The organism is Streptomyces sp. NPDC002817, from assembly GCF_053592055.1.
Map to the genome: position 1 here is coordinate 528,703 of NZ_JBSFUY010000003.1, position 102,763 is coordinate 631,465.

Sequence of the window (102,763 nt, forward strand, 5' to 3'; positions counted from 1 at the left end):
GGTGGCGCCGGCCATGCTGATGCAGGCCGCGTAGGAGTCGTAGTACGGCTCGAAGGCGATGACCTCGTCGCCCGGCTCCAGCAGCGCGAGCATCGTGGCCGCGATGGCCTCCGTCGCGCCCGCGGTGACCAGGACCTCCGTGTCGGGGTCGAAGGTCAGGCCGTAGAAGCGGTGCTGGTGGTCGGTGACGGCCGTGCGCAGCTCGGGGACGCCGGGCCCGGGCGGGTACTGGTTGCCCCGGCCCTCGCGCAGCGCCCGCACCGCAGCCTCCCGTACGGCCTCGGGGCCGTCGGTGTCCGGGAAGCCCTGCCCGAGATTGATCGCGCCGGTCCGTACGGCCAGTGCCGACATCTCCGCGAAGATCGTCGTGCCGAATCCGTCCAGCCTGCGGTTCAGCAGCGCCCTGTCGCCCATGTCCTCGCCATCTCCTCGCCCGTCTCGCCGGCCGTCCACACCCGGCCCGCCCTCTCGCCGGTGCCGGAGAAGGCCGTCGCGGTCATCCTGCGCCCAAGCTCTGGAGTTCCTCAACTCTGCTTTGGCTGGTGAGACACGGGGGCATCTCCCTCGCACGCACAACGCGAGGCGCCCACGGGGGGTCGTCTCGGGGAAACGGAAGGAGGGTGGCGCCATGGTTATCGGCATCATCCTGGCGATTGCCGCAGTATTCGTCGTCGTGGTCGTACGTCTCAGTCTTCGGGAGGACAAGGAGGCCGCGAAGAGCCGGGCCGGGGCGCGGGGGCGTCGCCGGAGCGGTGACAGCAGTGGCAGCTGGTGGGCCGGGGGCGGGGCGAGCGGCGGCGTCGGCTCGTCGTGCGGCTCGTCCAGCTCCTCCTCCTGCGGCAGCAGCTCGTCCTGCGGAGGCGGGTCCTCCTGCGGTGGCGGTGGCGGTGGCGGCTGCGGCGGCGGCGGCAGCTGAGCCGCGGAAGAGGGGGGAGGTCATGCTCATGGCTCTCGGGATCATCGTGCTGGTTCTGTTCCTGGCCCTGCTCCTGATGGCGATCGCGGGGTCCAGCCGCCGACAGCGGGGCCACCGGTCGTCCGGCGGCAGCAACAACGGCAGCGGCAGCAGCGACAGCTGGGCCGGCGGGGGAGACGGCGGCGGTTCGTCCTGCGGAGGCGGGTCGTCCTGCGGAGGGGGCGGTGGGGGCGGATGCGGCGGGGGCAGCTGACACGGGGCAGCTGAGCTTCCCGCATCCGGAAGACGAGAGCCGGGCCCGCACGGGGGTGGGGCCCGGCTCTTCGTGTGCCGAGAGCGCCCGGCCGCTCCGGCGCACGCCCTGGCGGGCCTGGCGTGCGCCGTAGTTGAACAGTTGAACTGTGGAGCCCTCTGAGGGATGGAAACCCCACGAAGTTGGGTAAAAACGCTGTGGCGGCGCCACAGTTCATGATTCTCTCTAAATCACCTGACGCAGCGGCCCTTCGGACGTCCCAGAGCCACCCCTGCCGATCTTCCGACCGGGCCGACCGGGCCGAATCCCCGCCGGTGTCGACCCGAGCGCGTCGGACCCACACCTCCCTTTTCTTCCTTTGCGTGCCTAGCGGAGCCGATCCATGCTCACGACCCTGAAAACCTCGTACACCGACACGCGCGCGGCCGACCTCGCCTGGGCCCTGGGGCGCGAGCCGCTCCCCGCACTGGCGACCCTCGACCTCGTGTTCGACGGAACGAAGCTGGAGCTGAGACTCCTCGGAGCGTCCCATCAGGTGCTCCTGGAGGAGGAGCGGGGCACCTGTTCGGAGACGGTGGCGTGCATCCCGGGCAGCAGCACACCGCTGCCGCTGGGCGTCGCCAAGCGGGTCGGCGACTGGGAGTACGAGTTCGCGGCCCGGGTGGAGGTCCTCTCGCCGGGTCAGTTCGCGGGCCGTGCCCAGGAGTTGCTGGCCCTTGTCTCCGACCACCCGCACGGACTCGCCGGCGTCTTCCCCGGCAGCCCGCACGCCTTCACCGCGCTGCTGGCCCAGCGCCACGAGGGGCAGGTGCTGTGGCGGACCTGGCACGCGTACCCGCAGGACGGACAGCTGGTGGCGACCCGGACCCGGGTGGGGGTGAGAGTCCCGGCGGGCCGGCTCACCCCGAGCGGCGCCTGACGGCACGCCCGGGATCCCGTACGAGATCACCCTTCACGTCGCACAAACGCCACGCGCCCGATTGACCCGCAGTTCCACACGTGTGGGTGACGAAGCGTACACCGGGCGTGACGTACCGTCGCAACGTGATCGAACCGCACGCGCCCGCCCCACCCGGCACCACGCCGCCCTGGGCCGGGCCCGCGCGGCTTCCCGTCCGGCCCGGGATCGGCAGGTTCCTGGTCCTCGCGGGCGTCTTCGTCTGCGCCGCGTGCGGACTGGTGTACGAACTCGAACTGGTCGCCCTCGCCTCGTACTTGATCGGCGACTCGGTCACCCAGGCCTCCGTCGTGCTGTCCGTCATGGTCTTCGCGATGGGTATCGGCTCGCTCTTCGCCAAGCGGCTGCGCTGGCACGCGGCCGCCGCCTTCGGCGCGATCGAGGCCGCCCTCGCCCTCGTGGGCGGCCTCAGCGCGATGGCCCTGTACGCCGCCTTCGCCTGGACCGGCGACTGGGGCGGCATCTGGGCGAACGGCTCCCGCTGCCTCCTCGTCGCCTTCTCCCTCGCCATCGGCCTGCTGATCGGCGCCGAGGTCCCGCTGCTGATGGAGCTCATCCAGCGCATCCGCCGCCAGGACCCGGGCGGCGCGGTGGCGGACCTGTTCGCGGCGGACTACGTGGGCGCGCTGGTCGGCGGCCTGGCCTTTCCGTTCCTGCTGCTGCCACTGCTGGGCCAGCTGACGGGCGCCCTGATCACCGGCACGGTGAACGTGATCGTGGGCGGCGCGCTGGTGCTGGGCCTCTTCCGCCGGGACCTGTCCTGCCGGGCCCGTTGTCTGCTGCTGATCACCAACCTCGCCGTGCTCGGCACCCTGGCCGCGGCCGCCGTCCTGGTCGACGACTTCGAACGGGCGGCCCGCCAGGCGGTGTACGGCAACGACGTACGCGTGGCCCTCCAGACCGACGTCCAGGAGGTCGTCCTCACCGGCGGCACGCAAGGCCGCCCTCTCGACCTCTTCCTCGACGGCCGGCTGCGGGTCAGCGGCCGCGACGAACACCGCTACCACGAGGCACTGGTCCACCCCGCGATGTACGGCGAGCACGCACGCGTGCTGATCCTGGGCGGCGGTGACGGCCTGGCGGCCCGCGAGGTGCTGCGCCACCCGGATGTGCACCGGGTGGACGTCGTGGAACTCGACGCGGGGGTGGTACGGCTGGCCCGCGAGGACCCGGCGCTGTCCGCGCTGAACGGCCACGCGTACGACGACAGGCGCGTCCAGGTCACCACGGGCGACGCCTTCAACTGGCTGCGGGGGGCGCCGCGGGGCGTGTACGACGTGGTGATCGCGGACCTGCCCGACCCCGGGATCACGGCCAGCACGAAGCTGTACTCCCAGGAGTTCTACGGCCTGGCCAGGCGGGCGCTGGCTCCCGGAGGGCGCCTGGTGGTGCACGCCGGTCCGGTGTCGAGCCGCCCCCGCGTCTTCTGGACGGTGGACAGGACGATCCGCGCGGCGGGGCTCAGGACGGTGCCGTACTGCGTGGGCGGCCGCGACTCCGGCTTCGCCGCGGGCCCGGACCGTACGACGGGGGCGAGCCGGGCGCCGCGGGACTGGGGGTTCGTCCTGGCCGCTGCCCGCCGCCCGGTCCTGCGACTCGACTCCCACGAGTCGGAGCGGACGCTGACGCAGGCGGGACTGGAGGCGGACGGGAGGGCGGCGGAGGAGACGCGGGTCGAGGGAGCGGAGGTGTCGACGCTGGTGCATCCGCGCTATTGAGGCCCGCGCCGACGCGCGGTCACTTTCGACCAACCAGGGTGCGCGGCGGCGCCCACTGGGTAGGCTCGCCCACCATGGAGCATGAGGTGTTCGTTCCGGTTCCGGCCGAGCGGCTCAGGGAGGCGCTGGCCGATCCCGTTCGGTTCGCCCGGGCCGTTCCCGGGCTCCAGCAGGACGTCGGCGCCGAGCCCGTCACCGGGCGGCTGAAAGTGCGCGTCGGCAGCCACACCATCACCTACCGCGGCTCGGCCCGCCTCTCCGCCCAGGACGACGGTTCCTACGCTGTCGAGGGCGACGCCACCGAGGCCCGTGGCACCGGCGTGGTGAAACTCGCCCTCACGCTGAGGGTGGACGAGGCCGACGGCGGCTCCAGGCTCACCTTCGACGGCACCGCCTCCGCCGACGGCCGCATCAAGGAGCTTCCGCCGGAGGCCGTCACCTCGGCCGTCGCCCGGCTGCTGAACCGTTTCGCGGAGCACCTGGGAGCGTCGGCGCAACCGAAGCGGGGCACGCAGACCACGCGGGCCACCGACACAGCCGGACCTCCGGCAACCGAAGCCCCCGAGCCACCGACGGCCAAGGGCACCGCGTCCCCGGCCGTCGAGAGCACCGAGCGCGACGAGCCACCGGCCGCCGAGCGTGGCGAGCCTTCGGCCGCAGAGAGCACCGAGCGCGACGAACCCCCGGCCGCCGCCGAGGGCGCCGACGTTCCGGACCCCGCCGAAGCCTCCCCGGCAGCGACTCCGGACGCCGGCACCACCGAGCCCGCCGCCCCCCTCGCCCCCGAAGCCACCGAGGACCTCGAACCCTCCGCGACGGGCGACGCCGAGGCCGTCCCCGACGCCGACGACACAGCGGTGCCCACGGACGAACCCACCGCCCCCGAAGCCCCGCACGCCCCGGACGCCCCGGACGAGCCCACCCCCGGACTCGTCGAGCCCGAACCCGCCACCCCCGCCGGCTTCACCCCCGACCTCCCCGCCGAAGCCGCGCACGCGCGCCGCACGATGATCGGCCGGAGCGCGGAGGAGGTCGACCACGCCCCGCCGCGCGGCCGGTACGCGCCCGTGCCCGCCCCGCAGACCGGCGCCCCGCACTCCACCCTCCGCTGGGCGGCCCCCGCGGCGGCCCTCGTCGTCGCGTCGGCGATCGTCGTCGGCCGGGCGCTGCGCAAGCGGCACTGAGGAAGCAGGGTGAGGTGGGCCGGAACCGTGGCGCCGACGTCCGGGCGGCGGGAATCGGGGATGGCCGGAAGCACCCCCTTGATCACCCCAGTAGGGTCGTCCCGTGAGTAACGAACCCATCACGCTGACCGCGGGCGACGCGGAGGTGACCGTGCTGCCGGGAAACGGCGGCCGGATCGGCGGACTGCGCGTCGGCGGTACCGAACTGCTGCGGCAGGGCGAGCGCTTCGGCTGCTTCCCGATGGTGCCCTGGTGCGGCCGGATCAGGGACGGCCGTTTCCGGGACGGGGCGACGGTCCATCAGATGCCGCTCAACTCCCCGCCGCACGCCATCCACGGCACCGCCCGCGACGGCGCCTGGCGCATCGCGCGCACGACGACGGACGAGGCGGTCATCACGTACGACCTGGTCGAGCCCTGGCCCCACCCGGGCCGGATCACGCAACAGGTCGCCCTCACTCCGGACGCCGTGACGCTCACCATGTCCGTCGAGACGTACGACTCCTCCTTCCCGGCCCAGATCGGCTGGCACCCGTGGTTCAACAGGACCCTCGGTGGCGAGGACGTACAACTGGCCTTCTCCGCCGCCTGGCAGGAGGAGCGCGGTGACGACCACCTGCCCACCGGCAACCGTCTCGACCCCGAGCCCGGCCCGTGGGACGACTGCTTCGGGATGCCCGGCGGAGTGGACGTCACGCTCACCTGGCCGGGACAGCTGGAGCTCACCGTCGCCTCCCGCGAGGAGTGGGTCGTGGTCTACGACGAGCAGGCCGAGGCCGTCTGTGTGGAGCCGCAGACCGGGCCGCCCAACGGCCTGAACACCGCGCCCCGCCTGGTCACGCCCCTGGAGCCGCTGGAGGCCTCGACGACCTGGAGCTGGCGCCGCCTCTAAGCTGGCAGGCATGACGGACGACGTACGCGGCACGCTGCTGCAGCAGATCAAGGACAAGGCCGTGGTCCACGGCAAGGTGACCCTCTCCTCGGGTCTGGAGGCCGACTACTACGTCGACCTGCGCCGCATCACCCTCGACGGTGAGGCCGCCCCGCTGGTCGGTCAGGTGCTCCTGGACCTGACCGCCGACCTCGACTTCGACGCGGTGGGCGGTCTGACGATGGGCGCCGACCCGGTCGCCGCCGCGATGCTGCACGCGGCCGCCGCGCGTGGGAAGAAGATCGACGCCTTCGTCGTCCGCAAGGCCGCCAAGGCGCACGGTCTCCAGCGCCGCGTCGAAGGCCCCGACATCGCGGGCCGTCGGGTCCTGGTCGTCGAGGACACCTCCACCACCGGCGGCTCCCCGCTCACCGCGGTCGAGGCCGTGCGGGAGGCGGGCGCCGAGGTCGTCGCCGTCGCCACGATCGTGGACCGCGCGACCGGTGCGGCGGAGAAGATTCAGGAGGGCGCGGGGGTTCCGTATCGCTTCGCCTTCTCCAAGGATGAGCTGGGCCTGGACTGAGTCATCCACAGGTTGAGACCGAGGGCGGGACCATCCGGTCAAGTCTGGAAAGATGGGGCCGACGATGACGTCGCCCCCTAGGTCAGGGCCGTAAGGAACCAGCCAACCCGCACAATCAAGGAGCGGTCAGATGCCCATCGCAACTCCCGAGGTCTACAACGAGATGCTCGACCGGGCGAAGGCGGGCAAGTTCGCCTACCCGGCCATCAACGTCACCTCGACGCAGACCCTGCACGCGGCGCTGCGCGGCTTCGCCGAGGCCGAGAGCGACGGCATCATCCAGATCTCGACCGGTGGCGCCGAGTTCCTGGGCGGTCAGTACAACAAGGACATGGTCACCGGTTCGGTGGCGCTGGCCGAGTTCGCGCACATCGTGGCCAAGAAGTACGACATCACCGTCGCGCTGCACACGGACCACTGCCCGAAGGACAAGCTCGACGGGTATGTGCGGCCGCTGATCGCCGTGTCCGAGGAGCGTGTGGCCCGGGGCGAGAACCCGCTCTTCCAGTCGCACATGTGGGACGGCTCGGCCGAGACCCTCGCGGACAACCTGTCCATCGCGCAGGAGCTCCTCGAGCGCGCCCGCGCCGCGAAGATCATCCTCGAGGTCGAGATCACCCCGACCGGTGGCGAGGAGGACGGCGTCTCGCACGAGATCAACGACTCCCTCTACACCACGGTCGACGACGCGATCCGTACCGTCGAGGCCCTCGGTCTCGGTGAGAAGGGCCGCTACCTGCTGGCCGCCTCCTTCGGCAACGTCCACGGTGTCTACAAGCCGGGCAACGTCGTCCTGCGCCCCGAGCTCCTCAAGGAGCTGAACGAGGGCGTGGCCGCCAAGTACGGCAAGGCGTCCCCGTTCGACTTCGTCTTCCACGGCGGCTCCGGCTCCACCGAGGCGGAGATCGCGCTCGCGCTGGACAACGGCGTCGTGAAGATGAACATCGACACGGACACGCAGTACGCCTTCACCCGCCCGGTCGCGGACCACATGTTCCGCAACTACGACGGTGTCCTGAAGGTCGACGGCGAGGTCGGCTCCAAGAAGACCTACGACCCGCGCACCTGGGGCAAGCTGGCCGAGGCGAGCATGGCCGCGCGCGTCACCGAGGCCTGCGCCAACCTGCGTTCCACGGGCACGAAGCTCAAGTAACCCGCGGTCCTCACGAGCCCGGCGTCTGTCTACGGCGCCGGGCTCGCTGTATACCTGGGGCATGTCCGATGTCCGGCTGTCCTCGCCGCAAGGCAAGTGGATCCTGCTGACCACCGTGCTCGGCTCCAGCATGGCGCTGCTGGACTCGACCGTCGTCAATGTGGCGCTTCCCCGTATCGGCGAAGACCTGGACGCGGATCTCGCCGCCCTCCAGTGGACCGTCAACGCGTACATGCTGACGCTGGCCGGGCTGATCCTGCTGGGCGGATCGCTCGGGGACCGGTACGGACGGCGCAAGATCTTCGTCGTGGGCGTGGTCTGGTTCGCCGCCGCCTCCCTGCTGTGCGGACTCGCGCCGAACGCCGGTGTCCTCATCGCCGCCCGTGCCCTGCAAGGGGTCGGCGGCGCGCTCCTCACCCCCGGCTCGCTCGCCCTCATCCAGGCCTCCTTCCACCCCGACGACCGGGGCCGGGCCGTCGGCCTGTGGTCCGGGTTCGGCGGCATCGGAGCGGCGGTCGGGCCGTTCCTGGGCGGCTGGCTGGTGGACGGGCCGGGCTGGCGCTGGGTGTTCCTGCTGAACGTGCCGGTGGCGCTGCTGTGCGCCCCGATCGCGGTGCGCCATGTCCCGGAGTCCGGGGACGGACGGGTCCACAGCCGTTTCGACGTGCTCGGCGCGGTGCTGGGCGCGCTGGCCCTGGCGTTCGTGACGTACGCGTTGATCGAGGCCCGCCAAGGGTCGCTCGCGGTGGTGGTGACGGCCGTCGCCGGGGTGGCTGCCGCCGTCGCCTTCGTGGTCGTCGAGAAGCGCCGCCCCGACCCGATGATGCCGCTCGACATCTTCGCGTCGAAGCAGTTCACCGCCGTCAACCTCGTCACGCTCTGCGTCTACGCGGCCTTCGGCGGCTTCTTCTTCCTGGCCGTGCTCCAGCTCCAGGTCGTCTCGGGCTACTCGGCCCTCGGCGCGGGGACGGCCCTGCTGCCGACCACCGCCCTGATGCTGCTGTTCTCCGCCCGCTCGGGCGCCCTCGCCGACCGCATCGGCCCCCGTATCCCGCTGACCGCCGGGCCGCTGCTGTGCGCGTCGGGGATGCTGCTGATGCTGCGGGTCGGCGAGGACGCCTCGTACGTCGCCGACGTCCTGCCCGCCCTGCTGGTCCTGGGCCTCGGCATGGTCGGCCTGGTCGCCCCGCTGACCGCGACCGTCCTGGCCTCCGTGGACGTGGGGCGGGCGGGCCTGGCCAGCGGTGTCAACAACGCGGCCGCCCGGGTGGCGGGCCTGATCGCGGTGGCCGCGCTGCCGCTGATCGCCGGGATGGGGGAGGAGGCGTACCGGTCGCCGGCCGCCTTCGACGACGCGTTCGGACGGGCGATGACGGTGTGTGCCGGGCTGCTGGTGCTGGGGGCCGGCGTGGCCTTCGCGACCGTACGAACCCTCCCACCGGACTGCGTCCGGCCGGAGTGCCTCCACCACGGGTCCGTCATGGCACCTCCGCTGGAGGGGCAGCGGGCGCGGAAGCGTCTGGCCTAGCGGGGCCCTCGGCCACCCCCGCCGATGGAGGAGACTTGACCCATGTCGATTCACGAAAATCTCCTCGGGGGACCGCCCCCGACCCACCTCCCCGACGACCCCGAGCCGCGTGAGCTGCTGGCCGCCGGTACCGCGCCCGCCGATGTCGCCGCGAAGTACCCGACGTCCTCGCTGGCCTGGGCCCAGCTGGCCGACGACGCCTTCGAGCGGGGCAGCGTCGTGGAGTCGTACGCCTACGCCCGTACGGGCTACCACCGCGGTCTGGACTCGCTGCGCCGCAACGGCTGGAAGGGCCATGGCCCGGTGCCCTGGGAGCACGAGCCGAACCGCGGCTTCCTGCGCGCCCTGCACGCCCTCGCCCGCGCCGCGGGGTCGATCGGTGAGCAGGAGGAGTACGAGCGCTGCTCGCAGTTCCTGAAGGACTCCTCCCCCGTGGCGGCACAGACGCTGGGCTAGGGATGTCTCCGGTGCGGGGCCCGTCCGGCGGTGACCAGGCGGGCCCCGCGCTTTTCCCGCCCCGCCGCGGCCGCATGATCGGCTGACAGGTTCTTCAAAAGTTCTTCATCGGCTCCGGCCTACGGTCGGCCTGCCCGGCGCGGTCGCGGACGGGTTCGACAGGAGAGCGGGAGAACCGATGAGGACGTATCGGATACTGCCGGCCGTGGCGGCCTCGGTCGTGGTGTTCGTGGTCGGCGGCTGTGGGAGCGGTGGCGACGGGGCGGAGGTCCCGACGGCCGACGGCGGCACCGGAGTGTCGGCCTCGCAGAGCGCCGGGGACGACGTGGCCGCGTATGTGCAGGCCCGGCGGGAGTACGTGAAGTGCCTCCGGGAGAACGGCATCGACGCGCCGGACCCGGACGCCAAGGGGAACATCGACTTCGGCGGCGGCGACATTCAACGCGCCTTGAAGAAGGACCCCAAGTTCCTGGCCGCCACCCAGAAATGCGGCAAGGACCTGCCCGCCGTGCCCGAGAGCATCGAGAAGGCCAACCAGCCCCCGCGCTCCGCCGAGCAGATCGCGGTGGAGCGCGAGTACGCCGAGTGCATGCAGAAGAACGGCGCCGCCGACTTCCCCGACCCGGGGCCCGACGGTCTCGGCGAGGGCGAATGGGACCAGACCTCGGCCGGTGCGAAGCGGGCCACCCGTATCTGCGGGCCGATCATCGGGGTTCCGGCGACTCCGAGCCCCGGCAAGGGCTGATCGTGGCGGATATCGCGGACACGGCGGAAAAGGCCGACGCGGTGCCGCTGCCGGCGCGCGGCAGACCGAGGCGGCGTACGGCCCTCATCGCCTCCGCCGTCGCCCTCGTCGTGACGGCCGTCGCCGTCGTCGGAGCTCTCGGGCTCGGCGGTGGCGAGGAGGAGGGCCCGGGCGCACCGTCCCGGGCCGGCTCGGTCGTCCCGGTCACCCGCGCGACGCTGACCGAACGCACCCGGGTGGACGGCCGGTTGGGATACGGCACGGAGATACCGCTGCCGGTCAGGGCGACGGGCACGGTGACCTGGCTGCCGGAGCAGGGTGCCACGGTGCGGCGCGGGGGCGTGCTGCTGCGCGTCGACGACCGTCCCGTGGTGCTCCTGTACGGGAGGCTGCCCATGTACCGGGATCTGGCGCTGACCGCCACGACCGCCACCACGGACACCACGGACACGACGGATACGACGGACACGACGGACACGGGGTCCCGGAAAGTCGGTGAGTCCACCGCACCGGCCGAGTCCACCGCACCGGCCGAGCCCTCCACGCAGACCGAGCTCAAGGGCATGGACGTCCTGCAGTTCGAGACCAACCTGGCCGCACTCGGCTACACCGGCTTCACGGTGGACGAGACGTTCACCGACAAGACGGCCCAGGCGGTCGAGCGCTGGCAGAAATCGCTCGGGCTGCCCGAGACCGGGACGGTCGGCCTCGGTGACGTCGTCTACTCCACGGGCCAGGTGCGGATCGGCCGGCCGGGCGTCCGGCTCGGCGACGCCGCCGGAGAGAACACCCTCACCTACACCGGTACCGCCCGGAAGGTCGTCGTCGACGCCTCCGCCGCGGACGCCGCCTGGGCCGTACGCGGTACAGGGGTCCGCGTCCGGCTGCCCGACGGGAAGACCGTGAAGGGCGAGGTGGCGTCGGTGGGGAAGCAGGCGACCGCGCCCGAGGGGAGTGGCGAGGGCGACTCGGGGCAGGGCGGCGCCACGGTGCCGGTCACCGTCACCATCAGGGACCAGAAGTCCGTGGGGCGCTTGGAGAGCGGGCCCGTCACCGTCGAGTACGTGGGCCGTGAGGTCAAGGACGTGCTGGCCGTACCGGTCGCCGCGCTGGTCGCCCTCACCGAGGGCGGGCACGGACTGGAGACCGAGCAGGGCCGGTTCGTCGCCGTACGGACGGGGCTCTTCGCCGACGGCAAGGTGGAGGTCAGCGGCCCCGCGGTCCGCGAGGGCATGAAGGTGAGGATCCCGGAGTGAGTGAACTTCCGCCCGCGGTCGTGGAGTTCGACGCGGTCTCCAAGACGTATCCGGGTCCGGTGGCCGCGGTCCGTGACGTGAGTCTGCGCATCGGGCGCGGCGAACTGGTCGGCGTGGTCGGCCCGTCGGGCTCCGGCAAGTCCAGCGTGCTCCATCTCATGGGCAGCCTCGACCGGCCCTCTACGGGTCGTGTCCTGATCGACGGTCACGACGTGGCGAAGCTGTCCGACCGCGAGGTCTCCGCACTGCGGGCCACCCGGATCGGCTTCGTCTTCCAGCAGTTCCACCTGGCGGTGGGCGTTCCGGTACTCGACTCGGTGGCGGACGGCCTGCTCTACGCCGGCGTCCCGGTGCGCCGCCGCCGGGCCAGGGCCGCGGCCGCGCTGGCCCGGGTCGGGCTCAGCCACCGCGTCCACCATCTGCCGCACCAGCTCTCCGGCGGCGAGCGGCAGCGCGTCGCGGTCGCCCGCGCGGTGGTCGGCGGACCGTCGGTGCTGCTGGCGGACGAACCGACCGGAAACCTCGACTCCGGGTCGGGAGCCGCCGTACTGGAACTGCTGCGCGAACTGCACGCGGGCGGTACGACGGTCGTGGTCATCACCCATGACCGGGAGATCGCCGCCCGGCTGCCCCGTCGTATCGAGATGCGCGACGGCCGGCTGGTCGGCGACACGGTGCGCGGCACGACGAGCGGAGCGCAGCGGTGAAGGACAGCGTGCCGAACTCCGTCCGGCGGGAACCGCTGCGCGCCGCGCGGCTCCGGCCCGCCGATGTCGTACGGCTCGGCGGGACCGGTCTGCGGACCCGGCCGCTGCGGGTCTTCCTGTCCGCGCTCGGTATCGCCATCGGCGTCGCCGCCATGATCGCGGTGGTCGGTATCTCCGGCTCCGGACAGGCGGAGGTGGACCGGCGGCTCGACGCGCTCGGTACGAACCTGCTGCGGGTCGCCCCCGGCGAGTCCCTCGCGGGAGAGAAGGCCGAACTGCCGTACGAGGCCGTCTCGATGATCCGCCGGATTCCGCCGGTGCGGCAGGTCGCGGCGACCGGCGCGACCGACGCCCACGTGTACCGCAACGAGCGCATCGCCATCGGCCGCACCGGCTCGCTGACCGTTCTCGCGGCCGGCCGCGAACTCCTTCCCGCCGTCGGCGGTCAGGTCCGCGGGGGCCGCTGGCTGGACTCCGCGACCGACGAGTACCCCGCCGTCGTCCTCGGCGCCACGGCCGCCCAGAGGCTCGACGTGTACACCCCGGGGACCCGTCTCTGGCTCGGCGGCCGCTGGTTCTCGCTGATCGGCGTCCTCGATCCGGTACCGCTCGCTCCGGAGCTCGACAGCGCCGCCCTGGTCGGCTGGTCGGCGGCCCGGACCTATCTGGGCTTCGAGGGCCATCCGTCGACGGTGTACGTGCGCGCCCAGGACAGCGAGGTCACCGCGGTACGGGCGGTGCTCCCGGCCACCGCCCACCCCGAGAATCCGGGCGAGGTACGGATCTCACGGCCCTCCGACGCGCTCGCCGCCCGGGAGGCCACCGAGTCCGCGCTGACCGGACTGCTGCTCGGCCTCGGCGGGGTCGCCCTGCTGGTCGGTGGCGTGGGCGTGGGCAACACCATGGTCATCTCTGTCCTGGAACGGCGTGGGGAGATCGGCCTGCGCCGCGCCCTCGGAGCGACCCGGGGCCAGATCCGCACACAGTTCGTGACGGAGTCCCTGCTGCTCTCCCTCATCGGCGGCCTGGCCGGAACGGTCCTCGGCACCCTCATCACCGCGGGCTATGCCCTCAGCCGCGACTGGCCTACGGTCGTCCCGGCCTGGGCGAGCGTGGCGGGCGTCGCCGCGACGCTGCTCATCGGCATGATCGCCGGCCTGTACCCGGCGGTCCGGGCGAGCAGGCTGGCGCCGACGGAGGCGCTGGCCGGCACGTGAGTACCGTCGGACATTCCTTGTCGCCCCTTCCTCGTCGGCGGTCCCGGTGGTCCCGGCGGTCCCGTACGGAACAGGAGTCACGTTGAGTCCCTGCGCTGCGGCGGCCGAGGGCGGACCGCGATGAGCTTCCGGATCAGGGTTCTCGGTCTGCTCATGGTGGTCGCGCTGGCCGCCACCGCCGCCACCGCCTGGCTGACCCTGCGGCAGGCCAACCGTCAGGTGCAGGAGACCGCCGCGGCCGGCCGCCAGGAGGTCTCCCGGATCACCGGCGAACTCCAGGCCTACGGATTCGCCCACGGCACCTGGGAGGGACTGTCGCCGACCGTGGCCGAGCTCGCCCGGGACACCGGTCAGCGCATCCGGATCGCCACCGAGTCCGACGTCCTGCTCGCCGACTCCGACGCCCTGGCCGGCCGTACTCCCCGGGCGCTGAGCGGTCAGCCCGCGGTGCTGGTGGACGCGCGCCCCGTCCTGCGGCTCCCCGCGGGTCTGGTGCCGCGGGGAGCGATGAAGATCACCGCCGTGACGATCGCCGAGTACCGCGCCACAGTGGTCTACGCGGCGTGTCTGACGCGGGCCGGGGCCCAGGTGACGGCCCGGCCGGGCGACAACGGCGTCCCCCGGATCAGCACCGACCGCCGGCCCGCTCAGTGTGTGCGGCCGGGCACCAAGGCGGAGAGACCGACCCAGGAGGATATTGCCGCCCTCCGGCCGTGTGAGTCCGAGCAGCGGCCCGTCGACTGCCTGCGGCGGGTCTTCAACGAGCGGGTCGCCGCCGACGCGCCCCCGCGTCTGGAGATCCGTCTCGGTGTCCGGAACGACGCGCCGCCCACCCTGGCCGCCGCGCCCACCGTGGCCGTCGCGGTGGGAGTGGCTCTCGCGGTCATCCTCGGGGCCCTGCTGCTGAGCAGGGCCGTACTGCGCCCCGTCCGCGCCATCACCCTGGCCGCGAAGGGGCTGGGCGAGGGCGACCTGGCGCGACGCGTGCCCGTGCTGGGCCGGGACGAGATCGCGCAGCTCGGCGGCGCCTTCAACCGCATGGCCGACTCCCTCCAGGCCGGTGAGGAGCGCCAGCGCCGCCTCACCGGTGACATCGCGCACGAGCTGCGCACCCCGCTGGCCAATCTGCGCGGCTATCTGGAGGCCCTGCGGGACGGTGTCGTCGAGCCGACCCCGGAACTGCTCGCCTCGCTCCACGAGGAGGCACTGCTGCAGCAGCGGGTCGTGGACGATCTTCAGGATCTCGCCCTGGCGGAGGCCGGCGCGCTCACCTACCACCCCGTCGCGGTCGATCTGCGCGACCTCCTGGAGGCCGGCCGCACCGCCCACCGCGCCCAGGCCGAGGCGGCGGGCGTCGCGCTCGAGCTGCAGGCGCCGGGGCCCGTCATCGTGACCGCGGACCCGGACCGGCTGCGCCAGGTCGTCGGCAACCTGGTCGGCAACGCGCTGCGGGCCACCGCGGCGGGCGGGACCGTGACCCTGGCCCTGCTCCCACAAGGTCTCGCACAGGGCGAGCCGGCCGTCGCGGAGATGGAGATCCGGGACACCGGCAGGGGGATAGCGGCCGAGGACCTGCCGCATCTCTTCGACCGCTTCTGGCGGGCCGACGCCTCCCGGGGGCGGGCGACCGGCGGCAGCGGTCTGGGGCTGTCCATCGCCCGCCAGATCGTCACCGACCACCGGGGCACGATCGAGGTGCGCAGCGCGGTCGGCGTGGGCACGACCTTCCGGGTCAGCCTGCCGGCGGTACCGGACGGCGTCGGCGGGTCCGGAGCTTCAGGGGCTGCGGGGACTTCGAGGGCTTCAGGAGCGGGCTGAGTCCGAGCCCTCCGCGAGGCGGTAGCCCCGGCCGTACACCGTTTCCAGGAGGCGTGGCCGCTGCGGGTCCGCCTCCACTTTCCGGCGCATGTTCATCATGTGGGCGTCGACGGTCCGCTCCATGACGTCCCGGTCGAAGCCGAAGACGCGCTCGATGATCTGCGCCCGGGTGAAGACCCGGCCCGGTTCCCGCGCCAGCATCTCCAGGATGGCGAACTCCTTCGCGGTCAGCGTCACCGGCCGTCCGGCGACGCGGACCTCGAAGCGCGCGGTGTCCAGCTCCACCGCACCGACGCGCAGCACCGCGGGCTCCGCGGCACCGCCCGAGTTCCTGGAGCGGCGCAGCAACGCCCGTACCCGTGCGGTCAGTTCGCGGGGGCTGTACGGCTTGGTGAGATAGTCGTCGGCGCCGAGGTCCAGGCCGAGGAGCATGTCCTCCTCGGTGGTGCGGGCGGTCAGCAGCAGAATCGGGACGGCCGACTCGGTGCGCAGGATGCGGCAGACGTCGAGTCCGTCGACCAGCGGGAGCATGACGTCGAGCACGATGAGATCCGGCTTCGACGAACGGGCCCGTTCCAGCGCGGCGCGGCCGTCGGCCACGACGTGCACCGCGTTTCCCTCCCGCTCCAGGTAGATCCGGATCAGTCGGGACTGCTTCTCGTCGTCCTCGGCCACCAGAATCCGAGCGTTCAACGCTTCTCCCCCAGCACATGCCTTCCCCCGGCGCGGTCCCGCGCGCTCCAGAACCGTAGTACAGGCGGCGGTGCCGGGTCCGCCCGGTGTGATGGGGCGAACCTTGCCTTTTCGCGGGACCATCGAAGAGGATGCCTGGCGGGGACCGGGGCCCCCGTGTCGGTAACGGCAGGGGCGGACCGCTACCCGGAGTACATAACAGGAGACAGCGATGTCCCACGAGGCTCATGACGTTCAGGAGCCAGAGACTCCGCATCTCGACTTCGAAGGCACGACGCCGTACGAGGACTACGTCAAGGCGGACGTGCTCACCCACCTCCAGCACACCCTCTCCGACGATCCCGGAGAGATGGTCTTCCTGGTCACGACCCAGGTCATGGAGCTGTGGTTCACCGTCATCGTCCACGAGTGGGAGACCGCCGCGCGAGCGCTCCGCTCCGACGACGTGCCGGTCGCGGTCGACGCCCTGAAGCGTTCCGTCCGCGAGCTGGACGCGCTGAACGCGTCCTGGAAGCCGCTCGGACAGCTCACGCCGGCCCAGTTCAACTCCTACCGTGCCGCCCTCGGCGAGGGCTCCGGCTTCCAGTCCGCGATGTACCGCCGGATGGAGTTCCTGCTCGGCGAGAAGTCCGCGTCCATGCTGGTGCCCCACCGTGGCGCGCCGCGTGTGCACGCGGAGCTGGAGAAGGCGCTGCACGAGCCGAGCCTGTACGACGAGGTGCTGCGGCTGATGGCGCGCCGCGGGCACGCCATCCCGCAGCCGGTGCTCAGCCGTGACGTGTCGCGGCGCTACGAGCCGTCGGCCGAGGTCGAGGCGGCCTGGACCGCCGTCTACTCCGGTGACGCCACGGATGAAGTCGCCCGGCTGGGCGAGGCGTTGACCGATGTCGCCGAGCTGGTGTGGCGCTGGCGCAACGACCATCTGGTGGCCACGCGGCGCGCGATGGGCTCCAAGGCGGGCACGGGTGGTTCGGCCGGGGTGGCCTGGCTGGAGAAGCGCGCGCAGAAGAACGTGTTCCCCGAGCTGTGGACGGCGCGGTCCCATGTCTGAACTCATCGTGCGTGCCGAGAAGTTGGACGCCGCCGACGAACTGGCGGCCCTGCGTGCGCAGTTCGTGCTCGACGACGTCGTGTACCTGGACGGGAACTCGCTGGGTGCGCTGCCCGCCGCCGTCCCGGGACGGGTCGAGGACGTCGTACGACGGCAGTGGGGTGCGTTGCGCATCCGGTCCTGGGACGAGAGCGGCTGGTGGACCGCGCCCGAGCGGATCGGCGATCTGATCGCCCCGCTGGTGGGGGCGGCGGCCGGGCAGATCGTGGTCGGTGACTCCACAAGTGTCAACGTGTTCAAGGCCCTTGTGGCGGCGGTCAGGATGGCGGGGCCCGGTCGGGACGAGATCGTGGTCGACGCGACCACCTTCCCCACCGACGGGTACATCGCCGAGTCCGCGGCCCGGATGACCGGCTGCACGCTGCGTCCCGTGACACCGTCCGAGGTGCCGGGGGTGCTGGGTGAGCGTACGGCGGCCGTGCTGCTGAACCATGTCGACTACCGCACGGGCCGGCTGCACGACCTGCCCGGGCTGACGGCGGCCGTGCACGCGGCCGGTGCCGTGGTGGTCTGGGACCTGTGCCACAGCGCGGGCGCGCTGCCGGTGGGCCTTGACGAGCACGGGGTCGACCTGGCGGTCGGCTGCACCTACAAGTACCTGAACGGCGGGCCCGGTTCACCGGCGTACCTCTATGTGCGCTCCGGTCTCCAGGACCGTTTCGACTCCCCGCTGCCCGGCTGGAACTCCCACGCGGAGCCCTTCGGGATGCGGCCCGACTACGAGGCGGCGCCGGGTGCGCTGCGCGGGCGGGTCGGTACGCCGGACATCCTGTCGATGCTGGCGCTGGAGGCGGCCCTCGAGGTGTGGGACGGCGTCTCGATCGAGGCGGTGCGCGCCAAGTCCCTCGCGCTGACGGACTTCTTCCTGGAGTGCGTGGCCGCGTACGTGCCCGCGGGGCGGGTGGAGCCGGTGACTCCGGCGGCCCACGAGGAGCGCGGCAGTCAGGTGGCGCTGCGCTGCGACGACGCCGGGGACGTGATGAAGCGGCTGATCGAGCGGGGTGTGGTCGGCGACTTCCGGTCCCCGGACGTGCTGCGGTTCGGGTTCACGCCGCTGTACGTCGGGTTCGGGGACGTGGAGCGGGCGGCCCGGGTGCTGGGGGAGGTCGTGGCGTGAGGCGTTGCTGTCGCGGTTCGGCGGTCGCCGGTTGAGCGCCGGGTCGCGACAGCCTGTCGGTGCGGGGCACGCCGGTCACCTGGCGGTGGCGTACACCCCCGCCAGGGCTGCCGCGTGGGCCGCCCGGGCGGCGCGGTCGGCCGCTGCCGGGTCCGGGGGCGTTCCGGTGGTCAGCAGCGCGTAGTAGAGCGGTGCCGACACCGCTCGTACGACGGTCTCCGCGTCGGTGCCCCGCGGCAACTCCCCGCGCTGTACGCCCTGTTCGACGCAGGGGGCCCACTCCGCGACCCGGACGTCGTAGAAGCGGCGCAGGGCCTGTGCCGTACGTTCGTCGCAGGCGGCGGCCGCGATCACCGCGCGGAACAGGGCGCCTTGGCGGGGGTCGGCGAGAGTGCGCTGCACCAGGCGGGAGTTGGCCAGGAGGTCGCCCAGTACGGACCCGGTCTCCTCGCGCGGCAGCGACTGTTCGGCCATGTCGGCGAGCAGATCGGCGACCAGCGCGGTGACGGAGCCCCACCGCCGGTAGACGGTGGTCTTGCCGACCTCCGCCCGACGGGCGACGTCCGCGAGATCGAGATGCGCGAATCCGTGCTCGGCGAGCACGTCACCGGCCGCCCGCAGCACGGCCGCACGGACACGTGCGGTACGCCCTCCGGGACGCAGGGTGCCGGGCTCGGCGGACATAACGGCCTCCTTGGTGCGCGCTGGGCTTCCGGCGCCAGAGTAACGACACAGCAGAACCGTTTAACCCTCACCGAGCGTGACATCCGCGTTGTCCGTGCACGTCACCGGCCTGGTACCGTCCCCGCCAACGGCCGAATTCTCTCCAGGTCCGCCAATCCGTCTCGTCCAAATACGTTACGTCGCTGAGAGGTTGGAGCATGCCGGACGACTCCGCAGCAGCCCGCGCCGCCGCCGAGGAGGAGTCGGCCTTCTCCCACCCGCCCGTCGACCCCGACGTCAGCGCGGCGTACGGGGACCACCCCGACCAGGTGATCGACTTCTACGCACCGAAGGGTGACGTCAGCCTGGCGCCACTCGTGATCGTGTTGCACGGGGGTGCGTGGCGCGCGCCGTACGACCGGCGCCACATCACTCCCTTCGCGGACTTCCTGACGCGGCGGGGGTTCGCGGTGGCCAACGTCGAGTACCGCAGGGGCGCGGTGCTGCCGGGGCAGGGCGGGCCGGAGCCGGGCGCGGGGTCCGTCGCGGCGCCTGTCGCGGGGCGGTGGCCGGACACGTTCGACGATGTCGCGGCGGCGCTGGACGCGCTTCCCGATCTCGTCCGGCAGCTCCTGCCGCAGGCCGATCCGCGGCGCATGGTGATCACCGGGCACTCGGCCGGCGGTCACCTGGCGCTGTGGGCGGCGGCCCGTCATGTGCTGCCCGCGGACGCCCCGTGGCGCACGGACCGGCCCACGCCGCTGCGGGGCGTGGTGGCGCTGGCTCCGATCGCGGACTTCACGGTCGCGGGGAAGCTGGACGTCTGCGAGGGCGCCGCGCTGCAACTCCTCGGTGGGGAGGCGCACTTCGGGGAGCGGCGGCCGTACGCGGACCCCGCGCTGCTGCTGCCGACCGGCATCGCGACGACGCTCGTCCAGGGGCGTTCGGATGTGGATGTGCCGGAGGCGGTCGCCGAGGCGTACGCGGACGCGGCGGCGAAGGCGGGGGAGGTGGTGGGGCTGACGTTGCTGGAGGACGTCGGTCACTTCCCGCTGATCGATCCGGCGGCGGACGCCTGTGCGGTGGTCGTGGAGGAGATCGCGCAGTTGGCGTGGTGACGGCGCCCGGCCCGGTGACGGCGCCTGCGGCGGCGCCGATCCGGGGCTGACCCGGCGCCTCTGATACCCGTAGTACCTGAGAGCTACGTCGCGAATTGGCTCCCCGGCGGGACGTGGACCACGCGGTCGGATCCGTAACTTCCCCACCAGACAAGCCCGATGGACGGGCGGTCTGGGAGGGAGGCGGCCGTGGGGTTCGCGACGGGGGTCAGGACAGCGGCGCCGAGGGCGACCGCGCGGGTCCGACGCGGCGGCGGGCAGGCACAGCCGCGCAGCGATGAGCCGTCGTCGCCGCGCACCTCGTCGGCGTCGGTGCCGGCGTCGGCGTCGGCGTCGGCGTCGGCGTCCGCGAGCGCATCCGCCCCCGCCCAGCCCCCGCACCGCCGCACCCGCAGATGGCGCCGAGCCACCCTCGCGGCCCTCATCACCGGCGCCGTGGTGCTCCCCCTCTCCGCCGCGACCCACGCCGAGATCCCGGCCCCGGCCCCTGCGACCCTCGCCCCCCTGACGCCAACCACACTGGACGAGGCCTACTCGGCCAACCGCGCCAACGCCGCGGAGGCGTCCCGCATGGCCGCGGCCCACGGCGACGCCGCGAGGGCCGCCGCCGACCGAGCCATGGCGGCCCCCTCCCGTCACTTCCTCCACTTCGACGGCCGGGGCTCCGGACAGGCCACCGAGGTCTTCGGCGACCTCGCCCACGCGGACCACATCGCCGTCCTCGTCCCCGGCTCCGACACCTCCCTCGACACCTACGACCGCTTCCACAGGGCCGCGGCCGCCCTCCACGAGCAGCTGACCCGCACCGGCCCCCACACAGCGGTCATCGCCTGGCTCGGCTACGAAACCCCGGCCACGATCAGCCCGACCGTCACCACCACCGGCCGAGCCGACCAAGCCGCCCCCCACCTGCGCGGGTTCCTGCGCCAACTCCACGGCATAGCCGGCCGCCAGGCCACCGTCTCCCTCCTCTGCCACAGCTACGGCTCGGTCGTCTGCGCCCGAGCCGCCACCGACCTGGACGCGACCGACCTGGTCCTCCTCGGCAGCCCCGGCACCGGAGCCGATGACGCGGCGGCCCTGCACACCCGCGCCCGCGTCTGGGCGGCACGCGGCAGCGACGACTGGGTGGCCGAGGTCCCGCACGTCAGGACCAACCTGTTCGGCGTCACCGTCGGCTTCGGCACCGACCCCGTGTCCCCGGCCTTCGGCGCGCAGGTGTTCGCCGCGGGCGACGGCGGCCACAGCGACTACTTCACCCCGGGCTCGGTCTCCCTGACCAACCTGGCCCGGATCGTCCTGGGACACACCTCGGAGGTGACCCGTGCGTGACACGACCCCGCGCTCCACAAGCGGCATACGACAGGGCTGGGCGGCCGCACGCGAGGGCGCCGCCCGCGTCGACGCAGCCACGCCCGCCGGCCGCGACCGTGCGGTGGACGCCCTGCGCGCCTTCGCGATCCTCGGCGTGGTCCTCGGCCACTGGCTGGTGACCGCCCTGGTCGCCGACGGCCGCGCCCTGCACACCGCGAGCCCGCTCCAGCACCTGCCCTGGCTCGCCCCCATCTCCTGGGCCTTCCAGACCCTCGCGGTGTTCTTCCTGGTCGGCGGTCATGTGGCGACCAGGAGCCACGCCTCGGCGCGGGCGCGTGGCACGACGTACGGCGAGTGGCTGACCGCCCGGCTGTCCCGGCTGTTCAAACCGGTCGCCGCCGTCCTGACCCTGTGGACGGTGATCGCCGCCGGCCTGCTGCTCACGGGCGCGGAGTCCGGGACGGTCCACACCCTGGTGAAGCTGGCCCTGTCGCCCCTGTGGTTCCTCGTCGTGTTCGCCGCGCTGACGGCGGCCACCCCCGTGCTGACCCGGCTGAGCCCCCTGTGGCCGCTGGCCGTCGTCCTCCACGTCGACCTGCTCCGTTTCGGTCTCGGCGGCCCCTCCTGGCTCGGCTGGGTCAACGTGGTGGCGGGCTGGCTCGTCCCGTACACCCTCGGCGCGGCCTGGACCCGCGGCGAACTGGACCGTCGCCGTGCGGGCTGGATCCTGCTGACCGGCGGCGCGGCGGTGACCGCGGCCCTGGTCGCCTGGGCCGGCTACCCGGCGTCGATGGTCGGCGTCCCCGGCGCCCCGGTCTCCAATCTGAACCCGCCCACGCTGGCCGCCGTCACCTTCGGCCTGGCCCAGTGCGGTCTGGCCCTGCTGCTGCGCGACCGGCTGCGTCGAGCGATGCGCCGTCCGTCGGCCTGGGCGGCGGTCGCCCTGGTGAACCTCTCCGCGATGACGATCTTCCTCTGGCATCAGACGGCCCTGATGGCGACCACGGCCACCGGCCTCCTCGTCGGCCGCCTGCCCGGACTGCACACCGTCCCCGACGGCCTCGGCTGGGTCGCCGCCCGCCTCGCCTGGCTCCCGGTGTTCGCGCTCGCGCTCGCCGTCTGCTGGACCGCGTTCCGCCCCTACGAACAGGGCGGCCGCCGGAGCCGGACTCCGCGGAAGGCGAGCGGCTCACGAGTGGTCCGGGCACACCGTCCGTCCGACCGGGAGACACCGGTGGGGGTGACCCGTGTCTAGGGTGGGGCGCGTGACGGAAACGGGGATCCAGCACGTGGTCATGGGCCGTGTGCTGCGCTGGCTGCGACTGCTGCGCGAGGACCTGTGGACCGCCCGCGCGGATCCGCTGCCCCCGTCGGTGTGGCTGCGCTGGCTGCCGCACGGCCTGCTCTGCCTGGCCGCGTTCGGCGTCACAGCCGGCGCACTGCCCCAGCTCCAGGACAACGCCGGAGTGGCCTTCGGATGGGCCTCCCTCATCGCACTCGGCCAGGGTGGCGCGGTCGTCCTCGCGATGTGGCGTCCGATCCCGGCGTGGTGGCTGTCCCTGACGGGCACCGTGATGGGAGCCATCGCCGTGCACGGCAAGCTCGGGGGGCCGGCGGGCGGCTTCACCTGGCCCTGGACGGCGGCCGGGATCATCGCCCACCTGCTCGTGCTCCTGCTGCTCGCCCTGCGCGTCCGCACCCGGGTCGCCGCGGAGGCGCTGGCGCTGACCGCACTGGCCACCTACGCCCTGCAGGGACTGTGGGGCGGCGCGCACTATGAGTCCACCGGGGTCCTCGCGGTCGCCCTGGCCCTGGTCGTCGTGGTGCTCGGCATCGCCCTGCGGGGCCGCCGCGAGGCCCGTCAGGAACTCGTCGAGCAGACCACCCTCACCACCGAGGAGCGTGCCCGGCGCACCCTGCTGGAGGAGCGCAGCCGGATCGCCCGCGAACTGCACGACGTGGTCGCCCACCACATGTCGGTGATCTCCATCCAGGCCCAGGTCGCCCCGCACCTGGTCGAGAACCCGCCCGACGAGCTCAAGGAGAACCTCGCCGGCATCCGGCAGAACGCGCTGGAGGCGCTCACCGAACTCCGCCGCGTCCTGGGCGTCCTGCGCTCCGAGCACCCCGACTCCCCGGACCCCGTCGAGCCCGGCACCGGCACCGCCCCGCACACCCCGCAGCCCACCCTCGACCGGCTCGACGCTCTGGTGGAGAACACCAGGGCGGCCGGACTGCGCGTCGAGGTCGACGTGCGGGGCGAGCCCCGCGCGCTGCCGCCCGGCCTGGAGCTGTCGGCGTACCGGATCGTGCAGGAGGCGCTCAGCAACGTTCTGCGGCACGCGCCGGGCGCGGTCGCCCATGTCGAACTCCGGCACACCGCCTACGGGTTGATCGTGGAGATCGTCAACTCGCCGCCGACACGGTCCGTGCCGCCGTCGCCCGGCGCCGGGCACGGGCTGCTCGGTATGCGGGAACGGGTCGGGATGCTCGACGGTTCCATGACGGCACACCCTCTTCCGGACGGCGGCTACAAGGTGTTCGCGTTCCTCCCGACCGGCGATCTCAAGGACGGCACCGTATGACGAGCAGCCCCATCCGCGTACTCATCGCCGACGATCAGCAGATGGTCCGGCAGGGCTTCACCGTGCTGCTCAACACCCAGCCGGACATCGAGGTGGTCGGCCAGGCGGTCGACGGCCTGGACGCCGTGGCGAGGGTCGCCGAACTCGCCCCGGACGTCGTGCTGATGGACATCCGGATGCCCGAGCTCGGCGGCATCGAGGCCACCCGCCGCATCACCGAGGCGACCCCCGAGATCAGGGTGCTCGTGCTGACCACGTTCGACCTCGACGAGTACGTCTACGAGGCACTGCGCGCCGGTGCCTCCGGCTTCCTCCTGAAGGACGCCTCCGCGGACCAGCTGGCCGAGGCGGTCCGGGTGGTGGCGGCCGGCGACGCCCTCCTCGCGCCCGGCATCACCCGACGCCTGATCACCGAGTTCTCCCGTCTCGGCGACCGCCCCCGCGGCCCGCTCAAGGAACGCGTCGGCGACCTGACCGAGCGCGAGACGGAGGTCCTGGCGCTCATCGCGGCGGGCCTGTCGAACGCGGAGATCGCCGCGCGGCTGGTGGTGGCCGAGCAGACGGTGAAGACCCATGTGGGGCGGATCCTGGTGAAGCTGGGACTGCGGGACCGCACCCAGGCGGCGGTGTTCGCGTACGAGTCGGGGCTGGTGCGGCCGTCGGGGTACTGAGCGCCCGCCGGCGGGCCGTCCTGGTCACGGGCCCGGGCAGGACCCGTAGTACCTGAGACGGATCCCGCAGGACCCCTCTCACTGGTGACGACCGCGGCCCCCGCCTCCGCCTACGGTTCTGTATGTGACCGAGACGACCCAGATGCAGACGCCGCCACCGGGGGACGGGGCCAAGCCGCGGAGCCCGGAGTACCGACTGGCCGTGAACGCCCTGCGCGGGCTGCGGCAGGACCTGTTCCACGACGCCTTCGCCTACCGCCCGCTGCCCCGGATGCGGGTCGACGGCCCGCTGACCCGGCGGCTGCCCGGCCGCGTGCGCGAGTACGTGGCCTGGACACCGCACGCCGTGCTCGCCGCGATCGCCGTGATCACACTGCTCATGGCCACGGTCGACACCGGCGACGAGGCCGTCCTGCTCGGGCCGCTCGCCCTGCTCCCGATCCTGCTGAGCATGCTCCGGCCGATCGGAGCGTTCTGGCTGTCCATGGCCGCCACTCCGGTCAGTCAGTTCTTCGGCAACACCTATGACGGCTATCCCTGGCTGCCCGCCAGCTTCGCCTGCCACCTGACCGTGCTGACGGTCGTGGCCATACGCACCAGGCCGCGCACGGCCGCGTACATATGGGCCCTCACCGCGGCTTACGGCTTCCTGGCGGACGTGCTCTTCGGCCCGAATTTCTACTACGGCGACGACACCGCCCCCATGCTGGTCTTCTCCGCACTGATCCTGCTCGTCGTCGCCGTCTGGCACACCCGCAGGGAGGCCCGGCAGGAGGTGACCGCGCAGCAGACGGTGACCGCGCAGGAGCGCTCCAAGCGCACCCTGCTGGAGGAGCGCACCACCATCGCCCGCGAGCTGCACGACGTGGTCGCCCACCACATGTCGGTCGTCGCCATCCAGGCAGAGGCCGCGCCCTACCGGGTGGAGAACCCGCCGCCGGAGCTGGAGCGGGCGTTCGCGACGATCCGGGAGAACGCGGTGGCGGCGCTCACCGAACTCCGCCGCGTCCTGGGCGTGGTCCGCGCCGAGGACTACGAGGCCCCGGACGCCCCGCAGCCCACCCTCGCCGACCTCGACGTGCTGCTCGCCAATGTGCGGGACACCGGCCTGAGCGTGGAGAAGACGGTGACCGGGGCGGTGCGGGAACTGCCGCAGGGTGTGGAGCTGTCGGCGTACCGGATAGTCCAGGAGGCCCTGAGCAACACCCTGCGCCACGCGCCCGGCGCGAGCGCCCGTGTGGAGATCGGCTATGTCCTGGGCGGTCTGGGCCTGCGCATAGTCAACGACCCGCCGCCCGCGCGGGCGCTGCTGAAGCCCTCGCCCGGCGCCGGGCACGGCATCACGGGCATGCGGGAGCGGGTGTCGATGCTGAACGGCGAGATGACGGCGGTCCCGACGGACGACGGAGGTTACGAGGTGACGGTGTTCCTCCCCGTCGCCCTGGCGAGCGAAGGTGAGGCATGAAGCAGGGCATCATCCGCGTGCTGATCGCGGACGACCAGATGATGGTGCGGGAGGGCTTCTCCGTCCTGCTCAACGCGATGCCGGACATCGAGGTCGTCGGCGAGGCGGTCAACGGCCGCGAGGCGGTGGACCGGGTCCGTGAACTCGCCCCGGACGTCGTGCTGATGGACATCCGCATGCCCGAGCTGAACGGTATCGAGGCGACGAGAGAGATCGTCGCGGCGGACGGTGCGGCGAAGGTGCTGGTGCTGACGACGTTCGACCTGGACGAGTACGTGTACCAGGCGCTTCGGGCGGGCGCCTCGGGCTTCCTGCTGAAGGACGCCTCGGCCCGTCAGCTGGCGGACGGCGTGAGGGTGGTGGCCTCCGGCGAGGCCCTGCTGGCACCCTCGGTCACCAAGCGCCTGATCACGGAGTTCTCGAAGCTCTCCGACTCCCCCCGCCTGATGTCCTCCGCACACGCGGCGTACGGCGAACTCACCGAGCGCGAGACGGAGGTCCTGGTCCTGATCGCCCAGGGTCTGTCGAACGCGGAGATAGCCGAGCGCCTGGTGGTCGCGGAGTCCACGATCAAGACCCATGTCAGCCGGGTCCTGGTGAAGCTCGGCCTGAGGGACCGCACCCAGGCGGCGGTCTTCGCCTACGAGGCCCGCCTGGTGACCCCGGGCTAGCCCACCTGCGTCTTCGCCGCTCGGGACCCGGGACGGATCTGCCCGTCACCGCTGATGTGGCCTGTCACAGGTGGCCAGAGGTCCTTACCATCCAGGTATGGAACAGAGAGTCACTCTGATCACCCTCGGTGTCTCCGATCTCGGCCGGGCCAAGGCCTTCTACGAGGCTCTCGGGTGGCGGGGGCAGGAGGTCCGGGAGACCGTCTTCTTCCAGGCCGGCGGGCTGGGGCTGGTGCTGTGGGGGAGGGACGAGCTGGCGGAGGACTGCGGGCTGGAGGCCGGTTCACCGGGCGGTTTCGGAGGGGTCGCCCTCGCGCACAACGTGCGGTCCGAGGCGGAGGTCGACGAGCTGCTCGCCGTGGTGGAGCGAGCCGGCGGGACGGTGACCAAGGCCGCCGCCGTGAACGCCATCGGGTTCTACTCCAGTGCCTTCACCGATCCGGACGGCCACGCCTGGGAGGTCGCTTACAACCCGGGCTTCCCGCTCGCCGAGGACGGCACGGTCACGCTGCCGGACTTCGGCGCCGGCAGCTGATCGTTTCCGTCCACCTCGCGGTGCCGGTGATCCGCTGAGACACCCCTGGTCAGGAGGGGGGCCGTCGGTCTACCGTCCGTCCATGGCAGCCTTCGACCCGTGGGACCCGGCGTTTCTCGCCGACCCGTACCCCTCCTACGCCGACCTGCGCGCCAAAGGCCGCGTGCACTTCTACGAGCCCACGCAGCAGTGGCTGGTCCCGCACCACGCCGATGTGTCGGCGCTGCTGCGCGAGCGGCGGCTCGGGCGGACGTATCAGCACCGGTTCTCGCACGAGGACTTCGGACGGACGGCGCCTCCCGCCGAGCACGAGCCGTTCCACACGCTCAACGACCACGGGATGCTCGACCTGGAGCCACCGGACCACACCCGGATCCGGCGGCTGGTGTCGAAGGCGTTCACGCCGCGCACGGTGGAGCAGCTCAAGCCGTACGTCACCCAGCTGGCCGGAGAGCTCGTCAACGGGCTGGTCGAGAAGGGCGGCGGTGACCTGCTCACCGATGTCGCCGAGCCGCTGCCCGTCGCCGTGATCGCAGAGATGCTCGGCATCCCGGAGGCCGACCGGGCTCCGCTGCGCCCCTGGTCCGCCGACATCTGCGGGATGTACGAGCTCAACCCGCCCGAGGACGTCGCCGCGAAAGCCGTACGCGCCTCCGTCGAGTTCTCCGACTACCTGCGCGAGCTCATCGCCGAGCGGCGCGAGAGCCCCGGCGAGGATCTGATCTCCGGGCTCATCGCCGCCCACGACGAGGGCGACCGGCTCACCGAGCAGGAGATGATCTCGACCTGCGTCCTGCTGCTCAACGCGGGGCACGAGGCCACGGTCAACGCCACCGTCAACGGCTGGTACGCGCTCTTCCGCAACCCCGACCAGCTCGCGGCCCTCCGCGCGGACCACAGCCTGATCCCGTCCGCGATCGAAGAGCTCATGCGCCACGACACCCCGCTCCAGCTCTTCGAGCGCTGGGTGCTGGACGACATCGAGATCGACGGGACCACGATCCCGAGGGGCGCGGAGGTCGCGATGCTCTTCGGCTCCGCCAACCACGACCCGGCGGTCTTCCGGGCCCCCGAGAGGCTCGACCTCACCCGCAAGGACAACCCGCACATCTCCTTCAGCGCCGGTATCCACTACTGCATCGGTGCCCCGCTGGCCCGTATCGAGCTGGCGGCCTCGATGACGGCGTTGCTGGAGAAGGCGCCGGCACTCGCCCTCGCGGCCGAGCCGGAGCGGAAGCCGAACTTCGTGATCAGAGGGCTGGAAGGGCTAGCCGTGGAGGTCTGACCGTCGGCCCACCAGATACGCGATCACGACGGAGACGAGCGCCGGCAGGAGCGCTCCGGCGAGGGCGACGAGGGGGAGCTCGACGAGGACGGCGCCGTAGTCGGTGCCCTCGCCCTCGAAGCCGCCGCCCAGATGACGTTCGGTGCGGGGCGAGGCGGCCCACACCAGGGTCGCCACCAGCGCGCCCACCGCCGACAGCAGACAGCCACCGCACGTCACCGCGTTCCGTCGGTCCCGGGGGCCCTGGGGGTCCCGGGGGTCCGGTCGATGTCCCATGCCCCGAGGGACGCGCCTCGCTCCTCCTGCGGTTCTCACAGGAGGAGCGAGGCCCCGGTTCCCCCGCGCGTCACGTCGTCATGTCCCGCCTCCGCAACCCCGCCAGCCCAGCGGCCACCAGCACCGCCGCCAGCCCGACCAGCACCAGCACCGGCCCCCAACTCGTCTCCCCACCGGGCAACTTCGGCAGATGCCCGAACGGCGACACATCCAGCACCGCCTGCGGAGCGTCCAGCGCCGGACCGACCCAGCCGATGAGCAGGACGGCGCCCGCGACGCCCCACGCCGCCGGTGCCAGGCGCGGCAGCAGCCCGTACAGCGCGACCGCCAGCCCGCCGATCACCCACACCGCGGCCACCTGGACCAGGCACGCCCCGAGGATGAGCCCGACCTGCCGGCCGTAGCCCACGGCGAAGCCCAGACCGGTGAGCAGCATGATCAGCACCACCCCGCCGAAGGCCACGGTCAGATGGCCGGCGGCCCACCGCATCCGGCCCACCGCGTTCGCCAGCACCGGTTCCGCGCGGCCCGACGTCTCCTCGCCGTGCAGCCGCAGCACCGAACCGACCACGTACAGGGCCGCGATCAGGCCCATCATGCCGACCATCGACGCCAGGAACGCGTCCGTCAGACCGCTCTGGCCGCCCATCCGCTCGAAGATCTCGCGGGCACCGGCGTTGTCGCCGACCAGGTCGGCCACGCCGTCCGTCAGGCCGCCGTAGACGACGCCGACGACGAAGAAGGCGAGGCTCCAGCCGTACACACTGCCCCGCTGCAACCGCCAGGCCAGCGCGCCCGCACTGCCCAGACGGCCCACAGCCGGTCCCGGGCGGGTCGGCAGGAAGCTCATGCCCACGTCCCGGCGGCCCGCCAACCCGTAGGCCACCGCCCCCTGCACGGCCACCGCCACGGTGAACAGCGCCAGGACCCACCAGCGTTCGTCGGCGTACGGGCGCAGGTCCTCCAGCCAGCCCAGCGGGGAGAGCCAGGTCAGGACCGAACTGCCGTCGTCCGTCGCCGAGTCGCCCGCGGCCCGCAGGACGAAGGCCGCGCCCAGCACCCCGGCCGTCAGGCCCCGCGCCAGCCGCGCGCTCTCCGTCAGCTGCGCGACGATCGCGGCCGTCGTGGCGAATACCATGCCGACGCAGGCGATCCCCAGACCGAGGGCCAGGGCCCCGGTGAAGCCCTGTCCGGCCAGGCCCGCCGTCACCAGCAGTGCCAGCACGGCGTTCGCGACCCCCGCCGCCAGCAGCGCCGCCGTCAGGGACGCCCTGCGGCCCACCGCCCCGGACGCCACCAGCTCCTGGCGGCCGCTCTCCTCCTCGTCCCGGGTGTGCCGTACGACGATCAGCAGGCTCGTCACGGCCGCGAGCAGGCCCGCGTAGACGCCGACGCGCCAGGCCGTCAGGGCGCCCAGCGAGGTGTCGAGGACCGGTCCGATCAGCGCGCGGAAGGAGGCGTTGGCCGCCACTTGGTGGACGAGGTCGGCGCGTTCCGCCGGGGTGCCGTACAGGTTCCTCAGGCTGCTCGGCATGGAGAGCACCATCAGCGCGTTCACCGCGACCCAGACCGGGACCATCACCCGGTCGCGGCGCAGGGAGAAGCGCAGCAGCACGCCCGTGCCCGCGAGGGTGCTCATCGGACCGTCGCCTCTTCCTCCTGGTAGTGGCGCAGGAACAGCTCCTCCAGCGTGGGCGGGGTCGAGGTCAGGGACCGTACGCCGGTCTCGCTCAACGACCGCAGCACGGCGTCGAGTTTGTCGGTGTCGACCTGGAGCCGGACGCGGTACCCCTGGACGTCGAGGTCGTGGACCCCAGGTAGCTGCGCCAACCCGTTGGGCGGGCCGGCGAGTTCGGCCGTCACGCTGGTGCGGGTGAGGTGGCGCAGCTCGGTCAGGGAGCCCGACTCCACCGTGCGCCCGCGCCGGATGATGCTGACCCGGTCGCACAACTCCTCGACCTCGCTCAGGATGTGGGACGAGAGCAGGACGGTCCGCCCCCGGTCCCGCTCCTCCTCCACGCACCGCTGGAAGACCTCCTCCATCAGCGGGTCGAGGCCCGACGTCGGCTCGTCCAGGATCAGCAGGTCCACGTCCGAGGCGAACGCGGCGACGAGGGCGACCTTCTGGCGGTTGCCCTTCGAGTAGGTGCGGCCCTTCTTGGTGGGGTCCAGCTCGAAGCGTTCGAGCAGCTCGGCGCGGCGCCCCGCGTGAAGGCCGCCGCGCAGCCGGCCGTAGAGGTCGATGACCTCGCCGCCGGACAGGTTGCGCCACAGCGTGACGTCCCCGGGGACGTACGCGATCCGGCGGTGCACCTCGACCGCGTCCGCCCACGGGTCCCGGCCGAGCACCTGTGCGGCACCGGAGTCGGCGCGCAGCAGGCCGAGCAGGACGCGGATGGTGGTGGACTTGCCGGCGCCGTTCGGGCCGAGGAAGCCGTGGACCTCGCCCGTTTCCACGTCCAGGTCGAGCCCGTCCAGCGCGTGTGTCCTGCCGAACGACTTGTGGAGGCCCGAGACGCTGATTGCCTTCGTCATGTTTCCGAACGTACGCTTCTTTCAGAAATTTGTGAAGTTAAGGAAGGGTATGAAGCCCAGATAGGATGACGGCATGACGGAAACAGCTGGTGGTGGGCGGGACGCGGAGGCGGTCTCGAAGTTCGTCGAGTCCTTCGCGGCGCAGCTCGTCGAGGCTGGGATGCCACGGATGCCCGCCAGGGTCTTCGCCGCCCTCCTCTCGTCCGACGAGGGCGCGCTGAGCTCCGCCCAGCTGGGGGAGCAGTTGCGGATCAGCCCCGCGGGGGTCTCCGGGGCGGTGCGCTATCTGGCCCAGACGCACATGGTCGCGCGTGAGCGGGAGCCCGGCTCGCGCCGGGAGCGTTACCGGGTGCAGGGCGACCAGTGGTACGAGGCGCTGACCAATCGCGAGGCCGTCCTCAAGCGGTGGGAGGTGGCCCTGCGGGAGGGCGTCGCCAGCCTCGGCGCCGGGACACCGGCCGGACGCCGCATGGCCGAGACGCTCGCCTTCTTCGAATTTCTCGACGGCGAGGTCTCGGCCATGATGGAGCGGTGGCGGGTGCACCGCCGCCAGATGTTCGGCGAGCGGTAGTCACCGCTCCTTAGTCTCCTCGAGCACCGTCCGCCCCAGCAGCAGATACCGCTCCGGCGACCGCCGCTTCAGATACTGCGCGTACCCGATGCCGGTCGCCGCGACCAGCGCCACCAGCCACGGCGTCGCCTTCAGCACCAGCGAGCCGGACTCGCCGCCCGCCGCAGCGCCCATGTTGGACACCAGCAGCGCGACCACCGCGAGCATCGCGACGCCGCCGAGGAGCGGGGCGGTGAAGGTCCGGAACCAGTGCCGGCTCTCGGGGTGGTGCTTGCGGAAGTAGGCCAGTACCGCGAAGGAGCAGACGGCCTGCACGACGAGGATCGCCATGGTGCCGAGGATGGCGAGCAGGACGTAGGTGCCGGTGTACGGGTCCTTGCCCGCCGCCCAGAACGCGACCAGCAGCAGGGCGGTCACCACGCTCTGGACCAGGCCCGCGATGTGCGGGGAACCGTGCCGGGCGTGGGTGCGGCCGAGGGTGTTCTTCAGGGAGGGGAGGACGCCCTCGCGGCCCAGCGCGTACATGTAGCGGGCGGCACAGTTGTGGAAGGCCATGCCGCAGGCGAGCGAGCCGGTGATCATCAGCCACTGCATGACGTCGACCGCCCAGTGGCCGACGTACTGCTCGGTGGGGCCGAAGAAGAGGGCGAGGGGGTTCTCGGTGGCGACCTTCACGGCGTTCGCCTCGCCGGTGCCGGAGATCGCCATCCAGGAGACGAAGACGTAGAAGACGCCGACGCCGAGGACCGAGATCATCGTCGCCTTGGGGATGATCTTCTTCGGGTTGCGGGACTCCTCGCCGTACATCGCCGTCGACTCGAAGCCGACCCACGACCAGAAGGCGAAGAACAGTCCGAGTCCGGCGCTGGTGCCGTGGAAGGCGTTGACCGGGTTGACCGGGTCGAGGCTGAAGCCGTCCGGGCCGCCGCCGTGCAGCGCGACCGAGATCGCCATGGCCGCCAGGATCGTCACCTCGGTCGCGAGGAGGACGACGAGCAGCTTCTCGGCGACCGAGACGCCGAACCAGGTGCCGGTCGCGTTGATCGCGAGCATCAGCACCGCGAACGCCCACCAGGGGACGTCGACCCCCGTCTGGTCCTTCAGCGTCTCCGTCGCGAAGGTCGAGAAGATGCCGATCAGCGCCGGCTCGAAGACGACGTACGCGAAGGTCGCGAGGAGTCCCGAGGCGAGGCCGATCGTGCGGCCGAGGCCGTAGGAGATGAAGCCGTAGAAGGCTCCGGTGGAGGTGATGTGCTTCGCCATCGATGTGAAGCCGACGGAAAAGATTGCCAGGACGACCATTGCGACGAGGTAGCTCGCCGGGGCGCCGATGCCGTTGCCCGCCGACACCATGAAGGGCACGTTGCCCGTCATCGCGGTGATCGGCGCGGCGGTCGCGACGGCCATGAAGACCACGCCGAGCAGGCCGATGGCATTGGGCTTCAACCGGTGGACGGTGCCGCCTTCGTCTGTCTGTGCCGCCGGGGCGACTCCCTCGTCCACTGCCATCGAGATGGCCCCTCTCCTACCGGTGTGCTGGTGTGCTGGACCGGAACTCTGTAGGCGAAATGAGTCGGCCAAGGGTCTCGGGGCGTTAAATGTTTGTCAACCAGACCTTTAGAAATCTGTCGGCAATATGCGGCTCGTACGGTCCCCGGCATGAGCTACACGTCCACCCTCGGCGGCGAACGCCACCGCTTCGACTCCCTCGCCCGCCTCCTCGCCGCCGCGAGCCCGGAGCGCTCCGGCGACCATCTCGCCGGGCTCGCGGCGACGAGCGCACGGCAACGGGTCGCGGCACGCTGGGCGTTGGCCGAGGTGCCGCTCGCGACGTTCCTGACCGAGCCGCTGATCCCGTACGAGAGCGACGACGTGACCCGGCTGATCCTGGACACGCACGACGCGGCGGCCTTCGCGCCGGTGGCCGGGCTGACGGTGGGCGAGTGCAGGGAGTGGCTGCTGACGGCCGACGGTGACGCGCTCACGGCCGTGGCCCCCGGGCTCACGCCCGAGATGGTGGCGGCCGTCTCCAAGCTCATGGGGAACGCCGATCTGGTGGCGGTGGCACGGAAGGTGCGGGTCGTGACGGGGTTCCGGTCCACGATCGGGCTGCCCGGGCGGCTCGCGACCCGTCTCCAGCCCAACCACCCGACCGACGACCCGGCGGGCGTGGCGGCGGCCCTGCTGGACGGGCTGCTGCTGGGATCGGGCGACGCCGTCATCGGCATCAACCCGGCGACGGACAGCCCGAAGGCGGTACGGGACCTGTTGGAGCTGCTGGACGGAGTGATCCGGCGGTACGCGATCCCGACCCAGTCCTGCGTGCTGTGCCACGTCACCACGAGCGTGGACCTGATGGAGCGCGGCGCCCCGGTGGACCTGGTCTTCCAGTCGATCGCGGGAACGCAGGCGGCGAACGCGTCCTTCGGCGTGACCCTGGGCCTGCTCGACGAGGCGTACGAGGCCGCGCTGAAGCTGGAGCGCGGCACGGTCGGCCGGAACGTCATGTACTTCGAGACCGGCCAGGGCGCCGCGCTCTCCGCCGACGCGCACCACGGGGTGGACCAGCAGACGGTGGAGGCGAGGGCGTACGCGGTGGCCCGGCGCTATGACCCGTTGCTGGTCAACACGGTCGTCGGCTTCATCGGCCCGGAGTACCTGTACGACGGCCGCCAGATCCTCCGCGCCGCCCTGGAGGACCACTTCTGCGGCAAACTGCTCGGCCTGCCCATGGGGTTGGACATCTGCTACACCAACCACGCGGACGCCGATGACGACGACGTGGCGACCATGCTGACCATGCTCGGTGTCGCCGGTGCCTCCTTCGTGATCTGCACGCCGGGCGGCGACGACATCATGCTCAACTACCAATCGGCCTCCTACCACGACGCGTTGTACCTGCGGGAGGTGCTGGGGCTGCGCCCGGCGCCGGAGTTCGAGGCGTGGCTGGAGTCGATGGGGCTGCTGGACGAACGCGGCGGCATCCGCGAGGTCGGCACCCACGCGCTGACGGCCATCGGAAGGGAGCTCGCGGCATGAGTGAACTGGCCCTGGACAACGACGAGTTGTGGATCTCCCTGCGCCGCCACACCCAGGCCCGCATCGGCCTGGGCCGCTCCGGCTCCGCGCTGCCGACCCGGCACCGCCTGGAGCTCCAGACCGCGCACGCGGCGGCCCGGGACGCGGTGCACTCGCCGTTCGAGCCGGACACGGTCGCGGCGGGGCTGCCGGGGATGCCGACGGTACGGGTCCGCAGTGCGGCCGGTGACCGGCTGACGTATCTCCAGCGACCCGATCTGGGCCGGCGCCTCGATCCCACCGACCGGGCGCATCTGCCGGCGGGCGAGTGGGACGTGGCGTTCGTCGTCGCGGACGGGCTGTCCAGCCGGGCGGTGCACGAGCACGCGGCGGCGGTGGTGCGGGGGACGGTGGCGCGGCTGGCCGGGTGGCGGATCGCCCCTGTCGTGCTGGCCGAGCAGGCCCGGGTCGCGCTGGGGGACGACGTCGGGGCGGCGATGGGTGCGGAGGTGGTGGTCGTGCTGGTGGGGGAGCGGCCCGGGATGTCGGCGGCGGACTCGCTGGGGGCGTATCTGACGTACCGGCCGGTGCCGGGGACGACCACGGATGCCGACCGGAACTGTCTGTCCAACATCAGGCCGCCGCTGGGGCTGACGTACGAGACGGCGGCGGGGAAGCTGGCCGCGCTGATGGGGCGGGCGCGGGAGTCGGGGGCGACGGGGGTGGGGCTGAAGGACGAGTCGGACGCGCTGCCGGTCTAGACGGGCATACGGCGCTGGAGGAGGCCGGCCCGTTCACGCAGCCCGGTGGCCCTGTCCTGTGCGTCGGGCAGCGGCACCTGGATGTCCGACAGCCCCTCGAGTCCCGAGCCGAGGGCGGGGCGCCGCACCTCGATGCGGGCCCGCCCCGCGAGCACCAGCACGGTCGCGACGAAGCCCTCGGAGAGCGCGTCGACGACGGCGTGCCGGGTGCGGTCGTGCCGCTCCAGCAGGGCGTCCACGAACGCCCCGAAGACCGCCGGGTCGATCTCGCACTCGTCGTTCTCCATGGGCCCGAACCCCGAGGACACCCCCAGCTCCTCCTCGTACAGCCGCACATGGCGCAGGAACAGCCGGGCCGCCCCGTCGGAGGGGTTCCACAGGGTCTCGTCACCGACGTCGAAGTACTGGCTCATGGCTGCCCCTCCCGGCCGTGATCACGGACGGGCACGGTAGCCGGGCCGGACGAAGCACCGCATCCGCGTTTCGCTCCGCCCCGCCACGCCCCCTCTCGCCTACAAAACCCCCATGTGCCACTACTGCGGTTGCCGCGACATCCCGCTCATCAAGGAGTTCATCGCCGAGCACGAGCGCGTCACCGACGCCGCCGGGGACGCCCTGCGGGCGCTGGAGCGCGGGGAGCCCGGGCGGGCCCGCGAGCTGGTCGGGGTCATGGCGCGGGAGCTGGAGAGCCACTGGCGGGGTGAGGAGGACGGGCTGTTCGCGGTGATGCGGGCCGATCCGGAGTACGCCGACTACATCGAAGCCCTCGTCACCGAGCACCGCGAGCTCGCCGCACTGCTGCCCTCGCTGGACCTCGCCGACGCGGCCGACGTCCGGACGCTGACCGAGGCGGTCCAGGAACTCCACCACCACATCGCCAAGGAGGAGGACGGCCTGTTCCCTGCCTCGCTGACGGCGCTGTCGGGGGAGGAGTGGAACAGGGCGATGGCCGCGTGGAGAGACGCCCACTCGTGATTCACCCCTGACCCAGCCCGGGCCCCAGCCCCGATCAGTCCCCGATCAGTCCCCGATCAGTCCCCGATCAGTCCCCGATCAGTCCCCGGGAAGGGTGAGCCCCAGCGCCCCCTCCCACACCGTCCACGTCCGCCTCCGTACCGGCCCCCACACACCCGAGTCCGCCCGGTACCGGAAGTCCGCCCCCGACACCGTCACCCGCCGCCCACGGGCCAGCAGGGGCGACGCCTCCGCGCCCACCGACACCGGCCGCACCTCCACCGCCGCCGCCCCGGAACCCCCCGGGGTCACGGACACCGCCTCCACGGGCTGGTCCAGGTCGACGAGGATCTTCCCGTCCACCTCGACCCGCAGCCGGGAGGGGCCGGCCACGGGGGACGGCTGGGCGGGCCGGAGCGGACGGGTGGGCACCAGGGTCCGGACCAGGGACTGACAGGTCCGCAGCCAGGGCCGGCCGACGTCCTCCGGCTCCTCCCGCGGAGCGAGCGGCGGGATCCGCAGCGCGCCCAGAACCACACCGTCGCTGTCGTCGACCAGCAGATCGAGCCGTCGTTCCGCCCCGTCCAGGACCGCCCGCGCCGCCGCCACCGCGCCCATGGGCACGCCCAGGGACCGTGCGACGGTGAGCACACCGCCCACCGGCACGACCGACAGCACGCATCCGGCCAGCTCCCGCTGCCGGTGCAACAGGGACACCGCCCGCAGCAGCGCCCGGTCGTCGCCGACGACCACCGGCCGCCGTGAGCCGCGCCGGGCCAGCACGCGGGCGAACTCCTCCGGGTCCGCCGGCAGACACACCTTCGTCCCCGCCGCACCCGCGCTGAGCACGTCTTTTGCGATACGGACGGACTCCCCGTCCATCCTGCGGGCAACCGGATCGATGACCACCAGCAGCTGATCGGAAGTCGCTGAAGTCGCCACCTCGGTCATGCCTCGCTTCCTCGGGTAGCATCTTTGTGCAAGAGCCCCTTGCGCTATTGCGCCAGGGGCTTCGTCTATTCCGGGGCATCCGGGTCCGACGGGTTCACGGCCGACCACGGCCGTCGGTGGCCGAAGCAGGTCGCCAGGGTACGAGGCACAAGGCCGTGTCGCGTACGCCCCTGACCTTGGACATGCCCCGCCCGGAAGGGGTGTACGCGCGTGCCCGCACTTGTGCTGCTCGGTGCTCAGTGGGGTGACGAAGGCAAGGGAAAGGCGACGGACCTGCTCGGCGGATCCGTTGACTATGTGGTGCGCTACCAGGGCGGCAACAACGCCGGCCATACGGTAGTCGTGGGCGATCAGAAGTACGCCCTTCACCTGCTCCCTTCCGGAATCCTCACCCCGGAGTGCACTCCGGTCATCGGCAACGGTGTCGTCATCGACCCGTCGGTCCTGTTCTCCGAGCTGAACGGGCTGAACGAGCGCGGCGTCGACACGTCCAAGCTCCTGATCAGCGGTAACGCTCACGTCATCACGCCTTACAACGTGACCGTGGACAAGGTGACGGAACGCTTCCTCGGGAAGCGGAAGATCGGCACCACCGGACGAGGCATCGGGCCCACCTACGCGGACAAGATCAACCGCGTGGGCATCCGGATCCAGGACCTGTACGACGAGTCGATCCTGACCCAGAAGGTGGAGGCGGCCCTCGACGGCAAGAACCAGCTCCTCACCAAGGTCTTCAACCGCCGCGCCATCGAGGTCGGCCAGGTCGTCGAGGAGCTGCTGTCCTACGCGGACCGGCTGAAGCCGTACGTCGCCGACACGGTCCTGATCCTCAACCAGGCACTGGAGGACGACAAGGTCGTGCTCTTCGAGGGCGGCCAGGGCACCCTCCTGGACATCGACCACGGCACGTACCCCTTCGTGACGTCGTCGAACCCGACCGCGGGCGGTGCCTGCACCGGCGCCGGTGTCGGCCCGACGAAGATCAGCCGGGTCATCGGCATCCTGAAGGCGTACACGACCCGTGTCGGCTCGGGCCCGTTCCCGACGGAGCTCTTCGACGAGGACGGCGAGGCGCTGCGCCGCATCGGCGGCGAGCGGGGCGTGACGACCGGCCGTGACCGTCGCTGCGGCTGGTTCGACGCGGTCATCGCCCGCTACGCGACCCGCGTGAACGGCCTGACCGACTTCTTCCTCACCAAGCTCGACGTCCTCACCGGCTGGGAGCAGATCCCGGTCTGCGTGGCCTACGAGATCGACGGCAAGCGCGTCGAGGAGCTCCCGTACTCCCAGACCGACTTCCACCACGCGAAGCCGATCTACGAGACCCTCCCCGGCTGGTCCGAGGACATCACCAAGGCGAAGTCCTTCTCCGACCTCCCCGAGAACGCCCAGAACTACGTCAAGGCGCTCGAGGAGATGTCGGGCGCCCCGATCTCCGCGATCGGCGTGGGCCCGGGCCGTGACGAGACGATCGAGATCAACTCGTTCATCTAGGACGCGGTACACATGGGCCGGTCAAGGATTTCCTTGACCGGCCCATGGCCTTTTCCTGGTTCCGCCTGGAAGCGGGGGAACGCAACTATCTACGCGGGTAGTTGTACCCCTCCTCCCTCTCCAGTCCCAGGAGCCCCGTATGCCCGTCAGTCCCATGAACCGTCGCGAGTTCGTGCAGAAGTCGGCCGTCACCGGTGCGGCCGTGGCCGTCGCGGGAGCGGTCGCGGCGCCTGCCGCGCAGGCCGCCGAGCACAAGCCCGCTGCCAGGGCGCCGAAGACCTGGTCGTTCTCCGTCCTCGGCACCACCGACCTGCACAGCCATGTCTTCGACTGGGACTACTACAAGGACGCGGCCTACAGCGACACCAAGGGCAACTCCGTCGGGGTCGCACGCGTCGCCACGCTCATCAAGCAGCAGCGCGAGGCCAAGGGCGAGCAGCGCGTCCTGCTCGTCGACGCCGGCGACATCATCCAGGGCACCTCGCTCGCGTACTACTTCGCGCGCGTGCAGCCCATCACCGGCAAGGGCGTCAAGCACCCGATGGCCGTCGCCATGAACCACATGCGCTACGACGCCGCCGCCCTCGGCAACCACGAGTTCAACTACGGCATCGAGACCCTGCGCAGGTTCGAGAGCCAGTGTCACTTCCCGCTGCTCGGCGCCAACGCACTGGACGCCAAGACCCTGAAGCCCGCGTTCGCGCCGTACACCGTGAAGCGGATCTGTGTGCCCGGTGCCCCCGACATCAAGGTCGGCATTCTCGGCCTCACCAACCCGGGCATCGCGCTGTGGGACAAGGACAACGTCAGCGGGAAGATGGTCTTCCCGGGGCTGGTGGAGCAGGCGAAGAAGTATGTGCCGCGGCTGCGGGCGCTCGGCTGCGACGTGGTCTTCCTGACCGACCACTCGGGTCTCGACGGATCGACGTCCTACGGCGACGCGCTCCCGTACGTCGAGAACGCCTCCAACCTCGTCGCCGAGCAGGTCCCGGGCATCGACGCGATCCTGGTCGGCCACACCCACGTCGAGGTGCCCTCGTACACCGTGAAGAACGCGGAGACCGGCGACGAGGTGCTGCTGTCGGAGCCGTACTGCTGGGGCTACCGGCTGAGCGTCTTCGACTTCGAGGTCGAGCTGGAGCACGGCCGCTGGAAGGTCACCAAGAAGACCGCGCAGACCCTCGACCCCAAGTCCGTGGACGAGGACCCGGAGATCAAGAAGCTCCTGGAGGCCGACCACGAGCTGGTGGTGAAGTACGTCAACACCGCCGTGGGCACCTGCACCGAGGACCTCTCGGCCGCCGAGTCCTGCTGGAAGGACGTCCCCATCATGGACTTCATCCACCAGGTCCAGATGGACACGGTGAAGGCCGGCCTGTCGACGTCCGACGCGGCCCTCCCGCTGATCTCGGTCGCCGCGCCCTTCTCCCGCACCGCCGACATCCCCGCGGGCAGCGTGACCATCAAGGACATCGCCGGGCTCTACATCTACGACAACACCCTGTACGGCAAGAAGCTCACGGGCGCGCAGCTCAAGGACTACCTGGAGTTCGCGGCGAAGTACTACCACCAGGTGGCCGCCGGCACGGAGGTCGACACCGCGACCCTCACCAACGCCAACAGCTTCTGGGACTACATGTACGACACGGCGGCCGGAGTCTCGTACGACATCGACATCGCGGCCGCCGAGGGTTCGCGGATCAAGAACCTGACCTACGGCGGCACGGCCGTGGCCGACGACCAGGTCTTCGTCGTCGCCGTCAACAACTACCGGGCCAACGGCGGTTCGGGGTACCCGCACATCGCGGACGCGGACATCGCGTACAGCTCGACGAACGAGATCCGGCAGCTGATGATCGACTACGTGACGGCGAAGGGGGCCCTGGACCCGGCCGACTTCGCGGTCACCAACTGGAAGCTGACGCAGGGCGGGACGGCCGTGTTCTAGGGTCCCCGGTGGTCGAGGTGGGGATGCCGGGGCGAGCGGCGGACAAGGAGGCACCCGCCGTACTCCCCGGAGGAGTACGGCGGGTGCCTTTCGAAGCCCTGAGGTCAGCTCACGCTCACCGAGTACGAGCTCGTGCTCAGCTTGCCCCGGCCGGTGAAGACCTCGGTGCCCGCTTCGACGCTCGTCAGATACGAGGTGTTCGACAGGAGCCGCTTCTGCACCAGCGTGTTGGCGAGGCCCGTCAGGTCGGTCGTCGCGCTGTTGGTGTTGGCGGTGCGGACGAACGAATAGACGTTCCAGCTGCTGACGACCTTGCCGCTGCTGTCCTTGTTGATGATCTTGCCGACGTAGAGGTCCCACGTCGTGCCGCCGACGTTCACCGTCTCGCGCTTGGTGCCGAGGGGGCCCGCGCCGTTCTGGCGGTTGAGCCAGACCATCATTTCGTCGTGCGGCTGGTCCTGCCAGTCCGGGTTGGACTTCTGGTGGAACCAGACGTCGTAGGCGACGTTCATCACCGTCGGGGTGTTCTGGGTGATGTTGAAGGTCCACGAACCGGTCACCTTGCGGCCCTTGTTGAGCTGGACCGGCAGCTTGGTGTTCTGCTCCTTCCAGCCCCAGTGCCAGCCCAGCACGACGCTCCCGTAGGCCTTCACACTGGTCTTGTCGCCGGTCCAGTCGAAGGACGTCTCCCAGTTGGCCTTGCCGTTCCGGTAGGAGTTGAGCCAGGTGCACTGCTTGCCGGAGGCGTTCTTGGCGCCCCATACGTTGTTGTTGAGGTAGTACGGCGGAATGCTGACCGTGTTGAATGCGGTGCAGCTGTCGGCAGCCCGGGCCGGGGCCGCGGCTGCGGTCGCGGGCTGCGGGGCGAGCAGCAGAGGGGCCGCCAGGGCCGCGGTGACCGCCACAGCCGCCAGGGCCGGCAGCCGGGTCCGGCGTCGGTGCGCGAGGGTGCTCACGGTGTCTCTCCCTTACCTGTAACTGATGTCCGACGACCGGTAGATGCAGTTCCTGCCGTCCGGGCCGGAGCCGGTCTTCGTCGGCTCTCCGGACGTCGTCCCGCGGAACTTCTGGCAGACCACGATCTTTCGGCTCGAGTCGCCGACGACGGTGATCCGCGTGAGTCGCGCGGTGTCCCCGTACGGCGTGGCGTTGATGCCGACGACGTCCTTGCCGGGAGCCGTCACGGTGACGTTGTCCAGCACCACATGGCGCTGGTACTGCGTCTTGCAGACACCGCAGGAGCGGTAGAGCTTGCCGAAGTCCGACACCTCGAAGTTGCGGATGACGAACGTGCCGGGCCCGTTGTGCTGGAACACCTTGTCCGCGGCCTTGGTCGCGCCGCCGCCGTCGATCGTCATCGTCTGGCTGCCGCGGGTGCCCTTGAAGGTGGCCGCGTCCTCGCCGACGTCCCACCAGTAGACGTTCTTGAGTGTGCAGGTGCCTCGGCAGTGGATGCCGTCGGCGGCCGGGGTGTCGATGATGACGTTCGAGACGGTGGCGCCGTCGGCGAGCTCCACGAGCGGGTCCTGGCCCTCGGTCTGGTCGCCCCCGCCGAGGGCGCCGGTGCCGACGAGCCGGGTGAAGTCGAAGTTCCTGCTGCCGCTGACCGGGATGGTTCTGCCGACCTTCTCGGTGCGCTTGGCGGCGGGCCAGTTCGCCGCGGGGCGAACCTGTGCCGCGGGGCGCACCTGTGCGGTGTCGCTCGCGGCTTCGCTCGCGGTCAGGGCTGTGGTGCTGAGTACGGCGGCCAGGGCGAGGCCCGCGCCGAGGAGGGAACGGAGCCGGATCATCCCGCCGTCACCGCCTCCGGACGAACCCGGTGGTGTCCGGACTCGGGCGAGGAGTTCGCGGGCACGCAGCCCAGTCCGATGAGAGCCCACCGGCCGGCCTCCGCGTCGGCCACGCACTCCAGGGGAGTGTCCTGACACTCCTCGGTGTGCTGTTCCGGGGTGAAGTTGTGCGGGTGGCAGCCGATACCGACGGCGACATCGGCCGGGACGGTGAGCCTGGCGTGGTCGAGTACGACCGCGACGTGGGAGTCGCCCGCCAGGGCGAGGTCCTGGCAGCAGTAGCCGGCCGGGAGCCGGACCGTGGCGCCGGGGGCTGCCTGGGTCTGTGCCTGTGCCTGTGCCGTGGCCGGCAGCAGGGGCACCAGTGCCGTGGCCACGAGGGCGGTCAGCGGCACGAGTGTGCGTGTGCGGATGTTCATGAGTGCATCGTTGGGGCCTTTACATAATTTACGCATTTCGTACAGGCCGAACGTGTACCCACCAACGGGATGTATCGGGCATAGGCTGACCATGGAAGAAGGTGACTGCCATGCGCGTGTTGCTCAAGGTGTCCATGGACACGGAGAAGGCGAACGAGGCCATCGGCAACGGCACCCTGCCGAAGCTGATCGAGAGCTCGCTGGAGCAGATCAAGCCCGAGGCGGCCTATTTCACCGCCGAGAACGGTCAGCGCACCGCCTACCTGGTCTTCGACATGCAGGACAGCTCCCAGATGCCGGTGATCAGCGAGCCGTTCTTCATGAACCTGGGTGCGAAGATCAGCTATACCCCGGTGATGAACTACGAGGACGTGCAGAAGGGCCTCTCCCAGCTGGGGCGCTGACCCTCAGCTGAAGATGATCATCGACCCCTGTGCCAGGCTCCGGGTCGCCGCCGCGTGCAGGCCCAGCCACACATGCCGCTCACGGGCGAAGGGGCTCGGGTCGTACGGCGCGGGGACGGCCGGCTCCTCCAGTTCCGTGGGGCCCAGCGGCGGTTGGGGGGCCGCCGGAGGGTTGGCCGGGTCGATGCCGATCGACGGGGCCACCAGCTCCAGCTCCCGCAGCAGCGTCTGGGAGGAACCCAAGGGGCCGCCACCGGCCAGCAGTTCGTCGTTGGCCAACGGGTGCGGGAAGTCCACCGGGACATAGGCGCCGGCGTGGTCGTAGTGCCAGACCAGATGGGACTGCTGGGCCGTCGTCTCGAACATCTCCAGCAACTGCTCGTAGTCCCCGCCCAGTTCGTCCACCGGCGTCACCGGCAGACCGCACATCTGGAGGAGGTACGCGCGGCGCAGGAAGTGCAGCGCGTCGTAGTCGAAGCCGGCCACCGGGGCGACCTCACCGGACAGGCCCGGCATGTACTGGTACACCGGCACCGGCGGCAGCCCGGCCTCGGCGAGCACCTTGTTGTATTGCGCGAGTTCTTCGGCGAACGGGTTGTCGGGCGTGTGGCACAACACGTCGACGAGCGGTACCAGCCACAGGTCACAGGCCAAAGAAGGCTCCTCGCATAGCACGGTGTAGCGAAGTGGTCAGGGAAGAGTAATCGGTCCGGCGTGCCGTGGCTTCCCCCTGGGCGGGTTCAGCCGCTCTGCTTGCAGGTCCCATACCCACACCCGCGGCCGGCTCACGTCCGGTGGCTCATCCGCCGGCCAGCCGCTCGACCACAGCGAGCGCGTGCGCGTTGTACGCGGCGACGATCTCGCGCGCCGCCGTGGTGTCCCGGTGGACGAGCGCGTCGACCAGTTCGGTGTGTTCGGCCCACAGCTGTCCGCGCAGCTCCGTGAGGCGGCGCAGGTGCTGGACCGCGCACACCCAGGACTGGACGCGCAGCCGGTGCAGGAAGTCGGCGAGGTAGGGGTTGCCGAACACGGCGCTCAACTCGCGCCAGAACCGCAGGTCGTAGCCGATCAGAACGGTGAGGTCCCCGGCGAGGGCGGCCCGTTGCGCCTCCTCGCCACGCCGTCGCACCCCGGCGAGGGCGGCGAGGACACGGGAGTTGTCGGGGTCGTGGACGAACCCCTGGTGGCCGCCGTCCAGTGCGTGGAACATGCCGTCGATGACGAGGCTGCGGGCCTCGATGATGCCCCGGTAGTCGGCCAAGGAGTACTCGTGCACGCGGAAACCGCGATGCTGGTCCGCCTCCAGGAGACCTTGAGCGGACAGGTCGACGAGCGCCTCGCGGACCGGGGTCGCGGAGACCCCGTACTGCTCGGCGATCTCCTTGACCGTGAACTCCTGACCCGGCTGGAGACGCCCCGCGAGCACCTCGTCGCGAAGCGCGTCGGCGATCTGCTGCCGCAGGGTGCTGCGGGTCACGGCGCCGTTGCCGCTGCTGCCGGGCATGGTCGGCCTCTCCCTGATGGCGGTCGGGTGGGCGTGCTCGTACACGTATGTCTACGAGCACGCCACCTTACGCGTTCGGGTTTTCGGCGTTTACCCGCGTAGCGTGCGTCACAGGGTCCGCGGCTACCGCGTGTGCTCGTCCGCCACGGAGAGCGCCGCGTCCAGCGCCGAGAGGCCCTCCTTCAGCTCGGCCTCGGTGATGTTGCACGGCGGCACGACATGGGTGCGGTTCATGTTGATGAACGGCCAGATGCCGTGCTTCTTGGCGGCGGCGCCGAACGCGAGCATCGGGGCGTTGGCCTCACCGGCCGCGTTGTACGGCACCAGCGGCTCGCGGGTCTCCTTGTTCCTGACCAGGTCGAGCGCCCAGAACATGCCGACACCGCGGACCTCGCCCACGGAGGGGTGGCGCTCCGCGATGTCCCGCAGTGCGGGCTCCAGGACCTCGGAGCCGAGCCGGGCGGCGTTCTCGACGACACCCTCCTGCGCCATCACGTTGATCGTGGCGACGGCGGCGGCACAGGCCAGCGGGTGCCCGGAGTACGTCAGACCACCGGGGTACGGCCGCTTGCCGAAGGTCTCCGCGATCTCGCCGGAGATGGCGACACCGCCGAGCGGCACGTATCCGCTGTTCACGCCCTTGGCGAAGGTCATCAGGTCGGGCGTGACATCGAACAGGTCGGCCGCGAACCACTCACCGGTGCGCCCGAACCCGGCCATGACCTCGTCCAGGATGAAGACGATCCCGTACTTGTCGCAGATCTCGCGGACACCGGCGAGGTAGCCGGGCGGCGGGACCATGATCCCGGCGGTGCCGGGGATCGTCTCGAGGATGATCGCGGCGACCGTGGCCGGCCCCTCGAAGGCGATCGTCGTCTCCAGGTGCTCCAGCGCCCGCGCGCACTCCTGCTCCTCCGTCTCCGCGTAGAAGCGGGAGCGGTACAGGTAAGGCGCCCAGAAGTGGACGACGCCCGCGGAGGCGCTGTCGGAGGCCCAGCGGCGCGGGTCGCCGGTGAGGTTGATCGCCTGCTGGGTGCCGCCGTGGTACGAGCGGTAGGCGGCGAGCACCTTGGACCGGCCGGTGTGCAGCCGGGCCATGCGCACGGCGTGCTCCACCGCGTCGGCGCCGGCGTTGGTGAAGAAGATCTTGTCCAGGTCGCCGGGCGTCCGCTCGGCGATCAGCCGGGCCGCCTCGGAGCGGGCCTCGACGGCGAAGGCGGGCGCGAACGTGGACAGGGTTGCGGCCTGTTCCTGGATCGCGGCGACGACCTTCGGGTGCTGGTAGCCGATGTTGGTGTAGACGAGCCCGCTGGTGAAGTCGAGGTACCTGTTGCCGTCGTAGTCCCAGAAGTACGACCCCTCGGCGCCGGCGACGGCGAGCGGGTCGATGAGCTCCTGCGCGGACCAGGAGTGGAACACATGAGCGCGGTCCGCGGCCTTGACGGCGGCGCCGACCTCGGGGTTTGGCTGAGGGGTCATGCGGGTGAGCGTAAATGTCCGCGATACGGAAGCGGTATCGGCGTCCTGTCTGTGGACGCGGGCTTTCCACGACAGGTTGTCCAGAGGCGCCCGGGGGAGTGTGTTGACAGCATCCTGTCGAAGTGACAGCATATTGTCATCGAAAGGTTGAGGACGACCGAGGAGGCAGCCATGAGCCGCAAGCCCGTGCATCTCGCCGTGTACGACACCTACGCCGACTGGGAGACCGGCCACGCGACGGCGTATCTCGCCCGCGCCGGATACGAGATCCGTACGGTCGGCCCGAGCCGTGAGCCGGTGACCTCCGTCGGAGGGCTGCGGGTCCAGCCCGCGGACGCCCTGGACGACGTACGACCCGACGACAGCTCCCTGCTGATCCTCCCGGGCGCCGATCTCTGGGACACGAGCGATCAGTTGGCGCCCTTCGCCCGCAAGGCGCGGGAGTTCCTGGCCGCCGGCGTGCCCGTCGCCGCGATCTGCGGGGCGACCGCGGGGCTCGCGCGGGAGGGGCTGCTCGACGACCGGGAGCACACCAGCGCGGTCTCCTTCTATCTGGCGGCCACGGAGTACAAGGGCGGTTCCCGATACGTGGACGCCGACGCCGTCACCGACCGCGGACTGATCACCGCCGGGCCCACCGAGCCCGTCGCCTTCGCGCGGGAGATCTTCGGGCTTCTCGGGGTGTACGAGGGTGAGGTGCTGGACGCCTGGTACCGGCTCTTCCACGACTCCGACGTGACGGCGTACGCCGTGCTGGAGGGGGCTCGATGAGCGGCGAGCGGCAGGAGCTGCTCAGTCGTGGCGCGCTCGGGGTCTTCCGGCTCAACGGGCAGTTCCTGGGCGTCGCCGAGGAGCTGGCGAAGCCCGCCGGGCTCACCGCCGCCTGGTGGCAGGTGCTGGGGGCGGTGCTCGGGGAGCCGTTGCCGGTGTCCGGGATCGCCCGGGCGATGGGGATCACCCGGCAGAGTGTGCAGCGCATCGCCGATCTGCTGGTCGAGCGCGGTCTCGCCGAGTACCGCGACAACCCCGCCCACCGCCGAGCCAAGCTCCTCGCGGCCACCGAGGAGGGGCTCGCGGCGGTCCGGCGGATCGACCCCGGGCACGCGGCCTACGCCGACCGGCTCGCCGATGCTTTCGGGGAGGACGAACTGGCGGACGCCGTACGGCTCATGGAACGGCTGTCGAAGGTACTGGAGCGGCTCGGCCCGCCGGTGACGCAAGCGGATCGGTCCGTTACGGAACCGTAGAACGCGCGTCGCTGACCTCCTCGTATGCCCGCACTATCGTGGTGCTTCGCACGGGGGCACGCACGGGGGAGTTCGGGGGAGGGGCTGCGATGGAGAGCCTGGGGGCGGGGGATCCGCAGAGGATCGGGGCGTACCGGCTGCTGGCGCGGCTCGGGGCCGGCGGGATGGGGCAGGTGTATCTCGCCAGGTCGGACCGGGGGCGCACCGTCGCCGTCAAGCTGGTGCGCGAGGAGCTGGCCGCACAGGAGGAGTTCCGGGCGCGGTTCCGGCAGGAGGTGCAGGCCGCCCGGCAGGTCGGCGGGTACTGGACCGCGCCCGTCCTCGACGCCGACACCGAGGCGGACGTGCCCTGGGTCGCCACCGGGTATGTCGCCGGGCCCAGCCTCCAGCAGGTCGTCGGGCACGACCACGGGGCGCTGCCCGAGCGGTCGGTGAAGATCCTCGCGGCCGGGCTCGCGCACGCGCTCAAGGACATCCACGCGGCCGGGATCGTGCACCGGGATCTCAAGCCGTCCAATGTGCTGGTGACGATCGACGGCCCCCGTGTCATCGACTTCGGCATTGCACGGGCCCTGGAGACGGTGACCGACGGGGGGCTGACACGGACCGGCGCGCTCGTCGGGTCGCCCGGGTTCATGGCGCCCGAGCAGGTGCGGGGCGACCGGATCACGCCGGCCTGCGATGTGTTCTGCCTCGGCTCGATCCTCGCGTACGCCGCCACCGGCAAGCTTCCCTTCGGGGCCGGGGGGAGTGGTGTGCACGCCCTGATGTTCCGGATCGCCCAGGAGGAACCCGACCTGGAGGGCGTGCCCGAGGGGATCGCCGAGCTCGTCCGCGACTGCCTGAAGAAGGACCCGGCGAAACGGCCGACGCTGGACCAGGTGCTGGAGCGGACCGGGGCCGAGGACACGGTGTCCGACGGACGGTCGCGGGACCCGTGGCTGCCGAGCGCGCTGGTGGCACAACTCGGCCGGCATGCGGTGCAGTTGCTGGACGCGGAGGATCCGGAGGGGCCGGGGGCGGGATCCGGTGCGGGTGCGGGTGCAGGCGTGGGCTCCGGCCCTGGTGCGGCCCCCGGCCCCGGCTCTGCCGAAGCCTCGCCCGAGCACGCCCCCGCACCCGCCGACGGCACCCCGCCTTCCCCGGGGCGGCCGGGTGAGGGCGCGCCGCTGAACCACCTGCCCACGGTCGTCGCGGGACAGGGCACCCAGACTCCCCCGCCGGCGCCGACGAGCGGGCCGGGCCGGCCACAGCCCCCGTACGCTCCCCCGCCCGCCCACCCCGGATACGGCGCCGACCCGCAGACACCCCCGCCGTACGGCCCCCCGCCCAGCCACCCCGCCTACGGCCACCCCCAGCAGCACCCGCAACACCCCCAGGCCCAGCCCTCGGCGTACGGATACCCCCAACAGCCGCAGGCCCCGGCGTACGGCCACCCGTCCCAGCCCGGCGCCCCTTCGCCGTACAACCCCTACGGCGGCCCCGGCCACACCCCGCCCTACGGCCCCGGTCCCGGCTTCACCCCGCCTCCCGAACCCCAGCGCCGCAACGGCCGTTCCACCGCCGCGCTGGTCGTCGTCGCCCTGGTCGTCGCGCTCGGCGCGGGCGGCTCGGTCTACGCGCTGATGAGCAGCGACGGCGGCGGCGACGACAAGGCCGGTCCCACTCCCACCCCCACCACGAGCGCCCCCACGACACCGGGCCCCACCACTCCGGAGCCCTCGCCGACGCCCACCACCTCGGCTCCGGCGGACGGCAGCATCCCGGCCGGCTACCTCGGCACCTGGACCAGCACCATCGACAACTCCGAGGGCTCGCACGCCCGTCAACTCACCATCCAGGAGGGCGAGGTGGGCGACACCGTCCTCTCGCTCGTCGCCGACGGCCCCGACTACCACTGTGTGTTCGAGGCGGACCTGACCGAAGCGCCCGCCGGCAACGGCCCGTTGCAGATCGGTCCGTCCACGGTGACGGTCGGCGAGCCCGCCTCCTCCTGCTCGCCGGGCGCGGCCAGCGAGGTCACCCTGCTGTCGAACGGCACCCTGGAGCGAGTGAACACGAGCAACGGGGAGAAGCTGACCTATACGAAGCAGTAACCCGAACTCCCTCTGCCGGTAGGTCTGTTGCACTCACGCCGTGGTCGGTGAGTGCGGCCGTCTTCCGTGCGCACGGCAAGAGGAGTTGGGTGGGGGACGGCATCCCCGATCCCAGGAGGACGCATGCGTCCCAGCAGGAGAACGGTTCTGACCGCGACGGGAGTGGCGGCGACCGCCGCTTGCACGAGCGGCGGTACGGCAGAGGCGACCCCCTCGGCCGGCCCCTCCGCGGCCGTACCCTCGTCAGCCGTACCTTCGTCGGCCGGTACGGCGGCACCCCCGGGCAGCCGCCCCCCGGCCACCGCCCAGCCCCCGACCCGTGAACTCCGCGCCCTGCTCCGGGAGATCGACCCGGACCGCATCGAGGCGACGGTCCGCAAGCTCGTCTCCTTCGGCACCCGCCACACCCTCTCCGCCCAGGACGACCCGGCCCGTGGCATCGGCGCCGCCCGCGACTGGCTGCTGGCCGAGCTGCGCTCGTACGCCGAGGCCTCCGGTGGCCGGATGACCGCCGAACTCCAGTCGTACGTCCAGGAACCGGGCCCCCGGATCCCGACGGCGACCCGCATCACCAACGTCGTCGCGACCCTGCGCGGTTCGGTCACTCCCGAGCGGATCTACGTCGTCTCCGGGCACTACGACTCCCGGGTCACCGACGTCATGGACGCCACCTCGGACGCGCCGGGCGCCGACGACGACGCGTCCGGTGTGGCGGTGGCGCTGGAGCTGGCGAGGGTGATGGCGAAGCGGCGCCCCGCCTCGACGATCGTGTTCGCGGCCGTGGCGGGGGAGGAGCAGGGCCTGTTCGGATCGGCGTACATGGCCCAGCGGTTCAAGGCGGCCGGGGCGGATGTGCAGGGCATGTTCACCAACGACATCGTCGGCAGCCCGACCGCCGACGACGGTACGAAGGACCCGTACACCATCCGCCTGTTCGCGGAGGGCGTCCCGTCCTCCGAGACCGCCGAACAGGCCGCGACCCGTCGCTCGGTCGGCGGCGAGAACGACTCCGCGACGCGTCAACTCGCACGTTTCGTACGGGACGTGGCCGACAACGACGCCACCGGCGTGAACGTCCGGGTCATCTACCGCCGGGACCGTTACCGCCGCGGCGGCGACCACATCCCCTTCCTCGAACGCGCCTACCCGGCCGCCCGCTTCACCGAGCCCGCCGAGGACTTCGCCCACCAGCACCAGGACGTACGCGTCGAGGACGGCAAGCAGTACGGCGACCTGCCCGAGTTCTGCGACTTCGCCTTCATCGCCCGGGTGGCCAGGGTGAACGGCGCCGCCCTGTGGACCCTGGCCCAGGCGCCCGGCACCCCCCGGGGCGCGAAGATCGTCACGACGAACCTCACCAACTCCACGGAGGTGGTGTGGACCCGGGGCACGGAACCGGACCTGGCCGGCTACGAGATCGTATGGCGGGAGACGACGGCGCCGGAGTGGACGCATGTCGTCCCGGTCGGCGATGTGACGAGGCACGAGGTGGACCTGTCGAAGGACAACGTGTTCTTCGGGGTACGGGCGGTGAACGCGAAAGGGCTGAAGAGCCCGGTGGCGTTCCCGGACCCACAGGCCTAGATCCACCCCTGTTGCCAGGCGTGATGGGCCGCCGCATGCCGCGTGGTGGCCCCCAGCTTGGACATGGCGGCCGAGAGATAGTTACGGACGGTGCCCTGAGCCAGATGCACCTGCGTGGCGATCTCGGCCACCGACGCCCCCGTACGGGCCGCCCGCAACACCTCCAACTCCCGCTCGCTGAGCGGACAGTCGTCCTCCGTCAAGGCGGACGCGGCGATGTCCGGATCGACGTAGCGGCGCCCGGCGGCGATGTCACGGAGGATCTCCGCGAGCCGGGCCGCGGGGGTCGTCTTGGGCACGAACCCACGGACCCCGGCGGCCAGGGCGCGGCGCAGGACGGCCGGCCGGGCGTGCCGGGTCACGATGACGACATGGATGTCCTGGCGGGCGGCCCGGATCTCCTCGGCGGCCCGCAGCCCGTCCGTGGGCGGCATCTCCAGATCCAGTACGGCGATGTCGGGCCGGTGCTCCAGGGCGAGCCGTACGGCATCGGTGGAGGTGGCGGCCTCCGCGACCACCGTGAGGTCGTCCTCCAGGGAGAGGAGCGCGACGAGGGCGCCGCGCAGGAGGTCCTCGTCGTCGGCGAGAAGGAGCCGGATCACTCTTCGGCCCTCTGTGCGGGCAGGGTCGCGGTCACCACGAAACGGTTGCCGTCCTCCCGTTCCCAGGTCAACTCCCCGCCTGCGGACCGCAGTCGCTCGGCGAGACCGAGGAGGCCGGTGCCGTCGCCGGTGCCGGGGTGCTCATGGGCCTGGTCATTGCTGATCCGCAGCAGGGCCTGTTCCCCGCTGACGCGGTAGTCGACCTCGGCGTGCCGGGCCTGACTGTGGCGGAGCACATTGGTGGTGGCCTCGCGCACGACGAGGCCGAGGAGCTGACGGGTGGAGTCGCTCAACTCCTCCTGGGAAGCGGTCGGTTCCAGGTTCCTGCGCGCGTCGATCCCGGCCGCCGCCAGCACCCGGGTGGCGTTGGCGATCTCGCCGTCGAGGGTGGTCCGGCGAATGCCGCGCACCACGGCGCGCGTGTCCCGCAGCGCGTCCGCGCACAGCCGCCGTATCTCCTGCATCTCGCCGGAGGCGCGCGCGGGATCGACCTCGGCGATCCTTGAGGCCAACTCCGCCTTCAGAGCGATGACTTGCAGATGATGCCCCTGGATGTCGTGCAGGTCGGAGGCGAACCGCAGCCGCTCGTCCTTCACCGCCAGCTCCGCCTCCAGCCGCCGCGCCCGATCGAGCCGCCCCGCGATCCGCCAGGCCCACAGCGGCCCGAGCACGGTCCACACGGTGAACGCGGTCAGACAGGCCGGGAAGAGAGCGGCGTACGCCAACTCCTCATCCCCCGCGACCAGGTTCACCGCACTGCCCGGCACCAGCGCGAGGACGACGGCACCGCCGATCAGCCACCGCTTCCCGGCCGCGGGGAGATAGACGGCCACGATCGCCACGGTCACGGCCGGGGCGACCGCCCACAGCCCGTAGTTGTGCCGGGCGAGCGGCAGCACGGCGAGCGCGGCCGCGGCGAGACAGGCGGTGACCAGCCACCCCGCGAGCGGCCGCAGGACCGGCGTGCGGTCCTCCATCGCCCCGCCGAGGAGCACGGCGGCGGCCACGGCATGGACGCCCAGCGCCGGGACCACCGGCGCCCGCGCCCACAGCGGCACGTCCCCGTCCAGGGCCCAGCTCCCGTACGCCAGCACCAGCACGCAGATGACGGTCCCCGGCACGGCCCACCACGTGTAGCGCCGGAAACTCGTGAGCCCCGCCCCGTTGTCCACGCGGCCATTGTCGCAGCGCCCGGATGACAGATGTCATACGACGACGTGCACGGTCGGCACTACTGACGCCCCCTCGGTCCCGCCACTCTGAAGGACGTGGGGACATACCCCACCCCGGTACTGCCAAGGGGGCGCCATGCAACACGTACGGCACCACGGTTTCGCCCGCCACTACGTCGAGATGATCCTCGCGATGCTGGCCGGCATGCTCGTCCTCGGCGCGGCCCTGCGGGGCGTCCTGGCGCTCACGGACATCGAGTACGACATGTCCCGCCAACCCCGACTGGTCACGCTGGAAATGGCGTTCACGATGTCCGCCGGCATGGCGTTCTGGATGCGCCGCCGCGGCCACGCCTGGCCCGGCATCGCCGAGATGTGCGGGGCGATGTTCCTTCCCGCACTGGTCCTCGTACCGCTTCTGTCCCTGGACGTCGTGGACCCCGACGCGGCGATGGCGTGGGAGCACCTCGCGATGCTGCCGCTGATGTTCGTCGTCATGCTGCGGCGGCGGACGGAGTACGGCGCGTGAACGCGCCTGCGGTGAACCGCCGTTGGCCCACCTGCCTGGCCCTCGCGATCTGGGCCGCTCAGGCCGCGGCAGGCGCTTCCGACACCCTGGACGAGTCGGTCACCGGGTTCGGGGAGGTCCTGCCGCTGCTGCCGCTGCTGTACGTGGTGATCAACCAGATCGGCACGCCCCGGTCGACCTGGCCGGTGCTCGGCGGAGGCCTGGTGCTCGCGTTCGGGCTCCAGGCGCTGGACCTGGTGTCGCCGGCGGGGGTGCTGGTCGGGATCGCTTTGGGGGTGCTGCTGTGGGGGGCGGTGCGGGGTGCTCCGCACGGACGGGAGGGGTTGTGGCTTCAGACGGCGGGGGTGGTGGCCTTCGGGGCGCTCGCGCTGACCGGCCTGCTGGTGGACCCGGACGTGGGCCTCTGGCTGGTCGCGGCGGGTTGGTTCTGCCACGGGCTCTGGGACTTGGCGCACCTGGCACTGGAGCGGCTCAAGGGCATCGTGGCGCCCACCTTCGCGGAGTGGTGCGCGGTGGTGGACGCGCTGGTAGGGGTCGAACTTCTCGTCCTGCGGTGAGGGGAACCCACCTGGGGGCGCGGGGAACTGCGCGACCAGCCACGACGGCGCCGCACCCCTACGACGACCCCAGCCACGACGGCGCCTCCCGTCACCTGGGTTCCGGCGGCCGCTGCCGAGGCATGTTCGGCCGCGCACCCCCCGGACCGGGTGGCAAGGGGAACCGCCCCTGGACCACGTTCCCGTCCCCCCGGGCCGCCCCCGCGACACCCCCCTGAATCCCCAACGGCGCCGACCCCGTCCGAAACTCCACCATCCAGTCCGCGGTCTCCACCCGCACCAGCTCGGTCACGTCCTCGGAAAACCTCCGCAGCACCCCGAGACACCGATCGGCCGCCTCCCCCGCGGTCCCCTCTGCCGGACCCAGAACCTCCCGCACACTCTCCGAGGCCCAGTCGAACTGCAGCACCTGCAACCGCCGCTGCACGGCCTGCGCGGTGGCCACATCCCTTATCCACCCGGACGTCACCCCGAAGAACCGGTCCACGGCCACGCACGCGACAGCGAGCAGCAGTGCCAGATACCCCCAGCCCGCGCCCCCGCCGACGACCCCCGTGAGGTCCAGCAGGGGCAGCGCGGCACCGGCCACCGCCCCGGCCGCGGCCCCGCACCGCAGGGCCCGCGCACCCCGCCGCTTCCACACCCGGTCCGCGAGGTACCACGCGGCGGTGTCGAGCGCCCCGCGCTCCACCCACCGGTACAGCTCGTCGAGACGGAGCGCGGGCTCGCCCCAGTCCCCGAGCGGAAACGTCCGTCCCGTCAGGTCGCCCGGCCGCGGCCCGACCGCCTCCCCGCCCCGCCCGTCCTGAGGCGGACCCTCGGGCTGCATCTCCGGCTGACCCACCCGGCACTCCCTACTGATCACGGCCGATCACGCTGTGTGACGCATGGTGCTGACGCGCCGGGTCTTTCCTACCGCCCAATGGGTGGCGAAGGGACGGCTTTCACTCCTTTTCCGCCCGGAAGTGGGCCTTGATCAGGTATAGGACTCGACAACATCTCACTCGAAAGAGTGCCGGAGCGATGGCTGCGTGGAGCACGTAGGCTCGTCACAGAGGACGAAACCCAGAAAGACCCAGACCTATGAGCGGGAGCTGATCGTGATCCCCGGTGGTGGCCAGCCCAACATGCAGCAGCTGCTCCAGCAGGCCCAGAAGATGCAGCAGGACCTGGCGAACGCGCAGGAGGAACTGGCGCGGACCGAGGTCGACGGCCAGGCGGGCGGCGGCCTGGTCCGGGCGACGGTCACCGGCTCCGGTGAACTCCGCGCGCTGAAGATCGACCCGAAGGCGGTGGACCCGGAGGACACCGAGACCCTCGCCGACCTGATCGTCGCCGCCGTACAGGCGGCCAACGAGAACGCCCAGACCCTCCAGCAGCAGAAGTTGGGCCCGCTGGCCCAGGGACTGGGCGGCGGTATTCCGGGTCTGCCTTTCTAAGAAGGGCGTCCGCCAACTACCGTACGTACCCAAGGAACCCAGGAAGGGTGGCAGTCCGTTGTACGAAGGCGTGGTGCAGGACCTCATCGACGAACTGGGCCGGCTGCCCGGCGTCGGTCCCAAGAGCGCCCAGCGGATCGCCTTCCACATCCTGCAGGCGGAACCGACGGACGTACGGCGGCTCGCGCAGTGCCTGATGGAGGTCAAGGCGAAGGTCCGCTTCTGCGCGACCTGCGGAAACGTGGCACAGGAAGAGCAGTGCAACATCTGCCGCGACACTCGCCGCGACCTCTCGGTCATCTGTGTGGTGGAGGAGCCGAAGGACGTGGTGGCCATCGAACGCACCCGCGAATTCAGAGGCCGCTACCACGTGCTCGGCGGAGCGATCAGCCCCATCGAGGGTGTGGGCCCGGACGACCTGCGTATACGAGAACTTCTCGCGAGGTTGGCCGACGGGACGGTCACGGAGCTGATCCTGGCCACGGACCCGAACCTGGAGGGCGAGGCCACGGCCACGTACCTCGCCCGCATGATCAAGCCCATGGGCCTCAAGGTCACCCGCCTGGCCAGCGGCCTCCCGGTGGGTGGCGACCTGGAATACGCGGACGAGGTGACCCTCGGCCGCGCCTTCGAGGGGAGACGACTCCTAGATGTCTGACGCCACACTGCACGAGACCACGCAGGACCCGGACGACTTCGCGGTCCAGATCGCCGACCAGGTGGAGAGCTTCCTCGTGGCCGTCACCGAGGTGGCCAAGGGCGACGAGCCGGAATCGGCGATCCCCTTCCTCCTCCTGGAGGTCTCCCAACTCCTCCTCGCCGGTGGTCGCCTGGGAGCCCACGAGGACATCGTCCCCGACGAGCGCTACGAGCCCGACACGGGCCCGGACGCCGACGTGGACGAACTCCGCGAGAACCTGGCGAGGCTGCTGGACCCGATCGACATCTACTCGGAGGTCTTCGACCCCTACGAGCCCCGCAAGGCCCCGGTGCCGGCCCGTATCTCCGACGACCTGACCGACGTCATCACCGACCTCCGCCACGGCATGGCCCACTACCGCGCGGGCCGCACCTCGGAGGCCCTGTGGTGGTGGCAGTTCTCCTACTTCTCCAACTGGGGCTCCACCGCCTCCGCCACCCTCCGCGCCCTCCAGTCCGTCCTCGCCCACGTCCGCCTCAACCAGCCCCTGGAGGAGCTGGACGGCCTGGACACCGACCAGAGCGTGGGCGACGAGACGCTGGAATTCGAGGCCGGGAAGGTGATGGCGGAGGAGATCGCGGCGCCGTTGGGACTGGGGACGGCGAAGTAGCAGGCTGTAACGGGGTTTCTCCTTTCGGTGCGGGGCGCGGCGAGTACGCTGCGCCCCGCAGCGCGTGTACGGGGATTCCCGTACGGGGGTGAAGGGGGCGCCCGGTGGCGGACGAGGCGTGGGCGGGGCTGGCCGAGGCGATCGGGGCGATCCGGGCGGAGCTTCAGCAGGCGGCCAGAGATGGCGAGGGCCAGAAGATCCAGTTCCGGACCGGGCCCGTCGAGATCGAGTTCTCCGTGGATGTGCGGAAGGACGGGGAAGCTCGGGCGAAGGTCCTGGTGCTGCCGTTCGGAGCGGAGGCCAAGGCGTCGCTGTCCAAGGGCACGACGAACCGCGTGGAGATCACACTCCAGCCGGTCGATGGCGAGGGCGCGGATCGGCGTCTCACGGACGACTCGGGGGAACGCCCCAAGTAACGGGGAGCGCGGGGGTGTTGGCCTGTGGATGTGCGGCGGGTCGTCGAGGTGTGGAATCCGGTCGGGAAGTGTTCGGGGACCGGCTGTCTGGTTGCGGATCGACTGATCATGACGGCACTTCACAATGTGCTCGGCTGTGGGGCGTCGGAGGTTCGGCGGCTGGTTTCCGAGGCGGCGGCATGGGCTGGGGCCGAGGTGCTGTGGCCCGAGGTTGCGCCCGATCTGGAGCGGGAGCCGCAGGCCGACGCGGCGCTTGTCACGATCACCGACCAGGGTGGTAGCCGCCGTCGGGCGGTGAGCCTGTCCGGTGGGGTCGTGACCGGGCTCAAGTCCGGCGGGCTGATCACGGCTTACGTCGACGGGGTTGCCGTTCCGGGCAAGCCCAGCGAGAAGTCGCGGTGGGCGGGGGCCTCGGGGGCGGCGTTGTTCGCGCGGGGGCGGCTCATCGGGGTCGTCACGACCGACCGGCAAAGGGATTGCACCGGGGATCAGTCGACGGCCGTGTCCATGGCGTCGCTCGCTAGCTGCTCGGCCCGGATTTGCCATCGCGTTGAAGGCGGCGGGGGCGCAACTGGTTCCGACGGACGTCACGGTCGCCGAGCAGCCCCGGACGCCATCTGACGTCGACGTTCCGCCAGGTGTGACGCGGACCATACGAAAAGGCTTCCGAAACGGCGTAATGCAAAGGTCCCTCCAGTGGTCTCACCTGCACAACGACCACACCCGGCCGGTGCCCCACCCCGAAACGGAGCCGCCACCATGCCCGTCACCCTCCCCTTCACCACGCCGTTCGCCACCTCGAAGCCTGCCCCCGCCCCCGGCGCGCTGTCCGCCCCGCAGGCGTACGCCCTGGGGCACCGGCTGCGGCAGGTCCGGGAGGAGCAGGGGCTGACGCGGGGGCAGGCGGCCGACGCGGCCGATCTCTTCCCCACCTGGGTCTCGCAGATAGAGGGCGGCGACATCCACGACCTGGAGACCCTGCGCGCGTACGCCCGAGCCCTCGGCACCCGCATCCCGAGCCCGCGCAACGGGCGCCTGCGACGTACGTGACCGTGTCAGCCGGTCTGCCCCTCGCACCCGTCACCGACTCGGGCGAAGTGCTCCCGCTCGCTCATCTCCCGATGCGGCTTCATCCGAGCCGTCATCCGCGTCACAGCCCCCACACCCCCTTCCCCAGCGCAGTGATCCCACCGGCCAACGCCAGGGACAACACCAACACCCGCGCCCGCTTCTCCGGTATCCGCCCCGCGAGCCCCCTGCCGATCACCCCGCCCACAGCCATGGCGCCGACCACGGACACCCACCTCGGCGCGCTCAGCTCCGGCACCCCGTTCGCCGCCACGGAGAAGGCGTTGACGACGACGCCGTAGAACTGAGCGTTGGGCACGAACTCCCGTACCGTCCACCCGGCGTTGACCGCGTACAACGACACCGGCGGCCCACCCACCCCCGCCGCCGAGTTCATGAACCCACCTGCCGCGCCCGCCACCACCGCGCCCTTGGTTCCGCGCAGGGCCGGCACCCGGGCGCCCCGCATGACCAGCAGCACGGCCATCGTGACCAGGCCACCCATCACCAACAGCAGGACGGGTTCGGGGAGTTGCCGTGTAATCCAGGTTCCCGCCGGTACCGTGCACGCCGCCGCCACGCACAGTGGCACCATCGCGCGCGGACGTACCTGACGCCAGCCGCCCGCCAGCCCCACCACACTGATCGCCCCGGCCGCACAGTTGGCGAGGGCGACCCCCTGCGCCGGTCCGAGCAACAGTACGAGTGCGGGTACGGCGACCAGGGCGAAGCCCATGCCGGTGAGCCACTGGACGGAGGAGCCGAGCAGCACGATCCCGGCGAGAAGTATGTCGGCTGTCATCGTTCGGCACCCTCTCCTCGGCAACCCGCTACGTCCGCGCCGGGCAGGGCGCGATGATGACCGTATGACGGGGTGGTCGAGGGTGTTGACGCGGGTGGGTTCGTGAACTCGGCGGCGGGGGCTTCTGGGGAGCGGGCCATCGCGTCGGCGCAGGGGATACGGCAGGCGCTCAGCGGGGACGGCGTCGTCGCGATGTACGCGGAGAAGGCGTTGCCGCCGGAGGCGTTCGCGCTGCCCGAGTCGGCGCCCGAAAGGCTGGTCAATCTGCCCGACAGGACCGCCTTGTTCGTCGGTCGTCGGCGTGAACTCGCCTTGCTCGACACGACGTTCAGAGAGTCGAACGACGTCGTGGTCCAGGCCGTGCACGGGCTCGGCGGCATCGGGAAGTCGACGCTCGCCGCGCACTGGGCGGCGGGGCGCGTGAGGTCGTACAACCCCGTCTGGTGGATCACCGCCGAGAGCCCGGCCGATCTCGACGCCGGGCTTGCGGAGTTCGCGGTCGCGTTGCAGCCGGCGCTGCGGGATGTGCTGTCCCGGGAGGCCCTGCGGGAGCGGGCGGTCCAGTGGCTGGCAGGGCATGAGGGGTGGCTGCTGGTCCTGGACAACGTGTCCGACCCAGCGGATGTGAAGGCGCTGCTGGGGCGGGCCCCGGGTGGGCGGTTTCTGATCACCACGCGGCGGGCCAGCGGGTGGCACAAGGTCGCTGAGGCGTTGTCGCTGGATGTGCTGGAACCGGCGGAGGCCATCGAGCTGTTCGAGCGGATCGACGGCTCGGGCGAGGACGTCGAGGCGCTGTGCCGGGAACTGGGGCATCTGCCGCTCGCTGTCGAACAGTCCGCGGCCTACTGCGCCGAGGCGGGGATCACATCGGCGCGCTACCGAGAGCTCTTGGCCGCGTATCCGGAGGAGGTCTTCGCACAGTCGGCGGAGGGGACGGACCAGGACCGTACGGTTGCCCGGGTGTGGCGGGTGTCGTTGGACCGGCTGGCGGACACGCCGTTGGCCGGGCGGATCCTCGGGGTCATCGCCTGGTGGGCGTCGGAGGGGATTCCGCGGGCTTATCTGGAACTGCTCGGCAGTCCGGTCGAGGTGACGGAGGCGATCCGGCGGCTGGCCGCGCACAGCCTGATCAAGGTGCACGACGATGACACGATCTCGGTGCACCGGCTGGTTCAGGCGGTGGGGCGGGCGGAGTTCGACGCGAGCCACGAGGCCGCCCACGTGCTGCTGGACAACAGCCGAACGCTCCGCGCGGTCGACGCCGAGCTGACCTGGCTCATGCACTTGGAGGCGATGGCCGGCCGTACCGATCCGGAGAACGACGACGAATACGAAGCCTGGCTGTTTCACATGGGTGGCTTCACGGCCGACGCCGCCCGCGCGGTGGAGCTGCATGAGCGAGCCGCGGCCGCGGCGGAGCGGGCGTTCGGGCCCAATGACGAGACGACACTCACCATGCGCGGCCACCTGGCCCAGTCACATGGGTATGCCGGTGATCGCATACGCGCGATCGAGCTGCTGGAAGAGAACCTGGCCGACCACGTGCGTGTGTTCGGTCCCAGAAGCAAGCTGACCTTCGAGGCCCGGTCAGCCCTGGCCGACGCGATGGTGGAGGCGGGACGCTTCGCGGACGCGCTGTCGTTGGCGAGGGCGAACGTGAGAAGTGCCGAACAGACTCTGGGTGACCGGCATCAGACGGTTCTCCGGGCGCGGTCGACGTGGGCGAAGGCGTTGAGACGTGCCGTGGAGACGGACACCGACAGCGATGCGACAGTTGCCGCCCACGCGATCGAGGAACTGCTCGTCAAGGTCTCAGCGGTCGAGGGCGAGGACTCCATGATCTTCGACATCTGCCACTGGCAGCTCATCTGGGTTTGTAAATCGGCGGGGGACATCGAGAGGGCCGCGGCTCACTTCGAAGAGTGCATCACACGTAGGGGGCGCATCTTCGGAGAGACGGACGGGGTCACGCTGAGCACCCGCCGGGCGTTCGTCAGATTTCTCAGGGACACGGTCGGGGACCTGGGCCGCGCTCGCGACCAGGCCGCCCTTCTCCTCGCGGACTGGGAGCGCCTGGTCGGCGAGACCGCCTACGTCCGTGACCTCCGTCAGGACTTCGCCCCCCTTCTCACCCCACCCCAGGTGTAGCCCTCTACACCCCACCTTCGGGAGAGCACTCCATCGTCCCGGCCCTCGCGCCACGGGATCGTTGATCTCACCAGGTCACCGCCCCCGTACCGAAGGAATCGCATCCCCATGAAGAGCCTCCTCTCCTCCAAGCCCGTCCTCTGGTTCCTCTTCCTCTTCAACGCCGCCGTAGCCGTCGTCGCCCCCTTCGTCGTGGACGGCAGCCAGGGTGTGATGACCGCCGTGGGCATGGGCGTTGTCGCGGCAGGTGCGGGGGTGAGCCTCGTCCGGGACAGGGGTGCCGCCAAGTAGCCACCCGCTCACGCTCCGCGAGTTGGATCATCCCTGGACGTCCCCTGTACGACGCCTGCACGGCCCCTAACCGGTGTCACGCGAGTCTGGAGTCACTTCCTCCACAGGAGCCGCAGACAGAGCGGAGGAAGCAACCCCCCTCGCCCGCACTGGAGATGACATGACCCGTCGCCCGATAACCAAGCGTGTAGCCGTTGTCACCGTCGGCGCCCTCGTCGCCGTCGGCACCTTCGCCGCAGGCGTCGGCGTCGCCGGACCGGACAAGCAGAGCGGCAAGAAGCCCACCAAGGCGGAGATCGCCGCCCAGTTCGACGGCTGGAACAAGGCCCTGCGGACCGGCGACGCCGAGACCGTCGCCGACCGGTACGCCAAGGACGCCGTCCTGCTGCCCACCGTCTCCAACAAGGTCCGCAGCGACCACGCCGGCATCGTCGACTACTTCGAGCACTTCCTGCTGAACAAGCCGGTCGGCAAGAAGATCGAGACCCACATCAACATCCTCGACAACAACTCCGCCCTGGACGCCGGCGTGTACGAGTTCACGCTGACCGACCCGAACACCGGCGCCAAGCGTGTCGTCGAGGCCCGCTACACCTACGAGTACGAGAAGCGGAACGGCGAGTGGAAGATCGTCAACCACCACTCTTCGGCGATGCCCGAAGGCTGATCCGCACCACCAGCCCACCCCCGGGCGCGTCCCCGAGCGTCACCGTCCCGCCGTCGTCGGTCACCAGCTGCTTGACGACGGCGAGGCCGAGCCCGGACCCGGAGCGCCCGGTCAGGCCCTGGCCGCGCCAGAAGCGGTCGAAGGCGCGGGACTTCTCCGGGTCGGACATGCCCGGTCCCTGGTCGAGGACCGACAACAGGGTCTCCTCGCCCCGCGATTCGACCCGGACGGTGATCGTGCCCCCGTCCGGTGACACCTCCAGGGCATTGGAAAGCACGTTGTCCAGCACCTGGTCCAGATGACCGGGGCTGGCCAGCACAAGCAGCCGGCCGTCGGCGTTACTCCCCCCAAGCGCGATGGTGACTCCGCGCTCGTCGGCGGCCGGCCTCCACACGTCCAGACGTTCCTCGATGATGTCCGCCAACAACAGCGGCTCCGCGGCCGTGACCTTCGCCTCCGCCCGCGCCAGCACCAGCAGCCCGTTGACCAGACGGCTCATCCGGACCACCTCCGCGGTCGCCTGCTCCACGTCCTCCCGCACGAACTCGTCGTCGACGCCGTCCGCGATGTTGTCCAGCGACAACCGCAACGCCGTGAGAGGGGTGCGCAGTTGATGGGAGGCGTCCGCCACGAAGATGCGCTGCGAGGCGACCAGCGTGTCGAGACGTTCCGCACCCTGGTTGAGGGTGCGCGCCAGTGTCTGGGTCTCCGGCGGGCCCGTCACGGGGGAACGCGCGGTGAGGTCGCCGTCGCTGAACTTGCTGGCCATGGCGTTCAGTTCACGCAGCGGAGCGGTGATCCGGCGGGCGGCGAACGCGCCGATCGCGGCGGCGGCCGCGAGCACGAGCACGGCCAGCGCGGCCCGGAAGCCCCAGATGTTCCACAGCCTGGTGGTCATGCCCGAGGTCGCGTACACGATCCGTACGGCCCCGACGACCGGCCCCTTGGCGGTCTCGCCGTCGGCCGTCGGCTGGTACGCGGGGACGGTGATCACCAGATGCTTGCCCCAGATGAACTTCGAGCCCCAGTCGGTGGTGGGCTCCCCGTCCTCCAGGGCGGTGGTCAGCGCCTTGTCCCGCGCGGGGTCGGGGAGATCGGGTGCACAGCTCCGGTCGCCGCCCTTCGTGTACAGCTCGACGTCGTCGTGGTACGCGTCGGCCATCTGGTCCAGCGCGTTGCACGAGGCGGCGCCGCCGGAGCCCAGCAGCTGAGCCATGGTCTGGGCCTCGCGGAGCACCGACGCCTCGGTGTCGCCGCGCAGTTGGTCGGTGAGGGTGAACGCCACGGGCAAGGTGAACAGGGCGATGGCCACCGCGACGAGCAGGATGTAACTCCGGATGAGCTGGCGGTTCATGAAGCGTCACTACCGCCGTTGACGATCAGCCGGAAGCCGACCCCCCGCACCGCCTCGATCGTGATGGCCCCCGCCAGCTTCCGCCGCAGCGCCGCCACATGGACGTCCAGGGTCTTCGTCGGCCCGAACCAGTTCGCGTCCCAGACCGCCTCCATGATCTGCTCGCGCGACATCAGCGCCCCCGGCTCCTCGGTGAGGAAGGCCAGCAGGTCGTACTCCTTGGGGGCCAGCGCGACCTCCGCGCCGTCCAGATGGACCCGGACCGCCTTGCGGTCGATCGTGAGGCGGTCGCCGTAGCGGTCGGGACCGGCGGGCTCGGCGGACGACGTACGCGGCTGGGCGCGCCGCATCACCGCTCTTATCCGCGCGATGACCTCCCGGACCCCGAACGGCTTGGAGACGTAGTCGTCCGCGCCGAGTTCGAGGCCGACCACCCGGTCCGTCTCGTCGCTCCGCGCGCTGATCACGATGATCGGCACGTCCCCGCGCTCGCGCAGCGCCCTGCACACGTCGAGACCGTCGGTGTCGGGCAGCCCGAGATCGAGGAGTACGACGTCGTAGGGCTCCTCGTGCTTCAGCGCCGCTCCGCCTGTGGCGACCCAGGTCACCTCGAAGCCGTAGCGCAGCAGTCCGCGCCGGAGTGACTCGGCGACCGGCTCATCGTCTTCCACCAGCAGTACGCGCACACGGCGAACCCTAATGCTTGAAATTTAAGACGACCGCCCACCTAGCCCCTCAACGCGCGGCTACCACATGACCGGCAGCCGCTCCGGGATCCGCTTCGTGAACCCCGTCCGCCACACCAGCTGTTCGACCGGCACGGCGAGGGCCGGCCGGGGCATGCGTTCCAGCAGCACCGCCAGGGCGATCTCGGCGTGCCTGCGGCCCAGCGCCGTGGCGGGGCAGTAGTGCCGGCCGCCGCCGAAGGACAGGTGCGCGGCGCTGTTGGCGCGGTCGAGGTCGACGGTGTGCGGGTCGGGGAAGGCGGCCGGGTCGAAGTTCGCGCCCTCGACCAGCACCAGCACCAGTTCGCCCGCCGCCACCTGCACGTCCCCGAGGACCACGTCCTGGAGCGCCAGCCTCGGCAGCCCGTCCCCGATGGACAGACTGATCCGCACGCCCAGCACCCTGGCCCGTACGCCGCGCAGGTTCTTCACCGCCTTGCGGCGCGCGTCGTCGGCCGGACAGCCGGAGGCCTCGTACATCTCGGTCACGTGCAGATCGGTGTGGACGAAGTCCACCCGCTCGAAGTGGCGCTGCGGATGACCTCGCAGTGAGGGGTGAAGGGCCGTACCCCGAAGAGGTCGGGGGGAGTGACGTGCTGGATCTCTGAGACGGTCACGGTCGTCAAGGAAGGAGAGTCCTTCGCGTCGCTGGTCCCGGGGGAGCCGGGTGCTCCTGGCGTGGCGACGACGACGTGAAGTCATCGGACGGCTACGGAGAGCGTCAACGGGTGACCTGGCCCACTTTGCCGAGTGTTCACCGCGGGGATGGGCAGGGTCGTGCTGGGCGTCCGGGTCTCACCATGTGGTTTCACGAAGGTCGATTTCGGACGCTCGTTAGACTGAGCCGACCGCAGTACATATACGTATGTGCGGATAGTGACTGACTGAGCGAGGAGCGCACGTGGGCCTTGTCGTGCAGAAGTACGGAGGCTCCTCCGTAGCCGATGCCGAGGGCATCAAGCGCGTCGCCAAGCGAATCGTGGAAGCGAAGAAGAACGGCAACCAGGTGGTTGTCGTGGTTTCCGCGATGGGCGACACGACGGACGAGCTGATCGATCTCGCCGAGCAGGTATCCCCGATGCCGGCCGGCCGTGAGTTCGACATGCTGCTGACCGCCGGAGAGCGTATCTCCATGGCCCTGCTGGCCATGGCGATCAAAAACCTGGGCCACGAGGCCCAGAGCTTCACCGGCAGCCAGGCAGGCGTCATCACCGACTCGGTCCACAACAAAGCGCGGATCATCGACGTCACGCCCGGCCGTATCCGGGAGTCCCTGGACCGGGGCAACATCGCCATCGTCGCGGGCTTCCAGGGCGTCAGCCAGGACAAGAAGGACATCACCACGCTGGGCCGCGGCGGCAGCGACACCACGGCCGTGGCCCTGGCCGCCGCCCTCGACGCCGAGGTGTGCGAGATCTACACCGACGTGGACGGCGTGTTCACCGCCGACCCGCGCGTGGTGAAGAAGGCGAAGAAGATCGACTGGATCTCCTTCGAGGACATGCTGGAGCTGGCGTCGTCCGGCTCCAAGGTGCTGCTCCACCGCTGTGTGGAGTACGCCCGTCGCTACAACATCCCGATCCATGTCCGGTCCAGCTTCAGCGGACTCCAGGGCACGTGGGTCAGCAGTGAACCGATCAAGCAAGGGGACAAGCCGGTGGAGCAGGCGATCATCTCCGGTGTCGCGCACGACACCTCCGAGGCCAAGGTCACGGTCGTGGGCGTGCCGGACAAGCCGGGCGAGGCCGCCACGATCTTCCGCACGATCTCCGACGCCGAGATCAACATCGACATGATCGTGCAGAACGTGTCCGCCGCCTCCACCGGTCTGACGGACATCTCCTTCACGCTGCCGAAGACCGAGGGCCGCAAGGCCATCGACGCCCTGGAGAAGAACAAGGCCGGCATCGGCTTCGACTCCCTGCGCTACGACGACCAGATCGGCAAGATCTCCCTGGTCGGCGCGGGTATGAAGACCAACCCGGGCGTCACCGCCTCCTTCTTCGAGGCGCTCTCCGACGCGGGCGTGAACATCGAGCTGATCTCGACCTCCGAGATCCGTATCTCGGTCATCACGCGCGCCGACGACGTCAACGAGGCCGTCCGGGCCGTGCACACCGCCTTCGGGCTCGACTCCGACAGCGACGAGGCCGTCGTCTACGGGGGCACGGGACGCTGATGGCCGGGACAGGGTCCGTGCGACCGACGCTCGCGGTCGTGGGAGCGACCGGAGCCGTCGGTACGGTCATGCTCCAGATCCTGTCCCAGCACGCGGACATCTGGGGCGAGATCCGTCTGATCGCCTCCCCGCGCTCGGCCGGCCGCAAGCTGGCCGTGCGCGGCGAGGAGGTCGAGGTGGTGGCTCTGACGGAGGAGGCCTTCGACGGCGTCGACGTCGCCATGTTCGACGTCCCCGACGAGGTCTCCGCGCAGTGGGCGCCGATCGCCGCCGCGCGCGGTGCCGTCGTCGTGGACAACTCGGGCGCCTTCCGGATGGACCCGGAGGTGCCCCTCGTCGTCCCCGAGGTCAATCCGCACGCGGCGCGGGTCAGGCCGCGCGGGATCGTCGCCAACCCCAACTGCACGACCCTGTCGATGATCGTGGCCCTCGGCGCGCTGCACGCCGAGTTCGGGCTGCGTGAGCTGGTGGTGTCCTCGTACCAGGCGGTGAGCGGCGCGGGCCGGGCCGGCGTCGAGACCCTGCGCCAGCAGCTCTCGCTGGTGGCCGGTACGGAACTGGGGACCCGGCCCGGAGACGTACGGCGGGCCGTGGGCGACAACACCGGGCCGTTCCCGGAGCCGGTCGCGCTCAACGTCGTCCCGTGGGCCGGGTCGCTGCGCGAGGACGGCTGGTCGTCGGAGGAGATGAAGGTGCGGGACGAGTCCCGCAAGATCCTCGGCCTCCCCGAGCTGCCCGTCGCGGTCACCTGTGTACGGGTTCCGGTCGTCACCACGCACTCGCTGACCGTCCACGCCCGCTTCGAGGGCGAGGTCACCGTCGCCAAGGCGCGTGAGATTCTCGCCACTGCGCCGGGCGTCGTGCTGTTCGACAACCCGGCCGCCGGGGAGTTCCCGACCCCCGCCGACGTGGTCGGCACCGACCCCACGTGGGTGGGCCGGGTACGCCGGGCGCTGGACGACCCGACCGCCCTCGAGCTCTTTGTTTGCGGGGACAACCTGCGCAAGGGCGCGGCGCTCAACACCGCGCAGATCGCCGAGCTGGTGGCGACCGAGTTCATGTGACGTTTCCCGGAATTCCTTCTGTGAGCCGGAAAAGCACTGGCCTGCGGACAGTCGCTTTGTAGGATCTGTGAGCGACTCGTGGTGCGGACGATGGTCCGGACCACTTGATCCGAGCCACCTCGGCGTCCGAAAATTTGCCTCCCCGCTCTCCGCAACCGCGCGAAGGGCGGGGAGCGTCTTTGCGAACGCCCTTCAGGGGGTGCGGGGATGCTTCAAGGGGCGTGGGGACGCCCCGAATCATTCAGGACACAGGGGAAGAGCGGGTAGGCATGAGGGCGCTTGACGCACGGTCAGCAGTGCTGCCTGACACAAGACGGAGGGCCGTCTCGTGCGGCATGCGGCCGTCCGACGCAAAAGTGACGCCCGGCGCGTACAACCCTTACGGGGGTAGGCGTGTCCAACTGGCGTGGCAGAGGTTCTCGATTTCACAGCGGTCTCGCGCGGTACGGCCCTTCGGCCGCCGCGCCCCACGGCCGTACGACCCCGCAGGGCCGGTACGCCCGGTGGCATGCCGGTGATCGCGCCGATGCCCGCAGCGCGGCCTACCCGCATACCCAGTCAGCGTGACGGTGCCGAGGACGTGGCTGCCGCAGGCACCACCGTCGACCACCTCACCGAGACCTACCGGGCGCACTACCGCTCGTTGCTCGGTCTCGCAGCCCTTCTCCTCGACGACACCGCCTCCTGCGAGGACGTCGTCCAGGAGGCTTTCATCCGCGTCCACTCCGCGCGCAAGCGCGTCCGGGACCCGGAGAAGACGCTCGCGTATCTGCGCCAGACCGTCGTCAATCTCTCCCGCTCGGCCCTGCGCCGCCGCATCCTCGGACTCAAGCTGCTGTCCAAGCCGATGCCGGACATGGCGAGCGCCGAGGAGGGTGCGTACGACCTGCTGGAGCGCGACTCGCTCATCAAGGCGATGAAGGGACTCCAGCGCCGCCAGCGCGAGGTCCTCGTCCTGCGGTACTTCGCGGACATGACCGAGGCGCAGGTCGCCGAGACGCTCGGGATATCCCTTGGCTCGGTGAAGGCGTACGGCTCCCGCGGTATCGCCGCCCTCCGGGTCGCCATGGAGGCACCGGCATGAGCGGCCCAGGAGAGCACGACGGGCGGCGCCACGCGCATGTCCCGCACGAGCCCTACGAGTGGCGCGAGCCGGGCGATGCGGACGCGCCGCACAAGCCGAAGCAATCAACTGCTGGGAACGGAACTGTGAACCACGGCCTCGACGACCAGAGCCCCTCGGGAGGGCTCGACTCGGACGAGCTGGCACTGCGCCGCATGCTGCAGCACGCGGTCGAGGAGATCGAGCCGCGCGACGGCACGCTCGACCATCTGCGCACCGCGGTACCCGCCCGACGGGCCCGCAAGCGGCAGGCCCTGGTCGGCATGGCGGCCGCCGCGCTCTTCGTCGGCACCGCCGTCCCCGCCCTGCTGCATGTCTCGGGCGCCACCGGCTCCGACGCCGACCCCTCCGCCGTCGGCCACTACTCGCAGGCCCAGGGCGGCGCGAGCCAGGGCAAGGGCCCGGACGGCGGTGAGAGCACCTCCGGCGGTTCCTCCAGCAAGGTCGAGGACAAGGACAAGGGCGGCTCGAAGGAGGACGACGAGGACAAGGGCGCCGGCACCGGCAGCGGGGGCAGCGACAGCTCCGGTCCCTCGGCCACCAGCACGGCGGGCGTTCCCGCGTGCACGGCCACGGACCTCGGTATTCCGACCGCCAGCGTCGACCCCGCCGACTCGGCCGGCGCGGTGTACGGCACGTTCACCTTCACCAACGGCTCGACCGCGGCCTGTCTGGTCACCGGTCCGGGCAGCGTGGTCACGGCCACGTCGGGCGCGGCGGACTCCACCAAGGTCGCCCCGCAGCGGCATGTCTCCGGTGACGCGGCGGTCTCCCTGCCCGACCCGTCCCTCGAACTTGCCTCCCTGAGCCTGCAGCCAGGCTCCTCCTACATCGTGAGGTTCGCCTGGGTCCCCTCGGAGACCTGCCCCGTGGACAACGGCGACGGCGGCACCACCGGCGGTCCCACCACCACACCCAGCCCCACCGACAACTCCGGCACCACGGAGGGCACCTCCACGGGCGGCGACACCGGCACCTCCACCCAGCTGATGACGGCGGACGGCACGCAGGACGGCAGCGTGACGATCACCGCCACGGCCGAGGGCGGCACCGCGTCGACGTCGGCGACGCTCACGAACGCGTGCGCGGGCACGGTGTACTGGACGGGTGTGCTGACGCCGACGGCGTAGAACTGGCGGCGTAGAACTGGCGGCGTGGAGCAGACGGCGTGGAGCAGGTGCGGCAGGAGACCGGTCGGATTCGGCGTCACACCGAAGCGGGCTGATCTCCCGGCTTCGGCTCCTGCTCCGGCTCGGGCAGCAGCCCGAGTTCGGCATCCCGTACGAACTCCACCTCGCGCCGGATCAGCCGGAACCACATGAAGACCACGAACCCGGCGAAGACGAACCACTCGCCGGTGTAGCCGAGGTTCTGGAACGCCTTGAGATTCAGCCCGGTGTCCGGAGCCGCGGCCGCGGGCACCGCCTTCATCCCGGAGTCCCCGGTGTTGAGGGTGACCCAGGCGTCGTACACGTCGTACGACACGAGGTTCACCAGCGAAGCCGCACTGATCGCCGACGTCTGCCCGGCCGGCAGCCCGCCCTGTGCACTGACCCCGTTCTCACCGGGCTGCTCGGACGCCTGCAGGGCCCCCGTGACGGTGACCCGGCCCGAGGGGGCGGCCGGGGCCTTCGCGGCGTCCGCGGTCCCCGGCAGCCATCCCCGCACCACGGGCAGCGCCTTGCCGCCGTCGGTCCGCAGCAACGTCAGCACGTAATAGCCGGGCTTGCCGTCCAGCTCCCGCCCCGGAACCAGCAACTGCTTTCCGTACCGCCCGGTCGCGGTGGCCTGCGCCCCGGACGTCTCCTTGTCCACCGGCAGCAGGTCGGCCAGCGGCCGCGCGGGATCCCCCGCGTCCGTCGCGACCTGCGAGGTCGCCCGGTCGTGATCCGCCATCCGGTCCTCGAACCGGCTCAGCTGCCAGGACCCCATGAACACACAGAAGGGGATGGCGAGCAGCACGAAGACGTTGATCCCCCACCAACGGGGCGTCAGCAGAAACCGGTACACACCTCAACGGTACGGGGCAGTCCGCGAGCACCGGCCCGCGGGGTCAGTACCTCTCGACGAGATGCTCCCGCCCCGCCGGCGGCTCGTACGGCTCCGGCCAGAAGTCGGTCATGGCGGATATCCGGCCGTGCTCGTCCCCGGTGAAGAACGCGATGCCGTACATCTCCTCCAGCCCCACCGTGAAGTGGACCCAGCTGACCACCTGTCCCGGCTCGGCGACGATCCGCTCGATCCGCAGATGCCAGTCGCCCGGATACTCCCGGTTGAACCGCACGAACTGTTCTCGTCCGCTGATCCGCTCACGTGTCTGCGGCAGCGTGTACACCACGTCCTCGGCCAGCGTGTCCGCGAACGCGTCCCAGTCCCGGGCGTCGGCGGTGACCCAGAAGGTCTCGACTGTCTTGCGCAGATCTGTCATGCGGTCGAGTCTGCACCCGGCCACTGACAATGGGGTCCCGCGGTGGAGGTTGTCCACAGGCTGGGGACCTCGGCGGCGCATTGTCGGCGGGGCCAGGCACTATGGGGCCATGACTGAGAGCAACGGGTCCGTCTCGCCCGAGCAGAACGAACCGACGCCGGACTGGGAGAAGCGCTTCCGGGCGCCCCGGGTGTCCCTGCCCGACTGGGCGGAGGACGCACCGGACCGCTCCCTGTTCGTGTCGAACGCGACGGGGACGTACGAGCTGTACGCCTGGGACCGCGCCACGGACGAGCAGCGCCAGGTGACCGACCGGCCGAACGGCACGACGGACGGGGTGCTCTCCCCGGACGGCGCGTGGATCTGGTGGTTCGACGACAAGGACGGCGACGAGTTCGGTGTCTGGCGCCGGCAGCCGTTCGCGGGCGGCGAGGACGACCTCGCGGCACCGGGCCTGGACGCCTCCTACCCGGCGGGCCTCGCCCTCGCCCGGGACGGCCGTACGGCGGTGGTGGGCCGCTCCACCGACGAGGACGGTACGACGATCTACGTCGCCCGCGAGGGCGAGCAGCCGGTGGAGATCTACCGCCACCGTGAGTCCGCGGGCGTCGGGGACCTCTCCCACGACGGCTCGCTGATCGCCCTGGAGCACACCGAGCACGGCGACGCGATGCACTCGGCCCTGCGGGTGGTCCGCCCCGACGGCACGGCGGTCGCCGACCTCGACGACACCAGGGGCGGTACCCGGGAACTGGGCCTGGAGGTCCTGGGCTTCGCCCCGGTCGACGGGGACCCGCGCCTGCTGATCGGCCACCAGCGCCGGGGCCGCTGGGAGCCCCTGGTGTGGGACGTCTCGACCGGTGAGGAGACCGATCTCGCCCTCGACCTGCCCGGTGACGTGAGCGCCGAGTGGTACCCGGACGGCACCGGTCTGCTCATCGCGCACAGCTTCGAGGCCCGCAGCGAACTGTTCCGCTACGACCTGGCGACCCGCGAACCGGTGCGGATCCCGACCCCGCCCGGCTCGGTCTCCGGCGCGACCGCCCGCCCCGACGGCAGCGTCGAGTACCTGTGGTCCTCGGCCGCCGAACCGTCGACGGTCCGCTCGACGACGGGCCGGGTCGTCCTGGACCCGCCGGGTCTGAAGTCCCCGGGCTCGGTCCCGGTGGAGGACGTCTGGGTGGAGGGCCCGGGCGGCCGTATCCACGCCCTGGTCCAGAAGCCGCTGGGCGCGACGGGACCGCTGCCCACGGTCTTCGACATCCACGGCGGCCCGACCTGGCACGACAGCGACGCGTTCGCGGCCGGCCCGGCGGCGTGGGTCGACCACGGGTACGCGGTGGTGCGGGTCAACTACCGCGGCTCGACGGGCTACGGCCGTGCGTGGACGGACGCCCTGAAGTACCGGGTCGGTCTGATCGAGCTGGAGGACATCGCGGCGGTCAGGGAATGGGCCGTGAGCACGGGCCTGGCCGACCCCACCCGCCTGATCCTGACCGGCGGTTCCTGGGGCGGCTACCTCACCCTCCTCGGCCTCGGCACCCAGCCCGACGCCTGGACCCTGGGCATCGCGGCCGTCCCCGTCGCCGACTACGTCACGGCGTACCACGACGAGATGGAAGCCCTCAAGGCCATGGACCGCACCCTCCTGGGCGGCACCCCGGAAGAGGTCCCCGAACGCTTCGAGGCCAGCTCCCCCCTCACCTACGTCGACCAGGTCAAGGCCCCGGTCTACATCTCGGCCGGCGTCAACGACCCCCGCTGCCCCATCCGCCAGATCGACAACTACGTCAAGCGCCTGGAGACCCGCGGCGCGGTCCACGAGGTCTACCGCTACGACGCGGGCCACGGCTCACTGGTAGTGGACGAACGCATCAAACAGGTAACCCTGGAACTGGACTTCGCAGCCCGCCACCTGCCCCCGACCCCCTGACCCACCTGAACCCCGGCGCCGGGGACACGATGGCCACCCCGATCCCCGGCCCGCGTCTTTCGGCCCGCCGGGCGTTCGGGGACGGGGGGTGGCCATCCCGATCCTCCACTCACGCGCGCCTGTGAGGGCGGGCCCGCGTCTTTCGGCCCGCCGGGCGTTCGGGGACGGGGGGTTGCCATCCCGATCCTCCACTCACGCGCGCCTGTGAGGGCGGGCCCGCGTCTTTCGGCCCGCCTGGCGTTCGGGGACGGGGGTGGCCATCCCGATCCCCACCCACCCGCGCCTCTGAGGGCGGGCCGACATCCTCCAGCCCGTCCGGCGTTCGGGGACGAGGGCGTGCCGTCCCGATCCCCCACCCACCCACGGGTGGCTCCGTCTTTCCACGCCGGCCCGTGTCTCTCGGCCCGTCCGTTTGAGGACGATGCCCCTCAAGGGCCGACAGGGGGGTCTGGGGGCGGAGCCCTCAGGGAGCGGGGTCGAAGGGGCAGCGCCCCTGGAGGATGGGACGGGTAGGGGCGGCGGGGGCGAAACAACCCGCCCCGAACCCCCTACGTCCCGGCCCGCTCCCGAGCCCGCCTCCCCAACAACTCCGCCAACCCCCGCCGAGTAGCCGCCAACACCACCCGATCCGCCCCCTTCAGCACATACGTATCGGGCAGATCCCACACCAACCCCGACGGCGACCCGACCTCCTCGTACGCCCCCTCCACAGCAGACTCCTCCCGCCGCCCGGAGTACGCCGTGTCCAACGCCAACACCCGCCACGCCCCCGCCCGAAACGCCTCCCCGACCGTCCTCCCCTCCAACTGCGGATGCCCACCCACCTCGACCGCGGCGAACAGCAACACCCGCCGCTCCACCGGAATCGCCCCCAGGATCTGCCGCCCCATCATGGCGCCGGCAAACGCGGGCGCAGCCAGATGGGACACACTCCGACTCCGAGTGGAAGCCTGCGGATGAGCCGCCCGCAACGTCCGGTACACCGCGGTGGCGAAGTCGTCGTCGTACAGCCGCAGCACCACCCGAAGTTCCGGCCGCACCGACCGCGCATACAACGCGGCCTCCAGATTCGTCGTATCCGCACTGGTCACCGCCAACAACGCATGCGCCCGATGCACCTTGGCAGCCTCCAGCACCCCTTCCTGAGTGACATCCCCGAGCACCACGGGCACCCGCAGCCGCCGAGCGGTAGCAAGCCCCCGGGCCTCGGGATCGGACTCCACGCACACCACCGGGATGTTCAGCTCCCGCAACCGCGTCAGCACCCGAGTGCCGATCTTCCCCAGCCCGAGCAGCACCACATGCCCACCCAGCCCCCGCGGCGGCTTGCGCAACGCGGACGCGGTCCGAAAGGTCCCCAGCGCCTCGAGCACCGCGGCCAGCAGTACCGGCAGCAACAACAACCCGACCAGCCCGGCGAGGAGTTGCAGGACCTGGCGCCCGGTGGACGCCCCGAGCGCCGGATCGTTGATGGCGAAGAGATCGAGAAGGGTCATGTACGTCGCGTACAGCGGATGCTCCCCGGTCACCACCGTCAGCGCGACGGCGAGCGCGGCCACACACCCCACCAGCCCGGCCAACGACCACCGCAGCCGCCGAGAGAAGAGCGAGGCGAACGGCGGCACGACACTGCGCCCCGGGGACATGGAGGGCGCCGCGTACGACACCTGCTCCAGCACCACCGTCCCGCGCTCACCGGCCGCCCGTACCGCCGCGGCGTCCGGCAGCAGCTCGGGACCCTGCTCGGCACCGCCCGGATCGGCCCCGTCGGGCCCCGCGGTGCCGTTGCCGCTCGCGGACAGCAGCGCCAGCGTGGCCCGCCCGGAACCACCGTCCCCCGGCGGCAGCTCCACCGCCCGCAGCAACAGCCCGTCCGTCTGCACGACCTTGCTGGTCCCGGCGACGGCACTGGCCACCAGCGCCGGCGCGGCGGTGTCGGCGTCGGACAGGACGGTCGTAGACGCATCGAAACCGGACCCGGCGTCGGACCTGGCTCCGGACCCGGCGTCGGAGCCGTCGCCGGAAGCCAAGGCCGACGCCTGATCGAGGAGTTCCTCGATGTACTGCCCCAACCGCCGGTTGTAGAGCCGCAGTACGAGCCGCAGCCGGGGATTGAGCCGGCGGGCGGTCAGCGCGGCACGGATGTTGGTCTCGTCGTCGTCGTACACGAGCGCCAGCGCGGCGGCCCGCTCCACCCCGGCGTCGGCGAGCACGGCCTCGGTCGCCTCGGCGGCCTCCAGCAACCGGTCACCACCGGCGGGTTCAACCACCCCCGCCCGGCCGCCGGCGGCACTCACCATCCGGTCCAGCAACGCCGCCGAAGCCGCCCGCGCCCGCCCCACCACCGGCGGCCGCACACTCCGCTCGGACGCGGGCACGACGAGCGTGACCTGCTCCCCGTACACCCCGCGCAACTCGGCTGCCAGCCGATGCGCGAGCCCGTCGTCGCCGCAGACCACCATGTGCGTGGCGGCGGCACCCTGTTGACCTTGATTCGGAACGCTGCCCACGAGGGGAAAGAGTGCCTTACCGGGGCGGGGGGTTCCAGGAGGGGGCCGGTCAGCGGCGCCGGTTCCTGTGGTCCGTAAGGTTCCCGCCATGATCCGGCGCGGAGTTGAGCAATGGCGCCAGAATGCCCGTATGGGAGGAAAGGCACCGCACACCGAGCCCGGAGGTACCGCGCCCGTGGCCCTCACCAAAGCCGCGCCGAACCGGCCCGACGCCACCCCGAGCCCACCCGACGCCACGCCCGGCGAGCCGAAGGCCCCGCAGCCGGAGGACCAGGCCCGCCACCTCAACTCCCCCCTCCTGCTCACCATGCTCCTGCTCCTGGCGCTGCTCATGCAGGGCCCGATCCGCGGGCTGCTCGCCGCCCCGGTGATGCAGAGCTGGATGACGGTGTTCGTGGCCGTGGTCGTCCAGGCGCTCCCCTTCCTCGTGCTCGGTGTGATGCTGTCGGCGGCGATCGCGGTGTTCGTACCGGCGTCGTTCTTCGCCCGCGCGCTCCCGAAACGCCCCGCCCTGGCGGTCCCGGTCGCGGGCGCGGCGGGCGCGGTGCTGCCCGGCTGCGAGTGCGCGTCCGTCCCGGTGGCCGGCGCCCTGGTCCGCCGGGGCGTCGCTCCCGCCGCGGCCCTCGCGTTCCTGCTCTCCGCCCCGGCGATCAACCCGATCGTGCTGACGGCGACGGCGGTCGCGTTCCCGAACAACCCCGAGATGGTCCTGGCCCGTTTCGTCGCCAGCCTGTTCGTGGCGTGCGCGATGGGCTGGCTGTGGCTGCGCCTCGGCCGTACCGACTGGCTGCGGCCGCCGGCCCGTGCGTCGTACGAAGGTCAGGGCAGGGGAGCGGCGTTCTGGGGGTCGGTCCGGCACGACGTGATGCACGCCGGCGGTTTCCTGGTCGTCGGCGCGATGGCGGCGGCGACGCTGAAGGCGGTCGTACCGGAGGAGTGGCTGCGTGCGGCGGCGGGCAACCCGTTCGTCTCCGTGCTCGCCCTCGCCGTACTGGCCGTCCTGCTGTCGATCTGCTCGGAGGCGGACGCGTTCGTCGCCGCGTCCCTGTCCCAGTTCTCGCTCACCGCACGACTCGCGTTCCTGGTGGTCGGCCCGATGATCGACCTGAAGCTGTTCGCGATGCAGGCCGGCACCTTCGGCCGCGGCTTCGCGCTGCGCTTCGCGCCCGCCACCTTCGTCCTCGCCGTCCTGGTGTCGGTGCTGACCGGGGCGGTGCTGCTGTGAACCGGCACGCCCAGTCGGCGGTCATGTTCCTGCTCGGCGCGACCCTGCTGCACGCGGGCAGCACCGACCTGTACCTCCGATACGTCAAGGCGGGCCTGCAACCGCTGCTGCTGCTCTCCGGCGCGGTCCTGATCGCGGCGGCGGTGGCGACGCTCTGGTACGAGCGGCGTGGCGGCCAGGCGGAACATCACCACGAGCCCCGGGTCTCCTGGCTCCTGGCCCTCCCCGTCCTCGCCCTCGTCCTGGTCGCCCCACCGGCCCTCGGCTCGTACAGCGCGATGCGCACGGGTACGGCCCTCCAGGAGGCGTACGGCTATGAGGACCTGCCCGCCAAGGGTCCGCTCCGCCTCGGCGTGGCCGACTACGCGGGCCGCGCGGTCTACGACCACGGGCGATCCCTGAAGAACCGCGAGCTCAAGGTCACCGGATTCGTCGCCCTGGACCGAGCGGGCCACCCCTATCTCGTCCGTATGGCCCTCAACTGCTGTGCCGCCGACGCCCAGCCGGTGAAGGTCGCCCTCACCGGCACGATCCCGCCGGTCCTGCGCCCGGACGCCTGGCTGGAGGTCACCGGCACCTACACGCCCCAGCGGACCAAGGACCCGGTGAACAACGGCCCGATCCCGTATCTGAAGGTCACCTCGTCGCGGCCGGTGACGGCGCCCACGGACCCGTACGACGAGACCTGGAACAAGTGACGGTCACATCAGGCGCGCGAGGGCGGCGGCCTCCGTGGTGCCCTCCTCCGCGCTGAACACATGCAGCACGAGCCCCGACTCGCCCGGCCCGGCGGGCACATGCAGCGTCTCGAAGTCCAACTCCAGCAGTCCTACGACGGGATGCCGCAGCCGTTTGCGACCGGCGGCGCACATCGTGACCTCACCGGAGTCCCAGATCCGCCGGAAGTCACCGCTCTCGGTGGCCAGTTCGGCGATCAGCGCGCCCAACTCGCCGTCGCCCGGATACCGCCCGGCGGAGACCCGCAACTGCCCCACCGCCTCGTCGGCCCGGTCCTGCCAGTCGGGGTGCAGTTCGCGGGCGGCGGGGTCGAGGAAGAGGAACCGCGCGTTGTTGGGATCGCGCCGCCCCGGCACGTCGAGGCCGCCCATGAGCGCGGCCCCCAGCCGGTTCCAGGCGACGACGTCGAGACGGTGGTCGGTGGCGAAGACGGGCAGCCGGTCCATGGCGTCGAGCGCGCGCCGCAGCCCGGGCCCGATCCGGGTGGCCGGCACGGGCTCGTGCCGCCCGGCGGCGAGGGTGTCGAGATGCCGCCGCTCCGCCGCGTCGAGACCGAGCGCCCGGGCCAGCGCGTCCAGCACCTCGGCGGACGGCTGGGTGGCCCGCCCCTGCTCGAGACGGACGTAGTAGTCCACGCTGATCCCGGCGAGCTGCGCCAACTCCTCGCGCCGCAGCCCCTGCACCCGGCGCCGCTTGTTCCCCACGACCCCGGCCGCACCGCCGATCCCCGCCTGCTCCGGCGCGACCCGCCCGCGACGGGCCCGCAGAAACCCACCGAGGGCCCGCTGACCGTCGTAGCTCACATCCATGAACTCCAGTATGCGTGGCCCTGCCAATACCAGGATCGACGATCCGCCGGTCGAAGGGGGTTCTGGCTGGAGCCGGGGGAGCCGGGCGAACCTGACGGCATGAAGAAGATCCTGATCGTCAGCGCCCACCCCGATCCCCGCTCCCTGAACAGCGCGTTGACGACGTTCGCGGCGGACCACCTCCGTGAGGCGGGCCACGAGGTACGGCTCTCCGACCTCTACGCGATGAAGTGGAAGCCGACGGTCGACGCCGACGACTATCCCGACCACGCCCCGGACCGCCGCCTCCACGTCATGTCGGCCTCCGAACAGGCCACGCTGGGCGGCCACCTGTCCCCCGACGTCGCCGCGGAGCAGGAGAAGATCCGCTGGTCGGACGCGGTCGTCCTGCAGTTCCCGATGTGGTGGTTCTCGGCACCGGCGATCCTGAAGGGCTGGATCGACCGCGTCTTCACCAGTGGTTTCGCCTACGGTCCTCAGGTCCCGCCGCCGTACGCCGAGAGCGCGTTGACGGGCCGCCGGGCCCTGTTGTCGGTGACGCTGGGCGCCAGGGAGACGTCCTTCTCGGACCGGGGCATCCACGGCCGCCTCACGGACGTACTGCACCCCCTGCAGCACGGGCTGTTCTGGTTCACGGGCATGACCCCGCTGGAGCCCTTCGCGGTCCACGACGCCAACGAGCTGCCGGAAGCCCGCTTCCAGGCGGCCCGACAGGCGTACGCGAGGCGCCTGGACACCCTGTTCACCGCCGACACGGTCCCCTTCCGGTCGCTGACGGGCGGGGACTACGACCGAGGCATGCGGCTGCTGCCGGACAGGGAGCGAGCGGGGGCGGCGGGCCTGGACCTGCACGTCCTCTAGTCAGTGGCTCTCAGTCGGTGACCAGGGCGAGAGTGAACCCGTCGTACCCCTTGGACCCGACGGTCTGGATGGTCGTGGCGCTCAACTTCGGGTGCCCGGCGATGAGTTCGGTGAACCGCCGGACCCCCTGCACCCGGGGGTCGTCGCTGTCCGGATCGGTGACGGCACCGTCGCGCACGACGTTGTCGCCGACGATGACACTGCCCGGCCGGGTGAGTTGCAGGGCCCACCGCAGGTACTCGGGGTTGGACGGCTTGTCGGCGTCGATGAAGACGAGGTCGAAGGGCCCGGCGCCCTCGTCGGCGAGAACGGGCAGTGTGTCGGCGGCCTTCCCGACCCGGAGGTCGACGAGATGACCGACCCCGGCCCGCTCCAGACTGGCGGCGGCGACCGCGGCGCACCGCTCATCGGCCTCCAGGGTGACCAGCCGCCCGCCCTCGGGCAGGGCACGGGCGAGCCAGATGGTGCTGTAGCCGCCGAGGGTGCCGATCTCCAGTACGGAACGGGCCCCCTGGATCCGGGCGAGCAGGTGCAGCAACTTCCCCTGATTGGCGGCAACTTGGTGCGCGGGCAGCTCGGCGGCCTCGCTGTCGCGGACCGCGGCGAGCAGCGCGTCGTCCTCCTCCACGAGCAGCCCGTCGAAGTAGTCGTCGACGGCGGTCCAGGTCTGCTGCGACGTCCCCTGCGGCACAGTGGGCTTCCCTTCGATACGAGTGAGTTCCGTATGGGAACTTACCCGAGATCGCTCACTGCTGGTAGGGCTGCTGCTGCGGCTGCCCGTACGCCTGCTGCCCACCCACGGCCTGCACCTGCAGCTGATCCGCCTGCTCCTTGGTGATCTTCTGCTCCGCACCGCAGAAGGTGCACTGCGTCGTGAACTTCGTCGAGAACGGGAAGAGCGGCACGAAGAACAACGTGAACTTCGTGACCCGCTTGCGCAGCGTGTGGGCGGCGGGGTTGCCGCACTGGCCACAGACGAGGGTGAGTATCGCGAGCTGATAGAGGTAGCCCTTGGTGCCGAAGATGATCATGCGGGGTCCTTTCGGGGTGGTGCCTACCGGTCTGCCTGCCGACAAAGGTTACGGCTGACCTTGACCGCGGGCCTCAGTGCGCGAGTCACACCAGACAAAACAGTTATCGACACGGCTGCTGTCACGCCCCGGCGGCGGCGTCGGCCACGTGGTCCCTTCGACTGCCGCGTCGAGGAGGCCGCCGAGCCGGTGCCAGGCGCCCGGGCCGGCGTGCGACATGGGGCTCGCCGCGAACCGCTGCCACGCCGCGTCTCCGTGCACCTCGGTGACGTACGCGGCGACTGCGGGACGAGTGGTGTCGTAGCGGGGCCGCGGGCCTTCAGTGCTGACCAGGCAGGCAGTGGCCGGAGCAGCTCCGAAGGGCACTGTCGCCGCACTGAGCGATCCCGGTCGTTGGCTTGATCATGACCTGTCGTGCCGTTCGCGCTCCGTCCTAGGATCGTCACTCCGCGTACGAGGGGGCGAGATGGCGGCTGGTGGATCGGCGTCGCGGCGTGCGCAGGAGGCGAGGCGTCAGGAGCGGCTGCTGCGGGAGCAGTGGCAGGCAGCCAGGCAGGAAGCACACCGTTGGGAGGCGGCCGGCGAGGGCGAGCGGCGCGTCGCCGCCCAACTGTTGGTCCTCACGGAACGCGGCTGGCGTTTGCCCCTCCATACGCGCGATCAGCCACTATCAGCGGCTGCTTACGCGAGCGGACATACCGGTGTGCTTGCTGGAGCACTACGACGGCCATGCCGTGCCGGCAGTGAAGCTGGGAACCTACCGCCGGGCCAAGGGCCTTGAGTTCAAGCGCGTCCACCTGCCCCGCTACGACGAGACCATCGCAGGCCGCTCCGGACCCGCTGAAACGGAGACCGAACGTCGGCAACTAGCCCGGAGTCAGCTCTTCGTCGCCATGACACGAGCGCGCGACGTCCTCTGGCTGGGCAGCATCCGTTCGAGCTGAACGGGAGTCCATGGTGGCTTCGCGGGGGTTCACGATGTCAGAGCGGCCGGCCGTCTGCGTGAGCTGCTTCGCCCGTGGTTCCCACGAGACTCCCGGTCGGCACGGCTTCCTTGGCCTTCGGCTCATCAGCTCGTTCAGCCATTCGCCGTTGTCCACGTCCGGCCGATCCATGGCACGGCCTTCTCCAGGGCATTCCTGGCGAAGGCGGAAGAGGGGCCGAGCCAACCTGTCCTGGGCGATGCTCGACAGAGAGGGAGCGGGCGCAGGTCGGGTCACACCCTCTTGACGACGATCGTGTCCGGGACCAGCTTCTCCAGGTCGTCGACGTCCGAAGTGAAGACGGTGACCTGCCCCTTCTGCTGTCGCGCAACGACGGCGAGCACGGCGTCGATTGCATGCTTGTGGCCGTGCAATCGGGCGTCGGTCAGGAGTCGGCGTGCCTGGCGGGCCTCGTTCTTCCCGATGGCGGCGACCTGGAGCCGGGACAGGACCCAGTCCCAGCGCTGTTCGGTCGTTCTGCCGTCGTACGCCTCGACCAGGGTCATCGGCGACGTCACCACTTCGGCCTCCCCACGCGCCGCGAGGTCGAGCCGGGCGATCATCTTCCGATCGCCGCGCACGGCCAAGGAGAGAGCTTCACAGTCCAGGACGAAGACACGGAGCGGCCTCTGCCCGTGCTCACCGACTCGCTTCTTCACGCAGCCTCTCCGGCGTTGTGCTGTCCCGAGGCTCGGCGCCGCTCGTGTTCGGCGTCGAGATCCCCCAACTCGTCGAGAGCTGCCACACGCTCGTCCTCAGTCACGGGGCCGTGTTCTTCCTGCAGCCAGTCGACCAGTTCCAGGAGCCGGTCCCGGTCACGCTTGAAGCGCAGCGCCTCGGTGACGTACGCCGACAGGCCCCGCTCAGCCGCGTCCGCACGGATCTCGTCCAGGAGATCCTCGGGAATCGTCACGGTTACCTTCTTCGTCGCCATACAAGAGACCATACTCCCGGTATTACGCTCCTTACCAGCGGGCCGCGCGACCGAGGCGCCAGGAGTGGTGGACCGCCGCGACGGGATGGGTGCCCGGTCGAGGTCCGATGAGGGTCGGTCGGCGAGCGCGATGACGTGTTCGCGGGCGGCGGGGCTGTGGCCGACGCAGCGCTGGGAGACCGGGATGCGGAGGAGGGAGAAGTGGGCGGCGCGGTGGCCTGACCGACTTCGTTTGGCTCCCCGCTTGGCCCCCGAACACGACAGAGGCTCATTCGCGATCACGCGAATGAGCCTCTGACTAGCGTCGGGGTGGCGGGATTTGAACCCACGACCTCTTCGTCCCGAATGAGGGTTGGTCAAGATCGACACCGGGTGGTTTGGTGTTTTGCCTGGTCGGGGCGTTGGGGTGGGGTGGTCTCGGGTGGCGTGGAAGGGGCTTGGGGAGCGAGTCGGCTCCCAGGTGGCTCCCAGAACCCGGCACGGAGGCGTCGGCGTCCCTACGCCCGGCGTGACAGGTCGTCCACCAGGAGGTCGAGGGTCGCCTCCTCATGGAGCGCGACGCCGAGGGCGGTCATGGCGGGGGCGAGATCCGGGTCCCAGTCCGCGTCGACCGGCTGGCCGTCGAGGGCCAGTTGAGGGATGCCCTCGGCCTGACTACGAGCGGCCAGGTGCTCGTAATCCGCGGTGCCCATGCGCCACGGCCGGGCTTCGTAGCGGCGGATGACCCGGTTGGCCAGAGCGATCCCCGGCCAGTCGAAGTCGCCGTGGTACGCGAAGCGGCAACCCGTGGCGGCGAGGGCGTCGAGAAGAGTGAAGACCACGGTGGCCGCGCTGCCGGAGGTGCACACCAGGGGCTGGACGCAGGCCGCGTCCGCCGCGGCTTCCACCACGCGCGGATTCTCACAGATGTGGATGAGCGTTCCGGCGGGGAGCTGCAGCCGGAGGCCATGCAGGTCGCGTGGTGTGACGTGCACTTCGGCGTGATGGTCGGCTCGCTCCCGCAGAGCACGCTCCCGCCAGCCCTCGCCGTCGGGGCGCAGTCCGTACGTCAGCACCGTGCTGGAGACCTCGTCCGGCGTGACGGACACCAGCCGCCACAGAGCGCGTCGACCGGCCGCGTCGTCGGGGAAGTCGGTGCCGTGGGCGAGGGCGACCCCGCGTTGGACGAGGCGTGCGAGCCAGGTGCCGTCGTCCAGTCCGTGCGCGGAGCCGGTCGTCATGGCGGCGAGTTCTCCTCGACCGCGTGTGCCGTTGCGTTCAGGTCCGTCGGGTCCGAGGAGAGCGGTGAGGACTTGGACCGCCTGCTGGAGTGTCCATATCGCCGCTTCGGGCGTCACTCCTCTCGGAACACCGGAACGGCGCAGCAGGTCGTACCACTGCCGGGGCCATTCCTGGTCGGCGAGTGGGGAGGCGTCCAGTGACGAAGCAAGAGACGACCACACCTGTTCCCGCCGTGCCGCCACGTCCGCGCGGGCGGCACGGCGGTCGGTGAGTGGCGGGCCGAGTTCCTCCAGGGTCTGTCTGAGGCCGAGTCCGGCGGCCGAGGCGCGTAGCCGTGCGTCGAGCACGTCGAGCCGTATGGTCACGGCGGCACCTGTGAGGGGTTTGCCCAGCAGGAGAGACAGGTCGTTGCGTTCCTGGGCGTTCATCGCGGTCAGTCGGAGCGAACCCGTGGCCTGTACGCCGTTGCTCTCCAGGCGTTTGCGTGCCCCCTGCCAGAGCCGGGTGAGTCCAGGTCCCGTCAGCCAGTCGCGCGTCGCGGCGGGCAGCCCGCTCATACGGACACCAGACGCCGGTGCCGGCCGTTCCAGGTGTAGTGAAGGGTGGCCACCCCGCGTACGTGGGGATCACGGAGGCACTCGTATATGTGCAGGGACGGAACCTCGGGCCAGTTGCCCATGAGCCGCTCGCTGGTGAGGACGAAGTCGAGATCGAGGTCGACGAGGATACGGCCCAGCCGGCCGTGGGTGGGTTCGTCGACCTTGGCGAAGGCGTCGTCCAGGAGGATCAGCCGTGGCGCGTGCGGTGCTGACTCGGCGAGGCTGGTGAAGTGGGCGGCTGCCGCGGCGAAGAGCACGAGGTAGGAGAGGACCCGTTGTTCGCCCTGGCTGAGACCGGTCCGGCCGGTCAGTTTCCTACGGCGGCCCGGAGCCGCGTCCTCGACCACGAAGGTGTGGAAGCGGAACCAGTCGCGGTAGTCCAGCGCGGTCCGCAGATGGGCGGCGTAACCGGCTGACGGGTCGGCACGGCGGGCGTCCTCGATTCGGCGTTGCAGCACCTCGCGCAGCTGCTCGGTCTGGTCGCGCGTCCTGAGGCTCGACGGACTGCGCAGCAGCTCGACGGCCGCGCGCACATCCGCGTCCACGTCCTCGTCCAGCTTCCACAGGAGCTCGACACCGAGGCCGTGGGAGGTGCGCACGGTCCGCAGGGTGTCGTTGAGAGCCGCGACCAGGTTCGCTGCGGTGATGACCTGTGCCGAGAGGTGGTCGCCGAGCTCACCGGTCAGGAACCGCTGGAACACTTCGCGTTCGCGCTCGGTGAGCCGTCCCCGGGCCTCCGCCGCCTGGACTGCGATCCGCTCGCCCACGGCCGCGACGTCATGGGACCCGTGGTCGTCGACCAGACGGCACACCTTGATCCCGTCTCGCTCCTCCAGCTGCGCGTCGAATCCGCCGGCCAGTTGGTCACGCAGATCGGTGTGGCGGTTGAGCAGGGTGCTGTCCGACACCTCGCCCTTCGGGCGGCCGAGGGCATGTTCCACGGCGTCGGCGAGGGCCCGCAGTGCTCGTAGACGGCTGCGCACGTCCGCGCCGGGATCGTCCGACATGTACTCGGGCAGCGAAGCCCGGTCAAGCCCGGCGCCGCGCACCACCTCGGGTCGGCTGAGAGCGCCGCGAAGAGCGCTGCCGACGTTGATGACCGCGGTCTCCTGATCCACCAGGCTCCCGCGCAGGCGCTTTTCGTCCTCTTCCGCGCGTACGCGCAGGTCGTGGAAATCGTCGCGAGCTCGTTGTGCCGTGGGGAGCGCTTGGACGGCGTTCGCGATGCGCTGCTTGGTCTCCTGCTCGCGGGAGAGGATCTCCTCCTCGGACGACCCGATGGCCTCCTCGCGGGTGCGCAGGTCCTGCTCGGCGGTGCGCAGGCCGGTGAAGTGGACCCGGTAGCTCTCTTCCGCGGCCAGGCGATCCTCGCGGGCGCGTCCGTACCGGTCGGCATCGGCCTGGTTCGTACCGAGCCGCTCGCCCGTGCCGCTGACGGCCCTGCGCAAATGTCCGATACCGGTGAGCAGACCAGTCAGTGCGGTGCGCACACGGTCCAGGGAGGCGGGGTCGCCGGGCAGGTCGTGGGCGGTCGCGGTGGCATCCGCCTCGGTCCGCGCCGATACCGCGAGAGCGCGTGTCTCCTCGGCGAGCCGCGCCGCCCGGGTCGCCTTGGCGGTCAGGTCGCGCAGGGTCCGCTCGGCTGATTCAGTCCTGCTCCACGCGTCCGCGAGATTCCGTGCCCTGGGGAAATCCCGTTCCGCGAGCGTGAGAGCCCGACGCATGGCATCGGCTACGGCGAGTTCCTCGCGGACATCTGCCAGCCGTTGTTCCGTATGCGTGATCCGCTCCTCCAGCTCGGCGAGGATGCGTCGCCGAGTCTCGGCGCGTACGGCCGCCCCCACGTACTCGGTGGCGCCCTTGTCATGACGACCGCTGAGTACGCCCAGACGCCAACTGCCGTCGTAGAAGACCGCGTTGTGCGCGGAGGTCTCCTGTGCCGATGCGAGTGCGATGGTGGCCAGGAGACTCCCCACCTGCTCGGAGGTGACGCCGCAATCCGGTTCAGGGGCTGGGCGCAGGGCCGAGGCGAGAGTCGGCCCGTCGGATAGCACGGGACCCGGCTGGAGAAGGGTGTCCTGGGTGCGTGGATTGAGAAGGACGCCGTCCGCACTCACCCACGCATCCAGGATTCCGCTCGCCTCCAGCGCTCCTTCCAGACCGGCTCGGTCGGCCGGAGCCAGGTCGTCCGCGAAGTCCACGAGCCGGTAGAAAGGGGCTCCACTGCCCGGCGTCCTCGCGGCGGCGCGATGGTGCGGGGCCGGTGGCTCGGGGTCGGTACGTTGCTCCCAGTCCCGCTTCTGCTCCGCCAGGAGGTCGAGTTCCTCGCCGAGTCGGCTGACGCCGAGTACCAGGGCGTCCCGGCGTTCGGTGAGTTTCTCGCCGTACGGTTCCAACGCGGCCTGAGCGGTCAGCCACGCCTGGCTGTCGATATCGGGCGGCAGTGTGCGGTCCGCGAACGGCGCATCGGTAGAAGTCTCGAGGCCGACGACGGCGTGGACGGCGTCAAGCGACGGGCAGTCGGCACCCAGCGCATTCCGCGTGCGTGCCGCCCACTCAGCGACTTGACGGGAGTAGGCGCCGCTCTCCTCAGCGACCTTCTCACGGCTGCCGTCGAGATGGCCGGCGGCGTCTTCTGCCTCGCCTTCCAGCCGTTCTCGCTCGGCATCAGCCTGGGCTGCCCCGGCCCGGGCCTCGTCCGCCCGTGAGATGAGGTGGGTCACCTCCTGAACCATCCGGGCCCGGTTCCTTGCGACCGACTCGGCGTTTTCCAACTGGTTCTGCCAGGACTGCAGCCCTTCCTGCGCCGTGACCGTGTCCACTCGGGCCACCGACCGGTGCCGTACGGTGCGCGTCTCCCCGTCCGGAGTCGTCAGCTCGGTCTCGGTGGCCTGGGCGAGAACCGTGCGCGGCAGAGCCACCGCCTCGCCGAGGTGGCCGGTAGGAAGCCCGGCCTTCTCCGCCTGCGTCAGCAACTCCCGGTGTTCGGTTCCCAGCTCGGCCAGCCGACTTCCGAGGTGTTCGACACCTTCGGCCAGCCGCTCCGCCGAGCCCTCCTCCGCGTCGTGTGCGTTCCGCAGGGTGGTGAACGCGGCCACGGCGGCGGTGTGCAGCGCCTCCACCGTGCCGCGGCGCTCCGACAGTTCGCGCAGGCTGCGGTAGGCGTGACTGGCGTGCAGGGCGGCCAGGTCGGTCCGGGCGTCCTGTTCCTCTTCGCGCAGGGTCTCCAGTCGGCCCTCCGACTCCTCCTCCTGCGTCCTCAGGTCGCTCGTCCGCTGTGCGGCGTCTCCGGCCGCCCGGCGTCGCTGAGCGAGGACGCCCAGCTCGTGGCTCACTCCCTTGGCGGAGGTGCGCAGGACCCCGGCCAGGTAGCCGCGGTAACTGGTGAGGAACGTACGCAAGGCCGCGTCCGTGCGTTCCAGGCGGCCGAGTTCGTCCCGTACGGCGTCGAGGTCGTGGAGGTTGCGCGCCACCTTCTCGACCACGTCCTCGTCGAGCCCCGGCAGGGTCTCGCTCAGCAGGGAGACCAGGCCCCCGTGTTCGATCCGGTCGCCGACCGTCGGGCGCCGCAGCCGGTGGAGGAGCTGGGTGAGATTGCGGTAGCGCGTAGCGTCGGTGATGCCGAACAGTTCCCGGGCCACACGTGAGCGGTGCTGGACCGCACGGTCGGTCGTGTTGTCGGAGCCGACGATCTCCTTGAGCCGGTCGACCGGCAGCGGCTTACCGGCCTCGACCAGGTGCAGGTCCTCACCGATCCGCAGCGGGGTGACGAAGAACGTCGGCAGCGCCTTCTGCGTCGACTTCGAGGCGCGGATGGCGGCACCGAGCGTCAGGTGGCGGTGACCGCCGTCGTCGGCCGTGCCCCGGAACTCCACCCACAGGTACCCGAGACGGTTGGTCTGCTCGAACCCGTCCAGCATCAGCCAGGCGAGCGTGGTGCGGCCGGTGCCTGTCGCGTCCAGTGCCCGGGAGTCGCCGTCCAGAAGATACGGGAGCAGCATCTCCAGGGCCTTGGACTTGCCCGCGCCGTTCTTGCCACGCAGCAGCAGCCGTCCGTCGCCGAAAGAGAACTCCTGCTCGTCGTACTGCCAGACGTTCTGGATGCCCGCCCGGTGCAGCCGGAAGCGGGAGCCGGTGGCCGTCGCGGGGCCGGTGGTTGTCGCAGCGCCGGAACGCGGCAGCGGAACGAGGCCACGCGCGTCGGTGGTCATAGCGGAAACTCCTCTTGAACGTCCGTGCCTTTGCCGGCTGCGGTGGCCGGGCGCACCGTGACTTGGGTGGCGTAGCGGGCCGCTGCTGCCAGCAGCACCCAGCCGTCGCCGCCGGGCCGTGCGCCATGGACATCGGTCACCGTGCGTCCTTCCGATGCCTCTTCGACGTACCCCTCCGGCAGTCCTTCGCCCTCGGCGCGCAGCCGGCCCGCGCGGGCCATCAGCCGCATGCGGACCAGCAGGTCCAGTACGGCCTCTCGCAGGGAGGGAAGGTCTTCCAGGTAGCCGCGTTGCCAGTTGCTGCGCTGCCCGTACTCGGTGATGAGCTCGGCGAGCACCTCGTCCACCAGGCCGTCCGGGACGGCCACCCCGATGATGAGTGTCCCGCCGGTCGCCGGATGTCCCGGTTCCTGCGGCCGAAGGCGTTCCACGAGCCGTTCCGCCAGCAGCAGCGCGGCCTGTGCGACGGTCCCCGTGCCCGGCAGGTGCAGATCCGTGAGTTCTTCCTCTGGGTCCACCAGTGCCACGCCCTCGGCACGGATCTCCATCTCCAGACCAAGGAGTTCGGAGAAAGCCTGGGCCTCCCGGCGCTGCCGGGTGCGCAGCCAGTCACGCTCGGCGTCCGTCAGCTCGTCGAGGTGGACGACGGGTGTCTCGACGAGCATCCGGCGCACGTAGGTGCGTGGTCCGCCGAAGCCCGGGTCCGCTGCCCGCCGGACCAGGTCGGCGCCGTTCCGTGCCTGGGAGAGTGGGCCGGCGACGATCACGCGTGCCAGCTCCCGGTCTATCGTGATCAGGGCTTCTCCGCCCGCCTCCTGCGCAAGTGCGGCCACATGGCCCTCGGTCTCGATGAGCACGTCCCAGTCGACGAGCTGGCGCATCGCCGCGACCAGGGTCCGCTTCCCGGCCGCTCGGCCCGTTTCCTCCAGCTCGATTCCGGCGTCGGCTGCGGCAGCCCTGATATCGGCGACCAGGTGTGACAGGAGCATCTGCTCGGGCGCGGTCACCAGCACGGACAGGGCGAGCGCGAGGCAGGCGTACGTGTGTGGAGTGAACGGGGTGCCGGTGGAGCGCTCCAGCCGATGACCCGAACCCGTCCCCAGCCCCGCCTTGAACAGGCGGGCGTAGGAGCTGTCGACCAGCAGGCGGTAGCCGAGCACCTGCTGGAACCGTTTGCCCAGCCAGTCGGCGTGCCTGCGGATCAGCGGGAAGAGGTCGGCGTGGGGGCCGTCCGATGCGATCAGCGGGTGGGCGAGCAGCAGCCGGGCGGCGGTGCGGCGCTCGGCTGCCAGGGCTACGTCGTGAGTCGAGGGGAGGGTCATGACACGCTCGCCTCCGCTTCGCCGCCGACCGCGGCGGAGGTGCGACCGATGTCCAGCTCCAGGTCGTCCAGCAGCAGGTCGCCGTCGGCCGAGTACAGCACCGTTCGCGTGCCCGCCGTCCGGCGCACGGTGAGGCGGATACGCAGTTCGGCGTCTTCACTGCTGGCCGAGTCGAGGTCGAACACCGCCGTCCTCTCCCCGTCCGTGCTGACGGGCCTGCTGAGCTGTGCGTTTCCGAGCGCTGTGGCCAGTAGCTCCAAGAGCAGGCCGAGCGCCGCTGACGTGAGGCGTACCTCGGCGAACCGGCCGGACGCGCTGCGCAGTTCGTCCGCCGCCGCTGCTCTGGCCGCTGCCCGCTGCCGTGCGGCCTCCCTCAGCAGCTGCTTCTGCGCGGAGTGGTCCTCCACCGCGGAGGCCCGGCCCCGCTGGGCGCGGCTGCCTCTTTCCCGCAGGGCCACCGGTACCTCGACCACCGGACCGGTCCACCAGCTTGTGTAGGCGGGCACCACCTCGTCGGTGGCCGGAGGTATGCCCAGATGGCGGGCGCCGTACAGCCCGAAGGCGGCGACGGCGATGTCGTGTGCGTCCCGCGGCGCCGCTTCGTCGAACCAGCGGGCCAGCCGCAGCAGATCCTTGCGCCGGGACATCTCCCCGGTGGCCGACCGCAGCATTCGCTTGGCGTTGGCGAGCAGCGACTGCAACGCGCGCAGGGTGGCGTCGCGTAGCTGGTCGACCTGGCTGCCCTGGCCGTCGGTGTTGCTGAACCAGCCGCGCAGGCCCTCCCAGTCCGCGAATTCGCGGCCCCGGCTGCGCTGGATCCGGACGTCCGGGCGGCTTTCGCCCTGCGCCTGCGCCTGCGTCGAGAGCCCGGTGAGCCCCTGGGCGTGGGAGTCCAGCCGGTCCAGCAGAGCCGGGATGTGCGGCCACAGGGTGTCCAACGCCGCCGAGATCCGGGGCGCGCGGAACGCCACGTCCTCCGTGATCGCCTCGACGTAGTCCAGGAGCAGCTCCTTGAAGCCCTGGTACTCGGCGCTGTCCAGGTCGTAGCGGGACAGCACCTGGCCGAGGTAGGCGTAGAAGTCGCGTATGGAGTCCGCGAACTCGGTGAACTGCACGAACAGCGTGCTGATCCGCTCCAGTCCGTCCTGCGGCTCGACGCCGCCCGGCGCGGTCACGAGGTCGGCCAGCTCCCGTAGTCCGCGCTCGACCAGGGCCAGCAGTTCGTTGCTCACCTCGCGGGCGGCGTCGGCCTCGGTTAGGACCCCGTCGGCGTCCCGCTGGATACGTTCGCCCAGTTTCGACAGCTGGTAGCGCGAGCGGGAACGCTGGTACTCGCTGATGCTGGACGCGTTCACCGTGTGGCTGCTGCGGAGCAGGTTTCCCCACTGGACCAGCTGCTCCAGTCGGACTGTGAGGGTGTCGGCGTCGAGTCCTGCGGCGGAAGCACCGGTCTGGCGCAGTTTCGCCATGATGTCCGGGACGGCGAGATCCGCCAGCAGCGTTCCGCAGAAGACCCGCATGATCGCGACGTGCTCCAGCCGCTCGGGCGCGCTGAGGTACGTGTACGCGTTCAGCCGCCGCCGCGCCTCCTCGTCGGCGTCCTGACCTGCACCGGATGCTGATGCCCCCATGCCCGTGAGGTTACGCGGCGCACACGGGCGCCGTCGGTGGGTGGCCGAAAATGCCACGGACGTGTGCCGGCCTGTGGCGATTCCCGTGCCAGCGGCCTGTGTGGCATGGGGGGCGTCCGGCGTCCCCGGCTCACCCTGAATGGGCCCTTCGGTTTCTGTGCCGCGTGGCCTCCAGGAGAATGGGGTACGTTCAGGCCGATATCGATGGGGGCGGAAGACGGAAGGAGGCACGCGGTGTCGTACGAACCCAAACTCGCCGCGGCTCTTTCCGGCGCGACTCTGCGTCAGCTGTCCCACTGGCGCCGAGCCTCCGGGCCCAAAGGCGCCGTGCTCGTCCCCGAGATCTCCGGCGAGAGGCCGATCCTCTACTCGTTCCGCGACGTTGTCGCACTCCGCATCTGCCTGCAGCTGCGCGAAGAGGCTTCGTTGCAGAAGATCCGCCGTGCGCTGAACACGCTCCGGGAAGACCTCGGCGAGTGGGAGCACCTCTCCTCGTACAAACTCGTCGCGGGCCCGGACACGATCTATCTGGCTGAACCCGACCACGCCGTAGACCTGATCAAGGGGGGCAACGTGGTCATCCACCAGATGGTGGATGTTCTCGCGCCCTTCTATAAGGACGGCCGTAGCATTCCCGCTCTGCTCACCCCCCGTGAGCACGTCGCGGTCGACGAGTCGGTCCGCGGCGGAGAACCGGTCATCCAAGGCACCAGGATCCCAGCCTCAGATGTCGCTGCCCTCGTAAGAGACGGCATCCCGCCGGACCAGATCGGTGAGTTCTACCCAGGCGTGACGGCCGAGGCCGCCCGGGACGCCGCCGACTTCAGCGAGTACGTCGACAGCTATGGCAGCAGCGAGCCCCGGCAGGTTGTCGCTTGAAACTGCTGCTCGACGAGAACGTGCCCCGTCCCATGGCCGAGATCGTGCGCATCCTGCTGAAGGCACATGATGTCGTCCACGTCCACGAGCTCAAGGGCTGGACGGGCACGAAGGACATTGAGCTGTACGCCAAGGCCAAGGCCGACGGCTTCGAGGTCGTCATCACTAACGACACCAAGCAGCTCAGCCGGCCACTCGAAGTGGCGGCCATCGCACAGTCGGGCCTGCATCGCATCGAGTACCGTCAGAACAACAAGCACGGTGGCTTGGTGGGTCTGGGCACGGCGATCGCCACTGTCTGCGCGGCCCTTCCTCACGCCTTGTCCGAGCTCGCAGCGGCTAGCGGCCAGCGTCTCGTCTCTCTGACGTCGATCGACCCGACCCGGCAGAAGCGCCTCCTGATCACGGACCCGGCCGTCGCCCCGCCGAAGCACTGGCCTGGCCGCGATTCGACCGCCAAGTCCTGACGCCTCGATACACGAGGGTTCCCGGCCGGTACCCGTGGGAAGCGTTGCCGGGAAATGATCTGGCATCGCCGCCTCAAGACTCACTGCCGAGCTCTTCCTGGAGTTCGGCGATGCGGTGTTGGGTTGCCGCCGCGTTCTTCTGCTGACGGGCCAACTTCGCCTCGGCGGCTGCCAATTCCCGGGCGAGCCTCTCTCGATCAGCTGCCGCCCGCTCACGGATGGTCCCGTCATCGCGATATGCTGGCCCTACCTGCTCACTGCTCACTACGCCGCGACGCTCCCCGCACTCTGGGCAGTCGACGACGCGGGTAGAAATGTAGCTGTGCTCGCGATGCTGAATGTGTGGCACCACATGGTCGCAACGGAGAGTGAGGTCCCAAGTATCGAGATCCTTCTTGCGTTCCTCCCGTGAGGGCCAGGAAGCGAACAGCCTGGCGAGCTTCTCCACCTGCTTCGGCCCCATCGGTGGTGGCGGGCAGCAGAAACAGCAGTGCGTTACCCGAGAACCGCTGACGGTCCACCGGGCGTCCCGGCAGTCGACGTGCCGCTCCCGGAACTTCTGGTTGGCTTCCTCGTATTCGAGCTTCTCCGCGTCGGACAACTTCAGGAGGGGTGGCCAGCTCCCCAGCTCATCCGTCATGGGCAGTCCGCAACCGCGGCAGGGCTCACCAGCCACGTACTCCGCCCAGCTGAGACGTGTACCTTCGCGCTCCCACTGCTCATCCCGCTCGCGGCGCCGCCGGTCATCCGCTTCGGCCTCGAGGGCTGAGCGCAGAGCACGCTTGGCGGCTCGTTGCCGCTTCTGCTCCTCAGTGAGCTTGGCCATGGGTTTCACCCCTCGCTGCACCGTGTTCTCGTGCACGACCGTGCAATCCATGCTGGCGTGGCCATCCCGTGCGCCGACTGCCCGTGTGTCGGATGACGACTTGTGACCGTACCTGGATCGCAAGCGGCCTTCAGGCGACTGGTGTCGTCTGGATCAGACAGCCGGAGGTTCCTGATTTGATACGTGGTCAGGAGCCGCACTGTAGAGAGCACGGACAACAGGGCACACGACGCAAGGGCCAATCTCGCTAGCCCCGCGACCTGCCCCGAACCCGTACATGCGGCGCGTCTGTGAAAGTCCCCAGCACTCTGTCACGTCCCCTTGTGGTGTAGCACCGTGATTCGTACACCGCTCCTGAGTGCAGGGAACTCTCGTGGAGCGGGGCGCCGGTGAAGGATTTCGGAGCTTCGAGACCCTCGGTTTATTCGTCCGCTCCCCGGTCCGCTCGTGCTGACCTAGGATCGTTAGCGACCATGCACCCACCGTGATGGCTCGCGGTGGACCGGGTGCGTATACACCTTGGGGAGGCGCCGTATGGCTCGGCCTCTCCGTGACCACCGGCACCCCGGGGCGACAAAAGGGCACGGGGAAGACGATGAGGGACCATCACCTGACGAGGGGCGAACTGATCGACGGCCGCTACGAGCTAGCGGAGCTGCTCGGCAGAGGTGGCATGGGCGAGGTGTGGGCGGCGTACGATCAGCGGCTGGACCGGTCTGTGGCCGTGAAGCTACTGACACCACGGACGGCTGTCTCCAAGATGCCGCGCAGGCTCGATCCGCAGGACCCCGCCGTCGTCCGCTTCACCAGAGAAGCACGCCTGATGGCCAAGCTGGAGCACCCGTACGTACCGGTCATCCATGATGCGGGCACCCATCGAGCGAGTCGGCTCTATCTGGTCATGCAGCGGGTGTACGGACACACGCTGGACCGGCTGGTGGCCCAGCGCGGACCCTTTCCCGTGGAGTGGGCCGCCGCGGTGGGCGCCCAGGTGTGCTCCGTGCTGGCCCAGGCTCACGGACGCGGCTTCGTCCACCGGGATCTGACGCCCCGCAACGTGATGCTCACGACAGACGGCACGGTACGCGTCCTCGACTTCGGTATCGCCACCGCTCTGCAACCACCGGACGGGCCACGGTTGACCGACGCCGGCATGGTGGCCGGAACTCCGGGCTTCATCTCTCCAGAACAAGGCAAGGGGCAGGCGGCCACTCCCCTCAGTGATCTGTACGCGCTGGGCTGCGTGCTGTACGAGATCCTGGGAGGCCGACCGCCGTTCACGGCCGACGAGCCGCTGGCCCTGGTGGTTCAGCACATCGCCGATACTCCGGTACCACTGGATCGGCTGCGCGACGACGCACCAGTCGAACTGTGCGATCTGGTCTCCCGCTTACTCGCGAAGCGCCCGGAGGACCGACCGGCGGACGCAGCCGAAGTCAGGGAGGCCCTCGCGCCCTGGGCCGAGCAGGCGGTGCCGAAGGCCACCCGCGCCGGAACTCCGAGGCCGCACGATGGCACCGGCCTTTCGAACGATCCGCCCCCGGACAAAGCACACGCACCCGTTCCGGAGCGCGCCCCGGCCCCGCTTGCGACGGCAAAACCTCCCGTTCAACCAGCGCAACCGCCGTCCACTTCCGGGGACGGGCCGCCTGCAGAGTCGGCGGACCTGCGCGAGCGCGCGCAACGCCTTGCGGCAGAGGGACGGTTGTCACAGGCACTGGAGTTGCTGGGCAAGGACCTCAACGAGGTGCTGCCCCGTTTCGACTCCTCCCATCCAGAGGTCGTCTCCCGCCGACTGGCCATCCTCCGCTTGCAGTTCGAAGCGCAGGAACTGCAAGCGGCACGCGAGGGCTGCTTGGATCTCGCGGAAACCCTCGTGTCGACCCGTTCCGCGCCGGACGCGGACCTCGCGACTTGCCGGGTGATGGCAGCCCGCTGCCTTGGCCGACTCGGGCACAACTCCGCCGCCCTCCTGGAACTTCGCGAGGCACTCGATCTCCAGAAGGAGGTGCTTCCCTCGCTGGATCCGGAGGTGTTGGAGACCCGCCGGGACATTGCCACCCTCCTGGCGGGCTCAGGCTCGGCAGGTGAGGCTCTGGAGGCTCTGCGCCACCTCGCCGACGACCAACGGACCGCGCTGCCTCCCGACCATCCCGCCCATGCCGAGGTGGAGCGTCTGGTCAGCCGCCTGGGCAGACTGACCCGCGCGCTCCGCCTCCCGCCAGAATCCGCGGACGGCCCATCCACAACCAGGAGAGAAAGTATGTGAACTAGGTAAACGAACGAATCGCTCGTCAAGATGAAGCACTCCGGTAGGCGCCGCCGTCTCGCCGAAAGTGATAGTGGAGGATGTCCGCATGCCCGGAACCACCCGTACCTCCGAAGCCTCCGCAATCGTCGCGCCGCCGAAGGAGAACGCTCTCGTCCAGGTACGCGGCCAGAACTGGGTGGTGTCCGGAGTCGAAGCCGCCCCGGCCGGCGATGTCACCGTGGTGCATCTACAGTCCGTTGCCGATGGCCGCTACGGCGACACCCTCTCCGTGATATGGGAGGTCGAGCCGGGGCGCCGCGTCCTCCCCGCCGGCTCCCTTCCCGACGCCTCCACCGGAGCCTTCGACCCGCCGGAGCAGCTCGCGGCCTTCCTCGACGCCGTCCGCTGGTCCGCCGTCGCTTCCGCTGACGTGAAGACGCTCCAGGCCCCCTTCCGGTCAGGGGTGGCCATCGAGCCGTACCAGCTGGAACCGGTCGCTCGTGCCGTCGGCGCCCCCCGCGTCAATCTGCTGCTCGCCGACGATGTCGGTCTCGGCAAGACCGTGGAGGCCGGACTGGTCGCCGAGGAGCTGCGGCTGCGCGGCCGGGCCCACCGCGTCATGGTTGTCTGCCCGGCGGGGCTCACCCTCAAGTGGCGCGACGAGATGGCCGACAAGTTCGGCCTCGACTTCACCGTGGTCGACTCGGAATGCTGCGCCGAACTGCGCCGCACGCACAGCAGCGCTGCCAACCCGTTCCGAGTGTTCCCGTTGACCATCGTCAGCCTCCCCTGGCTGCGCACGCCCAAGGCGCAGAGGCTTATCGACGAGGTGCTACCCCCGGGAGGCTCGACGGAGCTCCCGGGCCGCCCCGGGCGTCGTACCTTCGATCTGCTGATCCTGGACGAGGCACACCATGTCGCCCCGAGCGCGCCCAAGCAGATCTACGCCGTCGATTCCCAGCAGACCAAGCTGATCCGGCGCCTCGCCCCGCACTTCGAGCACCGGCTGTTCCTCTCCGCCACCCCGCACAACGGCTACCAGGAGTCGTACACGGCTCTGCTGGAACTGATCGACAACCAGCGCTTCTTCCGCGGCGGCGAGCCGGACAAGGCCGCCCTCGACGACACCGTCGTACGACGTTTGAAGACCTCCGTGACCGACGAGGAGGGCAACCCCCGCTTCCACGTCCGCGAGTCGAAGGCGCTGCCCGTCGAGTACCCCGACACCGAGCGCGAGATCCACGCCCTCCTCACCCGCTACGCCGAATTGCGCAAGAAGCGGGTCACGCCCGATCGGCGGGGCGGCCGGAAGGCCGTCGACCTGGTCACCCTGCTGCTGAAGAAGCGGCTGTTCTCCTCCCCCGCCGCCTTCGCGCACACCGTCGGCGTCCACCTCGAATCGGTACGAGCCAAGGCGAAGTCAGGCGGGAACAAGGAGGTTCCGGCCCCGGTCGAGACCCCGCTGTGGATCACGCAGTACGAGGACTACGCGGCCGAGCTCGACGACGAGGAGCTGGCCGAGGCCGAGCACGACGCGATCACCCGTGCCGCCACGGTCACCCCGGGATCTTCCGAGGAAGAGGCCGAGCTGCTGGAGCGGATGGCCCGCTGGGGCCACGCCCACCAGGCGTCCCCTGACGCCAAGGCCAAGGAGCTCGTCAAGACCCTCAAGGCCATCTGCCTCACCGACGGGAGGTGGGGGAACGAGCGGGTCGTCGTGTTCACCGAGTACCGCGACACCCAGGACTGGCTGCTGAACCTGCTTCAGCAGGAGGGCCTGGCCCAGGAGGGCCGCGTCCTCACTCTCCACGGCGGGAAGAACGCTGAAGAGCGCGAGCAGATCCGGCTCGCATTCCAGGAGCAGCCCACCAGTCCTGAGGGCACGGTACGTATCCTCATCGCCACTGATGCCGCAAGCGAAGGAATCGACCTCCAAGATCATTGTCGACATTTGATCAACTACGACATCCCGTTCAACCCCAACAAGCTCGAACAGCGTATCGGCCGCATCGACCGGTACGGCCAGCGATACAACCCGCAGATCATGCACTTCGTCGGCGCGGCCTGGGACAAGGCCAGGACGGATGTGTACGAGGCCGACCTGGAATTCCTGGCCCGTATCGCGCGGAAGGTCGCGCAGATGGAGGAGGACCTCGGCGAGGTCAACGCCGTGCTCGCCGAGAAGGTCCAGCTGCGGATGACGGGTCAGCTCAACGACTTCGACATCGAGCACGCCCGCGCGAAGAAGATCAAGGGCCGTCCCACGGGCGGCAAGGTGGACGCCGAACAGAACGTCACCGAGCAGGTGCGGCGGCTCAGCGCCCAGCTGAAGCAGACGACTGTAGAACTCGGCATCACCCCGGACCGGGTCGCTCGCGTAGTCAACACCGCGCTGAACCTGGCCCGCCAGCAGCCCCTCGTGCCGTGCCTCGACGAGAACGCGCCGTCCGAGGACGACTTCCGGCAGGGCTTGTACACCGTGCCGCCGCTTACCGGCTCCTGGGAGCGCGCCACGCGCGGCCTGCCCGACAAACTCCGCCCCGACGTCCTGCGCCCGGTCACCTTCGACGCGCAGGCAGCCTCGGGACGCCCCGACATCGTGCTGGCCCATCTGAACCATCCGCTGGTAGCCATGTCGACGCGGCTCCTGCGCGCGGCCGTGTGGAACGCGGACAACGTCGACTTGCGCCGGATCACGGCCGTCGTCAGCGATGACCCGGCTCTGGAGACCACGTTCGTTGGCGCGTACGCCCGCTTCGTGCTGGTCGGCACGGACGGTCAGCGCCTCCACGAGGAGATCTTGCACGCGGGCGGCTGGCTCGGCGACAACGGCTGGCAGCGTCGACTGCGCGGCGTGGAGGCGGTCGCATCGATCCTGGACCGTGCGCTCACCGAGGGCCGCCCCGCGAAGGAGCGCCTGCTCCACCGCCTCCAGCAGAGCTGGCCGAAGACATACGAGGGCCTCACCCAGTCCGTCGACGCACGCGGCAAGGAACGCAAGGCGTCCCTGATGGACCGGCTGGCTGAGCGCCAGGCCGACGAGGAGCAGCGCATCAACGCCACCCTCGACCGTCTCCAGCGCACTCTGCGGAACCGGCTCGGCGAGACCTCCTCCGCCACGGCGGCCTCCCCGACAGGCGGGATGGACACGCTCTTCGGCCTGGACGAGCTGAAGGATCCCGACGAACGCCGCCAGCTGGCCGACGACCGCAAACGCTGGCGGACCCGGCTCGATGGCGTGGAGGACGAACGCGAGCGCGAACTCGCCGCGATCGCCGCCCGCTACCGCGAGCCGCAGGACCATCTCTTCCCTGTCGCCGTCGTCTTCGTCATCCCCGCCAAGGAGGCATACTGATGAGCTCCGCGCCGCGCTCCGGAAGCCGCCGCCCCTCCGCCGCCGCGATCCGTGCCGCGAAGGCGTCCGACGGCAAGCAGCAGCACCTGGACTGGCTGAACCTCGTCGAGGTGTCAGGCCCGTTCCTCACCCTGCCGGTCCTGCTGCGCACCTGGCCACAGCTGGAAGGCGTGCCCAGCGGGCGCCGCGCCGACATCCGCCTCCACCACGGCATCTGGCAGGACGACCGCAAGGGCGCCGGCCGCCTCGACTGGATCGGCTTCCAGCTGCGCACCCTGCTGGAATGGGACGACGCCCTGCATCTGCGGGAGGGCGCCGGACAGTTCGGTGACAGCGGCGAGAGCCTGGCCGAGAACGACAAGCTGCTGGACCGGTTCGCCGTGAGCCCACCCGGGGCCGACACCACCGTCCGCCCCGACTTCGCCCTCGTCCGCCCCGGAACCAACCCCACCGCCGAACCGGATACTGCTGGCACCGCCCAGCACGTGCCGATCCTCGGCCTGGTCCTCCCGCCCGACACCGTGCCGACCCGCCGTATCAGGGACGACTCCTGGGCGGCGAGCGGAGTCGACCGGCTCGCCCACGTCCTGCGCCACCATGGCGTCGAGCTGGGCCTGGTCACCGACGGCCGTTGGTGGTCCCTGGTCTGGGCACCGCCCGGCGGCGTCACGACGAGCGCCACTTTCGACACCATCGCCTGGAACGAGGCGGCCGACCTGGTGGCGGTCCGCGCCTGGGTGTCCCTCCTCCGCCGCGGCCGGTTCTTCGGACGGCCGGCGGACGAACTGCTCCCTGCGCTGCTGCGCGAGAGCCTGGACGGTCAGGAAGACGTCACCGAGGCGCTTGGCATCCAGGTCCGTCAGGCCGTCGAACTCCTGGTGGACTCCATCGGCCGCGCCGAGGCCCGGATGGTCAAACGCGGCGGCAAGGGATTGTCTGGCGTACCGGCGAGCGAGGTCTACCGGGGCGCCGTCGCGGTCATGATGCGCGTCGTCTTCCTCCTCTTCGCCGAGGAACGGGGCCTGCTGCCCGCTGACAACGAGCTTTACGCGGAGGCGTACTCGGCCGGGCGGCTGTACGAGACGCTGGACAAACGCCGCCGCGCGGACGGCGAGGACTCCCTGGACCACACCACCGCCGCCTGGCATCGGCTGATCGCCCTCTTCCACGCCGTCCACGGCGGAGTGGACCACCCGCTGCTCACATTGCCCGCGTACGACGGCTCGATCTTCGACCCGAAGCGCTTCCCCTGGCTGGAGGCGGTGCCGGAGGGCGCAGACGCCACGGACGACGACGCCACGCGGGCCGCAGACGGCCACACCTCCCTCCTCCCGATCGATGACCGCACCGTCCTGCACGTCCTCGACTCGGTGCAGTTCGTCGTCGTCAACAGGGAGCGGCGCCGGCTGACCTTCCGCGCCCTCGACGTCGAGCAGATCGGCTACGTCTACGAGGGCCTCCTCTCATACGACGGCAAGCGCGCCCAGGACACCGTGCTTGGTCTCATCGGCAAGCCCGGCCTGGAGCACGAGGTGAGCCTGACCGAACTGGAGGAACTGGCCGCCCCGTTCGGAGTGGGCGCACGCGCCGTATTCGGCCAGAAGCCCAACCTCCCTGGCCTGTCGAAGAAGCTGTACGAGCACTTGAAGGACCCCAGGCCGCCGGCCGCGGCGTCGAAGATGGAGAAGCTGCTCGCCCCTGGCGACGACCAGGTGCGAGGCAAGGCCGCCCACCGCCTGCTCGCGGTCACCGAGAACGACCGCGACCTGGCCGAGCGCATCCTCCCCTTCCACGGCCTCCTCCGCGACGACCTTCGCGGTCTGCCGGTGGTGATCCCGGAGGACGGCTTGTACGTCACGGAGTCCCGCCTCCGCAAGAACACCGGCACCCACTACACGCCGCGTGTCCTGGCCCAACAGGTCGCCGTGGGAGCACTGGAGCCACTCGTCTACCGTCCGGGCCCGCTCCAGACGGCGGACGACAAGCAGTGGAAGCTCATCGGCGCGGACGACATCCTGAAGCTCAAGGTCGCCGACATTGCGATGGGTTCGGCCGCCTTCCTGGTCGCCGCCTGCCGCTACCTCGCGGACCGTCTGGTCGACGCCTGGGTCGAGGCAGAGGACGAGGAGGCCCTGGCCTTCCGCGGCAGCTACCGCGACCAGACGGGCGCAATGACTGCCGCGGACGCAGAGAGCGACCCGGTGATGGTCCGCGCCCGGCGCCTGATCATCGAGCACTGCCTGTACGGGGTGGACATCAACCCCATGGCGGTGGAGATGGCCAAGCTGTCCCTGTGGCTGATCTCCATGGACCCGGAACGGCCGTTCACGTTCCTGGATGACCGGTTGGTGGCGGGGGACTCGTTGCTGGGGATCGCCAATCTGGAGCAGATCGAAAGCGTGCATCTCGATCCGGCGGCGGGGCGCAAACTCCACCGGGGAACCTTCGAAGAGGGGTGGACCGAGCGGGCGCGCGCTCGTGTCCACGGCGCGGCAGGCAACCGGCAGGCCATCGCAGGCATCCACAGCGACTCCATCGCCGACCTCAATGAGAAGCGACGCCTGCTCGCGGCCACCAACGAGCACCTGCAACGCCTGCGACTTATCGGCGATCTGACGACGGGAGCGGGCCTCGCCTCTGCGGGCGGCGGTGACTCATTGCAGACCGCTACCTACATCCAGGCTGCGGAACTGGCCGGCATGGTCGCCTCCGAGTCGGTCCGCGACTCCGACCCGGTGATTCACGATGCGCGAAGGCGCGCCCTGAACTGGTTGAGCAAGGACCTGCCCGCGGACGGCTTCGTCCGTCTGCCCGTGCACTGGCCACTCGTGTTTCCCGAGGTCTTCGAGGCCGAGCAGGGCGGCTTCGACGCGATCATCGGCAACCCGCCTTTCCTCGGCGGCCAGAAGCTGACGGGGACTCTGGGTCAGGCATACCGCGAGTACCTCGTGCTCGGGCTGGGGCGTGGGCAGCGGGGTAGCGCGGACCTCGTCGCGTACTTCGAGCTCCGCGCCCACCAACTACTCAGCGAGCGCGGACAGACGGGCTTGATCGCTACCAATACCCTTGCCCAGGGCGATACTCGGGAGGTCGGACTTGATCAGCTACTCGACGACGGCATCGAGGTACGCCGAGCGGTGAAGAGCGCGCGCTGGCCTTCGAGGTCTGCTGCGCTGGAGTACTGCGCTGTGTGGACTACCAGGCCGAGCCTGGGCGCTGAGGCAACTCGTGTGCTGGACGACGTCGTGGTCCGGGGTATCACCTCGTCGCTTGATCCACGGTCACGGGTTTCGGGGCGGCCGTACCGTCTGGTAGCGGGGTGGGGGTCTGACGTGCCTGATGACGAGGCAGTTGCGAGGCCACCGGCGTTCATCGGGTCTTATGTGCTGGGTAAGGGCTTCATCCTCACCCCCGAACAGGCCCACGACCTCATCCAGCGCAACCCCCGCAACAAGGACGTCCTCTTCCCCTACCTCAACGG

General features: G+C 70.8%; 98 protein-coding genes and 1 pseudogene (1 of these 99 cut by a window edge). 62 read left to right on the plus strand and 37 right to left on the minus strand.

The window, feature by feature from the left end:
- On the minus strand, positions 1-414 hold the beginning of the coding sequence (locus tag ACWD3I_RS08480) for a pyridoxal phosphate-dependent aminotransferase (protein WP_307028046.1). It extends 747 nt beyond the left edge of the window; only the first 414 of its 1,161 coding nucleotides appear in the window; it begins with the start codon at positions 412-414; its stop codon lies off the left edge, out of view.
- 214 nt (positions 415-628) lie between these two features.
- Between ACWD3I_RS08480 and ACWD3I_RS08485 the strand changes: the two genes are divergently transcribed.
- The 15 genes from ACWD3I_RS08485 to ACWD3I_RS08555 all read left to right on the plus strand — a co-directional run bounded on the left by ACWD3I_RS08485 (position 629) and on the right by ACWD3I_RS08555 (position 15,363).
- A complete protein-coding gene (locus ACWD3I_RS08485) occupies positions 629-916 on the plus strand; it encodes a hypothetical protein (RefSeq protein ID WP_365408082.1) in 288 nt (95 codons plus the stop codon).
- A 28-nt stretch (positions 917-944) separates the two neighbouring features.
- Positions 945-1,169, plus strand: a complete 225-nt coding sequence (locus tag ACWD3I_RS08490; protein WP_365408079.1) for a hypothetical protein — start codon at positions 945-947, stop codon at positions 1,167-1,169.
- A gap of 382 nt (positions 1,170-1,551) precedes the next feature.
- Positions 1,552-2,088: a DUF2617 family protein gene (locus ACWD3I_RS08495; protein ID WP_365408076.1), complete on the plus strand. Its 537-nt coding sequence runs from the start codon at positions 1,552-1,554 to the stop codon at positions 2,086-2,088.
- Positions 2,089-2,213: 125 nt separating this feature from the next.
- Positions 2,214-3,845 carry a polyamine aminopropyltransferase gene (locus ACWD3I_RS08500; RefSeq protein ID WP_365408073.1) on the plus strand — a complete coding sequence of 544 codons (1,632 nt, stop codon included), beginning with the start codon at positions 2,214-2,216 and terminating at the stop codon, positions 3,843-3,845.
- Positions 3,846-3,919: 74 nt separating this feature from the next.
- On the plus strand, positions 3,920-5,029 hold the full coding sequence (locus tag ACWD3I_RS08505; RefSeq protein ID WP_365408069.1) for an SRPBCC domain-containing protein: 1,110 nt from the start codon (positions 3,920-3,922) through the stop codon (positions 5,027-5,029).
- Between the two features lie 103 nt (positions 5,030-5,132).
- Positions 5,133-5,921, plus strand: coding sequence for an aldose epimerase family protein (locus ACWD3I_RS08510; RefSeq protein WP_365408066.1), 789 nt, complete (start codon positions 5,133-5,135; stop codon positions 5,919-5,921).
- Between the two features lie 10 nt (positions 5,922-5,931).
- Positions 5,932-6,483, plus strand: a complete 552-nt coding sequence (gene pyrE / locus ACWD3I_RS08515; protein ID WP_365408063.1) for an orotate phosphoribosyltransferase — start codon at positions 5,932-5,934, stop codon at positions 6,481-6,483.
- Positions 6,484-6,613: 130 nt separating this feature from the next.
- Positions 6,614-7,636, plus strand: coding sequence for a class II fructose-bisphosphate aldolase (gene fbaA / locus ACWD3I_RS08520; RefSeq protein WP_365408060.1), 1,023 nt, complete (start codon positions 6,614-6,616; stop codon positions 7,634-7,636).
- 61 nt (positions 7,637-7,697) lie between these two features.
- Entirely contained in the window at positions 7,698-9,164 is a 1,467-nt protein-coding gene (locus ACWD3I_RS08525) for an MFS transporter (RefSeq protein WP_365408057.1), read from the plus strand.
- A 42-nt stretch (positions 9,165-9,206) separates the two neighbouring features.
- On the plus strand, positions 9,207-9,620 hold the full coding sequence (locus tag ACWD3I_RS08530) for a DUF3151 domain-containing protein (protein WP_365408054.1): 414 nt from the start codon (positions 9,207-9,209) through the stop codon (positions 9,618-9,620).
- A gap of 178 nt (positions 9,621-9,798) precedes the next feature.
- Positions 9,799-10,365, plus strand: coding sequence for a hypothetical protein (locus ACWD3I_RS08535; RefSeq protein ID WP_365408051.1), 567 nt, complete (start codon positions 9,799-9,801; stop codon positions 10,363-10,365).
- Between the two features lie 2 nt (positions 10,366-10,367).
- On the plus strand, positions 10,368-11,621 hold the full coding sequence (locus tag ACWD3I_RS08540; protein ID WP_365408048.1) for a peptidoglycan-binding domain-containing protein: 1,254 nt from the start codon (positions 10,368-10,370) through the stop codon (positions 11,619-11,621).
- Positions 11,618-12,328 carry an ABC transporter ATP-binding protein gene (locus ACWD3I_RS08545; RefSeq protein ID WP_365408045.1) on the plus strand — a complete coding sequence of 237 codons (711 nt, stop codon included), beginning with the start codon at positions 11,618-11,620 and terminating at the stop codon, positions 12,326-12,328. The genes ACWD3I_RS08540 and ACWD3I_RS08545 overlap by 4 nt, the downstream gene beginning before the upstream one ends.
- Positions 12,329-12,336: 8 nt before the next feature.
- Complete coding sequence (locus tag ACWD3I_RS08550) at positions 12,337-13,545, plus strand: ABC transporter permease (RefSeq protein WP_365408042.1); 1,209 nt, start codon at positions 12,337-12,339, stop codon at positions 13,543-13,545.
- Between the two features lie 120 nt (positions 13,546-13,665).
- The gene (locus tag ACWD3I_RS08555) at positions 13,666-15,363 is read left to right on the plus strand and encodes a sensor histidine kinase (protein ID WP_365408039.1); all 1,698 of its coding nucleotides are present in this window, start codon (positions 13,666-13,668) and stop codon (positions 15,361-15,363) included.
- Here ACWD3I_RS08555 and ACWD3I_RS08560 read toward each other — a convergent pair.
- Complete coding sequence (locus ACWD3I_RS08560; RefSeq protein WP_046262307.1) at positions 15,349-16,056, minus strand: response regulator transcription factor; 708 nt, start codon at positions 16,054-16,056, stop codon at positions 15,349-15,351. The genes ACWD3I_RS08555 and ACWD3I_RS08560 overlap by 15 nt on opposite strands.
- Before the next feature lie 211 nt (positions 16,057-16,267).
- Here ACWD3I_RS08560 and ACWD3I_RS08565 point away from each other — a divergent pair, with 211 nt between their 5' ends.
- Together ACWD3I_RS08565 and kynU are read left to right on the plus strand one after the other, a co-directional pair.
- Positions 16,268-17,107, plus strand: a complete 840-nt coding sequence (locus ACWD3I_RS08565; protein WP_365408036.1) for a tryptophan 2,3-dioxygenase family protein — start codon at positions 16,268-16,270, stop codon at positions 17,105-17,107.
- Positions 17,100-18,284: a kynureninase gene (kynU, locus tag ACWD3I_RS08570; protein WP_365408033.1), complete on the plus strand. Its 1,185-nt coding sequence runs from the start codon at positions 17,100-17,102 to the stop codon at positions 18,282-18,284. The genes ACWD3I_RS08565 and kynU overlap by 8 nt, the downstream gene beginning before the upstream one ends.
- Positions 18,285-18,359: 75 nt before the next feature.
- Here the strand turns inward: kynU and ACWD3I_RS08575 are convergent, their stop codons facing one another.
- Entirely contained in the window at positions 18,360-18,968 is a 609-nt protein-coding gene (locus tag ACWD3I_RS08575; protein ID WP_365408030.1) for a TetR/AcrR family transcriptional regulator, read from the minus strand.
- Between the two features lie 197 nt (positions 18,969-19,165).
- Between ACWD3I_RS08575 and ACWD3I_RS08580 the strand changes: the two genes are divergently transcribed.
- Positions 19,166-20,065, plus strand: coding sequence for an alpha/beta hydrolase (locus tag ACWD3I_RS08580; RefSeq protein WP_365408027.1), 900 nt, complete (start codon positions 19,166-19,168; stop codon positions 20,063-20,065).
- Positions 20,066-20,148: 83 nt separating this feature from the next.
- Here the strand turns inward: ACWD3I_RS08580 and ACWD3I_RS08585 are convergent, their stop codons facing one another.
- Positions 20,149-20,490 (minus strand): hypothetical protein, encoded by a 342-nt coding sequence (locus ACWD3I_RS08585; RefSeq protein ID WP_365408108.1) that lies wholly within the window; start codon positions 20,488-20,490, stop codon positions 20,149-20,151.
- Between ACWD3I_RS08585 and ACWD3I_RS08590 the strand changes: the two genes are divergently transcribed.
- The 8 genes from ACWD3I_RS08590 to ACWD3I_RS08625 all read left to right on the plus strand — a co-directional run bounded on the left by ACWD3I_RS08590 (position 20,378) and on the right by ACWD3I_RS08625 (position 28,591).
- Positions 20,378-21,397 carry an alpha/beta hydrolase gene (locus ACWD3I_RS08590; RefSeq protein ID WP_365408102.1) on the plus strand — a complete coding sequence of 340 codons (1,020 nt, stop codon included), beginning with the start codon at positions 20,378-20,380 and terminating at the stop codon, positions 21,395-21,397. The genes ACWD3I_RS08585 and ACWD3I_RS08590 overlap by 113 nt on opposite strands.
- On the plus strand, positions 21,390-22,634 hold the full coding sequence (locus ACWD3I_RS08595) for an acyltransferase family protein (RefSeq protein ID WP_451084049.1): 1,245 nt from the start codon (positions 21,390-21,392) through the stop codon (positions 22,632-22,634). Before ACWD3I_RS08590 ends, ACWD3I_RS08595 begins: the two co-directional genes overlap by 8 nt.
- A gap of 40 nt (positions 22,635-22,674) precedes the next feature.
- Positions 22,675-23,964, plus strand: a complete 1,290-nt coding sequence (locus ACWD3I_RS08600; RefSeq protein ID WP_365408096.1) for a sensor histidine kinase — start codon at positions 22,675-22,677, stop codon at positions 23,962-23,964.
- Positions 23,961-24,635, plus strand: a complete 675-nt coding sequence (locus ACWD3I_RS08605; RefSeq protein ID WP_365408024.1) for a response regulator transcription factor — start codon at positions 23,961-23,963, stop codon at positions 24,633-24,635. Before ACWD3I_RS08600 ends, ACWD3I_RS08605 begins: the two co-directional genes overlap by 4 nt.
- Before the next feature lie 124 nt (positions 24,636-24,759).
- Positions 24,760-26,100 carry a sensor histidine kinase gene (locus ACWD3I_RS08610; protein ID WP_365408021.1) on the plus strand — a complete coding sequence of 447 codons (1,341 nt, stop codon included), beginning with the start codon at positions 24,760-24,762 and terminating at the stop codon, positions 26,098-26,100.
- Positions 26,097-26,771, plus strand: coding sequence for a response regulator transcription factor (locus ACWD3I_RS08615; protein ID WP_365408018.1), 675 nt, complete (start codon positions 26,097-26,099; stop codon positions 26,769-26,771). The genes ACWD3I_RS08610 and ACWD3I_RS08615 overlap by 4 nt, the downstream gene beginning before the upstream one ends.
- Before the next feature lie 97 nt (positions 26,772-26,868).
- Positions 26,869-27,306, plus strand: a complete 438-nt coding sequence (locus ACWD3I_RS08620; RefSeq protein WP_365408015.1) for a VOC family protein — start codon at positions 26,869-26,871, stop codon at positions 27,304-27,306.
- A gap of 82 nt (positions 27,307-27,388) precedes the next feature.
- Positions 27,389-28,591, plus strand: coding sequence for a cytochrome P450 (locus ACWD3I_RS08625; RefSeq protein ID WP_365408012.1), 1,203 nt, complete (start codon positions 27,389-27,391; stop codon positions 28,589-28,591).
- Here ACWD3I_RS08625 and ACWD3I_RS08630 read toward each other — a convergent pair.
- The 3 genes from ACWD3I_RS08630 to ACWD3I_RS08640 all read right to left on the minus strand — a co-directional run bounded on the left by ACWD3I_RS08630 (position 28,574) and on the right by ACWD3I_RS08640 (position 31,402).
- Positions 28,574-28,867 carry a hypothetical protein gene (locus ACWD3I_RS08630; protein WP_365408009.1) on the minus strand — a complete coding sequence of 98 codons (294 nt, stop codon included), beginning with the start codon at positions 28,865-28,867 and terminating at the stop codon, positions 28,574-28,576. The two genes, ACWD3I_RS08625 and ACWD3I_RS08630, sit on opposite strands and share 18 nt — an antisense overlap.
- Before the next feature lie 70 nt (positions 28,868-28,937).
- A complete protein-coding gene (locus ACWD3I_RS08635; protein ID WP_365408006.1) occupies positions 28,938-30,506 on the minus strand; it encodes an ABC transporter permease in 1,569 nt (522 codons plus the stop codon).
- Positions 30,503-31,402, minus strand: coding sequence for an ABC transporter ATP-binding protein (locus ACWD3I_RS08640; RefSeq protein WP_365408003.1), 900 nt, complete (start codon positions 31,400-31,402; stop codon positions 30,503-30,505). Before ACWD3I_RS08640 ends, ACWD3I_RS08635 begins: the two co-directional genes overlap by 4 nt.
- Positions 31,403-31,475: 73 nt before the next feature.
- On the opposite strand from ACWD3I_RS08640, the gene ACWD3I_RS08645 reads away from it, so the two are divergent.
- A complete protein-coding gene (locus ACWD3I_RS08645; RefSeq protein ID WP_365408000.1) occupies positions 31,476-31,973 on the plus strand; it encodes a GbsR/MarR family transcriptional regulator in 498 nt (165 codons plus the stop codon).
- Here the strand turns inward: ACWD3I_RS08645 and ACWD3I_RS08650 are convergent, their stop codons facing one another.
- Positions 31,974-33,482, minus strand: a complete 1,509-nt coding sequence (locus ACWD3I_RS08650) for an APC family permease (protein ID WP_365407997.1) — start codon at positions 33,480-33,482, stop codon at positions 31,974-31,976.
- A gap of 150 nt (positions 33,483-33,632) precedes the next feature.
- Between ACWD3I_RS08650 and ACWD3I_RS08655 the strand changes: the two genes are divergently transcribed.
- Together ACWD3I_RS08655 and eutC are read left to right on the plus strand one after the other, a co-directional pair.
- Positions 33,633-35,012, plus strand: a complete 1,380-nt coding sequence (locus ACWD3I_RS08655) for an ethanolamine ammonia-lyase subunit EutB (protein ID WP_451084050.1) — start codon at positions 33,633-33,635, stop codon at positions 35,010-35,012.
- Positions 35,009-35,752, plus strand: coding sequence for an ethanolamine ammonia-lyase subunit EutC (gene eutC, locus ACWD3I_RS08660; protein ID WP_365402402.1), 744 nt, complete (start codon positions 35,009-35,011; stop codon positions 35,750-35,752). The genes ACWD3I_RS08655 and eutC overlap by 4 nt, the downstream gene beginning before the upstream one ends.
- Here eutC and ACWD3I_RS08665 read toward each other — a convergent pair.
- Positions 35,749-36,165, minus strand: a complete 417-nt coding sequence (locus ACWD3I_RS08665) for a DUF6086 family protein (RefSeq protein ID WP_365402405.1) — start codon at positions 36,163-36,165, stop codon at positions 35,749-35,751. The genes eutC and ACWD3I_RS08665 overlap by 4 nt on opposite strands.
- 112 nt (positions 36,166-36,277) lie before the next feature.
- On the opposite strand from ACWD3I_RS08665, the gene ACWD3I_RS08670 reads away from it, so the two are divergent.
- Complete coding sequence (locus ACWD3I_RS08670; RefSeq protein WP_365402408.1) at positions 36,278-36,727, plus strand: hemerythrin domain-containing protein; 450 nt, start codon at positions 36,278-36,280, stop codon at positions 36,725-36,727.
- A 78-nt stretch (positions 36,728-36,805) separates the two neighbouring features.
- Here the strand turns inward: ACWD3I_RS08670 and ACWD3I_RS08675 are convergent, their stop codons facing one another.
- Entirely contained in the window at positions 36,806-37,657 is an 852-nt protein-coding gene (locus ACWD3I_RS08675) for a diacylglycerol kinase family protein (protein ID WP_365402411.1), read from the minus strand.
- 210 nt (positions 37,658-37,867) lie between these two features.
- Between ACWD3I_RS08675 and ACWD3I_RS08680 the strand changes: the two genes are divergently transcribed.
- Both ACWD3I_RS08680 and ACWD3I_RS08685 read left to right on the plus strand, forming a co-directional pair.
- Positions 37,868-39,151 (plus strand): adenylosuccinate synthase, encoded by a 1,284-nt coding sequence (locus ACWD3I_RS08680; RefSeq protein ID WP_365402413.1) that lies wholly within the window; start codon positions 37,868-37,870, stop codon positions 39,149-39,151.
- A 139-nt stretch (positions 39,152-39,290) separates the two neighbouring features.
- Positions 39,291-41,099 (plus strand): bifunctional metallophosphatase/5'-nucleotidase, encoded by a 1,809-nt coding sequence (locus ACWD3I_RS08685; RefSeq protein ID WP_365402416.1) that lies wholly within the window; start codon positions 39,291-39,293, stop codon positions 41,097-41,099.
- A gap of 104 nt (positions 41,100-41,203) precedes the next feature.
- Here the strand turns inward: ACWD3I_RS08685 and ACWD3I_RS08690 are convergent, their stop codons facing one another.
- Genes ACWD3I_RS08690 through ACWD3I_RS08700 form a run of 3 tightly spaced genes read right to left on the minus strand, consistent with a single transcriptional unit; the run spans position 41,204 to position 43,308 of the window.
- Entirely contained in the window at positions 41,204-42,055 is an 852-nt protein-coding gene (locus ACWD3I_RS08690; RefSeq protein ID WP_365402418.1) for a GH12 family glycosyl hydrolase domain-containing protein, read from the minus strand.
- Between the two features lie 12 nt (positions 42,056-42,067).
- Entirely contained in the window at positions 42,068-42,889 is an 822-nt protein-coding gene (locus ACWD3I_RS08695) for a pectate lyase (RefSeq protein WP_365402421.1), read from the minus strand.
- Positions 42,886-43,308 carry a hypothetical protein gene (locus tag ACWD3I_RS08700; RefSeq protein ID WP_365402424.1) on the minus strand — a complete coding sequence of 141 codons (423 nt, stop codon included), beginning with the start codon at positions 43,306-43,308 and terminating at the stop codon, positions 42,886-42,888. Before ACWD3I_RS08700 ends, ACWD3I_RS08695 begins: the two co-directional genes overlap by 4 nt.
- Positions 43,309-43,418: 110 nt before the next feature.
- Between ACWD3I_RS08700 and ACWD3I_RS08705 the strand changes: the two genes are divergently transcribed.
- Positions 43,419-43,712 (plus strand): hypothetical protein, encoded by a 294-nt coding sequence (locus ACWD3I_RS08705; protein WP_365402427.1) that lies wholly within the window; start codon positions 43,419-43,421, stop codon positions 43,710-43,712.
- 3 nt (positions 43,713-43,715) lie between these two features.
- On the opposite strand, the gene ACWD3I_RS08710 is transcribed toward ACWD3I_RS08705, so the two are convergent.
- The 3 genes from ACWD3I_RS08710 to ACWD3I_RS08720 form a co-directional block, all read right to left on the minus strand.
- The gene (locus ACWD3I_RS08710; protein ID WP_046262278.1) at positions 43,716-44,366 is read right to left on the minus strand and encodes a hypothetical protein; all 651 of its coding nucleotides are present in this window, start codon (positions 44,364-44,366) and stop codon (positions 43,716-43,718) included.
- A gap of 145 nt (positions 44,367-44,511) precedes the next feature.
- Complete coding sequence (locus tag ACWD3I_RS08715; RefSeq protein WP_365402430.1) at positions 44,512-45,216, minus strand: GntR family transcriptional regulator; 705 nt, start codon at positions 45,214-45,216, stop codon at positions 44,512-44,514.
- A 123-nt stretch (positions 45,217-45,339) separates the two neighbouring features.
- The gene (locus ACWD3I_RS08720; protein ID WP_365402433.1) at positions 45,340-46,695 is read right to left on the minus strand and encodes an aspartate aminotransferase family protein; all 1,356 of its coding nucleotides are present in this window, start codon (positions 46,693-46,695) and stop codon (positions 45,340-45,342) included.
- Positions 46,696-46,866: 171 nt separating this feature from the next.
- On the opposite strand from ACWD3I_RS08720, the gene ACWD3I_RS08725 reads away from it, so the two are divergent.
- From ACWD3I_RS08725 to ACWD3I_RS08740, 4 genes are all read left to right on the plus strand, one after another.
- Positions 46,867-47,466: a type 1 glutamine amidotransferase family protein gene (locus ACWD3I_RS08725; RefSeq protein WP_365402436.1), complete on the plus strand. Its 600-nt coding sequence runs from the start codon at positions 46,867-46,869 to the stop codon at positions 47,464-47,466.
- Complete coding sequence (locus ACWD3I_RS08730) at positions 47,463-47,942, plus strand: MarR family winged helix-turn-helix transcriptional regulator (protein WP_365402439.1); 480 nt, start codon at positions 47,463-47,465, stop codon at positions 47,940-47,942. The genes ACWD3I_RS08725 and ACWD3I_RS08730 overlap by 4 nt, the downstream gene beginning before the upstream one ends.
- 89 nt (positions 47,943-48,031) lie before the next feature.
- Positions 48,032-50,038 carry a serine/threonine-protein kinase gene (locus tag ACWD3I_RS08735; protein ID WP_365402442.1) on the plus strand — a complete coding sequence of 669 codons (2,007 nt, stop codon included), beginning with the start codon at positions 48,032-48,034 and terminating at the stop codon, positions 50,036-50,038.
- A gap of 123 nt (positions 50,039-50,161) precedes the next feature.
- Positions 50,162-51,622, plus strand: coding sequence for a M28 family metallopeptidase (locus tag ACWD3I_RS08740; RefSeq protein WP_365402445.1), 1,461 nt, complete (start codon positions 50,162-50,164; stop codon positions 51,620-51,622).
- Here ACWD3I_RS08740 and ACWD3I_RS08745 read toward each other — a convergent pair.
- Positions 51,619-52,224 (minus strand): response regulator transcription factor, encoded by a 606-nt coding sequence (locus ACWD3I_RS08745; protein WP_365402448.1) that lies wholly within the window; start codon positions 52,222-52,224, stop codon positions 51,619-51,621. The two genes, ACWD3I_RS08740 and ACWD3I_RS08745, sit on opposite strands and share 4 nt — an antisense overlap.
- The gene (locus ACWD3I_RS08750) at positions 52,221-53,396 is read right to left on the minus strand and encodes a sensor histidine kinase (protein ID WP_365402451.1); all 1,176 of its coding nucleotides are present in this window, start codon (positions 53,394-53,396) and stop codon (positions 52,221-52,223) included. The genes ACWD3I_RS08745 and ACWD3I_RS08750 overlap by 4 nt, the downstream gene beginning before the upstream one ends.
- A 136-nt stretch (positions 53,397-53,532) precedes the next feature.
- Here ACWD3I_RS08750 and ACWD3I_RS08755 point away from each other — a divergent pair, with 136 nt between their 5' ends.
- On the plus strand, positions 53,533-53,925 hold the full coding sequence (locus tag ACWD3I_RS08755; protein ID WP_365402454.1) for a hypothetical protein: 393 nt from the start codon (positions 53,533-53,535) through the stop codon (positions 53,923-53,925).
- The gene (locus ACWD3I_RS08760) at positions 53,922-54,482 is read left to right on the plus strand and encodes a hypothetical protein (RefSeq protein ID WP_365402457.1); all 561 of its coding nucleotides are present in this window, start codon (positions 53,922-53,924) and stop codon (positions 54,480-54,482) included. The genes ACWD3I_RS08755 and ACWD3I_RS08760 overlap by 4 nt, the downstream gene beginning before the upstream one ends.
- Before the next feature lie 91 nt (positions 54,483-54,573).
- Here ACWD3I_RS08760 and ACWD3I_RS08765 read toward each other — a convergent pair whose 3' ends face one another.
- Entirely contained in the window at positions 54,574-55,326 is a 753-nt protein-coding gene (locus ACWD3I_RS08765; RefSeq protein ID WP_365402460.1) for an SLATT domain-containing protein, read from the minus strand.
- A 256-nt stretch (positions 55,327-55,582) separates the two neighbouring features.
- Here ACWD3I_RS08765 and ACWD3I_RS08770 point away from each other — a divergent pair, with 256 nt between their 5' ends.
- The 6 genes from ACWD3I_RS08770 (at position 55,583) to ACWD3I_RS08795 (ending at position 58,697) form a co-directional block, all read left to right on the plus strand.
- Entirely contained in the window at positions 55,583-55,921 is a 339-nt protein-coding gene (locus ACWD3I_RS08770; RefSeq protein ID WP_365402463.1) for a YbaB/EbfC family nucleoid-associated protein, read from the plus strand.
- Between the two features lie 58 nt (positions 55,922-55,979).
- Positions 55,980-56,579, plus strand: coding sequence for a recombination mediator RecR (recR, locus tag ACWD3I_RS08775; protein ID WP_365402466.1), 600 nt, complete (start codon positions 55,980-55,982; stop codon positions 56,577-56,579).
- On the plus strand, positions 56,572-57,231 hold the full coding sequence (locus ACWD3I_RS08780) for a DUF5063 domain-containing protein (protein ID WP_365402469.1): 660 nt from the start codon (positions 56,572-56,574) through the stop codon (positions 57,229-57,231). The genes recR and ACWD3I_RS08780 overlap by 8 nt, the downstream gene beginning before the upstream one ends.
- A gap of 104 nt (positions 57,232-57,335) precedes the next feature.
- Positions 57,336-57,647 (plus strand): trypco2 family protein, encoded by a 312-nt coding sequence (locus ACWD3I_RS08785; RefSeq protein ID WP_365402472.1) that lies wholly within the window; start codon positions 57,336-57,338, stop codon positions 57,645-57,647.
- Between the two features lie 108 nt (positions 57,648-57,755).
- Complete coding sequence (locus ACWD3I_RS08790) at positions 57,756-58,268, plus strand: hypothetical protein (protein WP_365402475.1); 513 nt, start codon at positions 57,756-57,758, stop codon at positions 58,266-58,268.
- A gap of 138 nt (positions 58,269-58,406) precedes the next feature.
- Complete coding sequence (locus ACWD3I_RS08795) at positions 58,407-58,697, plus strand: helix-turn-helix domain-containing protein (protein ID WP_365402478.1); 291 nt, start codon at positions 58,407-58,409, stop codon at positions 58,695-58,697.
- A gap of 100 nt (positions 58,698-58,797) precedes the next feature.
- Here the strand turns inward: ACWD3I_RS08795 and ACWD3I_RS08800 are convergent, their stop codons facing one another.
- Positions 58,798-59,517 carry a sulfite exporter TauE/SafE family protein gene (locus ACWD3I_RS08800; RefSeq protein ID WP_365402481.1) on the minus strand — a complete coding sequence of 240 codons (720 nt, stop codon included), beginning with the start codon at positions 59,515-59,517 and terminating at the stop codon, positions 58,798-58,800.
- Between the two features lie 72 nt (positions 59,518-59,589).
- On the opposite strand from ACWD3I_RS08800, the gene ACWD3I_RS08805 reads away from it, so the two are divergent.
- From ACWD3I_RS08805 to ACWD3I_RS08815, 3 genes are all read left to right on the plus strand, one after another.
- On the plus strand, positions 59,590-61,665 hold the full coding sequence (locus tag ACWD3I_RS08805) for a tetratricopeptide repeat protein (protein ID WP_365402484.1): 2,076 nt from the start codon (positions 59,590-59,592) through the stop codon (positions 61,663-61,665).
- 108 nt (positions 61,666-61,773) lie between these two features.
- Positions 61,774-61,956 (plus strand): hypothetical protein, encoded by a 183-nt coding sequence (locus ACWD3I_RS08810; protein WP_365402487.1) that lies wholly within the window; start codon positions 61,774-61,776, stop codon positions 61,954-61,956.
- 160 nt (positions 61,957-62,116) lie between these two features.
- Entirely contained in the window at positions 62,117-62,623 is a 507-nt protein-coding gene (locus ACWD3I_RS08815; protein WP_365402490.1) for an SgcJ/EcaC family oxidoreductase, read from the plus strand.
- On the opposite strand, the gene ACWD3I_RS08820 is transcribed toward ACWD3I_RS08815, so the two are convergent.
- From ACWD3I_RS08820 to ACWD3I_RS08830, 3 genes are read right to left on the minus strand one after another with little or no spacing between them, the layout of a single operon-like run.
- Positions 62,589-63,977, minus strand: coding sequence for a sensor histidine kinase (locus ACWD3I_RS08820; protein ID WP_365402492.1), 1,389 nt, complete (start codon positions 63,975-63,977; stop codon positions 62,589-62,591). The genes ACWD3I_RS08815 and ACWD3I_RS08820 overlap by 35 nt on opposite strands.
- Positions 63,974-64,663, minus strand: a complete 690-nt coding sequence (locus ACWD3I_RS08825) for a response regulator transcription factor (RefSeq protein WP_365402495.1) — start codon at positions 64,661-64,663, stop codon at positions 63,974-63,976. Before ACWD3I_RS08825 ends, ACWD3I_RS08820 begins: the two co-directional genes overlap by 4 nt.
- Positions 64,664-64,723: 60 nt before the next feature.
- The gene (locus ACWD3I_RS08830; protein ID WP_365402498.1) at positions 64,724-65,218 is read right to left on the minus strand and encodes a tRNA-dependent cyclodipeptide synthase; all 495 of its coding nucleotides are present in this window, start codon (positions 65,216-65,218) and stop codon (positions 64,724-64,726) included.
- Between the two features lie 385 nt (positions 65,219-65,603).
- Between ACWD3I_RS08830 and ACWD3I_RS08835 the strand changes: the two genes are divergently transcribed.
- The 4 genes from ACWD3I_RS08835 (at position 65,604) to ACWD3I_RS08850 (ending at position 70,198) form a co-directional block, all read left to right on the plus strand.
- Positions 65,604-66,881 (plus strand): aspartate kinase, encoded by a 1,278-nt coding sequence (locus tag ACWD3I_RS08835; RefSeq protein ID WP_266824190.1) that lies wholly within the window; start codon positions 65,604-65,606, stop codon positions 66,879-66,881.
- Positions 66,881-67,945: an aspartate-semialdehyde dehydrogenase gene (locus tag ACWD3I_RS08840; protein ID WP_365402501.1), complete on the plus strand. Its 1,065-nt coding sequence runs from the start codon at positions 66,881-66,883 to the stop codon at positions 67,943-67,945. Before ACWD3I_RS08835 ends, ACWD3I_RS08840 begins: the two co-directional genes overlap by 1 nt.
- Positions 67,946-68,351: 406 nt before the next feature.
- A complete protein-coding gene (locus ACWD3I_RS08845) occupies positions 68,352-69,029 on the plus strand; it encodes a SigE family RNA polymerase sigma factor (RefSeq protein WP_095046635.1) in 678 nt (225 codons plus the stop codon).
- Positions 69,030-69,154: 125 nt separating this feature from the next.
- Positions 69,155-70,198, plus strand: a complete 1,044-nt coding sequence (locus ACWD3I_RS08850; protein WP_451084054.1) for a hypothetical protein — start codon at positions 69,155-69,157, stop codon at positions 70,196-70,198.
- Between the two features lie 76 nt (positions 70,199-70,274).
- Here the strand turns inward: ACWD3I_RS08850 and ACWD3I_RS08855 are convergent, their stop codons facing one another.
- Both ACWD3I_RS08855 and ACWD3I_RS08860 read right to left on the minus strand, forming a co-directional pair.
- Positions 70,275-71,078, minus strand: coding sequence for an SURF1 family protein (locus tag ACWD3I_RS08855; protein ID WP_365402507.1), 804 nt, complete (start codon positions 71,076-71,078; stop codon positions 70,275-70,277).
- A gap of 43 nt (positions 71,079-71,121) precedes the next feature.
- Positions 71,122-71,496, minus strand: coding sequence for a nuclear transport factor 2 family protein (locus tag ACWD3I_RS08860; RefSeq protein WP_365402510.1), 375 nt, complete (start codon positions 71,494-71,496; stop codon positions 71,122-71,124).
- Positions 71,497-71,605: 109 nt separating this feature from the next.
- On the opposite strand from ACWD3I_RS08860, the gene ACWD3I_RS08865 reads away from it, so the two are divergent.
- Entirely contained in the window at positions 71,606-73,429 is a 1,824-nt protein-coding gene (locus ACWD3I_RS08865) for a S9 family peptidase (RefSeq protein WP_365402513.1), read from the plus strand.
- Between the two features lie 548 nt (positions 73,430-73,977).
- Here the strand turns inward: ACWD3I_RS08865 and ACWD3I_RS08870 are convergent.
- The gene (locus tag ACWD3I_RS08870; protein WP_365402569.1) at positions 73,978-75,891 is read right to left on the minus strand and encodes an NAD-binding protein; all 1,914 of its coding nucleotides are present in this window, start codon (positions 75,889-75,891) and stop codon (positions 73,978-73,980) included.
- Positions 75,892-76,069: 178 nt separating this feature from the next.
- Between ACWD3I_RS08870 and ACWD3I_RS08875 the strand changes: the two genes are divergently transcribed.
- Positions 76,070-77,164: a permease gene (locus tag ACWD3I_RS08875; RefSeq protein ID WP_365402516.1), complete on the plus strand. Its 1,095-nt coding sequence runs from the start codon at positions 76,070-76,072 to the stop codon at positions 77,162-77,164.
- Positions 77,161-77,862: a TIGR03943 family putative permease subunit gene (locus ACWD3I_RS08880; protein WP_365402519.1), complete on the plus strand. Its 702-nt coding sequence runs from the start codon at positions 77,161-77,163 to the stop codon at positions 77,860-77,862. Before ACWD3I_RS08875 ends, ACWD3I_RS08880 begins: the two co-directional genes overlap by 4 nt.
- Before the next feature lie 3 nt (positions 77,863-77,865).
- Here the strand turns inward: ACWD3I_RS08880 and ACWD3I_RS08885 are convergent, their stop codons facing one another.
- Positions 77,866-78,711 (minus strand): helix-turn-helix domain-containing protein, encoded by an 846-nt coding sequence (locus tag ACWD3I_RS08885; RefSeq protein ID WP_365402522.1) that lies wholly within the window; start codon positions 78,709-78,711, stop codon positions 77,866-77,868.
- 99 nt (positions 78,712-78,810) lie between these two features.
- On the opposite strand from ACWD3I_RS08885, the gene ACWD3I_RS08890 reads away from it, so the two are divergent.
- Positions 78,811-79,572, plus strand: a complete 762-nt coding sequence (locus ACWD3I_RS08890) for an NAD(P)H-dependent oxidoreductase (RefSeq protein WP_365402525.1) — start codon at positions 78,811-78,813, stop codon at positions 79,570-79,572.
- Positions 79,573-79,582: 10 nt separating this feature from the next.
- Here ACWD3I_RS08890 and ACWD3I_RS08895 read toward each other — a convergent pair whose 3' ends face one another.
- Positions 79,583-80,263, minus strand: a complete 681-nt coding sequence (locus ACWD3I_RS08895) for an O-methyltransferase (RefSeq protein WP_365402528.1) — start codon at positions 80,261-80,263, stop codon at positions 79,583-79,585.
- A 55-nt stretch (positions 80,264-80,318) separates the two neighbouring features.
- Positions 80,319-80,603: a zinc-ribbon domain-containing protein gene (locus tag ACWD3I_RS08900; RefSeq protein WP_365402531.1), complete on the minus strand. Its 285-nt coding sequence runs from the start codon at positions 80,601-80,603 to the stop codon at positions 80,319-80,321.
- A gap of 707 nt (positions 80,604-81,310) precedes the next feature.
- Here ACWD3I_RS08900 and ACWD3I_RS08905 point away from each other — a divergent pair.
- A complete protein-coding gene (locus tag ACWD3I_RS08905) occupies positions 81,311-81,547 on the plus strand; it encodes a 3'-5' exonuclease (RefSeq protein WP_365402534.1) in 237 nt (78 codons plus the stop codon).
- Positions 81,548-81,819: 272 nt separating this feature from the next.
- Here the strand turns inward: ACWD3I_RS08905 and ACWD3I_RS08910 are convergent, their stop codons facing one another.
- From ACWD3I_RS08910 to ACWD3I_RS08940, 7 genes and pseudogenes are all read right to left on the minus strand, one after another.
- Positions 81,820-82,245 (minus strand): hypothetical protein, encoded by a 426-nt coding sequence (locus tag ACWD3I_RS08910; RefSeq protein WP_365402536.1) that lies wholly within the window; start codon positions 82,243-82,245, stop codon positions 81,820-81,822.
- Positions 82,242-82,520 carry a ribbon-helix-helix domain-containing protein gene (locus ACWD3I_RS08915; protein WP_365402539.1) on the minus strand — a complete coding sequence of 93 codons (279 nt, stop codon included), beginning with the start codon at positions 82,518-82,520 and terminating at the stop codon, positions 82,242-82,244. Before ACWD3I_RS08915 ends, ACWD3I_RS08910 begins: the two co-directional genes overlap by 4 nt.
- Before the next feature lie 31 nt (positions 82,521-82,551).
- Positions 82,552-82,709 (minus strand): annotated as a pseudogene (locus ACWD3I_RS08920) (phosphorothioated DNA-binding restriction endonuclease); the annotation flags it as partial.
- A gap of 308 nt (positions 82,710-83,017) precedes the next feature.
- Positions 83,018-84,298 carry a TIGR02679 family protein gene (locus ACWD3I_RS08925; RefSeq protein ID WP_365402540.1) on the minus strand — a complete coding sequence of 427 codons (1,281 nt, stop codon included), beginning with the start codon at positions 84,296-84,298 and terminating at the stop codon, positions 83,018-83,020.
- A complete protein-coding gene (locus ACWD3I_RS08930; RefSeq protein ID WP_365402543.1) occupies positions 84,295-88,551 on the minus strand; it encodes a TIGR02680 family protein in 4,257 nt (1,418 codons plus the stop codon). Before ACWD3I_RS08930 ends, ACWD3I_RS08925 begins: the two co-directional genes overlap by 4 nt.
- Positions 88,548-89,873, minus strand: coding sequence for a TIGR02678 family protein (locus tag ACWD3I_RS08935; protein WP_365402546.1), 1,326 nt, complete (start codon positions 89,871-89,873; stop codon positions 88,548-88,550). The genes ACWD3I_RS08930 and ACWD3I_RS08935 overlap by 4 nt, the downstream gene beginning before the upstream one ends.
- Complete coding sequence (locus tag ACWD3I_RS08940; protein ID WP_365402548.1) at positions 89,870-91,504, minus strand: TIGR02677 family protein; 1,635 nt, start codon at positions 91,502-91,504, stop codon at positions 89,870-89,872. The genes ACWD3I_RS08935 and ACWD3I_RS08940 overlap by 4 nt, the downstream gene beginning before the upstream one ends.
- Positions 91,505-91,738: 234 nt before the next feature.
- On the opposite strand from ACWD3I_RS08940, the gene ACWD3I_RS08945 reads away from it, so the two are divergent.
- Together ACWD3I_RS08945 and ACWD3I_RS08950 are read left to right on the plus strand one after the other, a co-directional pair.
- A complete protein-coding gene (locus ACWD3I_RS08945) occupies positions 91,739-92,383 on the plus strand; it encodes a DUF433 domain-containing protein (protein ID WP_365402551.1) in 645 nt (214 codons plus the stop codon).
- Positions 92,380-92,850 carry a DUF5615 family PIN-like protein gene (locus ACWD3I_RS08950; protein ID WP_365402554.1) on the plus strand — a complete coding sequence of 157 codons (471 nt, stop codon included), beginning with the start codon at positions 92,380-92,382 and terminating at the stop codon, positions 92,848-92,850. Before ACWD3I_RS08945 ends, ACWD3I_RS08950 begins: the two co-directional genes overlap by 4 nt.
- A 73-nt stretch (positions 92,851-92,923) precedes the next feature.
- Here ACWD3I_RS08950 and ACWD3I_RS08955 read toward each other — a convergent pair whose 3' ends face one another.
- Positions 92,924-93,676 (minus strand): hypothetical protein, encoded by a 753-nt coding sequence (locus ACWD3I_RS08955; protein WP_365402557.1) that lies wholly within the window; start codon positions 93,674-93,676, stop codon positions 92,924-92,926.
- Between the two features lie 550 nt (positions 93,677-94,226).
- Between ACWD3I_RS08955 and ACWD3I_RS08960 the strand changes: the two genes are divergently transcribed.
- The 3 genes from ACWD3I_RS08960 to ACWD3I_RS08970 all read left to right on the plus strand — a co-directional run.
- Positions 94,227-95,945: a serine/threonine-protein kinase gene (locus ACWD3I_RS08960; protein ID WP_365402560.1), complete on the plus strand. Its 1,719-nt coding sequence runs from the start codon at positions 94,227-94,229 to the stop codon at positions 95,943-95,945.
- A gap of 88 nt (positions 95,946-96,033) precedes the next feature.
- Complete coding sequence (gene drmD / locus ACWD3I_RS08965; RefSeq protein ID WP_365402563.1) at positions 96,034-99,282, plus strand: DISARM system SNF2-like helicase DrmD; 3,249 nt, start codon at positions 96,034-96,036, stop codon at positions 99,280-99,282.
- On the plus strand, positions 99,282-102,763 hold a 3,482-nt coding region (locus ACWD3I_RS08970), incomplete at its 3' end, for an Eco57I restriction-modification methylase domain-containing protein (RefSeq protein ID WP_365402566.1). The genes drmD and ACWD3I_RS08970, both read left to right, overlap by 1 nt.

Excerpts from the sequence above, each read along its gene's own strand:
- ACWD3I_RS08485 (WP_365408082.1), top strand. The coding sequence starts at position 629 with ATGGTTATCGGCATCATCCTGGCGATTGCCGCAGTATTCGTCGTCGTG.
- ACWD3I_RS08490 (WP_365408079.1), top strand. The coding sequence starts at position 945 with ATGGCTCTCGGGATCATCGTGCTGGTTCTGTTCCTGGCCCTGCTCCTG.
- ACWD3I_RS08495 (WP_365408076.1), top strand. The coding sequence starts at position 1,552 with ATGCTCACGACCCTGAAAACCTCGTACACCGACACGCGCGCGGCCGAC.
- ACWD3I_RS08505 (WP_365408069.1), top strand. The coding sequence starts at position 3,920 with ATGGAGCATGAGGTGTTCGTTCCGGTTCCGGCCGAGCGGCTCAGGGAG.
- pyrE (WP_365408063.1), top strand. The coding sequence starts at position 5,932 with ATGACGGACGACGTACGCGGCACGCTGCTGCAGCAGATCAAGGACAAG.
- fbaA (WP_365408060.1), top strand. The coding sequence starts at position 6,614 with ATGCCCATCGCAACTCCCGAGGTCTACAACGAGATGCTCGACCGGGCG.
- ACWD3I_RS08525 (WP_365408057.1), top strand. The coding sequence starts at position 7,698 with ATGTCCGATGTCCGGCTGTCCTCGCCGCAAGGCAAGTGGATCCTGCTG.
- ACWD3I_RS08530 (WP_365408054.1), top strand. The coding sequence starts at position 9,207 with ATGTCGATTCACGAAAATCTCCTCGGGGGACCGCCCCCGACCCACCTC.
- ACWD3I_RS08535 (WP_365408051.1), top strand. The coding sequence starts at position 9,799 with ATGAGGACGTATCGGATACTGCCGGCCGTGGCGGCCTCGGTCGTGGTG.
- ACWD3I_RS08555 (WP_365408039.1), top strand. The coding sequence starts at position 13,666 with ATGAGCTTCCGGATCAGGGTTCTCGGTCTGCTCATGGTGGTCGCGCTG.
- ACWD3I_RS08565 (WP_365408036.1), top strand. The coding sequence starts at position 16,268 with ATGTCCCACGAGGCTCATGACGTTCAGGAGCCAGAGACTCCGCATCTC.
- kynU (WP_365408033.1), top strand. The coding sequence starts at position 17,100 with ATGTCTGAACTCATCGTGCGTGCCGAGAAGTTGGACGCCGCCGACGAA.
- ACWD3I_RS08575 (WP_365408030.1), bottom strand. The coding sequence starts at position 18,968 with ATGTCCGCCGAGCCCGGCACCCTGCGTCCCGGAGGGCGTACCGCACGT.
- ACWD3I_RS08580 (WP_365408027.1), top strand. The coding sequence starts at position 19,166 with ATGCCGGACGACTCCGCAGCAGCCCGCGCCGCCGCCGAGGAGGAGTCG.
- ACWD3I_RS08585 (WP_365408108.1), bottom strand. The coding sequence starts at position 20,490 with ATGAGGGCCGCGAGGGTGGCTCGGCGCCATCTGCGGGTGCGGCGGTGC.
- ACWD3I_RS08600 (WP_365408096.1), top strand. The coding sequence starts at position 22,675 with ATGGGCCGTGTGCTGCGCTGGCTGCGACTGCTGCGCGAGGACCTGTGG.
- ACWD3I_RS08605 (WP_365408024.1), top strand. The coding sequence starts at position 23,961 with ATGACGAGCAGCCCCATCCGCGTACTCATCGCCGACGATCAGCAGATG.
- ACWD3I_RS08615 (WP_365408018.1), top strand. The coding sequence starts at position 26,097 with ATGAAGCAGGGCATCATCCGCGTGCTGATCGCGGACGACCAGATGATG.
- ACWD3I_RS08620 (WP_365408015.1), top strand. The coding sequence starts at position 26,869 with ATGGAACAGAGAGTCACTCTGATCACCCTCGGTGTCTCCGATCTCGGC.
- ACWD3I_RS08625 (WP_365408012.1), top strand. The coding sequence starts at position 27,389 with ATGGCAGCCTTCGACCCGTGGGACCCGGCGTTTCTCGCCGACCCGTAC.
- ACWD3I_RS08630 (WP_365408009.1), bottom strand. The coding sequence starts at position 28,867 with ATGGGACATCGACCGGACCCCCGGGACCCCCAGGGCCCCCGGGACCGA.
- ACWD3I_RS08635 (WP_365408006.1), bottom strand. The coding sequence starts at position 30,506 with ATGAGCACCCTCGCGGGCACGGGCGTGCTGCTGCGCTTCTCCCTGCGC.
- ACWD3I_RS08640 (WP_365408003.1), bottom strand. The coding sequence starts at position 31,402 with ATGACGAAGGCAATCAGCGTCTCGGGCCTCCACAAGTCGTTCGGCAGG.
- ACWD3I_RS08645 (WP_365408000.1), top strand. The coding sequence starts at position 31,476 with ATGACGGAAACAGCTGGTGGTGGGCGGGACGCGGAGGCGGTCTCGAAG.
- ACWD3I_RS08650 (WP_365407997.1), bottom strand. The coding sequence starts at position 33,482 with ATGGCAGTGGACGAGGGAGTCGCCCCGGCGGCACAGACAGACGAAGGC.
- ACWD3I_RS08655 (WP_451084050.1), top strand. The coding sequence starts at position 33,633 with ATGAGCTACACGTCCACCCTCGGCGGCGAACGCCACCGCTTCGACTCC.
- eutC (WP_365402402.1), top strand. The coding sequence starts at position 35,009 with ATGAGTGAACTGGCCCTGGACAACGACGAGTTGTGGATCTCCCTGCGC.
- ACWD3I_RS08665 (WP_365402405.1), bottom strand. The coding sequence starts at position 36,165 with ATGAGCCAGTACTTCGACGTCGGTGACGAGACCCTGTGGAACCCCTCC.
- ACWD3I_RS08670 (WP_365402408.1), top strand. The coding sequence starts at position 36,278 with ATGTGCCACTACTGCGGTTGCCGCGACATCCCGCTCATCAAGGAGTTC.
- ACWD3I_RS08675 (WP_365402411.1), bottom strand. The coding sequence starts at position 37,657 with ATGACCGAGGTGGCGACTTCAGCGACTTCCGATCAGCTGCTGGTGGTC.
- ACWD3I_RS08685 (WP_365402416.1), top strand. The coding sequence starts at position 39,291 with ATGCCCGTCAGTCCCATGAACCGTCGCGAGTTCGTGCAGAAGTCGGCC.
- ACWD3I_RS08695 (WP_365402421.1), bottom strand. The coding sequence starts at position 42,889 with ATGATCCGGCTCCGTTCCCTCCTCGGCGCGGGCCTCGCCCTGGCCGCC.
- ACWD3I_RS08700 (WP_365402424.1), bottom strand. The coding sequence starts at position 43,308 with ATGAACATCCGCACACGCACACTCGTGCCGCTGACCGCCCTCGTGGCC.
- ACWD3I_RS08705 (WP_365402427.1), top strand. The coding sequence starts at position 43,419 with ATGCGCGTGTTGCTCAAGGTGTCCATGGACACGGAGAAGGCGAACGAG.
- ACWD3I_RS08715 (WP_365402430.1), bottom strand. The coding sequence starts at position 45,216 with ATGCCCGGCAGCAGCGGCAACGGCGCCGTGACCCGCAGCACCCTGCGG.
- ACWD3I_RS08720 (WP_365402433.1), bottom strand. The coding sequence starts at position 46,695 with ATGACCCCTCAGCCAAACCCCGAGGTCGGCGCCGCCGTCAAGGCCGCG.
- ACWD3I_RS08725 (WP_365402436.1), top strand. The coding sequence starts at position 46,867 with ATGAGCCGCAAGCCCGTGCATCTCGCCGTGTACGACACCTACGCCGAC.
- ACWD3I_RS08730 (WP_365402439.1), top strand. The coding sequence starts at position 47,463 with ATGAGCGGCGAGCGGCAGGAGCTGCTCAGTCGTGGCGCGCTCGGGGTC.
- ACWD3I_RS08735 (WP_365402442.1), top strand. The coding sequence starts at position 48,032 with ATGGAGAGCCTGGGGGCGGGGGATCCGCAGAGGATCGGGGCGTACCGG.
- ACWD3I_RS08740 (WP_365402445.1), top strand. The coding sequence starts at position 50,162 with ATGCGTCCCAGCAGGAGAACGGTTCTGACCGCGACGGGAGTGGCGGCG.
- ACWD3I_RS08755 (WP_365402454.1), top strand. The coding sequence starts at position 53,533 with ATGCAACACGTACGGCACCACGGTTTCGCCCGCCACTACGTCGAGATG.
- ACWD3I_RS08780 (WP_365402469.1), top strand. The coding sequence starts at position 56,572 with ATGTCTGACGCCACACTGCACGAGACCACGCAGGACCCGGACGACTTC.
- ACWD3I_RS08790 (WP_365402475.1), top strand. The coding sequence starts at position 57,756 with ATGACGGCACTTCACAATGTGCTCGGCTGTGGGGCGTCGGAGGTTCGG.
- ACWD3I_RS08795 (WP_365402478.1), top strand. The coding sequence starts at position 58,407 with ATGCCCGTCACCCTCCCCTTCACCACGCCGTTCGCCACCTCGAAGCCT.
- ACWD3I_RS08800 (WP_365402481.1), bottom strand. The coding sequence starts at position 59,517 with ATGACAGCCGACATACTTCTCGCCGGGATCGTGCTGCTCGGCTCCTCC.
- ACWD3I_RS08810 (WP_365402487.1), top strand. The coding sequence starts at position 61,774 with ATGAAGAGCCTCCTCTCCTCCAAGCCCGTCCTCTGGTTCCTCTTCCTC.
- ACWD3I_RS08815 (WP_365402490.1), top strand. The coding sequence starts at position 62,117 with ATGACCCGTCGCCCGATAACCAAGCGTGTAGCCGTTGTCACCGTCGGC.
- ACWD3I_RS08820 (WP_365402492.1), bottom strand. The coding sequence starts at position 63,977 with ATGAACCGCCAGCTCATCCGGAGTTACATCCTGCTCGTCGCGGTGGCC.
- ACWD3I_RS08840 (WP_365402501.1), top strand. The coding sequence starts at position 66,881 with ATGGCCGGGACAGGGTCCGTGCGACCGACGCTCGCGGTCGTGGGAGCG.
- ACWD3I_RS08860 (WP_365402510.1), bottom strand. The coding sequence starts at position 71,496 with ATGACAGATCTGCGCAAGACAGTCGAGACCTTCTGGGTCACCGCCGAC.
- ACWD3I_RS08865 (WP_365402513.1), top strand. The coding sequence starts at position 71,606 with ATGACTGAGAGCAACGGGTCCGTCTCGCCCGAGCAGAACGAACCGACG.
- ACWD3I_RS08870 (WP_365402569.1), bottom strand. The coding sequence starts at position 75,891 with ATGGTGGTCTGCGGCGACGACGGGCTCGCGCATCGGCTGGCAGCCGAG.
- ACWD3I_RS08875 (WP_365402516.1), top strand. The coding sequence starts at position 76,070 with ATGGGAGGAAAGGCACCGCACACCGAGCCCGGAGGTACCGCGCCCGTG.
- ACWD3I_RS08885 (WP_365402522.1), bottom strand. The coding sequence starts at position 78,711 with ATGGATGTGAGCTACGACGGTCAGCGGGCCCTCGGTGGGTTTCTGCGG.
- ACWD3I_RS08890 (WP_365402525.1), top strand. The coding sequence starts at position 78,811 with ATGAAGAAGATCCTGATCGTCAGCGCCCACCCCGATCCCCGCTCCCTG.
- ACWD3I_RS08900 (WP_365402531.1), bottom strand. The coding sequence starts at position 80,603 with ATGATCATCTTCGGCACCAAGGGCTACCTCTATCAGCTCGCGATACTC.
- ACWD3I_RS08915 (WP_365402539.1), bottom strand. The coding sequence starts at position 82,520 with ATGGCGACGAAGAAGGTAACCGTGACGATTCCCGAGGATCTCCTGGAC.
- ACWD3I_RS08925 (WP_365402540.1), bottom strand. The coding sequence starts at position 84,298 with ATGAGCGGGCTGCCCGCCGCGACGCGCGACTGGCTGACGGGACCTGGA.
- ACWD3I_RS08930 (WP_365402543.1), bottom strand. The coding sequence starts at position 88,551 with ATGACCACCGACGCGCGTGGCCTCGTTCCGCTGCCGCGTTCCGGCGCT.
- ACWD3I_RS08935 (WP_365402546.1), bottom strand. The coding sequence starts at position 89,873 with ATGACCCTCCCCTCGACTCACGACGTAGCCCTGGCAGCCGAGCGCCGC.
- ACWD3I_RS08940 (WP_365402548.1), bottom strand. The coding sequence starts at position 91,504 with ATGGGGGCATCAGCATCCGGTGCAGGTCAGGACGCCGACGAGGAGGCG.
- ACWD3I_RS08955 (WP_365402557.1), bottom strand. The coding sequence starts at position 93,676 with ATGGCCAAGCTCACTGAGGAGCAGAAGCGGCAACGAGCCGCCAAGCGT.
- drmD (WP_365402563.1), top strand. The coding sequence starts at position 96,034 with ATGCCCGGAACCACCCGTACCTCCGAAGCCTCCGCAATCGTCGCGCCG.